The organism is Glutamicibacter sp. FBE19 (assembly GCF_015524875.1).
GTDB lineage: Bacteria > Actinomycetota > Actinomycetes > Actinomycetales > Micrococcaceae > Glutamicibacter > Glutamicibacter halophytocola.
Genome location: NZ_JACKQN010000005.1, coordinates 107016 through 222358 on the forward strand (window position 1 = coordinate 107016; position 115343 = coordinate 222358).

Consider the following 115343-nt stretch of genomic DNA (forward strand, 5'->3'; position numbering starts at 1 on the left):
ACCGCGGCGAAGCCGGCGAGCCGGAGAACAACGGCGAGGCCCGCGAGGAGCGCCGCGAGCGCGGCAACCGCCGTGAGCGCAACAACGACCGCGCCGAGCGCAATGACCGCGGCGAAGCCGGCGAGCCGGAGAACAACGGCGAGGCCCGCGAGGAGCGCCGTGAACGCGGCAACCGCCGCGAGCGCAACAACGACCGTGCCGAGCGCAACAACGAGCGCACCGAGTCCAGCGAGACCGAGGGCGGCGAAGAGCGCAACGAGCGCAATAACGACCGCAACGATCGCAATAACCGCCGCGAGCGCAACAACGATCGCAATGATCGCAATAACCGCCGCGAGCGCAACAACGACCGCAATGAGCGCAACAACGATCGCAATAACCGCAACCGCCGCAACCGCCGTGATGACGACGAGCCGCAGCTGAGCGAAGACGATGTCGTGTTGCCGGTCGCCGGCATCCTGGACGTGCTGGAGAACTACGCGTTCGTCCGCACCTCCGGCTACCTGCCAGGCCCCAACGACGTGTACGTCACCCTGGGCCAGGTCAAGAAGTACAACCTGCGCAAGGGCGATGCCATTGTCGGCGCCATCCGCCAGCCGCGCGAGGGCGAGACCCCGAACCCGCGCCAGAAGTTCAACGCCCTGGTGCAGCTGACTTCGGTCAACGGCAAGAAGCCGGAAGACAACCGCGAGCGCGTGGAGTTCAACAAGCTCGTTCCGCTGTACCCAACCGAGCGCCTGCGCCTGGAAACCGATCCGAAGCTGGTCGGCCCGCGTGTCATCGACCTGGTGGCCCCGATCGGCAAGGGCCAGCGCGGCCTGATCGTTTCGCCTCCGAAGGCCGGCAAGACCCTGATCCTGCAGGCCATCGCGAACGCGATCACCATCAACAACCCAGAAGTGCACCTGATGATGGTTCTGGTGGACGAGCGTCCCGAAGAAGTCACCGACATGCAGCGCACCGTCAAGGGCGAGGTTATTGCCTCGACCTTCGACCGCCCGGCCGATGACCACACCACGGTGGCCGAGCTGGCCATCGAGCGCGCCAAGCGCCTGGTGGAAATGGGCATGGATGTTGTGGTCCTGCTGGACTCGATGACCCGCCTGGGCCGCGCCTACAACCTCTCGGCTCCAGCCTCGGGCCGCATCCTCTCCGGTGGTGTGGACTCCGCTGCGCTGTACCCGCCAAAGCGCTTCTTCGGTGCTGCCCGCAACATCGAAAATGGCGGTTCGCTGACCATCCTTGCCACCGCACTGGTGGAGACCGGGTCCAAGATGGACGAGGTCATCTTCGAGGAATTCAAGGGCACCGGCAACATGGAACTGCGCCTCTCGCGCCAGCTGGCAGAGAAGCGCATCTTCCCGGCCGTCGACGTCAACGCGTCGAGCACCCGCCGCGAAGAGCAGCTGATGAGTGCCGAAGAGGTGCGCATCATGTGGCGCCTGCGCCGCATGCTCTCGGGCATCGATCCGCAGCAGGCACTGGAAGTGCTCACCGGCAAGATCCGCGAAACCGGATCCAACGCAGAATTCTTGATGCTGGTCAACAAGACCACCCCGAACAAGGATTAGCGCCCCTGCCCGCCATGGCGTCCAGCCAGCCTGCCTTACCGGCAGCTGGCTGGACGCCATCGGCGCGTAGTGACCAGAAAACCAACTAGAATTTATTCCCAGCAGCCCGCAGCGCCGATCCGGCCCGGCTGCGCGGACACCGCCGACAAGGAAGCACACCACCATGTTCGAATCCGTCAAGACGCTACTAGAAGAGCATGCACAGATCCAGGCGCAGCTCTCGGATCCGGCGGTGTACGCCGACCAGGCGCTGGCCCGCAAGCTCGGACGCCGCTCCGCCCAGCTCAACGGCATCGTCGAAGCCTACAACCGCTGGCACAGCGCCACCGAGGATCTGGAAGCTGCCCGCGAAATGGCAGATGAAGACCCGGATTTCGCCGAAGAGGTCGAGACCCTGAGCGCGGCACTGCCTGAATTGCAGGAAAAGCTGCGCCGCCTGCTGATTCCGCGCGACGAGAACGACGCCCGCGATGTGATCCTCGAGGTCAAGGGCGGCGAAGGCGGCGACGAGGCCGCGCTGTTCGCAGCCGACCTGCTGCGCATGTACACCCGCTACGCCGAGAACAAGGGCTGGAAGGTGGAGATGATCTCCTTCAACGAATCCGACCTTGGCGGCTACAAGGATGCCCAGGTGGCCATCAAGGGCAAGTCGAACGACCCGGCTGAAGGCGTCTACGCCCAGCTGAAGTTCGAAGGCGGCGTGCACCGCGTGCAGCGCGTGCCGGTGACCGAATCCCAGGGGCGCATCCACACCTCGGCAGCCGGCGTCCTGGTGCTGCCAGAAGTCGACGAGCCAGAAGAAGTCGAGATCCACCAGAATGACCTGAAGATCGACGTCTACCGCTCCTCGGGCCCCGGCGGCCAGTCCGTGAACACCACCGACTCCGCGGTGCGCATCACCCACATGCCCACCGGCATCGTGGTGGCCATGCAGAACGAGAAGTCGCAGATCCAGAACCGCGAAGCCGCCATGCGCGTGCTGCGCTCGCGCCTGCTGGCCCACCAGCAGGAGATCATCGACCAGGAGAACTCGGCCCAGCGTGCCAGCCAGATCCGCACCATGGATCGTTCCGAGCGCATCCGCACCTACAACTACCCGGAAAACCGCATCGCGGATCACCGCACCGGGTACAAGGCCTACAACCTGGATGCCGTGATGGACGGCGACCTGCAGCCGGTGATCGAATCCTGCATCCAGATGGACGAGGAAGAGCGCCTGGCAGCGCTGGGCGAGTAATAGCGCCTTGGAAGAACTCTCAGCCGTTCGCCAGGCGGCGATTGCGGCGCTGGCCAGCGCCGGGGTGCCAAGCCCCGGCGTTGATGCCGACCTGCTGCTCTGCCATGTGCTGGGCATCAGCCGCTCGGAGCTCAAGCTCCGCGAGCTGCGCGGCGATGTTTTCCAGGGCGACCAGCGCGAGCAGTTCACCGCGCTGGTCGCCGCGCGCCGCACCCGCATTCCGCTGCAGCACCTGACCGGGGTAGCCCACTTCCGCTATCTCGAGCTGAAGGTCGGCCCCGGGGTCTTCACCCCGCGCCCGGAGACCGAAACCGTGGTGCAGCTGGGATTGGATTTTGTGGCCGCGCACCGAATCGATGCTCCTTCCTGCATCGATTTGTGCTCCGGCTCCGGGGCCATCGCTGCGGCGCTGGCCAGCGAGCTGCCAGGCTCCAGGGTCTGGGCGGTCGAGCTGTCCGCCGAGGCCATCGGCTATACCCGCGCCAATTGCCTGCCGCACCAGGTCACCGTCCTGCACCAGGATGCCACCAGCCTGCCCGGTGAATTCGACGGATCCATGGACCTGGTGATTTCCAATCCTCCCTATATTCCGCCCAATGCGATTCCGCGCGAGGCGGAAGTCCGGGACCACGATCCGGATATGGCCCTCTATGGCCTGGGCGAGGACGGATTGCAGATTCCGCGGGCCATCAGCGCCCAAGCCATGAAGCTGCTGCGCCCCGGCGGATATTTTGTGATGGAGCACGCCGAGGTCCAGCAGGATTCCGCCGCGGCGATGCTGCGCGAGGCCGGATTCGAGCGGGTGGCAGGCCACAAGGATTTGACCGGACGGGCCCGTGCCACCTCCGGCTACGCACCACACCGAGAAGCAGTACCACCTACGACCCACCGTGCATGAAAGAATGATCCCGTGAGCACAAGATTTTTGGTAAGCAACGAGCAAGAGCATGCAGCAGGAATCACCGCGGCCAAAGCCGCCTTGGCGGACAAGCGGTGCATCGTCTTGCCCACGGATACCGTCTACGGGATTGGGGCCGACGCTTTCAGCGCCCAGGGCGTAGCCATGCTGCTGGCAGCCAAGGGGCGCGGGCGCACCATGCCGCCACCGGTACTCATCGCGCAAACGGCCACCATGGATGGACTGGCCCGCGACATTCCTGATGCCGCGCGCAAACTGGCCGAGGCGTTCTGGCCGGGGGGACTGACCCTGATTTTGCAGGCCCAGCCGTCGCTTACCTGGGACCTGGGGGAGACTCGCGGCACCGTTGGGCTGCGTGTACCAAATGATGAGACTGCCTTGGAACTGCTGCGCGAAACCGGCCCGCTGGCTGTTTCCTCGGCCAACCGCACCGGCCAGCCCGCAGCCTTGGACGCCGATTCGGCCATGGAGCAGCTGGGCGAATCCGTTGACGTCTACCTTGATGGCGGTTCGCGCGGCGAGAATTCGACCGATGCCCTGCCTTCGACCATCATCGACTGCACTGGCGAACACCTGAAGGTCGTTCGCTCGGGCGCGATTTCCATCGAGGAACTGCGCGTTGTCGTCCCCGAGGTGCTCGACATGGGACAGGATGCCCCAGGCCAGCGCGCATGAGAATATACCTTCTTCTCATCGCCTTCAGCTTCACCGCCTCATATTTGCTGACCCCCATGGTCCGTTCGCTGGGCCAGCGGTACACCGCCAACCAGATGCTGCGCGAACGCGACCAGCATCAATCGCCCATCGTGAAATTTGGCGGCGTGGCCATCATCGCTTCCTTCGGCATGGGCATTTGGCTGGCGAGCAATTTCCACTTCTTCCGCGGAGTCTTCGGCGGCCAGGCAATCCAGGGCCTGAGCCTGGCGCTGCTGGTCATCCTGCTCCTTGGCCTCGCCGATGACATGTTCGACCTGCGCTGGTGGATCAAGCTCCTGGGCCAGATTCTCATCGGCTGGCTGATGGCGACCCACGGGGTGCTGATCCAGTCGCTGCCGGTGGGCTCGTGGCAGATCAGGGAACAATGGCTGCAGGTTGTTGTCACCATATTCCTGATTGTCCTGACCATGAACGCCATCAATTTCTCTGATGGCCTGGACGGCTTGGCAGCCGGCCTGGCAGCTATCGGCGCTGCCACCTTCTTCGTGTACTCCTACGTTCTGGCAACGCATGTGAGCGCCGATGACTATGCGAATCTCGGCGCCCTGCTGTGCGCCCTGTTGCTCGGCGCCTGCCTGGGCTTCCTGCCGCACAACTTCAATCCCGCGAACATCTTCATGGGGGAGACCGGGGTGCTGGCGATCGGCTTGATCCTTTCGGTGGCCGCGATCGCTGTCACCGGCGACGTGCAGGGACTCGAAGCCCGCCGGTTCCGCAATATCCCGGCCTACATGCCCATGCTTTTGCCGATGGTGATCGTGTTCCTACCAGTGCTGGACCTTGTACTCTCGGTCTTCCGCCGCCTGGCCAACAAGCGCTCACCCTTTTCACCGGACTCGAAGCACATCCACCACCGGATGCTGGCCCAAGGCCACTCGGTGCGCCGCGCGGTGATCCTGCTCTATCTGTGGGCCGCCGCGATCGCAGTCTCGGTGGTGTCAATTGCGTTCATTCCGGTGTTCCTGGTGATCCCCATGGCCCTGGTCCTCTTCTTGGCTGCGGCCATCGGAACGTGGTGGCCATTGGTCGTTCAGCGGGTTGGTGCTCTGCGCAAGCGCCTGGGGCATGATTAGCTTCACCAAATGGTCGAGTAATCCACAAGCAAAGTCTTTCTATCTCGTGTAGAATTCAGAGTAGATCTTCTTCCGGGAGCTCTTTTTGGGCGAGCGGAAGTTTCAAGTTTCATCAGCATCGTGGGTGCACGATGGTCCCTCGGATTGACGAAGAAAGGTTGCGGACGTGGCTTCCAGTTCTGCCCGCATCAGCACTTCCTCAGCTCCGAACTCCATCTGGTTGCCGATTTTGGCTTTGTCACTGGTGTATTCGCTGATCGCAACAGCCGCATTTTTCCTGATTTCGTGGTTGTTCGCTGATCTTCGCTATGCACTGTCGGGCGCATTGGCGGCCGGGGTGGTTATTGGCTTCTTTGCCATTGGCATTCTGATCGCCGAAGCTGCAGGACGAATTCGCCGCTCGTGGGCCATGCCTGCGTTTTTGGGCGCATATGTCATCAAGGTTTTTGGTATCGCCTTCGTGTTGTTGAACCTGGGTTTGCCCGAATGGGTTAACCGGCAGGGATTCGTTCTTGCAGCAGCTATCTCACTCGTTGCCTGGCAGGTTGGCGAAGTTCGAGCCTTCATGAAGGCCCGGCTGGCAATCTACAACGAGGACTAGGGAGTACCGGCCGGCGAATGTGTCGGAAGGATGCTGTGAGTTTGATAAGCTTACTACGGGTCATTTTTAGCTGAACGCTGTAATGCGTGAGGCTGGATACATATGCGCTTGCGGGGAAACCCGCAGGTGGCACCTCATCAGGGTTGATGCTTCCGGCAACAGCTGTGGTGGGATCCCCGTTTGATCTTTTCTTCACACGGTGAGAGGCAGTTTCCGCCAGTCACCGCCTTTTGCCCGTGACCGTTACTGCAGAGAGGACAGCGCGTTGTTCGCGTTTGCGCTCCCAATGGCCTCAGAAGAAGGCGGCTTCATTCCGCCATCGGTGTCCGATACCCACCTCCCAGAGATTTTCCCTTGGGCAGCTGAGTACGGCACCGGTTTCGGCAAGCAGATGCTCATGATCGTTTTGTCGATCGCGCTCATCACTTGGTTCTTCACCATGGCCATCAAGAACCCGAAGCTGGTTCCAGGCAAGATGCAGTACATCGCTGAATCCGGTTACGCCTTCGTGCGTAACGGCATCGGCCGCGACATCATCGGCGAGAAGAACTTCCGCCCGTGGATTCCGCTGCTATTCGCGACTTTCTTCTTCGTACTGCTCAACAACCTCTTCGGCGCGATCCCGTTCTTGCAGCTTCCATCGTTCTCACACGCTGGTTCTGCATACGCGATGGCCATCATTATCTACGGCACCTGGATTGCTGTAGGCCTGAAGAACCACGGTATCCGATTCTTCAAGCTGGCCGTCACCCCACCGGGTGTCAGCCCAGTGATGTTGATTCTGCTGGTGCCGTTGGAAATCATTTCTAACTTCATTGTCCGCCCGCTGACGCACTCGCTGCGTTTGATGGCAACGATGCTGGCAGGCCATATCATTGTGATGCTGGCTGCTTCAGGTGCACGCCACTTGATCGTCGTCCAGGACTCGCTGGCACTGAATGGTGTTGGTGTTCTGGTCATCGCAGGTTCCGTGGCTATGTACTTCCTGGAATTGTTGATCATGGTTCTGCAGGCGTTCGTGTTTACGCTGCTGACCGCGATCTACATCCAGGGTGCAATTGAAGCTGACGCCCACTAGGCCATTTCTTATTTACTAAATCCCAAATGTTCTTCCTTGAACGATTCAAGGAAAACCTCACAACCTACCGGCAAAAAGCCGGTATCTTGAAAGGAAAATTCGCATGAGCGGCTCCCTGAACATGATCGGCTACGGTCTGGCAGCAATTGGTTCGGCTATCGGCGTGGGCTTGATCTTCGCAGCGTACATCAACGGCGTTGCACGTCAGCCAGAAGCACAGCGCATCCTGCAGCCAATCGCAATGCTCGGCTTCGCACTTGCTGAAGCACTGGCCATCCTTGGCCTGGTTTTCGCCTTCGTTATCAAGTAAGTCCTTCCCGGCTGTAGTGGCCTCGCCACTATCGCGAGGCATACACACAAGTGGAAACTAATAGATAAGGAATGGTGAGAATGAATAGCACTGACTTCATCCTCGCTGCGGGCGAATCGGTCAACCCGCTGATGCCTAACCCGTGGGAAATTCTCGTCACGGGCGTTGGCTTCGCGGTCCTCCTTTTCATCGTCATCAAGGTCATCGCTCCGAAGTTTGAGCAGTCCTATGAAGATCGCGTCACCGCGATCGAAGGCGGTCTTGAAAAGGCCGAGGCAGCGCAGAAGGAAGCAGAGGAGACCTTGGCACAGTACAAGGCCCAGCTTCTGGAAGCACGCACCGAAGCAAACCGCATCCGCGAGGAAGCTCGCAGCGAAGGCGCTCAGATCCTTGAAGATCTGAAGACCAAAGCAACCGACGAGGCTACTCGCATCAGCGAGCAGGCTCAGCGCCAGATCCAGGCAGAGCGCGCAGCCGCTCTGTCCTCGCTTCGCACCGACGTGGGCACCTTGGCCACCGAGCTTGCAAGCAAGGTTGTTGACGAAGCTCTGAAGGACGATGCCCGTGCACAGCGCGTGGTTGATCAGTTCCTGAACGATTTGGAAGCTCAGCAGAACGCAGGTGCATCGAACTAATGGCAAGTGTATCGAGCGAGTCATTGGCAAAGGCCTTGGAGTTCCTGGAACCCAAGCTGGCACTGGCATCTATTGAGCTGCCAAAGGAACTGTTCGCGGTCCTGGAAGTACTGGATGCAAATGCCGGTCTTCGCCGAGCACTGACTGATCCAGCCCGTGAAGATGCCGAAAAGGCAGGCCTCTTGGCTCAGCTGCTGCACGGAAAGGTCTCGGCTGCAGCTGAGGACACCGTCGCCCAGCTGGCTTCAACCCGCTGGAGCTCGGAACGCGACATTAGCGATGCGCTCGAAACGCTGGCTGTCACCGCGGCTACCGCAGTGGCTGAACAGCAGGACGGCGCTTCAGGGCTGAACAAGCTGGAGCAGGATCTGTTCTCCTTCATCGAGGTGGTCCGTGGAAACCACGAACTGCAGCGTGCGTTGGATGATGCACAGGCCCCAGTTGAAGCTAAGCGCGCACTTGCGCTCAAGCTTGTGCCTAACGCGTCGCAGACCTCGCAGGTTTTGATCTCCCAGGCAGTTTCGAACCCACGCGGTTTGAAGCCTGCAACCCTGGCCGAACGCTTCGTTGAACTAGTCGCCAAGCGCCAGCAGCGCTGGATCGCTACGGTGACCAGCACGGTGGAGCTTTCCGAGGCTCAGCGTTCGCGCCTGGAGACCAGCCTGAACAAGCTATACGGTCGTCAGCTCAAGCTCAACACGGCTATCGACCCATCGCTGGTCGGTGGACTGGTAGTAAAGGTTGGCGACGAAGTTGTCGACGCTTCCGTGGCATCGCGCGTGGCGGATTTGCGCCGCGCACTGGCTAGCTAGGACTTCTGCCAGGAGCTGGCTCCTGGCAGTTGTTCCGGCTCGCCGGGACCAACACAGACTTCATTCACATCGATCCACCATTCTTGAGGGTGGATCACAATTTAGGAGAGCAGGGACTGCAGATGGCCGATTTGACCATCAATGCCAACGACGTCCGCAATGCCCTAAACGAGTTCGCATCTTCCTACGAACCGGGTAAGGCAGAGCGCACCGAGGTGGGACGCGTCGTCGCCGCGAGCGACGGCATTGCCAGAGTGGAAGGTCTTCCTTCCGTTATGGCCAACGAGTTGCTGAAGTTCGAAGATGGCACCCTGGGCCTGGCCCAGAACCTCGATACCCGTGAAATCGGTGTCGTTGTGCTTGGTGACTTCACCGGCATCGAAGACGGCCAGAAGGTAGAGCGCACCGGCGAGATCCTTTCGGTTCCAGTCGGCGACGGCTACCTCGGCCGCGTTGTTGATCCACTGGGTGAGCCACTGGACAACATGGGCCCAATTGCCGCTGAAGGACGTCGTGCACTGGAGCTCCAGGCACCAGGCGTGACCCAGCGCAAGAGCGTTCACGAACCATTGCAGACCGGCCTGAAGGCCATCGACGCAATGATCCCGATCGGCCGTGGCCAGCGTCAGCTGATCATTGGCGACCGCCAGACCGGCAAGACCGCTATCGCGGTTGACGCCATCCTGAACCAGCGCGACAACTGGGCAACCGGTGACGAAACCAAGCAGGTTCGCTGCATCTACGTGGCAATCGGCCAGAAGGCATCGACCATCGCTGCCGTACGCCAGACCCTCGAAGAGCAGGGCGCCCTGGAATACACCACCATCGTGGCTTCCCCGGCATCCGACCCAGCAGGCTTCAAGTACTTGGCGCCATATGCAGGCTCGGCCATTGGCCAGCACTGGATGTACGGTGGCAAGCACGTTCTGATCGTCTTTGATGATCTGTCGAAGCAGGCTGAAGCCTACCGCGCCGTGTCCCTGCTGCTGCGCCGTCCGCCAGGACGCGAAGCCTACCCAGGTGACGTCTTCTACCTGCACTCCCGCCTGCTTGAGCGTTGCGCCAAGCTCTCGGACGAGCTCGGTGCAGGTTCGATGACTGGTCTTCCAATCATCGAGACCAAGGCCAACGACGTGGGCGCGTTCATCCCGACCAACGTCATCTCGATCACCGACGGCCAGATCTTCTTGCAGTCGGACCTGTTCAACGCCAACCAGCGCCCAGCTGTCGACGTGGGTATCTCGGTATCCCGCGTTGGTGGTTCGGCACAGGTCAAGGCCATGAAGAAGGTCTCCGGTACCTTGAAGCTTGAATTGGCTCAGTACCGCGACATGCAGGCCTTCGCAATGTTCGCTTCGGATCTGGATGCCGCTTCCAAGCAGCAGCTGACCCGTGGTGCACGCCTGATGGAACTGCTCAAGCAGGGCCAGTACACCCCATACGCTGTTGAGGATCAGGTCGTTTCGATCTGGGCCGGCACCAACGGCTACCTGGACGATGTCCCGGTTGAGGACGTACGCCGCTTCGAAGCTGAGTTCATCGACTACCTGCGTCACCGCACTGACGTTCTGACCGTAATCGGCCAGACCGGCAAGCTGGAGAACGAGACCTTGGAAGCCATGAAGTCCGGCATCGCCGACTTCAAGGCCGGCTTCTTCGGTGCAGGCAGCGATCAGCTGGTTGCCGCTGGCCACGAAGAGCACGACGCTCTGAACGCCGAGTCCGTTGACCAGGAACAGATCGTCAAGCAGAAGCGCTGACAATTTTCTTGTGCTGAAGTTGCGGCGCCGGTGACGGCGCCGCAACAACAGCACAGGGGATAAGGAAAGGACACACATGGGAGCCCAGATTCGGGTCTACCGCCAGAAGATCGGATCGACCAAGTCGATGCGCAAGATCTTCAAGGCGATGGAACTGATCGCTGCATCCCGCATTGGCAAGGCACGTACGCGTGTCGCGGCATCACTGCCATACGCCAATGCGATTACCCGTGCAGTAACCGCCGTCTCGTCCCAGGCCGATGTCGAACACCCACTGACCACCGAGCCGGCGCAGGTACGCCGTGCCGCGGTCTTGGTGATGACCTCGGACCGAGGACTTGCCGGGTCCTACTCCGCCAGCGTTCTGAAGCAGGCAGAGCACCTCGTGGAACTCCTGCGTGAAGAAGGCAAAGAAGTCAAGACCTACCTGGTCGGCCGCAAGGCACAGGCTTACTTTGATTTCCGTTCACGCGAGTACGCCAGAGTGTGGACCGGGGAAACTGATTCTCCGCGTTTCGAAACCGCACACGAGCTGCGAGACGTCCTCCTGGAGGACTTCAACACCGACTACGAAGAGGGTGGCGTGGAAGAAATCCACGTCGTCTACACCCAGTTCAAGTCGATGGTCACGCAGGAACCGACGGTCATCCGTCTGTTGCCGTTGGAGGTTGTCGAGGATGAATCCGAGACTCCAACCGACGAGCTGTTGCCACTGTACGAGTTTGAGCCATCGGCGGAAGAAGTGCTTGACGCACTGCTTCCTCGGTACATCGAGTCTCGATTGTTCAACTGCCAGCTGCAGTCCGCAGCCTCCGAGCTTGCTGCACGCCAGCGGGCAATGAAGGCCGCAGGCGACAACGCAGGCGAACTGATCAAGAAGTACACACGATTGCTTAACAATGCCCGTCAGGCTGAAATCACCCAGGAGCTTTCGGAAATTATTGCCGGCGCCGACGCGCTGAACGGCTAATTCCCGACAGATCCGACCAGACAAGAAGTGAGAAAGATGACTGCCCAACTCAACGAGCAGGTTACCGCAGGGGCCATCGGTCGCATCGCGCGCGTGACTGGCCCGGTCGTGGACGTCGAGTTCCCAGCCGATGCACTGCCTGCTATCTACAACGCACTGACCGCTGAGCTGACCCTCAACGGCGAAACCAAGAAGATCACCTTCGAAACCAGCCAGCACCTCGGTGAGGGCCTGGTTCGCGCGGTATCGCTGCAGGCCACCGACGGCCTGGTCCGCGGTACCTCGGTGACCGACACCGGCGCTGCGATCTCCGTCCCTGTTGGCGACGGCGTCAAGGGCCACATCTTCAACGTATTGGGCGACGCCCTGGACGTTGACAACTCGGAGATCCAGGTCACCGAGCGCTGGCCAATCCACCGCCAGCCACCTAAGTTCTCTGAACTTGAGGGCTCGACCGAAATGCTGGAAACCGGCATCAAGTCGATCGACCTTCTCACCCCGTACATCAAGGGTGGAAAGATCGGCCTGTTCGGCGGCGCCGGCGTGGGCAAGACCGTCCTGATCCAGGAAATGATCACCCGTGTTGCACGTAACTTCGGTGGTACTTCGGTATTCGCCGGTGTGGGCGAGCGCACCCGTGAAGGCAACGACCTCTGGGTCGAAATGGATGAGGCCAACGTTCTGAAGGACACCGCCTTGGTGTTCGGCCAGATGGATGAGCCACCAGGAACCCGTCTGCGCGTGGCACTGTCCGCACTGACCATGGCGGAATACTTCCGCGATGTCCAGAACCAGGACGTGCTGCTGTTCATCGACAACATCTTCCGCTTCACCCAGGCCGGTTCCGAGGTGTCGACCCTTCTGGGCCGCATGCCGTCCGCCGTGGGCTACCAGCCGAACTTGGCCGATGAAATGGGTCTGCTGCAGGAACGCATCACCTCGACGAAGGGCCGCTCGATCACCTCGATGCAGGCTGTTTACGTCCCGGCCGATGACTACACCGACCCGGCTCCAGCAGCAACCTTCGCCCACCTGGATGCAACCACCGAGCTGTCGCGTGAAATCGCGTCGCGCGGTCTGTACCCGGCAATCGATCCGCTGACCTCGACCTCGCGAATCCTGGATCCGCAGTACATCGGCCAGGATCACTACGATGTAGCCATCCGCGTGAAGGCTATCTTGCAGAAGAACAAGGAACTGCAGGACATCATCGCGATCCTCGGCATCGACGAACTGGGCGAAGAGGACAAGATCGTCGTTGCCCGTGCACGTCGCATCCAGCAGTTCCTGTCGCAGAACACCTACACCGCAAAGCAGTTCACCGGTGTCGAGGGTTCGACCGTTTCCATCAAGGACACCATCGAAGGCTTCAAGGCCATTTGCGATGGCGACTTGGACCACATTGCAGAGCAGGCGTTCTTCAACATCGGCGGTCTGGACGACGTCGAGCGCCAGTGGGCCGAAATTCAGAAGGCCAGCTAATTATGGCTGAGCTTCAGGTCGAAATCGTCGCGGCCGACCATTTCGTGTGGTCCGGCGCTGCGAAGCTGGTCAAAGCTCGCTCGGTTGACGGCGAGGTCGGAGTTCTGCCCGGTCACGTTCCGATGCTGTCGGTGCTTGCCGCTGGGGATCTGGAAATCGAACCGGTTTCCGAGTCCCGCTTCTCGGTCCAGATCGACGGGGGATTCTTCTCCGTCGAGTCGGACCGCGTAGTGATCGTTGCTGACAACGCTGTGCTTGGTACCGCAGCGTAGGCGATGAATTGTTTGAGATAACCGCACCAGTTCTAATCGCGCTGCTGATCCTGATCGGCATCGCCTTGTTCTTCGGCGCCATGGCTGTGCGCCGCATTCAATTGCGGCGCACGCTGGGCACCTTTGATGCCTCCATCCGGACTCCCCAGGGACAATGGATGATGGTTATTGGCCGCTATGGGCCGGGACATGTAGACCTGTTGCGGTTTTTCTCTGTTTCACCGGTGCCGCGATTCCAGCTTGAGCGAAGAGGGCTGGATATCAGTGGAACCCGTCGCGCCACCGACGATGAAGCCTCGCGGATTCCGCCAGGATTTGTTGTGGTGATGCTGACCCGGAACGGGGATGAGCTGCTGCTAGCCATGGACTACCGTGACTACACCGGTTTTTCTGCCTGGCTTGAAGCCGGGCCGATTGCCGGAAGCTGGCAGATCTAGAATTTCATAAGCAAGAGCCGCCGTGACCCATGGGTTCACGGCGGCTCTTTTGTCCTGAACCTGCCTGGATGCATTGCACTTTATTCGCTGCCAACGCCCGAAGTAGCGTAGATGGTGACCCAGAGCGGGGTATCCTGCTCGTCAAGCACTTCTATCTCCACGGTGTAACCGCGGTCTTTTTGAGTGGCATCGACGAGACTTGCCGAACCGGGGGTCAAGGAACAATCGCCCTTGGATTCAAGACCGTCGTCTACGAAACGCGTGCTCCACTGGCTGTTGCCTGCACATTGGACGGCCACACCCAGCTGCGTGTAATTATCCGGAATGGGAACAACATTAATGGTCGTGCTGCCCTTGGCTCGCACCTGCTGCCGTATTTCCAGCGGCCGGCCGCCTTGTTTCAGGGTCTTTTCTTGATTCTCAAAGATGTCTTCAGAACTCGGGTAGGTGGCTTCTGGGCTAGTAGCCTCTTCTGTTGCGGGAAGAGTCGTTTCGGCACGATTGCTTAGATTTGTACAGGAACTGAGCCCTATCGCGGCGAAAAACAGCGACGCACCGACCAGCGATATTTTAAGTGCTTTCATTTTCACAGGCTATAGCCTGGGCTAAATAAATACTACGTCTTTCCTTTAAGTCTCCAGCTGGAATGCCAAGCGGATGGGAAGATGCCATCGGCATAGTGATACCTGAGCTATGAGCTGCTCGCAGGGTTGTGCCCTGCGCGATCGTACTAGGCACCAATGGCTTCCGGTAGTTGACTGTGTGCATGGGGAAAATCTTGGTTCTTGGTGGCACCGCATGGCTGGGCCGCGAAATCACGCGACAGCTGGTGGCTGCCGGCCAGGACGTGACGTGTCTAGCAAGGGGCCGGTCCGGAGGCGTGGTGCCCGGCGCCAAGCTTGTGAGCGCCGATAGAAGCCTGCCGCGGGCCTACGATGCGATTCGGGATGTCCATTGGGATGAAGTCATTGAGTTGGCTTATGAGCCACAATTAGTGGCTGGAGCCCTCGATGCCCTGTCGGAGAATGCCAAGCATTGGATCCTGGTTTCATCGATCTCGGTGTACAGCTACCAAGGGCATCCCGGAGATGCAGAGGACGCAGAAGTAAATGAACCAGTCGATCTGAGCCACTTTGGCCATGCGAAAGTTGCCGCTGAATGCGCAAGCAGCCGAGCGCTCGGGGAGCGCTTGCTCATCGCCCGCCCTGGCCTGATTGCCGGGCCGGCTGATGGCAGCGACCGTTTCTCCTATTGGGTCGCTGCCATGGCGCGGGCAGGCAATGAACCAATCATCATTCCGCCAACAACCGGACGACAGGTTCAGGCCATTGATGTCCGCGACCTCTCAGCATGGATCACTCGGGCAAGTTCGCATCGGCTCACCGGCACCTACAACGTCGTGGGCACCGCGTATCCCTTCGCCCATTTCCTGGAAGCCGCCGCCAGGGTGGCGGAGTTTGCCGGCGAAATGATTATGGCCAAGGACGACTGGCTTCTCGGGCACGGCGTCAATTACTGGTCCGGTCCGCGATCACTGCCCCTATGGGTTCCCCTTGAAGACTACGGCTTCAGCGATCGGAACAACGATAAATATCGGCAAGCGGGTGGGCAGGAACGAAATTTGGATCAGTTGCTGCACGAGGTGCTGGAGGATGAAAAAGCGCGCGGGCTTAACCGAGCTAGGCAGTCAGGGCTGAGCAGGGCCGAAGAACTGGAACTCCTGGAGGCCCTGCGCGAGACCCGCTGAGCTCGCGGCTGGCCTATAGGTATTGGCCCTTGCGGATGGCCTGCACCAGCTGCAAGTCCTCGTCGAGCACCAGGGCATCGGCGGCAAATCCGTAATGCAGGGAGCCGACCTCGTCGGCCAGGCCGATCAGCGAAGCCGGGACGGTGGTCGCAGAGCTCACCGCTTGCACCAGGGGGACCCCGGCTGCCACCGCATGCCGGAGCACCTGCAGCAAGGTGGAGGTGCCGCCTGCCAATGAATTATCGCTGGCCAGCCGGGCCTGTGAATCAACGACGTTGACCTGTTGCGGGCCAAGCGCGTACTGGCCGTCGGCAAGTCCCGTAGCTGCCATGGAGTCGCTGACAAGCAGGACATTCTCGGCACCGACCAGGCGGTAGACCAGGCGAACGGTATCGGGGGACAGGTGCACCCCGTCGGAGATCAATTCCACGAAGGCGTTGCGATTGGCCGCTTCTTCCAGGCAGGCCGCTACCGGTCCCGGTTCACGGTGGTGCAACGGAGGCATGCCGTTGAACAGGTGCGTGACCGTTGGGCGTTCGGTAAAGCCATCTACGCCGGCGCTGAGCAATTCTTCGCGGGCGTAGCGCAGCGAATCAGCGGCAACCTGGGCCGAGGCGTTGGTATGCCCCAGCGAGGGAACGACACCGTGGGACACCAGCTGCTCGATCAGCTCCTCGCTGCCCTCCAGCTCTGGCGCATAGGTCATGGTGCGCAATTGGCCGCGGCAGGCGGACACCAGTTCGGTGACGAAGCCCGGATCCGGCAATTGCAGGTAGCGAGGGTCCTGGGCGCCGCACTGGGCTTCGGAAAGGAACGGCCCTTCGGCATGAATACCGGCAATGGCACCGGACTCGGCAAATTCCGCCAGCAACTCGGCGGCTCCGATCATGGAGTTCGGCTCCGAGGTGACCAATGAGGCAAGCAAGGTGGTGGTGCCTGAGCGATGGAGGTACTCCAGGGCGCCGGTGATGCTGGAATGATCCGGTGCCGAGAAATCCGCGCCAAGGGCGCCGTGGCAGTGCAGGTCCACCAGGCCCGGGATGATGGTGGTTCCCGCTGCCAGCTCCCGGATTTCATAGTCGGCTGCATCGGGCAGCTCAGCAAAATCATCTTTGTTGCCTGCGAAGCTGATTCGATCTCCATCCACGGCAAGTACGCCGTCGGTGACCTTGAGTCCATCGGAAATCAGGGTGGCGATAAGGGCGTAGCGCGTCGATTTCATGTTCCCAGCTTAGAAGACAGAACGCCCTGAGTCATCGACTCAGGGCAATTGTTCTTAAAGCGGGGTTAGAAAAGCCGGCCGGCAGAGTCGTCGACACCGCGCATTGCATCATAATCCAAAGTCAAGCATCGAATTCCGCGATCTTCGGCGAGCGTGCGCGCCTGTGGCTTGATCTGCTGCGCGGCGAAGATGCCGGTTACCGGCTTCAGCAGCGGATCGCGGTTGAGCAAATCCAGATAGCGCGTGAGCTGCTCTACGCCATCGATATCGCCTCGGCGCTTGAGCTCCACCGCGACGGTGGCCCCCTTGGCATCGCGAGCCAGGATATCCACCGGGCCGATGGCGGTCATGTATTCGCGGCGGATCAGCTTGTGGCCGTCCCCGAGCAGGTCGATCTGTTCGGCCAGCAGGCGCTGGAGGTCTGCTTCCACGCCGTCCTTGATCAGGCCCGGGTCGGTGCCCAGAACATGCGCCGAGTCATGTTCGAAGCTGTGGAAGTTGATGGTCAGCTTGTCATCAGTCTTGGCGCTTGCCACGGTCCAGGTGGAAACGGCGCCCAGTGCTGCGGCATCTTCATCGGGCATTCCCTCGCGAAGGGTCAGCGGAGGGTTCATCCAGTTCAGCGGCTTGTAGCTGCCGCCATCGGAGTGGATGAGCACCGAGCCGTCGGCCTTGACCATCACCAGACGAGTCGCCAACGGAAGGTGGGCTCGAAGACGGCCCTCGTAATCTACTGAACACTTTGCAACCACTAAACGCACCTCACACACTTTACTAGCTGGTTGCGTGTTGTGCGGGCAGATACGGCATGATTAATGACATGCCACGTTCAAACCGTCCGCGCCGTTCGAAGAATCCCCGTCCCGGCAAGGCGCGGAATCATGATGAAGAATCAGAGTATGAAGCTGGCGCCGATGACTGGCTGCAACGCGCTCGTTTCGGCGTGGTGCGGCTGCAGGACGCTCCCGATGGCCAGTGGCACGTACGCAAGATTGCACCGCTGAATGCCAATAAGGCCTACATCTGCCCCGGATGCCACCAGAAGATTGGTGTCGGAGTCGGGCATGTGGTGGCGTGGCGGGCAGATCACTGGTCCGGCGACGACGCGGCAGCCTCGGCTCGGCGGCATTGGCATCCGCACTGCTGGGACACGCGCTCCTACCGCTACTAGTTGCCGCTAGCGGCGGTCCTGGCGTGCGATGAAGACTTCGCGCAGCAAGATCATGGCACTGGCCGCCACCGGGATCGCCATCAAGGCGCCGGTAACCCCGGCCAAGGTTCCGCCGGCAATGACCGAGATGACGGCGACGGCACCAGGAACGGCGACCGCCCGGCGCATGATGCGAGGCGATACGAAATAGGCCTCCACCTGCAGGTAGCCGAAGTAGCAGATCGCGTAGATCAAGGCGGTCTGCCAACCCAGGGACAGCGTCACCAGGGTGACCAGGATTCCGGCAATCACACCGCCCACGAGCGGAATGAATGCCAGCATGGCCACCAGCAAGGTGAGCAGCGCGGTGAACGGTACGCCGAGAATGGTCATCAAGAGCAGGGCGACCAGCGAGTTCAGAACCGCCACAGTCGCCTGGCCCATGACGTAGTTGCCCACCGAGCGGGTAATCCTTTCGGCGAGCTCGGCGACCCTCTCGCGCTTGGAGCGCGGAGCCAGGCGCAGCGAGAAGCCCATCATGCCCGGCAACGAGGCCAAGAAGTAGATGGCCAGCACCAGGACAATCAGTACGCCGAACATCGACTGGGCTACGGTTTGCGACACGCCAAGGACGCCGCCGAAGACATTGGTTACGGCCCCGGAATCTCCGAAGAAGCGGTCCACCTCGGTGGTCACGCGTTCAGAGAGCGCATATTGCTGGTCGATTTCGCGCACCCATTGGCTGTTCAGGAAATCGGCAACGATATCAGGGGCACGGGTGATGAAGGTGGTGATCTGGTTGACCAGTGTCGGGATGATCAGCGCCATGAAACCGCCGAAGATGCCCAGCATGCCCACCATGGTGGCGACTACGGCCAGGGGGCGGGATAATCCGCGGCGCATCAGGAAGCGGACTACCGGATCCAGGCCGAGCGCAATGAACAAGGCAATGGCGATCCAGGTCAGCAGCGAGCCAACATTGGTCAACACGTAGTAGCCGCCCAGGGCCAAGCCCACGCCGATGGTGGCCAGGAAGCCCATCGAAATAGGATGCAGCACCGGGAAGGGGTCGAAGGCCTCTTCCGACTGGTGATCGGGAACCTCGCCCAGGGCGGCGGTGCGGGCTGGAGTGCTGAACATTTTTGCCAGGCTTGCACCGAGGCGCCGGGCCAGCGTGCCTTGCGGCTGCGCGGCCTGGTTTTCGGCGCTATTTGGTCCGCCGGATGTGGTTTCCGGGGAATTCACAGGTTGTGAAGCACCCGGCGCTGATGGCGGAGAGGGCGTGCTGGCGCGATCCCCGGGGTCGTGAGGATCGTGGTGCTGGCGCTGCTGATCTGGCTCCATGGCACCGAGCATATCGCGGGTGAGAGGTGAATATGTGTTTCAAGACATTGAGTTGAAACACCAATGAGCCACTTCACAGCCCCGGAACGGAACCATGTTCACGCCGAACTCGTTAGACTTGGGAATGAACTGCAGTAAGACGTAGGCGAATAGGTGAACTCGTGCGAAAAGTAATCTCCGTGATCGCGATGCTGCTGGGGGCTGCGGCCCTCGTAGCCGGCATCGGACAGAAGACCTTTTGGGCCCCGCCCGAAACGGTCACCGCTTCCATGCCGCAACTGGACGGCGAGGCGCCGCTGACCCTGATCGAGCCCTCGGTCAACGACCCGAAGGTCGCACCGGTGGAACTGGTGATCAAGGCCAAGGGCGAATTCACTGCATCTTTGGGACGCAGCTATGACGTGGATGCGTGGGTCGATAACGCAGCGCACGTGTCGCTGACCGGTATCGACACAGTGAACCACAAGATGATCGCCGAATACGTTGATGGCGAAGCCGAAGTGCCCAACCCTGCAGGCGATGACATCTTCTTCGATTCGCAAAGCGCTGACGGCACCATGACCTACCGGTGGACTGCTCCAGATTCGGGCGACTGGTCACTGCTGCTGGCTGCTGGCGGAAAGGACGCTGCCCCAGTGGATATTTCGGTAACCTACGCCAACGACGACGCAATGCCCTTCGCGCTGCCATTGATCATTGCCGGCTCATTGCTGCTGGTCTTCGGGCTGGCCCTGCTGGTGATGCGTCCGGGCAAGCCGAAGACCGGCTCGAACGCCCAGCACTCCGTGGCTGCGGCGGCCGTTGTTGCCCTCGCCCTGTCCGGTGTCACCTTGCCGATGCAGCCGCAGGACGAATCCAGCGCATCGCCTTCCGAGTCTGCCGCCAAGTCCGGCGATGCCAGCTCCAGCCCCGCTTCCTCGGCACCTGCCGAGGAATCCGGTTCCGGTTCCGCCTCTGCTTCGGAAAGCGAAGAGGAGCCGGTCGCGTTCCCGGTGCTGACCGAAGAGCAGCTCAAGAGCGTTCTGGCAGATGTCCAGAAGCAGGTCGGCAACGCCGATGAAAAGAACGACACCAAGGCCTTGGATTCCCGTGCCGCGGGTGCTTTCAAGTACTTGCGCGGCAAGCGCTACGACATGCTCAAGGACGAGTTCAAGGTGGATAAGCCGCTGACCCTGAACACCCAGGTTCTGCGCTCGGCTGCCGTGCCAAATGCCAGCGAGGCAAAGTTTCCCCGCGTGATCTCCGTAGTGACCGCCAAGGACAACGACGCCAATACCCTGCCGCAGGCCCTGACCCTGGTCCAAAAGAGCGCACGGGATAACTACAAGGTCGTTTTCGCCGGGCAGATGCTCCCGAACTCCTCCTTCCCTGGCATTGCCGTGGGCGACCCGGCGACCAAGCAGTTGACCGCTGATGCCAAGGACTTGCAGATGACGCCGGAGAAGGCCCTGGAAGCCCTCGGTGATGTGCTGACCAACGAGGATTCAAAGCAAAAGGGCAAATTTGCCGAGTCCGAGTTCATCAAGGCCATCCATGCGGCCCAGAAGTCCGAGTCCGAGAATGCCGACGAGGCCAAGGTCAGCTATAAGCGCTCGGTCACCAAGGGCGACACCTTCGCGGTGTCCACACCTGACGGTGGCGCGATTGTGGCAGGCAAGCTGGATAACAAGGCCTTGTTCGAGCGCACCGAAAACGCCGATCCACTCAAGAGCAGCGACAAGCTGACCGAGCAGCTGCTGGGTTCCAGCTCCTCCAACGGCAACGTGGAGAGCACCTACGCTGAGCCGGTGATGTTCTATATCCCTGCCAGTGGTTCCGAGGACAAGATCCAATTGATCTCCGCCGACCAAGTCCTGCTCGACGTAAAGGAAGTTGACTAGTACCCATGAGCGAAGAGAACATTCCTTCAACCCGTGGCGCGGTAGACCTCTCGGCGTTGGCCCACCATAGCCCGCAGGCCACCGGCACCACCGATTCGGCAGCTGCCAGCTGGACCACCAGCCTGGACGAGGCATCCTTCGAACAGTTTGTCGGCCTCTCCCAAAGCGTGCCGGCCATCGTGTCGCTGGGTTCGCCCCGGGTGCAGGTCTCGGCTGATCTCGATGCCGTGCTGCGCAGGCTGGTCGATGCCAAGAACGGCAAGTTCGTTCTCGGCGTGGTAGATGCCGAAACCTATCCCCAGATCGCCCAGGCTTTCCAGGCCCAGCAGATTCCGATGGTGGTCGCCCTGGTCAAGGGCCAGCCGGTGCCGCTGTTCCAAGGCCCGGCCGCCGAGGAGCAGATTGTGCAGTTGCTGGGCCAGCTGGAACAGCTCGCCGTGCAGCAGGGCCTGGGCGGAACGGTGCCGCCATTGAGCGGAACCGCTGGGAACACCGAGCCCGAGCTGCCGCCGCTGCACCAGAAGGCCGTGGATGCGATTGACGCGGGCGACTACGCCGCCGCCGAAGCCGCCTACCTCGAAGCGCTGAATGAGAAGCCGAACGACCACGACGCGCAGGTGGGCGTATACCAGGTGCGGCTGCTCTCGCGCACGCAGAACCTCGATTTGAACACGTCGCGCGAACTGGCAGCGCAGAATCCGCAAGAGATTGCCGCGCAACTCGATGTGGCTGATCTTGATCTGATCGGCGGCCATGTGGAGGATGCCTTTGCCCGTCTGGTGTCGTTGATTTCGAAATTGGCAGACGATGATCGCGAACGAGTGCGCCGCCGCCTCATCGAGCTCTACGCGGTGGTCGGCAACAACGATCCGCGCGTGGCTGCCTCGCGACAGAAACTGGCGCGCGTCCTGTTCTGATCCGTGCCGCTTCGCCTTGCCCCGGCCGACAAGTTCGCTTGTCGGCCGGGGCTTTTTGCACCCAAGATTAATTCCAAAGGATGATGCTTATTTCCCAGGCGTGTTGCTAGCCTGAAAATATGACTCAGATCGCACTGGATATTCGCGGCCTCGCCAAGCAATTTGGCCCCAAGGTCGCGGTGGATAACGTCAGCCTGCAGGTGCCTGCAGGCTCTTTCTATGGCCTCGTGGGCCCCAACGGAGCCGGCAAAACCACGATGCTGTCCATGGCCACCGGACTGCTCAGGCCCGATTCCGGGCAAGCTCTGGCCAATGGGGTGGATATCTGGGCTGATCCCCAGGCGGCCAAGGCAACCCTGGGCGTGCTGGCCGATGGCGTGCGCCAGTTCGACCGGCTGACCGGCCGGCAGCTGGTGAGCTATTCGGGGCTCTTGCGCGGCATGGACCGGGCCGAGGTCGCTGAGCGCACCGAGGACCTGTTGCGCGTCATGGATCTGACCGGTGACGGCGACAAGCTGGTGGTGGACTATTCGGCCGGCATGACCAAGAAGATCTCGCTGGCCACGGCAATGATCCACTCGCCCAAGCTGCTGGTGCTGGATGAGCCCTTCGAGGCCGTTGACCCGGTATCGGCCGCCAATATCCGCGACATCCTCAACGACTACGTTGAATTTGGCGGCACCGTGATCGTTTCCTCGCATGTGATGGATCTCGTGCAGCGCATGTGCACCCACGTGGCAGTGATTGCCGGCGGCGTGCTCAAGGCGCAGGGCTCGGTTGAGCAGGTGCGCGGCGGCATGAGCCTGGAGGACCGGTTCGTTGATCTGGTGGGCGGACGGGCAAACAACGAAGGGCTGTCATGGTTGCGCACATCCTCAAACTGAAGCTTTTGCTGCTGGCCAATGGGTTCAAGCGTTCGACAGGCCAGCTGATCGGCGTGATCATCGGCGGGTTGTACGCCTTAGGGATGATCGTGATGCTCACGCTCGCGGCCTGGTTCCTGGCTGGCGAAACCGCCATCGACGCCGAATTGAGCATCCTCATCGGTTCACTGGCGGTGCTTGGCTGGGCCATCATTCCGCCGCTGCTCACCGGGGTTGACCTGACCTTGGAGCCTTCGCGCTTTGTGCACTTCGGCATTCCGCAGAAGGTCCTGGGCCCGGCGCTGGTGCTCTCCGGCTTCATCTCGGTTCCGGCGATCTTGACGATTATCGGGCTGGTGGGCGGGTCGCTGATCTGGCGGCTTGAGCCACTGGTGCTGCCGGTTGCCGTCGTGGCCGCCATCGCCACCGCGGTGATGGCCGTCCTGGTCTGCCAGTATTTGACGATCATGGCCACGGCCCTGCGTGCCAAGCGCCGCTTCCGCGAACTGACCTTCGCCGTGCTGTTCCTGCTGCTGATCTGCCTGGGGCCGATCATCTCCTCGATCGCCTCGGCCGCCAACAGCCTGCTGGACTGGGTCGGCCCGATCGCCAGCGTCCTGGCCTACACTCCGCTCGGAGCCGCCGCGGCCCTGCCCGGTGCGCTGGCCCAGGGCGATTACCTGCAATTTGCCATCTGCTTGATTCTTGCGGTGGCCTACCTGGGGGGACTGTATTGGCTGGTGAACCGGGCGACGGCGCAGGCCACGGTCACCCCTCCGCCTCAACAGCGGGCCGCCAAGCAGAGCGGACTGGGCTTTTTCAAGTACACCCCGGGGACGCCCACTGGCGCGGTGATCGCCCGCGCTCTGACCTATTGGCTCAAGGACCCGCGCTACGCCATCGGTGTGCTGATGGTGCCGGTATTGCCGCTGCTCTTCTGGTTCACCGGCAGCCAGTCCGGAAACTACACCATGATGTATCTGCTGGGGCCCTTGATTGGAGTCCTGCTCGGCTTTTCCATTTCTGCGGATATTTCCTATGACAACACTGCCTTTGCCCTGCACGTGCTGACCGGAGTTTCGGGGCGTGCCGACCGCGCCGGGCGCGCGCTGGCCTGCTTTGCGCTGTCGATTATCCCGGTGCTGGCGGCGGCCATCCTGCCTGGCGCGATCGCCGGCGAAGCATGGCGGATCCCGGGGGACCTGGGCCTGTCGCTGGCCGCATTGCTGGTTGCCCTGGGCGTGGCCTCGGTGGCCTCGGCGCGCTACACCTATGCGGTGCCCCTGCCGGGGGATAACCCGATGAAAACCCCGCCGGGCAACGGCCTGCGCGTCGCGGTGACGCAGCTGGCCACCATCGGCACCATGGCGATCTTGCTGATTCCGGTGTTCATTCCCTACCTGATGGGGTGGTTCCAGGAATCGCAGCCCCTGGGCTTGCTGACCCTGGGCATCGGCCTGGTGCTCGGCGTGGGGCTGCTGTTCGGCGGCATCGCCCTGGGTGGCAAATGGTACGAGCAGCGGACCCCCGAATTGATGCAAGCTGTCATGCTCAACAAATAATGCCCCTTGCTTCGGAGGCGACACGGAGCCATCGGCCAGATCCGGAATCTGGCAGGTGGCTCCGTGTCGTTGCTGGCGATCATTCTGCGTGGATAATCCCTGGCAGAACACCGCCACGGCCCGCAGGCGGACGCGGAAACCAGGGATGAATGTGCCGTGGATGTGGACAAGCTCCCATGCCGATCGGACGGACAGCGGGGCCAATCCGTATTAGACTTGAAGGCATGGTGGAACAGTCTGAAGAAACCCGTGGCGGCACAGCGACAATCGAGCGTACCGAGACAACCCAGAGTGTCGAGGCCGGCGATCATGAGCGATTTGCCCACTACGTGCAGAAGGAAAAGATCATGGAGTCGGCGCTGTCCGGCGAACCGGTGATCGCTTTGTGCGGCAAGGTCTGGACCCCGGGTCGAGACCCGAAGAAGTTCCCGGTATGCCCTGAGTGCAAGGAAGTCTACGACTCCTTGATGGGGTAGTGCCCGAGAAAAACAGCACTACTTCACACACAGCACGCGGCCGGGAAAAGGTATATGACCGAGACACTCTTTGATTTTGGCGACAAGCTTCCACTGGAAGACAAGCTGCCCGTAGCGTATCCGGAACGTGCAGCCTGGGGAACCGGGCCCAAGCTTCGTGCCTGGCAGGCAGAGGCCCTGGCCCAGTACTTTGAAACCGAGCCCAGGGACTTCATGGCCGTGGCAACCCCCGGCGCAGGCAAGACCACCTTCGCGCTGCGCCTGGCCAAGGTGCTGATCGACTCCGGCAAGATCAACCGCATGATCGTAGTTGCCCCGACCGACCACTTGAAAAAGCAGTGGGCCGACTCGGCAGCGCGCGTGGGCATCGCCCTGGACCCGAACTACAAGAACTCGGACGGGCGCCACGGCTCGCACTACCTGGGCGTGGTCGTGACCTATGCGCAGGTGGCCTTGAAGCCAGCGGTGCACCGTGCCAAGACCGAGAATGCCCGCACCCTGGTGATCATGGATGAGGTCCACCACGCAGGCGACGCCCTGTCCTGGGGCGATGGCATCCGCGAAGCCTTTGAACCTGCAACGCGCCGCCTGGCGCTGACCGGAACGCCGTTCCGCTCGGATGCCGCGCCGATTCCCTTTGTGCAGTACATCGACGAGGGTGACGGGATCCGCCGTTCCAAGGCCGACTACACCTATGGCTACGGCAACGCGCTGGCCGACCACGTGGTTCGACCGGTGCTCTTCATGGCCTACTCGGGCAATATGCGGTGGCGCACCGCCGCCGGCGAGGAAATGGAAGCCAACCTCGGCGAGGGGTTCACCAAGGATGTCACCGCCCATGCCTGGCGCACGGCGCTGGACCCGCATGGCGACTGGATCCCCTCGGTGCTGCAGGCAGCTGACCGGCGGCTGTCAGAGGTGCGCCGCACGGTCAAGGACGCTGGCGGGCTGATTATCGCCACCGACCATGAAGACGCCCGCGGATATGCTGCCCAGCTCGAGGCCATTTGCGGGGAGAAGGTCACTACCATTCTTTCCGACGACCCCAAGGCGTCGCAGAAGATTGACGACTTCTCCGCCTCGGAGGCCCGCTGGATGGTGGCCGTGCGCATGGTGTCCGAAGGCGTCGACGTGCCTCGGCTCTGTGTCGGCGTCTACGCCACCAGCACCTCGACTCCGTTGTTCTTCGCCCAGGCTGTCGGGCGCTTTGTGCGAAGCCGCAAGCGTGGTGAAGTTGCCAGCGTCTTCCTGCCCTCGGTGCCGATCCTGATGGCCTTGGCCAATGAGATGGAAGTCGAGCGCGACCATGCCTTGGACAAGGAAGGCTCCAAGGACGAAGACGGCCTGGACGACTCCCTGCTCGAGGAAGCCAACAAGGAAGACAAAGCCAGTGACGATCTGGTGCGCAGCAAGTTCGAGGCGCTCAATTCCCAGGCTTCCTTTGACCGGGTGCTCTTTGACGGCGGGGAGTTCGGCACCGGTGCTGATATCGGCAGCGATGAAGAACTTGGATTCCTTGGCATTCCGGGCCTGCTGGAAACCGATCAGGTCTCCGAGCTGCTGCGCAAGCAGCAGAGCAAGCAGATTAATCGGGGCGGGACCAAGCCTGAACCGGTTTCGGATCACCGGCGGATGATGGATTTGCGCTCCAAGCTCTCCAAAAATGTCTCGGCGTGGGCTGCCCGCACCGGCATGCCGCACGGGCAGGTGCACAACAAGCTGCGCAGCGTGTGCGGGGGACCAGCGGTGCCGCAGGCCACCGCGGACCAGCTGCAGGCGCGCATCGATAAATTGCAGGACTGGTTCGTCGGTCGCAAATAGGGGCCCGGGGAGAACCAGGTGCCATAATGCAGCCATGCCCAAAAAAGTATTGTCGGCCGCTGCCCAGGTCCATCGTAGAGATCGTGCCCGGGCAGCAGCCGCATATCTAGCCATTGCCCTCGGCTTGATCAGCTTGTTCGCCCCGCTGATCGCCCATTTGGCGGGTGCCGCGCCGCTGCTTTTTTCCGGACCGCTGGCTGCCTTTCCGCCATTCCTGTATCAAATTTCGCGCATCTACATCATCTTTGGCGCATTCAGCCTCTTTGCCTTGGCACGCTACCTTCGTTCGGGCAATCGGCTGGCATGGGGTGCATCGATCTTGCTGCTGGTGCTCATTGCGCTCTTCCACCTGGGCAAGGCCATCGATTGGCCGGTGGCCCTGCTTGGACTGGCAGGGGCGGCATGGCTGGGGATCCGGCAATCCGCATTCCCGGTCAAGCCAGGCAAGGTGCTGAGCCGCCGGGCCCTGCTCCTTGCCCTGGCGGTCGTTGCCATCTCGACGCTGCTTGCCGCGGGCCTGCTGATTCACCTGGCAAGTGACAGGGCGCTGAGCCCAGGAAATGGGGTTTCGTGGCTCTTCACCTCACTGGATGTGGAACTGCACGAGCGCAGCGGCCACCCGCGACTGGAATTGCTGCTGGCCCTGGTCCTGGGTGCTGCCGGCCTCTTTCTGTGGCACTTGCATGAAGCCAATCATGTGCGGCGCGTGGGCGCCGGCGAGCATCAAGAAGCCCGTGAACGGGCCCGGGCCGTGATCAGCGTGCATGGCGGCGGAACCCTGGATTATTTCGCATTGCGCGATGACAAGGAATGGTTCTTCCTCAAGGATTCGGTGGTGGCCTATGCCATTCGGGGATCGATGTGCCTGGTTTCCCCGGATCCTATCGGGCCGGCTGGAGAACGCGAGGAGATCTGGGCTGAATTCATGCTCTGGGCCGAACGCCAGGGACTGGCAGTGAGCGTGCTGGCCGCCGGCGCCTCATGGCTCAAGATCTATGAGGACAGCGGCTTGCGCACGGTGTATCTGGGCGACGAAGCCATTGTTGACTGCCAGCGATTCTCGTTGTCGGGAAAGAAATCGAAGTCGCTGCGCCAAGGCCACGCCCGAGTTGTGCGAGCTGGATACTCCACGCAGCATCTTGATCCGCTGCAGGTGCCGGTGGAGATGAAACAGCGGCTTGAAGAACTGAGTTTGGAAAGCCGCCGCGGAGAAGCCGAGCGGGGATTCTCGATGACCCTCTCGCGCCTATTTGATCCGGCCGACCGTGGGCTGATGATTTCTGTTGCCATTGATGACCAGGGCGTAGCGCAGGCTTTTATCCAGTGGATGCCGGCGCCAGATGTGGACGGATGGTCCTTGGACGTCATGCGCCGCACTACTGCCGAGTCGGCACCCGGGGGACTGATGGACTTCATCATCATTGAAACCATCGGGATGCTGGCCGCCGAAGGCAAGCGCGGCTTGGGGCTGAACTTCGCCGTTCTGCGCGATGCGGTGGCCGAGGACAGCGGGGCATCGAGAATTGAACGGATCGTAGCCAAACAGGCATCAAAGCATGCGCAAGTGGCCTCGCTATGGAAATTCAACGCAAAATACGACCCTGACTGGCAACCGCGCTATGCCGCCGTGGGCACGATGGATCTGTGGCTGGCCCAAGGGCTGAGCATGGCGCAAGCCGAGGGACTGGCCGGGATTCCGAGGCTGCCGCTGCTCGGAGCGCGCACGGATCCTGACGGCCCATGATGGCGCCTTATCTGGTTGCCGCCATCGCTGCCAGCGTTGGCTATGGCAGCGCCTCGGTGCTTGAAGCGCTGGCCGCCCGACGAGTGGGCGGATCCAGGATCTTCACCCATCCGCTCTACCTGGCCGGGTTGGCCTTGGACGCCCTGTCGTGGCTGGCCTCGCTGATCGCGTTGCAGGCGCTGACGCTTTTCACCGTCCAGGCTGTGCTCTCCAGTTCCTTGATCGTCACCATCCTCCTCTCCAGATGGGCCTTTGCGGCCCGGCTTCGAGCATCAGCTCTCTGGGTGATGGGCTTGATGGTGCTGGGGCTGGTATTCCTGGCCTGGTCTACCGGACCGCAACGAGCTGCGGCCCCGCCCTTGGGCTTTATCTGGGCCATGGTCATCGCCTCGCTGGCACTTGGGGCAACGGTGGCCGCCGGCTACCGAAAATCTTCTCCGATCTTGATGTCGATCATGGGCGGGCTCGCTGCCAGCATTGCCGCCCTGGCGGCGCGGGGATTACAGTTGCCAGATAGCTTGTGGGCCATCCCTCGCGAGCCGATGGCCTGGCTGGTGCTCGGCAACGGGGTGATCGCCATCCTTGCCTACACCCGGGCATTGGAAGGCGGGGATGTGGGTCCAATGACCGCTGTATTCACCGCCATTGAGGTGGTCGTCCCGGGAATCGCAGGCATGATGGTGTTTGGCGACGCTGCGCGCCCCGGGTGGGAAGGCTGCAAATTCGCGGCTCTGGCCCTGTCGATGGGGTGCGGGCTGTGGCTGGCCTTTCAACCTGGCGCTGATCCGAACGCGGTGGGAAAGCAAAAGGCAAAAGATCTTCGAGGGGCGGCCGGAGCATGATCAGACCACAGGTGATCTACCGTTCTGCCTTGTGCGGCGGGGCGCTGGCCTACTCCTCCGGGATGGTCAGCGAGGCTGCAGCCGGGTGGAAACTGGACCCCCGCATTACCTTGCTATCGGAACTGGCTGCCAGGGATCGTGCGGGGCGAAGGATTTTCCAAGCCGCGGATGTCGTCGCGGGAACGCTGTTCCTGGCCGCCAGCGCTGTTCGGCAGCACCCCAGCGCCAGGCCGCTTCGATGCTCGCTGGCAGTATTGGGCGCGGCGACGATCGCTGACGCGCTCAGCCCGCTGGACTACCCGATTTCCCACGAACACCTGCGCCCTGCATATCGCGGTGGCCAAGGTTCGAGCAGCATTAGCCATCGGGCGCACTATGTGACTACCGGCGTGGCGGGCTTCGCGATCGCCGCCATTTGCCTTCTTGATTGGCGTGCACAGCGCCGAGGGACGGCTGCGCTGCGCAAAGTTGCTGGCCCGGCCGTGGTTTTTGGACAACTGGCAGGCCTAGCGGCCCTGGCCTCGCCACGGCTGGCACCTGGGTTGGTCCAACGCGTGCAGACTTTGGGATTCACCCTGGTTTGCCTTGACTTGGCCCGGCGCGGAGTGGCCCCACCGCACCCCGGCCCATGATGTCAATGGAGATGATTCAACGGCCGCATGCGGCAGGCGTTGTTACGGGAACTTGTCCTGGTATCCGAGCGGGTCAAACACGATCGTAGGTTACGACCCGCACGCCTGAATCCAGTGCTGTTTCCCCGCTGAGGCGGAAGGACTGGATCTGGAACGGGCCATTGAACAGCGGGATGCCGGAACCAATGATCGAGCTGTGCTGTTTGAGCACGAGGCGGTCGATTTCCGGAAGCAAGCTGTACGCCAGGGTTCCACCGCCAACAAGCCACAGATCCTTGCCTTGCTCGGACTTGAGTTCGCGAACCCGTTCCAGTGCCTGGCCCCGGACCACTTCAATGGATGGATCCTCGGCCCTGAGCGTGGTTGAGAAGACGATGTGGCGAAGGTGCGGATAAGCATTGGTGAGCCCGGCGGCCAACCCGACTTCGTAGGAAGCCCGGCCTTCCAGCACTGTGTCGAAGAGCTGGCCTGGGCCGGTGACGCCCAAAGCCTGGCGCGCTGGCGCAGGCAGTGTCTCGGGGTATTGCCCGACGATGAAATCGATGTCGCTCTTGGCCACCGGGAAATACGGTTCTCCGCTGGGATCGCCGCCATCTGGGCCGGCAATATAGCCGTCTAGTGTCGAGGCCACGTAGTACACGAGCTTTCGCATGCTCATCCCTTCTCCGGACATCTCTTGTGCCCTCAGCATGCCATACCCTGGCCGCCGGTCAAGCGCATTGCCCAGTGCCGGGCCAGTATCAGCCGAGGCTCAGGACGGTCACGCCGGAAGCGCGCAGTTCATCGTGGACTTCTGGCAGCATGCCGGGGCTGACTGCAGCGGTCAATGGCGAGATCACCGTGGTGGCAAGTCCTTCGGCCGCGGCATCCAGGGCGGTGGCGCGCACGCAATGGTCCGCGGCGAGACCCACGATATCTACAGCGGTAATGCCACGGGCGGCCAGCCAGGGCGCCAAGAGCATGCCGTTCTCGTCTCCGAACGGCGCCGAAGGATCCAGCTCGCGTGCTTCGAAGCCCGAATACGCAGCGGTGTAACGGCCCTTGGCGAAGCGGGCATCGACCGGTATTTCCCGGATCAGCGGATGCAGTGCTGCGCCGTCGGTGCCTGCGACACAATGCACCGGCCACGAATCAACAAAATCGGGCGATGCGGAAAAATGCGATCCAGGATCAATGTGCCAGTCCTGCGTGGTGACAATGGCCGAATAGCTCTGGCGGCGCTCGGCCACGTCGCTGGCAATGGCCGCAGCCACGGCGTTTCCACCGGTCACGGGCAAGGCTCCGCCTTCGCAAAAGTCAGGTTGCAGATCAATGATCAGCAGGGCTCGGGTCATAGCGTGCTCCTTGAGGCGGGCCGGCGATTCCACGTGAGGAAAGGCTACGGCCCGCAACTGAGATTTTGGTGTGTTTTCAGTCCTGGATCATGATCGTTGGGATCACTGGCTCGCCGCGCTGCAGCTTGCGGGCTATGCCGGGCAGTTCCTGGGTGGAAGCACGGTGGCGTTCGGTGGCCTTGTGGACTCCGGCAGCACCCGTGTACGACATGTCGATCTCCCCATTGACCACCAGCGGCACCACCAGGCCGCGCTCTGGGCCTCCGGTGGTGTGCTCGGTGGTGGAGACAATTTCGGCCACGGCGCGGTCGCGGTCATTGAGCTGTCGCACCGCGTGCTTGCGCCCGCCGACGCTGGCCTTGTTGGCGGCAGCCTTGGCCACCGGGATCCAGCTGCCGGCATCATCCTGGCGGGCCACCAGCTTGTAGACCATCGATGCGGTGGGGTGCCCGGAACCGGTGACCAGCGCGGTGCCCACGCCGTAGGCATCAACCGGCGCACTGGCCAATGCGGCAATCGCATACTCATCCAGATCGGAGGTGACGGTGATCTTGGTGTTCCAGTTGCCCAGGTCATCGAGCAGCTGGCGCACCCAGCCGGCCTGCTGGACCAGGTCGCCGGAGTCCAGGCGGACACCGCCCAGTTCAGGGCCGGCGACCTCAACGGCGGTGCGCACCCCATTCTCGACATCGTAGGTATCCACCAGCAAGATGGTGTCCTTGCCCAGCGACGCCACCTGGGCTTCGAAGGCTGCCCGCTCCGAATCATGCAGCAGAGTGAACGAGTGGGCAGAGGTGCCCACGGTTTTCAGCCCGTAGCGCGCACCGGCTTCCAGATTCGAGGTCGAGGTGAACCCGGCGATCATGGCAGCGCGAGCGGCGGCGACGGCCGACTCCTCATGGGTGCGGCGCGAACCCATTTCGATGCAGGGGCGGTCCCCGGCCGAAGCGATCATGCGCGAAGCCGCCGAGGCAATGGCCGAGTCATGGTTCATGACCGACAGCAGGTAGGTTTCAATCACGCAGGCTTCGGCGAAGGTGGATTCCACGGTCAGCAGGGGCGAGTTGGGGAAGTAGAGCTCGCCTTCGGCGTAGCCGGAGATATTTCCGCTGAAACGGTAGTTTTCCAGGTACTTGATGGTCTGCGCGTTCACCACCCGGTGATCGGAGAGGAAACGGAGCTGCTCCTCGTCGAAGTGGAAGCCGACCAGGCCCTCCAGCAGGCGGCCGGTGCCGCCGACTACGCCGTAGCGTCGACCCTCGGGCAAGCGCCGTGCGAAAGCTTCAAACACGGATGGGCGGTGGGCCGCACCGGACTCGAGGGCCGCCTGAAGCATGGTCAACTCGTAGTGGTCGGTGAAGAGGCTGGTGCGCATGGGACGCTCCTGGGGATCGAAAAAAGTATCAGCGGTGGTGCTGCGCGTTCTGGCAGACCGGTTTTACTGTATAACGCCTCACGCTGAAGGTGATATTTACCGTGTCCTGCGTGGCGTTCAGGATCCGCGCGTAAAATAGGGATCATGACCGCAATGCCCGATGTACTTCCCGAAGTCGAAACAGCCTCCACCAGCGAAAAGCCCTGGCGCTTGATCGTGTGGAATGACCCGGTGAACTTGATGAGCTACGTGGCTTATGTGTTCCGTTCCTACTTCGGTTTCACGGCGGAAAAGGCCGAACAGCTCATGCTGCAGGTGCATCATGATGGTTTTTGCGCTGTGCGCAGCGGCAGCCGCGAGGCCATCGAATCCGATGTCCAGGCCATGCACGGATTCGGGCTCAATGCGACCATGACCCAGGAGGCCTGAGCGTGGCCAAGGCCTTTAAAAACGGTGCCCACGGAATTACCGGCACCCTGCACTCGGCTGAGCGCAAATTGCTTCGCGAACTTTTCGGCGACGTGATCACCATGTTCGAAGAACGTGCCGAAGTGCATCGGCTGCCCGAGGACATCGACCCCTTGTACGCACTGACCGGGATGCGTCCCGAGTCGATGGACTTGCCTCCGGTCTCCGATCCGGCGCTGGCCAGGCTTCTGCCCGATGCCAGTGATGACCCGGTGGTGGCTGCAGAGCACCGGCGGCTGACCGAAGCGGACCTGATTGCGCAAAAAGCCGGCCGGCTGCGCGAGGCCCAGTTCCTCCTGGAAACCGACAAGATCGTATTGGACAAGGACAAGGCGCAGCGCTTTGCCCAGGCGTTGAACGATGTCCGGCTGGTTCTGGCCGAGCGCCTGGAGATCCGCGATGAGCAAGATGCCGCACGGGTTTCCCAGATGCTGGATGCCGCCGACGTTGAAACTCCCGAAGAGTACCTGGCCTTGGTCTACAACCTGGTTTCGTGGGTACAAGATACGTTGATGGGTGCACTGATGGATGCGGAGTCCTGATCGATGAATTCCTATTTTGCCACCGGCCAGGTTTCAGTTCCCGACTCCGATACGCCAATCGGCATTTTCGATTCCGGGGTCGGGGGATTGACCGTCGCCCGGGCGATTATCGACCAGCTGCCCGGCGAGTCGCTGATCTATGTGGGGGACACCGCTAATTCCCCCTATGGCCCGTTGCCTATTGCCCAGGTGCGGGCCAACGCCTTGGGCGTCATGGACGAATTGGTGGATGCCGGGGTGAAGCTGCTGGTGATCGCGTGCAATTCAGCTTCGGCCGCTGTGCTGCGCGATGCCCGTGAACGGTACACCGCCCGATACGGAATCCCGGTGGTGGAAGTCATCCAGCCGGCCGTGCGGCGTGCGGTGGCCGGCTCCAAGAATGGCAAGATCGGGATCATCGGCACGCAAGCCACGGTGGGCTCGCGCGCCTACGAAGACGCGTTTGCCGCCGCCCCGAACTTGCAGGTGACCTCGGTGGCGTGCCCGCGATTCGTGGAGTTCGTGGAATCCGGCATTACCGCGGGAGCAGAACTTCTGCAGATCGCCCAGGAGTACCTGGCGCCGTTGCAGGAAGCAGGCGTGGATACCCTGATTCTGGGATGCACCCACTATCCGCTGCTGACCGGCGTGATTTCCTATGTCATGGGCGATGGCGTCACTTTGGTTTCCAGTGCGGAAGAAACAGCGAAGGATGTTTTCCGCGCCTTGACGCGGCATTCGCTGGTGCGCGAAGACGGCATCGCGGCGCGTCATGAGTTCCTTGCCACAGGCAACGCTGATAGTTTTGGTGTACTGGCTCGCCGTTTCCTCGGACCCGAGGTGTTGCAGGTGCGCCACGTGGACCATGTGGCCGCCCACTACCCGACCGGCGCTATTGCGCGGATTACTCCGCAAATGATCGCCGCGTCGAAAGCGAGAAACGAATGAAGCTGACCATCATTGGATGCACCGGGTCGTTCCCGGGACCGGGCTCACCCGCGTCCTGCTACCTGGTGTCGGCCTTTGATGGCACGCGCGACTGGAAGATCCTCCTGGATCTGGGCTCCGGCGCGCTGGGTGTTCTGCAGCGCTACACGGATCTCAAGGACATCGATGGGATCATGATTTCCCATCTGCACCCGGACCACTGCATGGACCTTTGCGGCTTGCACGTTGCGATCCGCTGGGACCCGAACGGCTGGGGCCGCGACCGGATGCTGGTGCACGGTCCCGAAGCAACCGCAGACCGCATCGAAACTGCCTATTCCTTGCCCGATGGCGACACCATGGCCAAGGATTACGACTTCCAGGTGTGGCAGCCGAATAAGCCAGTGAAAATCGGTCCATTCACCATCACCCCATATCCGGTGCGCCACCCGATCGAAGAAGCCTACGCCTTGCGCGTGGAGGCCAGTGAACCCGGCCCGGACGGTGAGCTGCTGACCAGCGTGCTGACGTACTCGGGCGATACCGACACCTGTGATGGCCTGGTGGAAGCGGCCAAGGACGCCGACATGTTCCTCTGCGAGGCTGCCTTTGAAGAAGGCCGCGATGACCACATCGACGGGGTGCACCTGACCGGCAAGCGAGCCGGCGAGATGGCCACGGCCGCTGGGGTTGAACGCATGCTTTTGACCCACATTCCCGTCTGGACCGATATCAACAAGGTCGTCGAGGAAGCCAAGGGAACCTATGACGGCGGCATTGCCGTGGCGGTATCCGGCGTGACCTACGGCGTCTATTCGGGCAGCCTGAAGGAAGACAAGGACCCGGCCCTGTTCAAGGGGGAGCGCGGTACCGATTACCTCAAGACGCGTACCGGAACTTTGCCGACCATCTCCTATGAAAAAACGCGCAAGTTCCCGCTGCTCAAGCGCAAGAAGTAGAGATCCAGCAAAAGAACAGCGCCATTGAATCGGCAACTCGGATTCGAAGGCGCTGTTCTTGTGTTTCTGCACGGCACCATCGCACCAATTCCCGGAGGCTGGCGATGAAGCAGAGCGCCGGCGAGGTGCATTTCACCGTAATGCTGGGGCCATCTCGTGAAATTCTGGTCTCCAGCGTGGTTAGGATGGAACCATGACTTTACGCGCTGACGGCCGAGGAGCCGCGCAACTTCGAGACATCACCATCACCCGCGGCTGGTCCGCCCAGGCCGAAGGGTCTGCACTGATTGAATTTGGCAACACCCGGGTACTGTGCACCGCTTCCTTCACCGAAGGGGTGCCGCGCTGGCTCAAAGGCCAGGGCACCGGCTGGGTCACCGCCGAATACGCCATGCTGCCGCGTGCCACGAACACCCGCAACTCCCGCGAATCGGTCAAGGGCAAGCTGTCCGGACGCACCCACGAGATCTCGCGCCTTATTGGACGCTCGCTGCGCGCCGTGGTGGACACCAAGGCGCTGGGCGAAAACACCATTGTTCTTGACTGCGACGTGCTGCAGGCCGACGGCGGCACCCGTACCGCGGCAATCACCGGCGCCTATGTGGCATTGGCAGAATCCATTTCCTGGGCCCGTTCGCAGGGCATCGTGAAGGAAAACGCCAAGGTGCTCACCGACTCGGTCGCCGCCATCTCCGTCGGCATCATCGACGGCACCCCAATGCTTGACCTGCCGTACGAGGAAGACGTCCGCGCCGAGACCGACATGAACGTCGTGGTCACCGGTTCCGGCGACTTCGTCGAAGTACAGGGCACCGCCGAAGGCGTTCCATTCAAGCGCTCCGAACTGGATTCGCTGCTTGACCTTGCCCTGGGCGGAACCAACGAGCTGGCACAGATCCAGCGCGACACCTTGAAAAACGGCAAATGAGCCAGCCAGTTCTAGTTCTCGCTTCGCATAACCAGGGCAAGCTGCGTGAGCTTCGCGAATTGCTGCGCGGACAGGTGCCAGGCCTGGATGTCGACTCCCAGGTCATTGACGCGGCCACCGCGGGGGCCACGGATCCGGTCGAAGACCAGGTGACCTTCCAGGGCAACGCGCTGAAAAAGGCCCGTGAAATTGCCGCGTCCACCGGACTGGTTGCGCTCGCCGACGATTCTGGCTTGAGCGTCGACGTGCTCGGTGGCGCGCCGGGCATCTTCTCGGCTCGCTGGTCCGGGGTCCACGGAAATGACGAGGCAAATATCGACTTGCTGCTCGCGCAGCTTGGCGATATCGCCGCTGAGCATCGCGGGGCGCAGTTCGTCTGTGCCGCCGCCTTGGCGACCCCGGACGGCGGCGAGCACGTTGAGCTGGGCCAGGTCGAGGGACTGCTGCGTACCGAACGTGCCGGCGAGCATGGCTTCGGATATGACCCCATCTTTGAACCGGCCGGGGCTGGCAAGTCGATGGCAGAGCACACGCCGGAAGAGAAGAATGCGATCTCGCATCGCGCTCGGGCCTTCGCTGCCTTGCTGCCTGCGATCGTGGAGGCCGTGAGCAAGGCCTTGGAGAACAACTGATTTTCACCGCATAACGCCAGCTGGCACCTCCCCTCGTGGAAAGTGCCAGCTGGCGTTTGCCATGCCCGGCCAGGCTGCCGATCTGCCCGGTATCAGGAATTTGAAGTCGTTGAAGCGCCGGGCGTTGCTTCATCTTCTTCGGTCTTTGGAGCGGTAGAGGGCTGCTGGGAGCTCGGGGTGGATGACTGCGCTGAATCCGAGGTGAAATGCGAACGGATGGCGTCCGCTTCGCTGCTCACTGTTTCTGAATCAATCAGGTCGCTGGCTTCGTTGTTCAACAGCGTGGTCCACTTGTCGAGGATTTCCTCGGCGGTGCCGGATTCATAGAGCTTGTCTGCCAGTTCGGTCTTGGCAGCTTCATACTGTGCCTTGAAGTCTTCATCCGCCAGGAACCGGGTCACCAGCGGGTTGGATTTCCCGCCCATCGATTTGCCGCCGTTTTGGCCGCCTGCAGGATTGTCCTTGGTGGCCTGCGTCGTATCGCCGGTGGCTTTGGTGCCGTCCGCTGGATTCTGCTCTGGGGGAGCCATGGTCCCATCGGGCGCGCCGCCTTGGCCATTCATCCCAGGCCGCTGCCCTCCGCCGCCGAAGGACAGGCCTTCTGGCATCTCGCCCTTGGCCAGATCCTTCAGCACGTCGATCAATTCGGTTCCGTCTTCCAAAGCCATTTGCTCTGGGAGCTCGACGCCGTCCGGCACCGTCCCTGCCTCGATTTGCTTCTTGGCGTCGGCGAGCTTCAAGCCATCGGGCAACATGCTGGTGAGCAATGAATCGGCATCCATCTTGCCGGGCCCGCCCCCGTTGCCACCGCCCATTGGGCCGCCGCCGCCCATCCCGCCTGGGCCAGAGCCGAAGGAAAGGTTTTGATCCCATGCGACGACCGTCATCTTCTTCGTGGCTGCGTCATATCGCAGGAAGGAGTTGTTGCCCGGCCCGTCAATGTCATCGGTGTTAGACACCAGATCCTGCATGGCCAAGTACGTTGCGAACTGGCCGGTGTCCAGGTAGTCCGATAGCTTGCTGGAGAAATCTTCATCCGATGAGTTGTTCACAAAATCCAGGAACGTGGCCACCGGAGTGAGATCGTCCGCCCCGGATTCCACTTCAAAGGCAGTTTCGTAGTCGCTGGCTGCGTCTCCGCGGTAGGAGTAATCGCCATCGGCGTCGGCCTTGTAGGTGATGCCCTCGCCGTCAAAAGTCTCCTCGCTGTAAAGCTCATCGGAGGGGTTGTCTATGACCAGGCGCAGTTCGGCATCCGAACCGTTCAGCGAGAAGCGAGTGGCCGCCGCATGCTCGGTGGCGAGGCCCGCTTCGCCAAGAAGTTCAAGTGCCACGGCCTCATTCAGCGAGGATTCGCTGGAATTGGTCCTGATGACAAACTCTGTTCGTCCCGAATAGCTCTGGTTGGCTTCGAACTTGTCCAGCCGCAGAATCCACGGCAGCGATGCGGGATCCGATGATTCGTCAGCGCCGCGAAGAGTGGAGTTCCCCTTCAGCTTCATGCCCACGTTCTTGAATGTTGTCCCGTCAATGGTGACCTCGGCGGAAATCCAATCTTTGGTTCCGTCAGCCGCATAGGCCTTCAGCGCGGCGGTGATGTCGTCGGGTTCAGCGCTCACACTGATCTCATGCACGGAATCTGCGTTGAAGAATGCCGCCGTTTCGGTGCTGAGACTAGTATTCACGACACTCTGCGCCGATGCTGAATTGGTGCAACCGGCAAGAGCCAGTGCGGCAATGGACAAGGATGCGACGGCAGTCATGGCCCGTGGGGTTTTGAACCGGAATTGGCGCGGGGACTGCGCCCGGTGGCGGGGTGAGTCAATCATGATGCTCCTAAGGGTGCAGGGATACTGCGGTGGATAATTTGTGCTTGGTTGTCTTATGCCAGCGGTTGGCTGGAAGATGCTGGTGGATCAAGCTCATTCCGGTGGCAAATTTTGAGATCCGTGACGGCCGGATCTGGTGGCTCCAGAGCAGTTTGTCGGCTGGGCCAGCGTTCAAGGCCGACTTTGTTTCCACGATGATCTCGTCGCATTCGAGGCGGAACCCGGACTGCGGATCCGTCCAGATCAGGTTGTTGTCCACGGTGACGCGGCTATTCGATTGCGGCAGGTACAAGGTGGTGCGGGAGTAGGAGGAATCAATAACAGGGGTGAGTTCAGCCGGCGCTATGGGACAGCTCCCCAGCTCGTGCTCCAGGGTCTCGTGGATGTATTCCAGCGAATCTTTGCCCAGCGCACTGCGTGCCGCAAAGGGGTGTTCGATTCGTTCCTTCACCGTCTGTTCGCGCGCCCCCTCGGTTTTCACCTCCAGGTAGCACTGCTCGGTATCCATGTAGCTTCGGGTGCGAATCTTGAAGCGGCGCCGCCGGGGATGCGCGGCCAGGTGAAAGCTGGCCAGATCAGGGGTATCGAAGTAGACGGAGGTGTAATCCGATGCGCGGCGCCCTTCGATGGACAGGACCAGTGCTTGCTTCGCCAAGAGCGGGAGGACTTCCCTGGCCTGCTGCGCGGTGAGAATGTATTTGCGGTCGGTACGGGTTTGGAGCGCGGCGGCCGCATTGAGCTCGTTGAGGCTTATGGTTTCCAGCTGGTCGGTGAAATTCATCGTGTTTGCCCCGTCATGACTTCGTGGTTTTCGACGGTGCGTGATGATGGTTGTTCGATCAGGTCGATTCGTGGTGCGGAGAAACGAACCTTGACGATGGTCTTGTCATTGACAAGGTCCAGCTGCTGGACCACAGCCTGGTGAATCGTGGCTCCATTGAGGAGCAAGCCGAGGTAGGCATGGAGTTCTTCATCGTTGGCGATGGCCCGGTCCAGGATGACTTCCTGATGGCGGTAAGTAGGCAGGACCTTTGAATGGTCGGCTACGAGCATCGCGATCAGGATGAGGCCCACCAGTGCCAGGGGAAGCCAGATGGGCGTTGGACCCATGCCGGTGATCAAGCCGATGGCCAGGGCTGAGAAATAGTAGGCGATTTCGTGCTGTTCCAGCTCGGTCGAGCGCAGGCGGATGATGGAAAGAACTCCGAAAAGTCCCATGCCCAGTCCGGCGCTGACGGTGCTTCCGGCCAAGGCGGTCGCGACGGCGAACACCCCGATGTTGATTCCGATGTAGGACACAGCCAAATCCCTGCGTCGATGGCGGCGAAGGTAAAGACCAAAAGTAAGAATCAAAATGGCGGCGACGTCGGCGGCCGCAAAAAGCAAGATGTTCATGGAGTTCCTTGTAGTTCTTCGAAAAGGGGGCTGTCATAAGTCTTGAATTGATTGCTGTGCGGTTCGTAGGGCAACCTCATGTAGCAGCTAAGGGGCAGGTCAAACGCCACTCGTTGACAGGAAAAACCTTGCTTTCCGGGTGTTGAAAAGTGCGGAATAACGCGAATTTTCGACGTGATTTGGGAATTTGTATGCATTCATTATGAGAATGCCCAGAAAGCTAAGCCCTCAGCACTTGTGCTCCGCCGCCCTAGGTTCTATGGTTAGTTGCATGAGTAACTAACCCACTAACTTGAGTGGTGGGAGCGAACACGGAGAGGAGCCGGCGTGATCGATGATTCGAAACCGATTTTCATGCAGATCGCTGAGCTGATTGAGAACGACATCATCTCTGGTGTTCTAGCTGAAGAGGCGCAAGTGCCCTCCACCAACGAATTTGCGGCTTTCTATCGAATCAACCCAGCCACTGCAGCCAAGGGCATTAATCGACTGGTAGAAGACGGGCTGCTCTACAAGAAGCGGGGGATCGGCATGTTTGTGACCCAGGGTGCACCACAGCGGCTGCGCGGCGCGCGCCGTGAAAAGTTCCAGCAGCAATTCATTGCTCCACTTACCGCCGAGGCTTCCAAGCTCGGCATCGGCGTCGACGAACTGGTCGCCATGATCAAAACCGGTTCGGATACCTGAAACTTCATCACTAGGCAGGGAGGAACGGCATGACACAATCAACTGCAATCGCCACACGCGAGCTGACCAAGACCTACAAGGACGTCAGGGCGCTGGATAACATCAACCTGGATTTGGAAGCTCACCGGATCTACGGCCTGCTCGGGCGCAACGGCGCCGGCAAGACCACCCTGATGTCCATCTTGACCGGGCAGAACTATCCAGACCACGGCACCGCCCTGATCTTCGGGCATGAACCATTCGAGCATGATCCAACGCTCTCGCGCATCTGCTTCATCCGCGAATCCCAAAAGTACCCGGAGGACTTCAAGGTCCATCAGGCTTTCACCGCCGCGGCAATGTTCTTCGAGAACTGGGACGAGCAATTGGCGCAAAATCTGGTTCAGGACTTCGGGCTGCCGACCAAGCGCCGGATCAAGAAGCTCTCGCGGGGCCAGCTTTCCGCAGTGGGCGTCATCATCGGCATGGCCTCACGCGCCGAAATCACCTTTTTCGACGAACCATACCTCGGCTTGGATGCTGTGGCTCGGCAGGTCTTCTACGACCGCCTGGTTGAGGACTTTGCCGAATACCCGAGAACCATCGTGCTTTCCAGCCACCTGATCGACGAGGTCGCGAACCTGCTCGAACACGTCATCGTGATCGACAAAGGCCGGATCGTCATCGATGCCGACGCTGAAGACCTGCGCGGCGCGGCCGTGACGGTGACCGGCGAGGCGGCCAAGGTCCAAGAATTCATCGGCGCCGCTACGGTGCTGCATCGCGATGGACTCGGTGCGCTATCCAGTGTCACCATCAAAACCCAGCTGGATGCCGACAGGCGCGAACAGGCGAAACTCATGGGACTGGATTTGAGCCCGGTCTCGCTGCAGCAATTCGTGGTCCGCAGCGCCCTGAGCGAAACTGCCACGGCAACTGGCGAAAAGACGGAGGCCCGATCGTGAACCGCATTATCAAAGTGGCCCGAATGCAACTGATAAACAAGGCCACCTTCATCGGCATTCCGCTGCTGATCTTGGCCAGCGCCTTCCTGGTGACGCTGGCCATCTGGTGGCTGGTTCGTCGCAACGGTGGTGACGGCGTGCTCTATGGCGGAGGCGCCCAGGCTCCGATGTGGTACTTCCTCGCCCTGGGCATCCAGGCGCTGACCATGACCTTCCCGTTTTCTTTGGGGATGAGCATTTCGCGCCGGAGCTTCTATCTAGGCACCGTGGGCTTGTTTTCCGCCTGTGCCCTGGTTCTCTCGGTCTTCTACTACCTCATGGGGCTCGTGGAAACCGCCACCGGCGGCTGGGGAGTGGATGGAAGATTCTTCGCCCTGCAGTGGATCGCCGACAACAACTGGTTCGTGCAGATCATGTTCTACTTCGTGCTCATGATCCTGTTGTTCATGATGGGCTTCTTCTCAGCGACGATCTATTTGCGGTGGAAAACCATGGGCGTTCTCGTCCTGGTGGTCGGCCTGGCCTTGATTCTGCTCGCTGCCGCCACCGCGATCACCCTCAGTGGCAACTGGGTGCCGATTGGCCGCTGGATGGCATCGTTGACCGCAGGATCGGTGACGTTGCTGGGAACAGTGCTGGCCCTGGCACTCGGCAGCGGATCATATGCGACGTTGCGCAAGGCAATGGCTTGACCCGCACTTTGAACGACAATGACCCGGGAACTCGCTTCACAGGCGGGTTCCCGGGTCATTGTTCTTGGTTCTGCCCTAGGCCTTATAGCGCTCAAAAAGCGCCCCGGACAAAAGATCAAAGCTCTCAGCCATCGAGGTCATCGAATCATCGGAAAGGTATTGCAATTGCAGCCCGTCAAGGCAGGAGACCAGCACCCGGGCGATCAGGTCCTCCGGGGCATCCGCCCTTAGCACTCCATCTTTCTTGGCTTCCTGGCATGCTTGCCTGATCGTATCCATCGTCTGATGATGATGTTCCAAGAGCCATTGGCGTGCAGGATGATCCGGATTGGTCGCCTCGCTGGCCATGGTCGTGAAAAGCCGCATGAGCTGTTGTTGTGATTCATTGTGCCGAACCAGGCCGGTCAGCGCCGTAATGCGTTCCCAGCCGCTGCCGTTGGCTCCATCATTGGCTGCAAGCCAATTCGACGTATCAATGACATCCCGTCGCCGGAGGATCTCTGTCAGGAGTTCATCCTTGTCAGAAAAGTAGTGTGCCAAACCGGTCGGGCTCAGGCCGCTTTCACGGGCCACCATGGACATGCTCACCCCGTGATATCCGCGATCAACAAACAGATCGATGCTGCAGTTCAGAATATGATCACGCCGGGCCCCGGAATCAGCCCCCTTTGGCCGTCCACTTTTAGCGCTGGGATGTACCGACTTCGCCGCTGCCACCGGGTGTCCTTCCAAGAAAATTCACGAACTACTCTAGCTAAGCCTAAGGGGTGGCAACCATCGTTTCCGACAGCTGCCACCCTTGGCCCGGCGTGGTGCTAGCTTCGAATCGACAAGCGAACATCGCCGAGCGAACGTGCCAGCAAGAACGTTCCCCCGCCAAGTTCGACGAAGTTGCCCGCTTCCTCATCCCACGCGCGCATCATTCGAGGATCAATCTCCACGCTGACGCTCGCTTTCGCGCCGGGGCCAACCTGGATTCCCTGGTAGCCAACCAAGCGGACTGGCTGCGAAACATCATCGGGCTGGAAATACAGCTGCACGGTTTCCCGGCTGGAACGGCGGCCGGTATTTGTCAGTTCAACCCGCACCTGGTCGCCTTCACGCTGTGCGCCATGGTATTCCCACGTGGCGTATCCGAGGCCATGGCCAAACCAGAAGAGGGGAGCGGGAGCCATGCTCGCGGCGTATCCGCGGTAGCCGATGAAGGAACCCTCGGAGTAGCAAAGCGCAAGGTCCCCATCCACAGAAGTGCTCCATGCAGGGCTGGCAGCATCCTCCGCGGGATAGCTGGTGACCAGGCGGCCAGTGGGCTCGGCGACGCCGGTCAGGACTTCGGCTACTGCGTGCCCGCCTTCCTGTCCTGGCAAGCCAACAACCAGCACCGCATCAACCTGCTCCAGCCAGGGCATGAGAACCGGGGTTGCGGCGTTGACGACAACTACTGTGCGCTTGGCTGCCGCGGCTACTTGCCGCACCAGCTCGTCCTGCTCACCGGGCAGGCGCAGGGTGGTCTTGTCCGCGGCTTCGGTCTCGTCTTCTTCGGTGAGGCCGACGACGACCACCGCAGTATCGGCCTGACCTGCAGCCTGGGCGGCCGCAGCGATTAGCTGGTTTTCATCCACAGGAACGTCGGTGGCCACCAGGGCGAATTTTCCGAAGGAATCAAAGCCGGCCATATGCGATTCGGCGACCATGTTGTAGCGCGGATCTTCCAGCAAGCGGGCGGACCAGTCGGTATCTACCAGATCCACCGTCGCGGTAACAACTGATCCAGCGGCAACCTTGCAGATCTGCTCGAAGGCGGGCGGGCGCAGGATCGCTTCACCCGGATCATTGGTTGCGAACTCGCAGGAACGGTCCAGGGACACAACCGTGCCTTGTGCGTCCTGGTACTCCAGCGTCCAGCGTCCTGCACCCATCGCGCCAAGTCGTGCTGTTTCTATGGTGTCGGAGAGCTTTGCGCGAATGCGAAGCCGGGCGGGAATCTGGGATCCGTCATCGTCCCATCCGACGGTGATCTCGGCGAGATCGGAGTGGAATTTCTTGATGACCGACCCATCCTGGGCGAAGTAGGTGACTTCCATCCCGGCGGTTCCAGTGCCCGGGTCGGTGACCGATTCCGGGTCCACCGCAAGGGGCCGGCGGCGTGGCCACGGCCCATCTGCGACAGCCAGCCGGCTTCCGAGTAGCGCGCCGAGGCCATCTGCGATGCTGACCTGGTAAGGAGGGGTGACCTGGGCGGAACCGCCACCCATATTCTGCGTGGCCAGGGCGTGATGCCCGCTCAGTGCAACGGTGCCCGAGTCGAGGGGGAGCAGATCCGACTCGTTTTTCAGAAGCACCATTCCGCGGCTTGCGATTCGCTTGAGCTGCTCTGCACGCGCAGGATCGGTGGGGGATGGCATCTGCTGCTCGAAGGTCCGCAGCTGAGAGCGATCGGAGCTGAGCGCGCCGGTGCGTTCTGCCAACAAGAGCAGGCGGGCAAGGTGCTCGTCGATCGTTGATTCTGCTACTTCACCGCGGTTAACTGCCTCAACGAGGTGCTCTCCCCAAGGGCCGTCTCCGCCTGGCATCACCAGGTCAAGGCCGCCGTTGGCGGATTCGCTGGTGTGCTTGGTGGCATACCAATCGGACATGATCAGCCCGTCCCAGTCCCATTCGCCCTTCACGATTTGGTTCTGTACATGGTCTTGCTCGGTGGCCGGCACCCCGTTGACGTCGTTGTAGGCGGCCATCATCGAGTAGGGATGTGCATCCTGTACTGCAATTTCGAAGGGCGTGAGATATACCTCGCGCAGCGCGGTTTCGCTCAAGCTGGAACTCATGAAATTGCGCATCTCTTCGGATTCGTTGGCCACCAGATGCTTCAGGCAGGCTCCGGTGCCGGATGCTTGCATGCCATTGACATAATTCGCCGCGGTGCGGCCCGTGAGGTAGGGGTCTTCCGAGTAGCCTTCGAAAAGGCGTCCGCCCAAGGGCGTGCGATGCAAGTTGATGGTTGGTCCCAGAACCACGTGGATCTTTTGGCGGGCAGCTTCCTCGGAGAGGAGCACTCCGACTTCACGCGCGATATCGTCGTCCCATGAACCCGAGACCAAGGTGGCGTTCGGGAACAACGCGACCGGATCCCCGTAGAATTTCAATCCGCGAACACCGGTTGGCCCATCGGAGAAAGCCATTTCTGCCAGCCCGATGCTTTCGTTGCCCGGCAGGGTAAAGGCGGTTTCGCCACTGAGCAGCCGGACTTTCTCTGGCAAGCTCAGCTTGTCGATCAGCGGGCGATAGGTGTTGAGCAGATCCTGGGAGGAATGTGTCTTGAGCGTCATGGGGATTACTTCACTTTCTTTATGGGGAGGATGAGCAAGGCGCTGAGGAGCGCGGCAGCGGAGGCAACTACCAGCAGAAGCCCGAAGTTTGGCGACCCCGCTGAAGCGCCGGCGGCCAGCAGGAAACCACCAAGGTACGGGGCCAGTGATTGGGGTCCGGCGTTGGCGATGTTGAAGACGCCAAGGTCCTTGGCCGGGTTGTTGCGATCGGGCAGAACCGTGAGCACGAGGGCCATGTCGACTCCCATGTATATGCCGTTGGCAGCACCAAGGAGTGCTTCAACCGCATAGAACTCGCCTGGGGAATCAACGTGGAATAGCAAGTAGGTGCCGATTGCGAACAGGGTGGCCGACAAGGCAACGGGAAGCTTGCGGTGGCCAGTTTTATCAGACAGCCAGCCAACCAGATAGCCGATGGGCACCAGCAGGATCGTATAGATCAGCACGCCAGTGAATATCGTCTCCGCACCGGTGGCGTCATCCATGTCCATGCGCCCGGCAACAAAGGGCAGCCTGAACGTGGTGAAAAGGAAGGTTGCCAGCATCATCAAGAAGCGTTGCCACCACACCAGCGCGTAATACGGATGCTGTACCGGGCTGACCCAGAAGCTGCGAAGAATTTCCTTGATGTCGAGTTTCGGGGGCTCGGTATCCAGGACTTGATCGGGAAGGACCGCAGCGTAAATGATGATGCCCACGACACCGACAAGGCCCGGAACCATGAAGAGGGCACCCAGGTTCGCGGTGAACAACGTGGCAAACCAGATGCTGCCAAGGATTCCGACCTGCTGCATGATGCCAACTACTGCGGAGGTCCGTGCATACTGCTTTTCCGGGAGCTGATCGGCTAGCGTCGCCATGAAGGCGCTCAAGGCGGCGTTGGATCCGAGCTGGGTGATCAGCCAGCCAAGCATCAATGCGGGCGTATTGGTGCCGATGGAGATGACCCATAAGCCCAGCAGCATGACCAGGGACCCCAGTACCATCCAGGGACGCCGCCGGCCAAATCGGGAACGCGTTCGGTCAGAGAGCCTGCCGAAGAACACGTTGCCGATGACTGCGGCGATGGCGCCTGTTCCCAGGATGAAGCCGATCATCGATGTCTGGGCTACCGGGTCATCTTCCAGTGTGCCGACCTTGATGGCCATGGAGACCATGACCGGGCCCAAGAGGGCTACGAATAATGCGAACTGCGCGAAAGCCAGTGCAGCGACAAACCAGAATGATTTTTCGTCGGTTGGTTTTGTGCCAATGGGCAGCGGCGCGATACGGCTCGCGCCGATGCGGGGCATCAGGGTTTTGTGATTTGGAAACGACATTGTTTGCGACCTCGGGAGAGGAATCAAGATGTGATGTACATCAATAGAGAATAGGTGATAATCACTATTACAGCAAAAGCCTTGTTTGGCAATAGGTTTCACTGCAAAGTCCCGAAGGCCTGTTTGAACCAGGCGACGGGCCGGAGCGGCAGCGTTCGTGAACCACCGAAGATTCCGCGGAATGCCAAAGCTGCGCGGCAGCGCGATGAACTGGGTGGATCAGCGATCATGTGCCGGCAGCGCAACAGGGCCGCGCGCGGGCCAAGAAGAACTGGCTTTGCACCTGCGGCTTTCTCGGAGTCCCGGGCATCCTTCCCTGTCGGGAAGCAAGCTGGATCGACGGGTCGCGGTGCCCAGCGAAGGCGATGCCGTCCCGGTAGGAGTTAAGCCTCGTAGCTACCGGGACCAGGGGCAGTATTACGGGGGTATGTTCACTGCCCGGCGATGGCCAGCCTGCGAAACCACCTGCTGTTGCTGGTTGGGCGGGGTGTGAGATGCCTTGCGCCGAAAGCGCTGGACCGGCGCTGATCGCTGGAGATTTCGCCAGGTCAAGGCGAAGTTGGCGCACTAGCCATTCGGTAATTGAACGAACTTTGCCGGGTATTGCTTATGCGCAACCCGAGCCGCCAATGCTGATGATTTGGCGAGAGAGAGTAAGCTGTTGGGCGTGGCATTGGACTTCACAGCAGTAGATTTTGAGACAGCAAACGGTTTTATCGGCTCCGCCTGTTCGGTGGGCCTGGTCAAAGTACGTTCCGGAAAAATCGTTGAAACCGAGCAGTGGCTCATGAAGCCGCCGGCAGGTTTTGACCACTTCGACCCCCGCAATGTGTCGATCCACCACATCACCCCGGACATGGTCATCGACTCGCCACGAGTCACGCAGAAGCTTCCGGAGTTGCTGGATTTCATCGGCCCGGATGTGCTGGTGGCCCACAATTCTTCTTTTGACTCCGGCGTGATTCGTGCCGCCTCGGAGGCCAGCGAAATCCCGGTTCCGGAAATTGCCCATCTGTGCACCGTGAAGCTCTCCCGCAAGGCCTACGACCTGCCCAGCTACTCCCTGCCTTTTGTGGCCGAAGAAGCCGGGCATCCCATCGAGAACCACCACGAAGCGCTCGCCGACTCCACCGCTTGCGCGTGGGCCATGATCGATATGGCTGAACGCAGCGGTTTGGATTCCCTTTTGGAAACGGCAGACCACTATGGCGTGCGCCTGGGGCTCACCTCGGCGTGGCAACCGGGCGACGAATACTCGCGCGCTACCCGCGACGCCCAGGGATGGCTCGCCTCCGGCCACCCGCTGCCGCCACAGGACGCGTTCAATAACTGGCCTCAGGAAGGGCCGAACCCGTCGCCAAATCTCCAAGCGGATCCGGGGCATCCGCTCTACGGGCAGATCATGGTCTTCACCGGCAATCTGGCCCTGCCGCGTCCGCAAGCCAAGGAACTTGCCGCCGAACACGGTGCGCAGACCGCATCGCGGGTGACCCGCGCAACCACTGCCCTGGTTGTCGGCGACGGATTTGTACCGCAGGACCTGGCCAACGGCCGGTTGACCAACAAGGCCAAGCACGTTTTGCGCCTGCGCGAAAAGGGCCAGAAGGTCACGATCATTTCCGAAGGCGAATTCATGCAAATGGTTGGCGGCTTCGGGCTGACCGCATAGCTCCAGCATGAAAAACGGCGATGGCCGGCTCATCAGAGCCGGCCATCGCCGTGATTTGCAAGGTCTTGCGCTAGACGAGCAGGGCCATCCAGCGGTCATGCAATTCCGAGATGATGTCATCCAGCGCGCTGGCTGGACGTTCGCCAACAGCTTCGGTGCCATAGACGGCCGCCAGCAAGGCCACCGCGTAGGCATCAACCTCGGGGTCCCGATCCTCCGGCTCCGACACGACTGGCTCAGGAGCAGCCGAGACGTCGGACTCGGCCGGTTCTGCCTCGGTGTTCTCGCCAAAGTACGCGTTGTAGGCATCTTCTGGCGACAGCGAAATATTTTCGCGGATTTTGGATACCGCCGTGCGCAAGGCTTCGGCCGATGGGCCTTCAAGCCCAGCCAGCAGGCCGTCCCACTCGCTGGCCGACTCCTCGGAGCGTTCCATGGCCGAGCGAATGATCTTTGCTGCGGCTATGGCAGTTTTGGCTGCTTGGGCATCGTGGGTCAAGAAGGCGGCTGAACGAGCCAGGGTTTCCGTAGTGCCCAGCGGCACGCGGGCCAGCAGCGCGGTGATCGCAGCGCGGGGCAGAACCCCGGTGGAGTCGGCATCGGCGCCTGTCGGGCGGCCTGGCTGTCCCATATCGGCGCTGTTCAACCCGGAGATATTCTGCGGATCGCCGTCAGCGATTTTCTCGAAGATCTCCACCTTGGGAAATTCCTTGTCGATCCAGCGGCCCAGTGGTTCGGGCGCGCCGGCGGGGAAAGTCCCGGTGAGTTTCTTGTAGCTGCGCAGCGCGGCAAGCCACATGCAGGCTGCCTCGTCGCTGGCAACGCCATCACGAGCCCACTCCAACGCTTCCAGCAGGCCGTCGGCCAGATAGAGGGGGAGGATTTCGGTGGCGCCGGGGTCGATGTCGTCACGGGCGTGGGTTGCGCCGTCGGCTAGGCCGAGGAGGATCGCAAACACCTTGTCTGAGTAGTTCTCTGGCAGGAGTGCAGATTCACCGGTTTCATTCACAGCTCCATTCTAATGTCCAAGTTGTCCCCGACATTGCATATGGTTGGAAATATGCGATTGCTACACACCTCCGATTGGCATTTGGGCCGGACCTTCCACGGTGCGTCCCTGATTGACGCGCAGCGCAGCGTGCTCCAGGAAATCATCGATGTCACGGCCAACCAGCAGGTTGATGTGGTGCTGATCGCCGGTGATATCTACGACCGCGCCCTGCCCCACGTTGATGCCGTCCAACTGTGCAACTGGGCGCTGTCCGAATTGCGGGCAACCGGCGCCACCGTAGTGATCACCAGTGGCAACCATGATTCGGCCTCCCGTTTGGGCTTTGGCGCTGAGCTGCTGGATAGTGCCGGGGTGCACATCATCGCGGATCTTGACCGCATGCTCTCTCCGGTGGTGTGCGATGCAGAGGATCACCAGGTGGCCATCTACGGCATTCCCTACCTGGAACCGCGCATGGTGATGGAGCGCCTGGGCGCGGCCAAAGCCAGCCACGAATCGGTGGTGCAGGCAGCAATCGGTGAAATCGACGAGCACCTCGCGACGCTGAACAATGGGCAGAAGCCCATTGTTCCCGTGGCCATGGCGCACCTGTTCGCGGCCGGCGGCATTGGCAGCGACTCCGAGCGCGAGCTGAGCACCGGAAACCTGGATGTGGTTCCGGTCGAGCTGTTCGAGCACTTTGGCTATGCCGCCTTGGGCCACTTGCATGGTCGCCAAAAAGTACGGGACCACGTGCGCTATTCAGGCTCGCCGTTGGCCTATTCCTTCTCCGAAGTGAACCAGACCAAGGGCATGTGGCTGATTGACACCACCGCGCAAGGCATCGGCTCAGTCCAGGAAATCCTGGTTTCGGTTCCGAAGAAATTGGCGGTTCTCAAGGGCCGGCTGGCTGATCTGCTCAACGACCCGGAACTGGAATATGCCATCGAAGCCTGGTGCCAGATCACGCTCACCGATCCCGAGCGCCCGGCCGAGGCGATGAACGCCCTGCGCACGCGCTTCCCCGACACCGTGGTGCTGAATTTTGCTCCCGAAGGCGGCGAAAAAGCATCCCAGACCTCCAGCTATACCCAGCGGATGGCCAAGGCGACCAGCACCGAAGAGGTGGTGGGCGACTTCCTGGAACACGTGCGTGAACGGGCGGCGGATGAAGCCGAACGAGACGTTATCACCGAAGTGATCCGAGCCACCCGGGAAGCGCAGGTCAGCCAGTGAGAATTCATCATCTCCGGATCCAGGCATTTGGCCCCTTCGCCGGAAGCGAGCACATCGACTTTGACGAGCTCGCCGAGGGCGGCCTCTTTCTCCTGGACGGGCCCACCGGCGCAGGAAAATCCAGCATCCTCGATGCGATTTGCTATGCCCTGTACGGCACGTTGCCCGGAAGCCGCACCGGCAGCCGGCAAATTCGATCCGATCATGCGCCTGCCGACCTGGCTCCAGAAGTGCTCTGCGAGCTGACCATTGGCGATCGCCGCTTCGAAGTGACCCGCTCGCCTGCGTGGATGCGCCCGTCAAAGCGGGGCAAGAACAAAACCACCGAGCAAAAGGCGTCCAGCTTGCTGCGGGAGTTCACCCCTGATGGGTGGAAGGAACTCTCGACCCGCAATGACGAGGTTGGACATGTGCTGGGCAGTCTCTTGGGGCTTGATCGCGAACAGTTCACCAAAGTGGTCATGCTGCCTCAAGGCGGGTTTGCGGATTTCCTGAGGGCGAAGGCCAAAGACCGCGAGGATCTTCTGGCCAATCTTTTCGATACGAGTGACTACGCGCGAATCGAAGAAGAATTTTCCTTGCGTCTTTCCGAAGAACGCAAGAAAACCGAGAGCCTCGAAGCCCGTCTGAGCGCATCCGAAGAGGCCATTCACGCCGAAGCGCGAACCTTCCTGGCCGGCCGCGAGCCTTTGCGCGAACCGGGAGAGCAAGAAGAAGCGGTCCTGGCTTCTCCCGACGATTATTTTGCGGATTATCGGGCCCGCATTGGCCAGATTCACCGGCTGGCCGAAGCTGAAGCCCAAAGGCTGCGGACACAGAGAACACGCACAGGCGATCATGCGCGTGCGCTGGAAGAACGCCGGCGCGTATTTGCCCGGCTTGGCGAACTGCAGACGCTGCAGAGCCGCTATGGGCAGGGCCATGGCGCAGCAGTGAGTGCCAGCAGCAAGCTGGAGAAAGACGCCCAGGCTGTGGCAGTGCGCGCCTATCTTGCGCAGGCCAACGGTGCTCGGGCCGCCTTGCAGCAATCCACATTCGACTGGGAACAACAGCAGCTGTGGCTAAGCCAGGCTGTCAGCATGGCCTGTGAACCGGATGCATCGGGCCTGGACAGGCTGCGCCAGGAAAGCACTGATGTTGCCGAGGAATTGGCCATAGCGAAGTCTGCATTGGCAGAAGAGAAACGTCGAGTCTCCCTTGCCAAGGATGTGTCCAAGGCAGAACAGGACGCGGCAACGCATGAGAAGGCCCGTGACCAGGCAGAGGTCGAGGTCGCACAATTGAAAACTGAACGCGAAAAATTGGAGAGCGAAGATCTGGACCAGGCCGGGGCTGGTGAAAACCTGCAGCGAGCCAAGGAACGCCAGCAGCTGGCTGAAACGCAAATTGCCCATGCGCTGACCCGTGATGACCTGGAAAAGAAAGTCCTTGCGGCCCGCGAACATTCAATCGCACAAGAGTTGAAGATTGTCGACGCTGAAAAAAGCTTGTTGGCTCTGCGCACCGAGCAGCTAGGACAAAGCGCGCTGCGCCTGGCAGCCGCGCTGGAGGAGGGGCAGCCTTGCCTGGTGTGCGGTTCAGCGGAGCATCCTGCCCCGGCGCAAGCAGATGCTGATGCCGCCTTGATCGACGACCAGCAGATCCAGATCTCCGAGGAACTGGTGGCCTCTGCCCGTGCGGAAGGACAAAAGGCCGCCCAGGCGCGGGACACGCTGGCTGCCAAATTGGAAACGGCGCAGGTCTCCGCGGGCGAACAAAGCGTGGCGCAATTGCGCGAGGAGCTGGGCTCGGCGCAACTCCAGCTGGAACTGGCACGCAAGCAGCAAGCCGAGATCTCTGCCCGCGTGGCAAAGCTCGACCAGCTTCGCGCACGGATCGAGCAGCGTACGGCTCGCGCAGCCCAAGCCACCCTCGAGCATTCCACGGCGCGGAACAACGCCCAGTCGCTGGCTGCCCAGCTGGAACAGCTAGACGCGAAGCTGGAAGAGCTGCGTGCTGGCAAGGAAAGCCTGTCCGAGCAGGTCCGCGGGCTCCAGGGGAAATCCGAAGGGCTGGCCGCTTCCGTGCAGGCCTTACGCCAGCTGCTCGAAGCCCGGCAAGCGTTGAACGAGGCCGAATCTGCGTGGGATAGGGAACGGAGAGAAGCCGGCTTTGAAACCATTGGCGACTTTGAAGCCGCAGTGCTGGAGGGCGAAGAACGCGAGAGGCTGAAGCAGCTGCAACGGGCGGATGCAGATCTTGCCAGCGCCATTGCAACCCTCGAAAAGTCCGAAGACTGCCGTGCGGCCCGGGACCTGGAAGTCAAGGGCGTCCAGGCTCCGAACGATGATGAAATTCTCCAATCGCGTGCCCTGGCCGCGGCTGCAGAGGAACAGTATGAAGCGGCCCGCGAACAGCTGGTTCTGGCGGCAACGTGCTTGGAACGCCACGAGGAATCGGTTGGTCAGCTGCAGCGCCTTCGGGCAGATGCGGGTCCGGTGATCGAAGCCTACCGGCGCTTGCGCGGGCTGGCTGAAGTGATCCGTGGCGGGGGAGAGAACCTCTACAAGATGACGCTCAGCACCTATGTCTTGGCTGCCCGGCTGGAGGAAGTAGCCATTGCCGCCACCGAGAGGCTGGATGCGATGTCCGGTGGCCGCTATTCGCTGCATCATGATGATTCCAAGCAAGGGAATTCAAAGTCCGGATTGGGGCTGCGGGTTTTGGACTCGTGGACCGGAAAGTACCGGGAAACCCAAACGCTGTCCGGCGGCGAGACGTTCATGGCATCTTTGGCTTTGGCTCTGGGCTTGGCAGATGTGATTTCCCATCACTCGGGCGCGGTGGACATGCAAACCCTCTTTGTTGATGAGGGCTTTGGCTCCCTGGATGCCGAGACCCTGGAAGAAGTGATGCAAGCGCTGGAGAACTTGCGCGCGGGCGGACGAACTATCGGCCTGGTATCCCACGTTGCCGAGATGAAGCAACGCATCACCAACCGGGTGTCCGTGCTCAAGACCCAGCACGGCTCGACCATCCAGCGTGATAGCCTGCTGGGCACTGGCCAATAGGATTGGACTTGCCGCTTGCTGGTAGCTATCTTGAAGGTAGTGCCATCAGGCATGTCTGGGAATTTGTGCGTCGGGGGGTGTGGGACGGCGCACGCTTCGTTATGGAGTTTTGTTGACTCAGTATGCGTTGTCGAAAGAAAAACGCGAGGAATCGGCGATGAAATCCGGTTACTCTGCGCTTGTTCCCTTGGTCGGAGCCCCGTTCCTGCCACTGACTTTCCTGGCCCGCCTTCCTTTGGCGATGCTGACCATCGGGTCGATGACCCTGGTCACCGCCACCACCGGATCCTACGCCTTGGGCGGACTTGCCGCGGCCATGGTTGGCCTTGGTTCTGCCGTAGGCGGACCCAGCATTGGGTATCTTGCCGACCGTTTCGGGCAGCGCCCCATCCTGGTCGCCGTCGCCTTGATCCACAGCATCTTGCTGGTTTTGCTGACCCTTTTGGGAAATAGCGGCCCGGACCTATCGGTGCCCCTGCTGGTCGCCATGTGCCTGGTCACCGGTGCTACCGGGCCCCAGGTCGGACCGATGTCGCGCGTGCGCTGGATTGCCATGACCCGACAGCAGAAGAAGAATCCGAAGGTCCTGTCTGCTGCCTTGAGCCTGGAATCCATGTTTGATGAATTGGGATTCGTTTTTGGCCCAGTGGCGGTGGGTCTGCTGGCTTCGCTGGTGAACCCGGTGCTGCCGTTGTATCTGGCGGCAATCATGACCTTGGTATTGGTCCCGATTTTTGCCACCCACTCCACCGGTCGCGCGGTCAAGCCGGTCGCGGCCACCGCGACCACCGAGAAGGCGCGGATCACTGGCGCCCAGGTCGCTTCGATCAGCGCGCTGGTGTTGGGCATGATCGCACTGGGCACGGTCTTTGGCTCGTCGGCCGCTGGAACTTTGGCCTTCGCCGGAGACCAGGGAAATTCGAATGAAGGCGGTCTGCTCTACGGTGCCATGGGCTTGTCCAGCGCCATCGCGGCCATCTCGGTAGCTGCATGGCCACAGTACTTCCGGCAGATCAACCGCTGGATTCTCTGCGGGGCACTATTGACCATCTTGAGCTTCGGGCTTCACATGGCTACGACAACGCCTTGGATGATCGTGGCACTGTTTGTTGCTGGTTTTGCTGTGGGGCCGGTAATCGTCACCGTCATGACCTTGGGCGGAGAAGTCGCGCCGGCCTCCCGTTTGTCCACGGTGATGACGATGCTCTCGGCTGGCATCGTCGTGGGCACGGCAATCGGCAACGGCTTGGCCGGAGTCTTTGCCGAGTCGCTGGGCTACTTGGGCGCGTTTTGGGTATCCACCGGTGGCGCGGCAGTCATCTTCCTCGCGGCGCTGGCGATGAAGGTGATCGTCGCCAAGTCGCCGACGCTCTCCAGGGTTCGCTAAGGCACCTGCAGGCAGCTAGCAGTTAAGGGAAACCCGCAGCGGATCCAACTCGGATCCGCTGCGGGTTTCCTTTTTTAACAAGGCGTCGCTGCTAGTGGGCCAGCTTCTGGCTGATCCGTCCAGCTGACAGCTTCAGCGCTTCGATCACCGGCTGGTATGAGTCCACGGTGCTTGTCGCGAAGACGACCGCGAGGGCTGCAGGAGCTTGCCCAGGCTGCTCGATGGGCACGGCCAGCGAGGTGACGCCTTGGATGACTTCGTTCTCGCTCATGGCATAGCCGTCGAGCCGTGCTTGCGCTGCGGCATCGCGATAGGCAACTAAGGTGTCCATCGCTTCCCAGGCTTCCTTGCTGTAGCTCGATTGGATAGCAATGCCCGCGGCGCCCACGTCCATGCCGTGAACCGAACCGGGGCGATGGACGATGGCGCGCTGCGAGTTCAGTGGCGACACGGACTGCAATGTCGTGCACAGGTCGTATTCCCACACAGCGACGAATGCTGTCATCGAGAGTTGATTGGCCAGCGTTGTGAGTTCTGCGGTTGCTGTAGCCTGCAAGTCGTGCTGAACGGAGCGGGCCAGTGCTGCCAGGCCTGATGCTGGGCGAATGTGGCCTGCGGCGTCGCGATTGAGCAGGTGGTGTTGTTCGAGCGTGCGGATGATTCGATACGCAATTGAACGATGGACCTCAAGCTTCTCGGCAATTTCGGCAATCGACAGGTGTACCGGGGAGTCGGCGACCATTTCGAGGACGCGGATTCCGCGGGAAAGGGTCTGGGAAGTAGGCATGGAACTTCAATCTGGCGCGTGGCATTTGATTAATGCTCGTCAGCGCCCTCGCGGTGAGCCTTGCGACTGCTGAATAGTTGCTTTAACCGCAATTTTAGTCGTTCTCTATTAGAACACCGAATTCTCTTCGGGTGCAGGTTGCGGTTTTCGGTTCTGGCATTGGCCAAGCAGCTCCCGGTGTTGTGATCTGGTTCACTCTCAGATTATGATAGTGAGAACAATATACCGTCCGAACGGTCGGTAAAGTAACGGGCAAAGGGCAACTCATGTCATCTACAGTCACTCGCACCCAGGAAGAGCGCCGGGTACTTGCCGGAACTCTCGTGGGAACCACCATTGAGTGGTATGACTTCTTCATCTTCGCGCAGCTCACGGCCACCTTGCTGGCACCGCTGTTTCTCGCGCCGCTGGGGGAGTCGAATCCAGGACTAGCTCAGATCCTCTCCTTCGCGATGATCGGCATCTCCTTCTTCTTCCGTCCCCTGGGCGCCATCGTGGCAGGCCATCTCGGCGACCGGTATGGGCGCAAGAAGATCCTGGTCCTGACCCTGATCTTGATGGGTGCCGCCACGGCGCTCATCGGCGTTCTTCCCACCTACGCCTCGATCGGCATTGCGGCGCCCATCCTGCTGGTGCTGCTTCGAGTCATCCAGGGCTTCTCGGCTGGCGGCGAATGGGGCGGCGCAGCATTGATGGCAGTAGAGCACGCGCCAACGAGCCGTCGTGGCTACTTTGGCGCCTACCCGCAGATCGGTGTGCCGATCGGCATGATCCTGGCTACGGGACTGCTCTACATTCTTCGTGTATCCATGTCGCCAGAAGCATTCGGCGCCTGGGGCTGGCGCATTCCGTTCTTGCTCTCGATTTTGCTGATCCTCGTGGGCTACATGATCCGTCGTGCAGTAGAGGAATCGCCGGTCTTCAAGCAGCTGGCCTTGCGCAAGGCCGCAGAGCACACGCCACTGCGCGAACTGATGGCCAAGCACTCAAAGCAGGTATTGCAGGCGGCGCTGATCTTCATTTCCAACAATGCTGCCGGCTACCTGGTGATCGCGTTCTTCATTTCCTACACCACCGCAGTCCTGAAGATGCCGGTGGCGCCTGTGCTGCTGGCGACCACCATCGGTTCGGTAGGCTGGCTGATCTTCACCCTCGTCGGTGGATGGCTTTCGGATCTGATTGGACGCCGTACAACCTTTGTTATCGGCTACGCGATAGTCTTCGTATGGATGATCCCGATGTTCATGCTGGTTGATACCGGGAATATCGTTCTCTACGCGGTGGCGATCTTCGTGCTGACCGTGGGCCTGGGATTGTCCTACGGTCCGCAGTCGGCCATGTACGCAGAGATGTTCCCGGCCCACGTGCGCTACTCCGGCATTTCGATCGGCTATGCCATTGGCGCCATTCTCGGCGGCGCCTTCGCTGCGACGGTGGCGCAGATTCTGCTGGAATCCACTGGGGCATCGATTTCGATCGCCATCTACATCATGGTGCTGACGATTATTTCGGTGGCCGCCGTGTTCTGGGTGGGCGAGACCCGAGGACGGAATCTGCACGTTGAAGAAGTTGAAGGAAGCTCCGAAGACTTGAGGACTTCCCACTAAAAAGCAATACAGGAGCATCCTGCCCGCGCCGTTGACCGGATTCGAATGATCCGGCCAACGGCGCGGGCAGCTTTTTAAGCCTGGGCACGGTGCTGAAGGCGAGGTCTCGCTGTGAAGCGGGCAGTCTAGGACGCGTCGAGGGGGCGCGTGGTGGACGAACGGACCACCAGGCGGTGGTCAACCGTGTGCGCATGCGCAGGCTCCTCGCCGCGGATGGCCCGCAGCAGCATGGCAACAGCCAACTCGCCTTGTTCATGAGGCCGTTGCTCTATGGTGGTCAAGCCGAACATTTCCGACAGGTCGTGGTTATCCACGCCAATGACCGAAAGGTCGCGGGGGACTTGCAACCCAAGATCGCGGGCCGCGAGAATCGCGCCAATGGCCATCTCGTCGCTGGCGGCCATGAGAGCGGTGGGTCGCGCAATCGGGGCGCCCAATAATTGCTTGGCCGCCGCATAGGCCTGCGGCATGGTGAAGTCGGCGCCAACGCAGAGCTTGTCATCAATTTCGATGCCGGCCTGATCCAGCGCCTGCTCGTATCCGGTGCGCCGACGGCTTGGAACGCGGAAATCCACGTCGGTTTCCTCGTTCCCGCCAATAAACCCGATGCGCCGGTGCCCCAGGGAAATCAGGTGCTGGGTCGCGAGCGCAGAGATTCCTTCATCGTCAACATGCAGCGTGGGCACGCCAGGCAGCGGGCCGCCGACTCCCACCAGGGGCTTATCCAGTGCATGCAATGCCTGGACTTCCTCGGAATTCAGCTCAACATTGACCGCGATGACAGCATCGACTCGCTGGCGCAGGAGGAAGTCGGAAAAGACTTTTTCGCGCTGGATGCGATCCTTCGTCAACTGGTAGAGCGTGGTGTCGTAGCCCTCGTCCATGAGCGTGCTGGAAATGCCTTCCAGGACGCTGGCATAGAACCAGTGGTTGATCACCGGGACCAGAACGCCGATATTCCGGGTGCGGCCCGAGGCCAGCCCGGAGGCGGAGGATGAAACGACGTATCCCAGCTCGGCCGCAGCGCGTTGCACCGCTTCCTGGGCGGTGGTTGACACCGATCCCCGCCCGGACAGGGCGCGGGAGACAGTTGCCACCGAGACTCCGGCAGCTTGGGCGACATCTTTGATCCCGGCCACAATACGTCCTTCCTTCAAGTTCGTGGCCGCGATATGCGTGAAAGTGCATTCAGCACAGCGCGGCCACTGTTCAACGATACCCGGTGTCCTTGACGCCGGGACTGATTGCCTTGGCTATGCCAGCAAGAACCACATGGTGGTTTCGGCGGGAATCATCCCCGGGGCGGTGCTGTCCCGGGGCTGGCTGCGAACCAGTTCCTGGGAGTCCTGCACGAGCGGCGGGAGCGCAAGCGGCGCGGCTCCAAAGTTGGCAACGACCAGCACCTTTCCATTGCGGAAGGCCAGCAGATCCGGCTGGTCTCCGGGCACCCACTCAAGGCCGCCGGTGCCCAGACCGTGGTCCTTGCGCAGCTGGAGCAGCCGGCGGTAGAGGTTCAATGTCGAATCTGGATCATCTGCCTGCAGATCGCGGGCATAGGGAGCCCACGAGGCTGGCTGCGGAAGCCAGCTTTTGCCGCTGTCGCTGAAACCAAAGGACGGGGCATCGCCCTTCCACGGCAGGGGGACCCGGCACCCGTCGCGGCCGTAGCGCTCGCCATTGGTGCGGAACCATGTGGGGTCCTGGCGGGCATCATCGGGCAGATCCACGGCCTCGGGCAATCCGAGCTCCTCGCCCTGGTAAAGGTACGCGCCGCCCGGAAGAGCGAGCATGAGCGCAGTCGAGGATCGGGCCCGGCGCAGCCCGGTGGCCGGATCGGGAAGGTTCGGGGTCTTGGGTCCGATCCCTTCGCCCTGGGGGTTCTCGTCGGTCAGCGCCAAACGGGTGGCATGGCGCACGACGTCGTGGTTGGACAAGACCCACGTGCTCGGTGCCCCAACCGCGCCAAACTCGTGCAGTGACTCATCGATGGTTTCCCGCAGCTGCTGCGCATCGTAGTCGCAAGAGAGGTATGGGAAGTTGAAGGCCTGGTGCATTTCATCATTGCGAACCCATTTGGCCATCAACGACAGCGGGTTAACCCAGGCTTCTGCGCACAAGACGCGGTCGCCTTCGTATTCATCGATCACCTGGCGCCATTCGCGATAGATCTCGTGCACTCCGTCCTGGCCCCACCATGGGGCGAGTTCTTCGGTGCCGCCCATCGAGGCGCCAGCCGGATCCGGGGTGAAATCGGGAAGCCCCTCGGCCTTGATCAGCCCGTGGGCCACGTCTACACGGAACCCGTCGGTGCCGCGGTCTAGCCAGAAGCGCAAGACGTCGCGGAACATCGCGCGCACGTCCTCGTTTTTCCAGTTGAAATCGGGCTGCGATGAATCGAAGATGTGCAGGTACGACTGGCCCGCGCTGCCGTCCGGGTTGGTGGTTGGCGTCCACATCGGCCCGCCGAAGACCGACTCCCAATTATTGGGGTGGCCCTGCTGCACAGGATCCTTGAAAATAAACCGCTCACGCTCCGGGGAACCGGGGGCCGCGGCAAGGGCAGCTTGGAACCAGGGATGCTGGTCCGAGCAGTGGTTGGGCACCAGGTCGATAATGACTTTCAGCCCTAATTCGTGGGCTCGGGCAACCATCTCATCAAAGTCCGCAAGCGTGCCAAAGAGCGGGTCGACATCGCAGTAGTCAGCGACGTCGTAGCCTGCATCCTTCTGCGGAGAAGTGAAAAACGGTGAAAGCCAAATAGCATCAACGGATAGCTGGGCGATGCTCTCCAGATGCTGGGTAATGCCACGCAGATCGCCCATGCCATCGGCATTGGAATCAGCAAATGAGCGTGGGTAGATCTGGTAGATCACCGACGAGCGCCACCATTGGGAATCTTCGGATTGCAAGGGGTTATCTGCTTCTGCGCGAGTTTGAGTCATGCCCGTAACGATAATCGAAGCGCGCCAGAATGTAAACGCTTGCAATATTAGTTTAGGAGTCGGAATGCGCACGGGAGCCCAGAACCGCAGTCCGTTGTCCATAAGACTGATTTTATCCGCCGCCTTGCCAACCCTGGTGATATGTGCCACTCTGGAAACGCTTACAAAACGACGAGCCACTCGCACTTCCTCTGCCTCACCGGCGGTCCCGCGGGATTCCCGCACCCCGAACTGGCCCCTCGGACAAAGTTGTCACGAAAGGACATCACATGAAGGTGAACACACGCCCCTGGCTTCTTGGCGGAGCACTCACGGCTATTGCAGCCCTGTCGCTCACCGCCTGCGGCGCATCCGGATCATCCGAAACCTCCTCCAGCCCAGCAGCCGAGCAGTCCTCGCCAGCTGCCGCTTCAGGTGGTTCCCTGACTGTTTGGGTTGACGCAAACCGCGAGCCAGTGCTGAAGGAAGCCGCGGCTGACTTCGAAAAGCAGTCCGGCGTCAAGGTCGACCTGGTCATCAAGGACTTCTCCAAGATCCAAGAAGATTTCCTGCGCCAGGTGCCCACCGGCAAGGGGCCAGATATCACCATTGGCGCGCACGACTGGCTGGGAAATCTTGTGAACAACGGCGTGGTCCAGCCAGTTGAGCTGGGGGACAAGGCCTCGGAATTCCAGGATGTCTCCATCAACGCAATGAGCTACGAGGGCAGCACCTACGGTGTCCCGTATGCCACCGAAAACCTGGCACTGCTGCGCAATGCGGATCTGGTGGATGAAGCGCCCGAGACCTTTGACGACATGATTGAAGCAGGCAAGGAAGCCGGCACGGAATTCCCGTTCCTGGTCCAGGTCACCGATGTGGGCGACCCGTTCCACGCCTACCCATTCCAGACCTCATTCGGCGCACCGGTATTCGGCACCGATGACACCGGGGCCTACGACCCGGCCGACCTGCAGATCGGCAATGAAGGCGGCGTGGAATTCGCAAAGTGGCTGGCCGAGCAAGGCAAAGCTGGAACGCTGAAAACCAGTATTGATGCGGACATCGCCAAAGAGAAGTTCGTCTCCGGCGATTCGCCATTCTTCCTGACCGGTCCATGGAATGTGGAAGCAGCTGAAAAGGCCAAGATGAACCTGGCCATTGACCCGATTCCGACGGCCGGTGGCGAAGAAGCCCAGCCTTTTGTCGCAGTGCAGGGATTCTTCGTTTCTTCCAAGACCGAGAACTTGTTGGCAGCTACCGAATTCCTGACCAACTACATCGGCACCGAGGAAGTCCAGACCGACCTCTACGAGGTGGGCAACCGTCCGCCAGCTAACAAGGCCGCCTTCGAAGCAGCCAAGTCCGACGAGATGATTGCCTCCTTCGGCGAGGTTGGCGCCGATGGCGTGCCAATGCCCAACATCCCGGAGATGGCAGCAGTCTGGGAATTCTGGGGTGTAGCCGAGGCGGAAATCATTACCGGCAAGGCCGACCCGGCCAAGCGCTGGAAGCAGATGACCGAGGATATCGAAAAGGCCATCAGCAAGTAGGCCTGCCTGCAAGCACCACTCAAGCTGGAGCCGGCGCAGCACCATGCCGGCTCCAGCCGCCTGACCAGGCCAGCACTAACTGAACTTTACTGACAGGGACATCTGGAAGATGACTAAGACTGCCCCAGAGGCACCGACACGTCGCAACGACGAATCGAAACGCAAGCTGTCGCCGGCTGCACAACGTTTCGCCAACGCATCAGGCACGAGCCTCGGCTCCATCCTGGCCAAGATCATTCTCATCGCGATCGTGGACGCCACCGCGGTCTTTGCGCTCTTCACGGCGCTGGGACGCGAAGCATGGTTCATTGCCACCGTCATTGCCGTGATCACCGTGCTGATCAACGTCGTCTACTTCAAGAAGGGATGGCTCCCGGCCAAATACTTGTTGCCCGGCACCATCTTCTTGCTGATCTTCCAAGTTTTTGTCATTGGATACACCGGCTACATCGCCTTCACCAACTACGGTTCGGGCCACAACTCCGACAAGGCCGATGCCATCTCGGCACTGTTGCAATCCAATCAGGAACGAGTTGAAGGCTCACCTGGCTATCCGGTCAAGGTCTACAGCGGCGATGATGGACTGGCCATGCTCATCGAGCGCGAAGGCCAGCAGCTCATCGGCGATGAAAACGATGCCCTGGCGCCAGCAGATCCAGCAACCCTGGGGGACTACACCGAACTGACCTTTGCGGACCTGCTCGGCCGGCAGCAAGAAGTCACCTCGTTGAAGGTGCCGGTCAGCGATGACCCGGCAGATGGCACGCTGCGCACCAGCGACGGCCGCACCGCCTACCAGTACACCTCATCGCTGAAATACGACGAAGCAGCAGACAGCATGACCGATCAGGCTACCGGACTGGTCTACAAGGACACCGGCGTCGGCGCATTTACCGCTGAAGACGGAACACAGCTGATGCCCGGCTGGTCCATCAACGTAGGTTTTGACAACTTCACCCGCGCGTTCACGGATTCTTCCATCAGGGGCGCCTTGTTCTCGGTCTCCGTATGGACTTTCGCTTTCGCGTTCCTGTCCGTGGCTTCCACCTTCTTCCTCGGGCTTTTCCTGGCCATCGTCTTTAACGACATGCGTATGAAGGGCCGCAAGATCTATCGCGTCATTTCAATCCTTCCCTATGCCTTCCCCGCATTCCTCGGCGGCTTGGTCTGGGCCGGCATGCTCAACCGGGACTTCGGCTTCGTGAACCAAGTGCTCTTCGGGGGCGCCGGCATTCCATGGCTGACCGACCCATGGCTGGCCAAGTTCTCAGTACTCTGGGTCAACCTGTGGCTGGGCTTCCCGTACATGTTCCTGGTATGCACCGGTGCATTGCAGTCGATCCCGCAGGAGCTCTCGGAAGCGGCGACCATCGATGGGGCGAAGCCGTTCCAGATCTTCCGCCTGATCAAGCTCCCCTTGCTGCTGGTTTCCGTGGCACCGTTGCTGATCAGCTCCTTCGCCTTCAATTTCAACAACTTCAACGTGATCTACATGCTCACCGAAGGCGGACCGCGCCTTGAGGATGCCGGACTGAACGTGGGTGCCACTGACATCCTGATTTCGATGGTCTACAAGGTAGCCTTCGTCGGTTCCCAGCGCGATTACGGCTTGGCCAGCGCGTTCTCCATCATCATCTTCGTAATCGTCGCGATCATCTCGATCATCAGCTTTAAGCAGACCAAGGCACTGGAGGAGTTGAACTAATGAGTACCGAAACCTCAACGAGGCCAATCACTGCGGAGCTGCGCCAGGCCCCGGCCCCAGCGCGGCGTACTTTCGGGAAGTGGTTCGCCACTACCGGATGGCGCCACCTCATCGGCGTGGCGCTGTGCATCTACTCGGCCTTCCCGCTGCTCTATGTGCTCTCGGCTTCCCTGAACCCCAATGGCACCCTGCTTTCCTCCAATGGATTCTTCTCCACTATCGGCCTGCAAAGCTACATTGATCTTTTCCAGAATCAACAGCGTCCTTATGCGGCATGGTTTGCCAATACCCTGTTCATCGGGCTGACCACGGCAGCGGCCTCGGTCTTCCTCGGCGCCTTGGCAGCCTACAGTTTTTCGCGCATGAGATTCACCGGACGCCGCGTGGGACTGGTCAGCTTGCTGATTGTGCAGATCTTCCCCCAGCTGCTCGCCGTGGTCGCGATCTTCATCCTGCTCACCTCGCTTGGTGATGTTTTCCCTGCCTTGGGAATCGACAACCAGATCGCCTTGATCATGGTGTATCTTGGCGGCGCCCTGGGAGTGAACACCTACCTGATGTATGGCTTCTTCAACACGATTCCCGTGGAAATCGACGAAGCAGCCAAGATTGATGGCGCTGGGCACGCACGCATTTTCTTCACGATGATCCTCAGGCTGGTGGCGCCGATTCTTGCCGTGGTCGGCCTGCTGTCCTTCATCTCCAGCACCAGCGACTTTGTCCTGGCTTCTGTTGTGCTGGTTTCTCCTGAAAACCAGACACTGGCCGTGGGATTGTATTCCTATGTGTCAGAGGAGTTCACCTCCAACTGGTCCGTTTTCGCCGCGGGCGCGGTACTGGCAGCGCTGCCGGTGATGGCATTGTTCCTGTTCCTGCAGAAGTACATTGTCGGCGGGCTGACCGCCGGTGCGGGAAAGTAGCTGGCAGGAATTCATAGGGCGCAGCACAGCGGGGCACCTCACGAGGGTGCACCGCAGTGCTGCGCCCTTTGCCAGCAAAGAACACGTAAAGTAAAAGGCATGAAGTCTTACCTGCCGCGGGCTGCCCGTAATTATTTGGAGCAGCTGCGCCGAGCCTTGGATTTCCTCTCGGAACAGGAACGAAAGCAAGTCCTCGAACAGACAAGGGAAGAGATCCACCGCCTGCCGGACAGGGGACGCCGCAAGCGCGAACTCATCAGCATGCTGGGCGAGCCGGCAGCCAGAGCACGCAAATTTGAACGCACCGAGCCTGAAGACCTGGAAGTTCGAAGCGGCAAGCACTTCCTGACCAGGATCCTGGCATGGCCCATTTTTGCGCTAGCGCTGCTGACAGTCATCGTGGTGCTTTTTGCGCCCCCGCAGCAAGCACTCATTGGAACCCAGGGCCTGGACCAGTTCTTGTCACCGGGCCAAGGCTGGCTTGCGGATCTCGAAGAAGCCATAGGCAGCCAGCTGATCTGGCTTGCCTTCATCCCGGTGATTTTCAGCCTGCTGCCGTTGTGGCTCAACGGCGCGCTAGGACAGATCTTCCAAATCCTCGGGGCCGTTGCCATGAGCGCGGTGTGCCTCGGCGGCGGAATCCTGCCAATGTACTTCATCCCGGTCACACTGCTGTTGTGGGCCCAGGTTTTCACGCCGATGCTGATGATGCGCGGTTCGATGGCCCGTCCGGGACCGGGCTGGCTGGTGGCCGCGGCGGTCCTGCTCGTTGCCTGCATCGGCTTGGCCACGTACCAGGGGATGGCAAGCTTTGCCGGTCCGCAGTGGCTGGTGCTGGCGCCTGCCGCTGTGCTGGTGGTACTTGCTGGCTTGCTCCCTACCCGGTGGAAAGCAGCGCATATTGCCCTGGTCGCCGCAGGGCTGCTGGTGATGGCGGCAGGTTTTATCGCGGCGCTGCCAAGCACATACAACGCCGTGCTGCTGTGGCCGTGGCTAGCTGGCGGATTGTCCTTCGCGCTCGCCCATTTGGCTGTTGCCGCGGGCATGTGGCATGAGCGTGCGCGGAAGCTTCTCGCCTTGTTCTAAACGGATTGCGCGAACAAGGCTGAATTACTCTGGTCTTGCGTATAATCTCGTGACATGGCCGATAATAAGGAAATTTCCCCCGCGCCATCCGCGAAGCGCGGACGCGGGCGCCCCCGCAAGGACTCAGAGTTTATCAGCCTGAGCAAAGAGCTGCTCGGGCAAAAAGCCTTGGAGATCGTTGGCTCCGAGGGCTATGGCGCCCTGACCATGCACCGGTTGGCCACCGAATTCGGGGTAACCCCGCGCGCCCTGTACAACTACGTGTCAGACCGCGAAGAAGTCATCGGCCTTGCCCTGCAGCAGTTCCTGGCCATCAGCCCGACACTCGAATTCGACTGCATCCACTGGAAAGACGGGGTGCGGGACGCCTATCTTGCCACTAGATCGGCTTACCGCGCGTATCCGCGGGCTTCGCAGCTGAGCATGGACGAGAAAACACACGTAATCCCGGGTCCACGACGGACCGAGCTGGTTGAACGCGTGTTGAAGTTCTACGTCGAAATGGGGCTGACGCTGAAGCAGGCAACGGGAATGGTGCGCGCGCTGGAACGGGACGTCCTTGGATTCGTGTTGCATATTGATTATTTCTACGATCGGCGCCAGCCGGATTGTCCCGACTTTTTCAGCCATCCGGTGCCCAGGCAATGGCTTGAATTCTATCCGGAAGTCCCTGCACCCTACGCGCAACAAGCTCTTGAACTTCCGGAACAAAATAGCGACGAGCTGTTCGAGGAGGTCATCGAGCTGCGGGTGCTCGCGATGGAGCGGCTGCTGCAGCTCAATAGCCAAAACCGGGACGGCCAAGACTGAAAAGTACCCCGTCAGGGAATAATTCGCGACCCGGCAGCGCTGAATCGGACAGTGCCGCAACTGACCTGCGGCCGAATCTATGCGGAGAGATGCCCCCATGCCAGTAAGCAAGTCCGAAGCAGCAAAAGAGCCTGGCGAATTATCTGCAGGTGCCCGCTGGCGACTGCTCGGCGTCTTGCTGGCCGCCATGTTCATGTCCCTGGTCTCGGTCAGCATCGTGAATGTAGTGCTGCCCTCCATTGGCTCAACACTGCATGCGAGCGAAGCCGACATGCAGTGGGTCTTGGCTGGCTATGCGCTGACCTTTGGCGTGGTCCTTGTAGCTGCAGGGCGTGCCGGAGACTTGCTGGGCCGCGGTGTCATGTTCGTCGCAGGCGTAGCCATATTCACGGTGGCCAGCATCCTGGCCGGCCTGGCAGCGGACCCGATGCTGCTGAACATCGCGCGCTTCATCATGGGCATCGGTTCCGGTTTCCTCAACCCACAGGTCATGGGGATGATTCAGCAGCACTTCCGTGGCGCGGCTCGTGGCCGTGCCTATGGGCTGCTGGGCACTGTGGTCGGCTTCTCGGTTGCTGTGGGCCCGGTGCTCGGCGGGTTGCTGATCAATTGGCTTGGTGCCGATGCAGGCTGGCGTTCAACATTCCTGATCAACGTGCCCGTTGGCATTTTGGCCATCGTCCTGGCCGTGCTGTGGCTTCCAAAGCCCCTATTCACCAAGCCTGCAGGCAAGCTGGATCTGGACCCGGTCGGAGGAATTGTTCTGGCACTGAGCATTTTTGCCTTGCTGCTTCCCTTCGTCCAAGGCCGCGAGAACCCGGCACTATGGTGGCTTTTGGCAGCGGCGCTGATCCTGCTGGCGGTGTGGATCTGGTGGGAGAAGCGGTACAAGGAACGCGGCAGGGAGCCGATGGTTGAATTGGCGCTCTTCAGAATTCGCAGCTTCACCAACGGCACGCTGATCGCTGGCCTGTACTTCATGGGCGTCTCCAGCGTATGGGTGCTCGTGGCCATCTACGTTCAGGAATCCCAAGGCTTCAGCGCCCTCGAAGCGGGCTTGATTTGCCTCCCGGCAGCGCTGCTCTCGGCTTTCAGCTCGCATGTCGCAGGCCGCTACGCCACGACCTTGGGACGCAAGCTGGTCATTGGCGGAACGCTTAGCGCGTTGTTCGGCCTGCTGGCCACCATTGCTGTCGTGTACTTTGAAGACCGGCTCAATCTCAACGTTTGGTGGATGCTGCTTTCCTTGGCCTTTATCGGCATTGCCCAGGGCTTCATCATTTCCCCGAACCAGGCATTGACCCTGATGGAAGTGCCGGTAGCCAATTCCGGCAGCGCCGGGGGACTGATGCAGACCTCGCAGCGCGTCGGCACGGCAGTGGGCATCGCAGTGATCACGGCGGTGTTCTACGGGCTCAACCATGTGGCAGGGTATTCGGTGGCGATGCAGATTTCCTTTGTGGCCATTGCATTCCTGGTTGTAGCCACGCTGCTGGTGGCAGTGGCGGACATGCGCCACGGACATGCAAAGATGCCGGCCGCAACCCGCGAAGAGTATGTTCCCGTCGCCACCGGCACGCAGCACACCGTCACCGGAGCGATCGACGTAGTAGGCCCCAAGGAACCAAGCCAGCCGGTGGATTCCCAGCCCTGAAGTCCTGGCGAGCAGCTAGCAAGTTGCTGGAGAAAGCAGGCTGGCCGCTTGTGGCCTAAGCGGAAAAGAGCTGGGAATCCTCGCCATGGGTGGCAAGAATTCCCAGCTCTTTTCTCTTTGGTTCCCGTGCGGGCTATGAGCTGACGCGGTAACCGGAAATCATCGGGCAATCGAAGGGATCTCGCGCCGAGAGGCCGACCTTGTTCAGGTAGGTGATGACCTGGGCGTAGGATTCGCGAATGCTAGCCACGGTGTAGGGGATCTGGTGCTCTGCGCAGTACTGGCGAACAATGGCCGATACAGCTGCCAGATTGGCGCGCGGCATCGACGGGAACAGGTGGTGCTCAACCTGGTAGTTCAGGCCGCCGAACAGGTGCGAGAGCACCCGGTTGCCCCAGGCGGAGCGTGCCATGATATTGCGGCTGGTGAGGACCTGGCGGGAGAAGAAGTCGATGCGGGCATCGCCCGGAACCATCGGCATGCCCTTGTGATTCGGCGCGAACGAAGCGCCCATGTAAATGCCGAAGACTGCCAGCTGCACTCCGATGAAGGCAAAAGCCATTCCGGTCGGCAGGAAAACGAATATCAAGGCAACATAGAGTCCCACACGCAAGGCGATGGCCAGCATTTCGCGCTTGCGCCGCTTGGTGCGGTTCGCGGTGAAGAGGTAGCGGATTGACTGGATATGCAGGTTCAAGCCCTCCAGCGTCAGCAGCGGGAAGAAGAGGTAGCCCTGGCGCTCGGTGATCCATTTGAGCACTCCGCGCTGCCGCTGGGCATCAGCAGGCTGGAATGAGATGGTGTCCCATTCGATATCAGGATCCTTGCCGATGGTGTTGGGCGTTGCATGGTGCTTATTGTGCTTGTTCATCCACCACTGGTAGCTGATTCCAACCACGACATTGGCCAGGAACCGGCCCAGCTTGTCATTGGTCTTGCCCGAGGACAGGATCTGCCGGTGGGCGGCTTCATGGGCCAGGAAAGCGAACTGGGTGAGCAGGATGCCCAAAGCCGCGGCAATGAGCAATTGGTACCAGCTGTGGCCCAGCAAGATCGAGCCGGCAACAGCTGAGCCCAGAAGGATGATCAGCACAGATCCCAGGCCCAGGTAATGTGCCCGTCGACGTCCGGAAAGCCCGGCTTCTTGAACGAGCTTCTTTACATGGAAAAAGCTTTGGGGATCCCCGGGCTTGGCTGAAGGTGCGGGGGGCTGAAGAACGGAACTGCTACTCAAGTCGTATCCTTGGCTGTTGTAGCGGGCGACATCTCAGTCGAAAGAACTGAAAGTCTCGGCTCCTATGCTTTAAGCGTACGGTATGCGACTGTGAACCAGCCCTAAAAATACACAGTTTTACCGGCGGATCAGTAGTGGACGGTGAGCTGCCCGTTGGAAATTTCCCAGCGGGTCGTCAAGCGGACATTCTGCAGCAGCCGGCGATCGTGGGTCACCAGCAACAGCGCGCCTTCGTAGGCTTCCAGCGCTTCTTCCAGCTGCTCGATGGCCGGAACATCAAGGTGGTTGGTCGGTTCATCGAGAACCAGCAGGTTCACGCCGCGTGCCTGGAGCAAGGCCATGGACGCGCGGGTACGTTCACCTGGAGACAAGGAGTCGACCAGTGCAGTTGATTGGTCGGCTTTCAGCCCGAACTTCGCCAAGAGGGTGCGCACCTCGGCCGAGGAATATTCAGGCACAGCATTCTCGAACGCCTGGCCCAGGGGAAGGTCGCCGGGAAGCTGGGTGCGAGCCTGGTCGATTTCCCCGATGCTCACCGAGCTTCCCAGGGAAACCGTGCCCTGATCGGGGGACTGCTTGCCGAGCAGGAGCTTGAGCAGCGTGGATTTTCCGGCGCCGTTAGGCCCGGTGATGCCGATCCGGTCAGCTGCATTAACCTGCACGGACACCGGGCCAAAGGTGAATTCTCCTTGTTGCAGCCCCGCCTCGTTCAAGGTGCACATCACCGATGAGCCGCGCGGCGCGGCGGCGATGGAAAACTGCAGGACCCATTCCTTGCGCGGCTCGGCCACTTCCTCCAGGCGCGCGATGCGGGATTCCATCTGCCGGACCTTGGCGGCCTGTTTTTCGGAGGACTCGCTGTTGGCTCGACGGCGGATCTTGTCATTGTCCGGTGACTTGCGCATCGCGTTGCGCACGCCTTGGGACGACCATTCGCGCTGGGTGCGGGCACGGGAGACCAGATCTGCCTTCTGGTTTTCAAACTGCTCGTAGGCTTCCCGGGCATGGGTGCGGTTGATGGCCCGCTCTGCCAGGTACGCGTCATAGCCGCCCTCGTAGACGGCGACGCAATTCTGGGCCAGATCGAGTTCGATAATGCCGGTGGTGCAGCGGGCCAGGAACTCGCGGTCATGGGATACCAGGATGACCGGGGCGCGCAAGGCGTTGATGAACTCTTCGAGCAGTTCCAGTCCTGCAAGATCAAGGTCGTTGGTTGGCTCATCGAGCAGCACGATGTCGAAGCGCGAGAGCAGCAGCGCCGCCAGGGCGACGCGGGCGACTTGTCCACCCGACAGGGCGGTCATTGCTGTTTCGACCGGCAGGGTGAAGCCCAGTTTCGCGAGGACTTCAGGGATTCGATCGTCCAGGTCCATGGCACCCGAGGCCATCCAGTGGTCAAATGCCGTTGAATAGGCGTCGTCGGCGCCCGGCTTCTCGCTGCCCAGATCCTGGGCGGTCTCTTCCATCCGGGCCGTGGCCTGCGCGCATCCGGTGCGGCGAGCCAAGTAGGCTGCGATCGTTTCTCCGGGGATGCGTTCATGCTCCTGCGGCAACCAGCCAATGAAGGCCGAGTCCGGGGCAGTGTCCACCGTGCCGGACTGCGCGGTGGCGGCCTTGGCAAGCAGCGACAGCAACGTGGATTTTCCTGCGCCGTTGGCTCCCACCACACCGTAAACATCCGAAGTTGTCGCGGTGAAGCTCAAGTTGGAAAACAGGGTTCGGTGGGCGTGGCCACCAGTGAGGTCTTTGGCCACGAGCGTTGCAGTCATGCGGTTAAGTCTAGTGCGCATTCAAGCACAGAAGGATTCAGAGGTTCGAACCCTGCGGGGTCCGAACCTCTGAATCGCTGGTACATCCTAGTCGGCGGCTTCGCCCAGGCTCTGGAACTTCAGTTGCCGTCGAGCGAGCCGATGAGCATCCGGGATGGCCCGGGCCAGCGAGATTTCTGCCGCGATCGCGGCGCCCAGCTCCTGGCAGAACTCTCGAGGGCGGCTGGCAGCATCGACTTGTTCCTCCACCACATGGTCAACCAGCCCAAAGCTGCACAAATCCGGCACCCCGATCTTTTGCTGGCGGGCCATCTCGGCAGCCCGGTCGGTGCTGCGATGGATAATGGCGCTGGCGCCTTCCGGCGGCAGGGGCGAGAGCCAGGAATTTTCAGCCGCCAGCGTCCGATCCGCAGGAAGCAGCGCCAACGCGGCGCCTCCAGTGCCCTGTCCCAGCAGCACCGAGACCGAAGGGGAGCGCAAGCCGATCAGCTCACTGAGCGAGCGTGCGATTTCCCCGGCCAGTCCTCCTTCTTCCGACTGCACCGACAGCTCGGCGCCGGTGGTGTCGATGATGGTGACCAGGGGAAGCTTGAGCTCCTGGGCCAATTGCATGCCACGGCGGGCTTCACGCAATGATGCCGGCCCCAGGCTGGCCGTCTCCGGATGGCGCGGGCGCTGCTGTCCCAGCACCACGCAGGCTTGATCGCCAAAGCGTGCCAAGGCCAGGATCAGCCCCGGGTCCTTTTCGCCTTGGCCGGTGCCGTTCAGGGGCATTGCCTCATCGGCCGAGGCCAGCAGCATGCGGGTATCGGGACGGCGCGGGTTGCGGCTTAGCTGCACCGAATCCCACACGTCCTTGGCCTCGCGCACATAGGGCCGGCCGGCCGGAGCCGGGAATCGGCCACCGGTTGATGCCGGCAGCAAGACGGAGAGGGCGCGGTCGATCAGGCTCGGCAGCTCCTGGGGCGGAACCACCGCGTCAATCAGTCCCTTGCGGAAAAGATTCTCTGAAATCTGCACCCCGTCCGGGAACTTCTGGCCATACAGCGCTTCATAGACGCGCGGGCCCAGGAAGCCCAGCAGCGCGCCGGGCTCGGCCACGGTGATATGGCCCAATGACCCCCAGGAAGCCATGACCCCGCCGGTCGTTGGGTGGCGCAGGTAGACAAGGTAGGGAAGTCCCGCCTCCTTGTGCCGGCGCACCGCATCGGTAATGGACACCATGCCCAAAAACGCGAGAGTTCCCTCTTGCATGCGGGTGCCGCCAGAGGCAGGACCTGCCAGCAGCGGCAGCTTTTCGGCAGTGGCGCGCTGAATCGCCGCCACAATGCGCTGTGCCGCTGCCTGGCCAATGGAACCTGCCAGGAAATTGAACTCCGAAACGATGACCGCGACCTCGCGCCCATGGATTCGGCCTTTGCCGGTGATGACTGCTTCATCGGCACCGCTCTTGGCGGCGGCCGCTTCCAGGTCCGCGGCGTACTGGGCGCTGAGCTTTGGCTGCTGAGGAGCCTGGTCCCAGGACTCGTAGGAGCCCTGGTCCAGGACGATATCCAGCAGCGTGGCCGAATCAATGCGCAGGGCGGTGGTGCTCATGAGGCGTCCTCCTTTCGGGAGGCCAGCCACTGTTCGATTTCCTGGGCGTTGGCGTTGAGCACCGGCGGGGCACTGTGCGCGGTGCGCGTGGTTTCGCTGTTGGTGGCTGGATCGAAGAAGCGCAGCGGCGGGCCAGGCAGGTTGATCTTGCCCAATACCTCATGGTCCACCTCGACGATCAGGCCTTGGGATTTCACCTGGTCCCATTCGTAGACCTCTTCGATGGTGCGCACCTTGCCCGAAGGGATTCCCGCGGCATCAAGGGCGCCGAGCAGTTCCTCTGCAGTGCGGCTGGAGAATGCCTGTTCGATCAGCTTATTGAGTGCCGGGCGGTTCTCCACGCGGACGGAGTTGCTGGCAAAGCGCGGGTCATCTGCGGGCAGGCCAAAGGCGCTGGCAAAATTCTGCCAGAGCTTTTCACTGCCGATGCTGATCTGCACCTTGGAATCCTTGCAGCCGTACAGGCCGTAGGGGGCAATCGAGGGGTGGTGGTTGCCGATGGCCTTGGGGTTTTGCCCGGCCACGGTGGCACGCGTCCCCTGGAAAGCATGCACCCCAACGATCGATGCCAGCAGCGAGGTGCGCACGACCTGGCCGCGCCCGGTGCTCTCCCGCTCCAGCAGGGCTGCCAGCGCGCCATAGGCACCGTACATGCCGGAGAGCAGGTCAGCGATGGGCACTCCGACTTTCTGCGGATCCTCCGGGCCTGAACCGGTGATGGACATCAGGCCGGCTTCGCCCTGCAAGATCTGGTCGTAGCCGCTGCGATGGGCTTCGGGCCCGTCATGCCCGAATCCGGTGATGGACAGGATGACCAGCCGGGGGTTGAGCTCGTGCAGAACCTGGACACTGAAGCCCAGCCGGTCCAGCACGCCGGTGCGGAAGTTCTCCATCAGGACGTCGCTGTTCTTGATGAGCTCCACCAGCTTCTCCTTGTGTTCCTGATCTTTCAGATTCAGCGACAGGGAGAGCTTATTGCGGTTGCAGGACAGGAAATAGGTGGCCTGGCGGTTGTCTTCCGGGCCGACAAAGGGCGGACCCCAGCCTCGGGTGTCATCTCCGGTGCCAACGGTTTCGATCTTGATGACCTTGGCCCCGAGATCGCCCATCATCATTCCGGCATGGGGACCGGCCAGTGCGCGGGTGAGGTCTAGTACCACGTAGCCGCTCAGCGGTCCGGTGGCGGTGCCGTGGATTGTCGTATTTTCGGCAGTCAGGGAACTCAATGGATCCTCCTCGAATTATTCAGCTCAGTAGTGGGGATGATCGTCTACAGCCAGCCGGGCAGCACCAGCAGCGCCCACGCCACAACCGGTCCGGCCAGAACGACGATGCCGCCGTAGCCCAGGACCTGCTTGTAGAAGCGCTCCTTGTCCGTGCCTTCGGGAGCATTGGCAAGAACCAGCGCGCCGTTGGTGGAGAAGGGCGAGACGTCCACGACGGTGGAGGCGATGGCCAAGGCACAGATCAGGCCGGTGGCGCTGATGGAGCCGGTGTTCAGGAACGGGATGGCCAGCGGGATCAGCGCGGCCAAGATGGCGGTGGATGAAGCGAAGGCGGAGACCACGGCGCCGATGTAGCAGATCAGCAGGCCCGCCAGCAGCGGTGCGCCAAGGTTGGCAACGCCGTTGGAAACATATTCGATCGTTCCTGCTTCTTCCAGTACCCCGACAAAGGTGAGCATGCCGCAGATCAGCAGCACGGTGGACCAGCTGATCTTGTTGACGGCGCCCTTTTGCCCAGCGGGGTTCACCAGTGCGAGGAACACGGCGATGGTGATTGATACGAATCCAACATCGACCTTGAAGCCCAGTGCGATGACGGCCAGTGCGATCAGGCCGATGATGGTCATGATCTGGCCAAAACGCTGTCCTGGTGCCTTCGGAGCGGCGCCGTCGCCGGCGGGATCGCGGGGACCGTAGGTGCCCGAGCCGCTGCCCTTGAAATCGACATCTGCGGCGTGGGCGCCGGCAGAAACCTTCAGCCGTGCTTCGGCAACTCGTTCGGCGATGGCACCGGCACGCTGGCCAGCTAGTTGGCGTCCGCCCAGGACCAGGAACAAGACGATGGCGATGACCAGGTTGAAGATGAAGCTGGTGAGGAATAGCGCGGTGGGGCTGAAATCGAATCCGGCTTTTTCAATGAGCCCGTTGACGATGACGCCGTAGACCGCGATGGGGGAGAAGCCGCCAGCCTGGGCGCCGTGAACGATGAGCATGCCCATCATCAGCGGGTTGATCTTGTAGCGCTGTGCGAAGTTCAGGCCGATGGGCGCGATGATTGCGACCGCTGCCGGGCCCAGTGCGCCAATGGCGGTGATGGCTGCGGTGATGGCGAACATGACCCAGGGGATCAACGAGATCCGGCTATCGACCAATTTGACGGCCTTGTCGACGAGGATGTCGATGGTGCCGTTATTTTGCGCTATGGCAAAGAGATAGGTGACACCCACGAGGGTGAGGAAGAGCCCGCCGGGGAAGCTGGCGAGGATGTCCTTGGTGTCCATCCCAAGGAAGACGGCGCCGAGCAGGAATGCTCCGACAAAGGCCAAGGCCCCCATATTGATGGGGAACATCGTGGCGATGATGAACATCGCCGCCAAGATGATGATGGAGACTAGCGCGACAGACATGGGGAATATCCTTTTCGTGAAGGCCGCAAAGCGAGTGGATTTTTGTGTGACAGGAGTCACTGGCTCACTGGCCTAGCCTCCTAGACTCAGAGTGTCTTGTCAAGCAAAATTTCGGTGTAAGTTTGATCTAGGACACATCAGAAGGAGTGAACGTGGCTGAAATCAAGAAGCCCAGGGCTTTTGCCAAGGTGCAACGCCCCAGGCTCTATGAACAGCTCATGCAGCAGATCTTGGCCTTCGTGGAAGAAGAGCGGCTGGGTCCCGGGGACCATCTGCCGGCCGAACGGGAACTAGCGGACCAGCTGGGCGTTTCCCGGGCTACCTTGGCGCAGGCGCTGGTCGCGCTGGAGGTTTTGGGCGTTATAGACGTCAAGCACGGAACCGGTGCCGTCTTGGTGTACCGTCCCACAGTCGCGACTGTCTTGCGGGAGCTGCATGAACACAAGAACCGGCTTCCGGATATTGTTGAAGCGCGCAGCACCCTGGAAGTGAAATTGGCGTCGCTCGCCGCAGAGCGGCGCACCGACGATGACCTCAAGCGCATTAACCACGCGCTGGAAGTGATGGCTCAGGAGATTGCGGCCGGAGACCGCGGCGAAAAGGGCGACGAGCTTTTCCACGAGGCCATTACCGGGGCGGCGAAATCGTCGGTCCTGCAGAAATTGATGGCATTCATCGCTGAAATGGTGCTCGAAACGCGCCTGGAATCCCTGGGGCAGCCGGGGCGCCCGGAACGGTCCTTGGAATCGCACCGGAAAATCACTGAGGCCATTGCCGCCGGAGACCCGCAGGCGGCAGCCGAGGCGATGCAGGAGCACATCGAGCTTGTTTCCGACGTGGCCCTGCTGAAGGATACCCAGTAGGTTCCCGCCTGCTGCCCGTGCCGGCTAGCTGCTCTTCATGACATCGGTGATGTGCTGGATCAGAGCCGTGACCAAGGCGGGCTGGCGGCGGCGGGGCATGGTCAGAATCTGCGCCGTGCGCTCGGCGAAAGCTGGATGGTCAATGCGGATGAATTCCAATCCCTCGCTCAACGCGCTGTCCCGCGCGAATTGGCTCAAGAGCGTCACTCCCGCGCCCGAGCGCGCGAATTCCATCGCCGGGTTGATATGGTCCGTCGTCAACGCAATGTTCGGGGTCAACCCTGCCATGGACATCGCAATGTCGAACAGCTCGCGCTGGGTAATGCCCTTGGCGGTCATTGACAGGGGATAGCGGCATAGCTCCTCCAGCGAGATCTGGGATTTGCCCGCCAGCGGATGACCTGTGGCAAGGACCGCAAAGGCCGGAGCGGGGCGGGAGTACTCGACTTGCACATCTCGTTGCAAACCCAGGGTGAAGACCGTCGCTATATCCGCGGTCCCCTCGACGATCTGGCGAGCCGCGTCAGCTGATGGAAGCACCGTCAGGTGCACCGACACTTGCGGGTGGAGCTTGCAGAATGCGGCGATCGCCCTCGGGGTGACCGAGGCGGCCAGCCCTTCGGAGCTGACGACTTTGATGCTCCGTGAGATGCCGCTGGAGATTTGGCCGAGGTCCTGGAGAAGCTGCTCGCCTTCTGCCTGGACTCTACGCGTATGGGTGAGCAAAAGTACTCCTGCATCAGTGAGTTCCATGCCGCGCGCATGCCGGCGAAACACCGGAGAGCCTATCTGCCGTTCTAGCTGGCTGATTTGCCGGCTAATCGCCGACGGGGAAACGTGCTGGGTTTCAGCTGCCTCGGAGATCGACCCGGTGGTTGCCACCTCATGGAAATAGCGCAGTGCGGTGGGTAGCGTTTGCATAGTGCTGAGCTCTCGTTCCCTGTAGGTTTGCCTTCAAGTCAAACCTAGTGCTCGAAACGGCACTGGTTCAAGCCCCTCCCGGTCTCGTAATGTGATCTCCAGTACAGAAAATCCTGGAGGAGAAACCGTGGCGACGAGACAAGAGCTATTGGAAAAAGCGGAGCATTTCGCCGACTCTGGGGAGTTGTTCAATGAACTTTCACAGCTGGTAGCGCGGCCGACGGTGAGCAGCGACCCCGCGCAAAGCGTTGCTGTCAACGCATATCTCGACGATGTCCTCCGTGAACGATTCGAAGCCATGGGCTTCTCAGTGACTACGGATCTGAATTGGCAGGGTTCAGGAAATTCCTTTCTGGTCGCCACGCGCATCGAGGCACAGCAGTACCCGACGGTGCTGTGCTACGGGCATGCGGATGTGGTCGACGGGCAAGCCGGACAGTGGGACGCGGGGCGGGATCCCTTTGAGCTGCGTGCTGAGGGGGACCGCTGGTATGGGCGCGGCGCCGCCGATAACAAGGGCCAGCATCTGGTGAACCTGAAAGCCATCGAGCTGATCTTGGCAGAACAAGGATCCCTGGGATTCAACATCACCTTCCTCTTCGAGGCCGGGGAGGAAATCGGATCGCCCCAGCTGGATGAATATGCCGCGGCGCATCGCGAACCGCTGGAGGCGGATGTCTTCATTGCCTCGGATGGTCCGCGGCAGAGCGCGGATAAGCCCACCATCTTCCTCGGAGCACGCGGCGGGGCGACCTTTGAGCTGAACGTTCCCCTGCGCCAAGGCGGATACCATTCGGGAAACTGGGGCGGATTGCTGCGCAATCCCGCGACGACACTGGCCGGCGCGATTGGAACGCTCGTAGATGGCCACGGACGCATCAGGGTCCCTGAATTGCTGCCGGAGAGCCTGCCGGACTCCGTGCGCGAGGTATTGGCGCCGGTTCATGTCGGGCAGGGAAAACAGGATCCAGAAGTGGCGGCAGGCTGGGCGGATACCAGCCTGAGCGCCGCCGAGCGGCTCTACGGGTGGAACACCCTGGAAGTCCTGGCGATGAACTCGGCTGATGTCCAGGTGCCGGTGAATGCGATACCTGGACAAGCACGGGCAGTTCTGCAGCTGCGGTTTGTCGTCGGAACAAACACCGGCAAGATCGAATCGGCCATTCGCCAGGCCTTGGATGACGCCGGGTACTCGATGGTGCAATTGAGCATGGGCCAATGTTTTCCGGCAAGCCGCATTGAACCGGAGAATCCGTGGGTGCAATGGGCAAGCAATTCCCTGGAAGAAACCACCGGCCAGCCCACCACGATCCTGCCGAATATTGGCGGCTCGCTTCCCAACGCCGTTTTCGAATCCACGCTGGGGTTGCCGACCCTCTGGATTCCGCATTCCTACCCTGGGTGCCAGCAGCACGGCCCCAACGAACATGCGCTGGAATCGGTCCTGCGCGAAGGACTGCAAATGATGTGCGGCCTGTTCCACGATCTGGGAACGCGCCAAGACGTGCCCAGCGCAAGCGCGCTGGCCAGTGGAAAGATATAGGAACCAGCATGGACAAGCAACAACAAGATTTGGTCTCGGAAGTTCCCGCGCCGGCACGCCAGTCCGCGGCACGAGGCATTGCGGCGGCCACCATTGGCAATGCGCTGGAATGGTACGACATGTCCATTTATGCGCTGCTGGCCATCTACATCGGGCATAATTTCTTCCCCTCGGACAATGCGGCCGTGGAAGTAATCCAGGCGTTTGCCGTCTTCGGGATCTCGTACCTGATCCGGCCGCTGGGTGGCTTGGTGCTCGGCTCCTACGCAGACCGCAAGGGAATGAAAAAAGGCCTGATCCTCACCATCAGGCTGATGGTATTGGGCACCGCAATCATCGCTTTCATGCCTGGTTACGGAACTATCGGGCTGCTCGCTCCGCTGGGGCTGATCGTTGGCCGGCTGGTTCAGGGTTTCTCGGCCGGCGGCGAATTCGGAGCAGCAACCTCGTACCTGCTGGCCCAAAACAAGGGGCGCAAGGGCTTCTTGGGAAGTTTCCAATTTGCCAGCCAAGGTCTTGGCGCGCTGATGGCTGCAATCACGGTCGTCATCCTGACCAGCGTCTTCACTACAGAACAAATGAACGACTGGGCATGGCGCATTCCGTTCTTCGTCGGACTGCTGGTAGGTCCCGCCGGATGGTGGATCCGCCGGCATGTTGACGAAGCACCGATTGAAAAGGCCGACAACCAGCAGGCACAGGACGGCACAAAGCACAACCATGCGCCGGTGCAGCAGCTATTCCGGTCGCATAAGGTTTCGGTGCTGATTGCCGGTGGTGCCCTGGCCATCTCGACTGCGTTGAACTTCGTCCTGCAATACATGCCGACTTTCGGTATCAAGCAACTGGGCATGAATCCGTCCGTATCATTTTCATCATTGATTATTTCTGGCGTGATCCTCACCTTCGCGACTCCAATCGTCGGCCACCTGTCGGACCGGTACGGCCGCTTGAAAATCATGATCCCGGCAGTCATCGGGATTGTCCTGTTGACGATTCCGCTGTTCCTCTGGCTCATCGCAGGAAAGAGCTTCCTGGTCCTGGCCGTGGTGATGACGATTCTTGGACTGCTCAAGGCCCTGTACTTCGGGGCGCTGCCTTCGGTTATGGCCGACGTGTTTACCGGCCCGGTCCGGGCCACGGGCCTGTCATTCAGCTACAACGCGGCAGTGGCAGTCTTTGGCGGGTTCACCCCGATGATCTGCGCATTCCTGATTGAAACCACGGGACAGCCGGTGGCGCCGGGATACTATCTCGCTGTCCTGTCCATCGTCAGCATCACGGCCCTGGGAGCGGCATTCCGCTTCAGGTCAGTACGCTGAATCAGTTCTTCGGATAAAGGGTGCAAAGCACAACGGCCAGCAACGGCGAAAGTTGCTGGCCGTTTGCTGTACTGCTTTCAAGAACCGGCACCCAGCAGCTTGAGAACGTTGTCTTGATCGACCTGGCTGAAGTCCTTGTAGAACGCACCAACAGCTCCAAACCGGTGCGGCTTGAGCAGCTCAACCAGCCCGTCGGCCAGCGGAGCCAGTTCGGTGAGGGTTTCCGGGGCAATCACCGGGGACGCGACGATGATGGATTCGGGATGCAGCTGGGCGACGAGTTCCAGCGAGGCTTTCATCGTTGCCCCGGTGGCGATGCCGTCGTCGCAGAGAATCACGGATTGTCCCGCCAAGTCCGGTGCATAGGCCCTGAACGCGTGGGCCAGGGCCAGCAGATCGGCATGGGTTCCATTTTCCACCGAGGCCAGCTCCTCCGGCCCAAAATACTGCAAAGCCCGCCGGTGCACCTCGGCATTGAGGTAGCGGCCGCCGACGGCGGAGTACTGTGCGATGGCGCCGAAGGCCAGTTCCGGATTATTGGGCACTCCGAGCTTTCGCACCGCCAAGACACCCAAGCGAGCGCCCAATGCCTGGGCTACTTCGTACGCGATAGGAACGCCGCCGCGCAATAGCCCCAGCACCGTGTACTCGCCAGCGGGCAAGGTCGTGGCCAGCTTCATGCCCAACGCGGCTCCGGCGTGGCTACGGTCGTCAAACTTGGAACTGTTTTCACTGACCATGGTTCCAGTCTTGCCCAAAGTCAGCGAAATGAATAGCGTCTGGACAGGAGCACTTGCTTTCTTGAGCACGCGATAGTTGCTGGTAGCCTTTTCCGGTGCCTGAAATTCCAACTAGAACACGAGATCACCGAATGGATGCAGCTAAAGGCATCCTCATTATTCTGGTTGTACTCGGACACTTCCTCGAAGCCACAGCGGGATGGGAAGCACGCTCAACCAGACTGCCACTGACGGCTATTTACTTGTTTCACATGCCAGCATTTGTCTTTCTCGCCGGTATCACCTCCAAGCCGACACAATTGCCAAGACGGATTGGTACTTTTGTGGTCATGCTGGTGTTGTTTCAGAGCCTTTACTTCATGGAAGTACATTTGATTGGCCTGAACAAGACATTTTCGTTGCTCATTCCATTCTGGATTTTGTGGTTCCTGCTTGCCATGTGCTGGTGGCAACTGTTGATGCCCCTGATCCACAAATTCCCGAAAACCTCCGTCGTGGCCTCGTTAATCATTCCGAGCTTCACTGGAACATTCGAGTCCATCGGTTACGATCTGACGCTATCGAGGACTTTAGTATTCCTGCCCTTCTTCGTCATTGGTGCTACGTACGGGCAGTCAATACTTCGAACTGCCTACCGTTTGCCGAAAACAGCGAAGATTGTTGGCATTGCCGTGGCCTTTGGGGCTTGGGCATATCTCTTTGCCCGAGAGATTCGTCCAGGCTGGCTCTACGGCAGTTTTTCTTTCGATCGCTTGAAAGTCGAAGACGGTACCGGAGTCCTGATTCGTGCAGGATTGATGATCTTAGCTATGGTCATCGTATTTACCTTCTTGTCACTGGTGCCAAACACTCGTGGGGCGTTGGCCACTCTTGGCAGGCGCAGCTTAGCGGTATTCGCTTTACATGGTTTCTTGGTTCTGGCGGTGACACCGCTCATGCCAGTTATTCTTCACAAGAGCGGCAATCTTGTCGCTGTCGGGGTCTGCTTGCTTATGACGGCATTGGCTGCAATTGTTTTCGCCGCACCAGCGTTCGATAGGTCCATTCGTCTAATGAGCCAGAGAACCGTCGATCTAGTGTTGAAACCATTCGCTTCCCAAAGCACACCTAGTGCGTTTGGTCTTAAGATGCCCAGAACAAAATAAGTTCCTAGCACAGACGAACACGGCCGAGCAGATCAATGATCATGCTCGGCCGTCTCTATACTTAATATGTCTCGTCAGCTATTGGCGCTTAGAGCTGGTTGCCCAGCTTGAAGCCCTTGGAAGCCTGTCCGTGGTAGGAGCCGTCCTCGTCCCCGGCACGGGTGTAGGAGAAGCCGTCGGCGCCAATGGTGACCTCCAGCTCGGAGTCATCGGTGCGCTCGATGACTTCCTGCACGTTGCCGTCCAGGTCCAGGACCTTGGAAGCTTCGGTGTACCAGGATGGAACAACCGGGTTGCCCCACCAGTCGCGGCGCTGGTTGTCGTGCACGTTCCAGGTGATCGTCGGGTTATCCGGGTCGCCGGTGTAGTAGTCCTGGGTGTAGATCTCGATGCGGTGGTCATCTGGATCCAGGATGTACAGGTAGAACGCGTTGGACACGCCATGGCGGCCCGGGCCGCGCTCGATGCGATCCGAGATGCGCAGGGCACCCATCTTGTCGCAGATCTGGATGATGTTGTGCTTCTCGTGGGTGGAGAAGGCCACGTGGTGCAGGCGCGGGCCGTTGCCACCGGTCAGCGCGGTGTCATGCACGGTGCCCTTGCGGTGCATCCAGGCTGCATAGGTGGTGCCTTCATCGTCCTGGATGTCCTCGGTGACGCGGAAGCCCAGGTCCTCGAGGTAGGCGCGGCCACGAGGTACATTCGGGGTGACCTGGTTGAAGTGGTCCAGGCGGACCAGTTCGCCGGCCGAGTACAGGTCGTAGCGCATGTGCAGGCGCTCAACGTGGGTGGTCTCGAAGAAGAACTCGTAGGGGAAGCCTAGCGGATCCTCCACGCGCACCGCATCGCCGATGCCCTTGACGAAGCCTTCGGTGCGGCGCTCGGTGCGGCAGCCCAATTCCTTGTAGTAGGCCTCGGCCTTGTCCACGTCCTCGTTGGAGCGGACACGGAAAGCCATGGCCTTCAGCGCGGCCACCGGGCCCTTGGTCAGCACCAGGTTGTGGTGGATGAACTCCTCGAAGGAACGCAGGTAGATCTGGTTCTCGTCCTCGTAGGAGACATGCAGGCCCAGAACGTCAACGTAGAAGTTGCGCGAGCGCTCCAGGTCGGTGACCACCAGTTCGGCGTAGGCGCAGCGCAGGATATCCGGTGCTGGAACCGAAGGGGTGGGAATCGGGTTTTCGATTTCTTTGCTCATGATTTGCTCCTTTGCAAGCAGGAAAGATTAGTGGAGGGAAGCGGGAACTTCCTAGACGCCGAACTTGGGGGAGTGGGCTTCGTTCAGGGTGATCTGGATGGACTGCTGGGTGGTGTAGAAATCCACCGAGCGGTAGCCGCCTTCGCGGCCCAGGCCCGAAGCCTTCACGCCGCCGAAGGGAGTGCGCAGGTCGCGGACGTTATTGGAGTTCAGCCACACCATGCCGGATTCGATCTGGTGCGCGAAGTTGTGCGCGCGCTTCAGGTTGCTGGTCCATACGTAGGCGGCCAGGCCGTACTTGGTGTTGTTGGCCAGCTCGAGCGCTTCCTCGTCGGTGTCGAACGGGGTGATCGCCACGACCGGGCCGAAGATCTCGTCCTGGAAGATCTGCGCATCGGGGGCGACATCGGCGAACACGGTCGGTGCAACATAGTTGCCCTCGTCCTCGAAGCCTTCTGCACGCCCGCCGCCGGCCAGCAGCCGGCCCTCGGTCTTGCCGATTTCGATGTAGCTCATGACCTTCTCGAAGTGCTTCGGGTGCACCAGCGAGCCCACCTCGGTCTTCGGGTCGCTAGGCAGGCCGACACGGATGTTCTTGGCGCGCTGCGCGAACTTGGAAACAAAGTCATCGTAGATATCGCGCTGGACCAGAACGCGGGAACCTGCGGTGCAGCGCTCGCCGTTCAGCGAGAACACGCCGAAGACGGTGGCGTCCAGGGCTGCGTCCAGGTCGGCGTCGGCGAAGACCACGGCCGGGGACTTGCCGCCCAGCTCCAGGGACAGGCCCTTGAACTGCGGAGCAGCAGCGGTGGAGATGGTGGCGCCGGTGGAGGAGTCGCCGGTGAAGGACACCAGCGGCACATCCGGGTGCTTGACCAGGTAGTCGCCGGCTACGCCGCCGGAACCGAAAATCAGGTTGAAGACGCCTTCTGGCAGGCCTGCCTCGCGGAAGATGTCTGGCCATAGCCCTGCGGAGAGCGGGGTGTAGCTGGCGGGCTTGAGGACCACCGAGTTGCCGGTGGCGATGGCCGGGGCCAGCTTCCAGGATTCCTGCATGAACGGGACGTTCCAGGGGGTGATCAACGCGGCCACGCCGATGGGCTTGCGGTTCACGTAGTTCATCTGGCGCCCTGGCACGCGGAAGGAGTTATCCACCTGTGCCACGATCAGGTCGGCGAAGAAGCGGAAGTTCTCGGCGGCGCGGCGGGCCTGGCCCTTGGCCTGGGTGATTGGCAGGCCGGAGTCGTAGGACTCGAGCAGTGCCAGCTCGTCGTCGCGGGATTCGACGATGTCAGCGATCTTGTGCAGCACCCGGGAACGTTCGCGGGGCAGCATCTTGGACCATGGGCCTTCCTTGAAGGCCTTGCTTGCTGCGGCCACGGCCAGATCCACGTCGGCTGGCTGCGCCGATGCAGCGGTGGCGTAGTTCGTGTTGGTGACCGGTTCCTGGACGTCGAAGGTTTCTCCGCCAATGGAGTCCACGAATTCGCCGTTGACGAAGTGCTGCAGGTGAGTTGGCAGGTTTTCTGGTACGAAGTGCTTGCTCATGGCAATTCCTCTCGTGCTCGCTAGTGTTGTTGATTCCGGCGTGGATGCCGGTGTGTCGTGAAAAATGCGGGTTGCCTAGATCGCGCTGGGTTCCATGCCAGCGGCTTTCAAATAGCTGTTCAGGGTGTGGGCGCGGTGTTCGCGGCAGGCAGCTTCGATCTGGGCCGGGGTGGCGTGATCCGCGATCAAATCCAGCAGCGCGTCGTGCTCCTTGACGGATTCACGGGCGCGGTAGGGGATATGTGTGAAGCTGCTGGCCCGCATGGCTGCCAGCCGGCGCCAGCCGCGCTGCACCAGATCCAGGATGTGCGGGTTGGGGCACTGCCCATAGAGCAGCTGGTGGAATTCGGTGTTCATCCGGGTGAATGCCACCGGATCGAAGTCCTCCAGGCATTGGCGCATCTTCTCATTCAGCTCCCGGGCCTTGGCCAGCCAGGCGGCATCCATGGAGCCGGCGGCCAGTGCGGTGGCTGCCGGTTCGATGATCATCAGCGTCTGCATGGTGTGCAGGTACAGGGTCGAATCCACATGGGCCACGGTCGCCCCGACGTTGCGGGTGAAGTGGACCAGGCCCTCGGCTTCGAGCCGGCGGATGGCTTCGCGAACCGGGACGACCGAGCAGCCCAGCTCATCGGCGATGGTCCCCAGCACCAGGCGGTAGCCCGGGGAGTAGGCGCCGTTGGTGATGCGCTCGGAGACCAGCTGGTAGGCGGCCTCGGACTTCGAGGCGGACGTTACAGTGCCCATGAGTCCAGCTCCGGGCTGCCGGCGTCTTTCCACGCGTGGTACTTGGCTTTCCATTGCGCGTTCATCGGGAACAGGCCCTCGATGCCGTAGCCGCGCTTGACCATGGCGAAGATGAATTCGTCATTGGATTCGGTGATCACCGCTTCAGCGGCGACTTCCTCCACCAGTGCTGGCGGGATGACCACGATGCCATCCGAGTCGGCCACGATCACATCCCCGGGCTGGACCGAAACGCCGCCGCAGGCCACGGTGATGTCCTTGTCCCAGGCCACATGCTTGCGGCCGAGGACTGCCGGGTGGGCTCCGTTGTAGAAGACCGGAATCTCCAGGTTGGAGACCGCGTCGAGGTCGCGCACGCCGCCATCGGAGATGATGCCGGCCGCGCCGAGCTGCTGGGAGCGCAGTGCCAGGATGTCGCCCAGGGTGGCCGAGCCGGTTTCGCCGCGGGCTTCCATGACGAGGATTTCACCGCTCTCCAGCGAGTCGATGGACTGCTTCTGGGTGTTGTATCCGCCGCCGTGGGCCTTGAAGAGATCTTCGCGGTTGGGGATGTAGCGCAGGGTGCGGGCGGTGCCGATGACGCGCTGCATGCCCTTGGTCGCGCCGGGCACTTCGATGTTGACGTTGTTCAGCCCGCACTTGCGCAAGGTGGCGGACAGGGTGGCGGTGGCTACCGAGGCCAGCTGCTCGCGGACCTTGTCGGTGAGCACCTCCTTGCCGGTGACCACCGGTGGCAGGCCGGCCGAGGCGCGGTCGCCGTAGGCATCTTCCTTGTCCTTGTCGCTGGCCTTGGGCTGGTTTCCGAAGGAGCCGAAGGCGGCCGTTCCCTCGGTGGCCGTGGTTTTCAGCTTGCCGGTGGTGGTGCCGGTGATCAGGTCGGTGACTTCGACTTCCACGACGTCGCCGGGGAAGAAGACGGTGGAGCCGGCGGGGGTTCCGGTGAGGATGATGTCGCCGGGCTGCAGGGTCATCTGCTGAGAGAGGTCTGCAATGATCTGCGCGAAGGAGAACAGCAGCTCGGAAGTGGTGGCGTCCTGGGCGAGCTGGCCGTTGACCCAGGTCTGCACGCGCAGCTTGGCGGGGTCCAAGGCGGCGGCGTCCAGCGCGTTCGGGCCCAGCGGGGTGTAGCCGTCTCCGGACTTGGAGCGGATGTTCGATCCCTTGTCCGCGTACTTCATGTCATGCACGCCCAGGTCGTTGGAGGCGGTGACCGAGCCGACGTGGCTCCATGCCTCTTCTACCGTGACGCGGCGGGCGGCGGTGCCGATGACCAGCGCGATTTCGCCTTCGAAAGCCAGCAGCTCGGTGCCGGCTGGACGCTCAACCGTGCCATTGGTGGCAGCCAGGGAACTGCTGGCCTTCATGAAGTAGCTCGGGAATTTGGGGGTACGGCCGCGCTGTGCCGCGCGGGAGGAGTAGCTCAGGTGCACGGCCAGAACTTTGCCTGCCTGGGCGAAGGTCTCTTCGGTTACTGGGACAGTAGTGGTCACCGTTGATCGTCCTGCTTTCGTCATACATCATCTCGTACATCAAATCGTATACGATCAGTGTGCTCCCAATCTCATCCGCTGTCAAGAAGGCCAAGAAAAGTTCCTGATCGATTGACCGCCGTGGACCGGCAATCCGCGGAATGGCGGGGTAAAACAAAGGCGCCGTCCAAAGTGGAATACTTTGAACGGCGCCTTCAGCCGGTGCGGCTGATTCGCTTCACATCACGTTCGGTCACACGCGAATCGCATCGACAATCCGCACCCTCGCGGCCACGAGCGCCGGGAGAACACCGGTCAGCGCGCCAACGGCGATCGAAACGGCGATGCCGGCCAGGGCGGCCCCGATGGGGAACGCGGGCATCTGATCGATGCCAGAGCCAACGATCATGTTGATCACCTTCGGGTTGGTCACCACGGCCACGGAAATCAGCACACCCAGGCCGCCGGCAACGGCGGTGGCGACTACGCTTTCCATCATCACGGAGAAGAAGACCCTGCCGGTCGTGGCGCCAAAGCTGCGACGGATGCCCACCTCTCGAATGCGCTGCTTCATGGTCACCATGGCCACGTTCAGCAGGCTCAAGGATCCAAGCAGGAGAATGATCCCGGCAATCCCGCCGGCCACCATGGCCAATTGCTGGAGGCTCTCATCCCCGCCCCAGGACAAATAGTCGGAGCGCATGGACTCGACAGAGTATCCGGGAAGCTCGGCCTGCATTTGCACGGCGAAATGCGCAGCCAACTCCTCGGATCCTTCAATGGGGACCCACATTTCATAGCTGGCATCAGCCAATGGCGAGGTGGCGACAAACCAATGGTCATAGGTTTGCGGGAGCATCCACATCTGTCCGCCAAGTCCGCCATCCCTGGTTGACGTCGCCCCAATCACCGTGACCGACACCTTTTGCGCGCCTGCATTCATTTCAATGGAGGCGGGCAGCGGCCCCTGGTCCAATTCCAGCTCCTGGTACAGGGTCCGATCCACGACCACGGTCGGAGCCAGGTTCTGCGCATCTTCGGATTCCAGCCAACGGCCATGCTGCGCGAAGATCCGGTGAATCGGAGCGTAATCAGGATCCACGACCATGACATCGGAGTCTATGGTGGCACCTTGAGCGGAGGCTTTGAAGCCGTAAGTCCGGGAAACCACGGACGCGTAGTCAACGTCAAAGCGCTCAGCGGTTTTCGTGAAGGCGTTGGCGACCTGCGCGTTGGCCGAAGGGAGCTGCTCGCCCTGCTCGCTAAAGGCGTAGGTATTGATCAGTGCCGGCCGGCCATTGCGTTCCAGCTGTTCGGTCATCAGCTGCTGTGCCATGCCGGCTCCGGCAACTGCCGTGGTCAACGATGCCACGGCGATGGTGACGCCTACCAGTGACAACAAGACGCGCAGCTTGTGGATCCGCAGTTCCTGCCAAGCTTCCAGCAGTGCCGCCACGAATCCGGTGAAGAGTCTTGGCAAGGAATTCACCGCGCCACCTCCTGTGCCATGGACTTGAGCATTCCGTCTTCCAGGCGGAATTGCTCGCGGGCCAGTGCCGCGACATTGATGTCGTGGGTGATCGTGATCAGTGCGGCTCCGGATTCGACCGTAGCGGCGTCCAGCAATTCCATAACTGCCCGGCCGGTAGCTACATCCAAAGCGCCGGTCGGTTCATCGGCCAGGACAACTCGAGGCCGGCGCACCAGCGCCCTGGCAATGGCCACGCGCTGCTGCTCACCGCCCGAGAGGGTCTGCGGCATCGAGTCCAAGCGGGCACCGAGCCCCACTTTTTCCAGGGCCTCGGCCGCGAGGGTTCTCCTGCGCCAGAAATCACGGCCGGAGGCATACATCAATGGAGCCATGACATTCTCCAAGGCGGTGCGCCCGGGCAGCAGATTGAACTGCTGGAATACGAAACCGAGGTCGCGGCCGCGCGCATGGGCTGCACGCCGGGCACTGAGCCTGGTGGCATCTTGTCCACGCCATGCCAGGCTGCCCGAGGTAGGCCGGTCCAATAGGCCCAGGATATTGAGCAAGGTGGATTTGCCGGTGCCCGAGCGTCCAACAATGGCGATGTGATCACCTTCGGAAACTGACAAGTTGATGCCGTTCAAAATGTGCAGCTCGCTGTCATCGGGCAGCAATACGCTGCGAGTGACATTTTCGAGCTTTAGCAGCTGGGCATCACTCATCAGGGAATGATCTCCATGCCCGGATCCATCTCAACGGCAGGGGCCGATCCCGGGACATATCGCAGAACTTCGGCATCTGCCTTGAGGCCGGAGCGGACCTCCACCACCTTGCCGTCGGTGATGCCGAGTTCTACCTCGGTGCGGATCTCCTTGCCTTCGCCGTTCAGGATCCAGACGGCGCCTTTGCCAACGAGCCCGCGCACGCTGGTCACCGGCACGGTGAGCACATCGTCAGCGGAACCCGCATTGACGTCCATGTTCATATCCAGGCCGTCGAATACGACAACGTCTTCGGGGACATCGCAGGAAATTTCACTGCCCGAACTCGATTCGCCCTGCGCATCAACAGCAGGATCAGCCATTTCAGCGTCTTCCCCAGGTGTTTCAGGTTCTACGTTCTTTGATGCAGAGTCCCCGATGCTGAGGTTTTTGCAGGTGAAGGGCTCAGGTCCGCCTTCAATGCTGACGGTGGCTTCGAGAGTTTCATCCATGATCCGGTAGCGATCTAGGGCCTTGATCGTTCCCAATGCGTGGAAGCCTTGCGGCTGCACCGTCGCGAGGCTCGCGCCCTTTTCGACGTCATCGCCGATCTCGATTTCGAACTTTCCAATTTTTCCTGTGGCTGGTGCGTAAACGTCGTGATAGGAGACGGTCGTTTCCGGCGAGCGGGTTTCCGGGTCTGCGTCCGGGTCTGCCTGTGGCTGATCTTCGGCAGTGGTTTCCTCTGTTGTTGCCGGCTCCGTCGAACTTTCGACGCGAATCTGGAAGATCTTGTCGCCTTGGCTGACGTTGTCGCCATCTTTCACAAAGGCCCAATTGACGACGCCTGTGGTGGGCGCGGTCAGGGGCTGGGATTCGACGAGCTCGATGGTTCCCGGAATTGAAAGAGAGTTCTTGATCGTATCTTTTTCGACGAGCACAGTCTCCGCCGGGATTTCACCGGAAGGATAAAGCTGGTCGTCGGCGGCTGGAGAGCTCCCGCTGAAGGCTAGTTTTACTAAGCTGACGGCAATCAGCGCGCCGATGATTAACCACGCGCCGGGCAGGATGATGCGTCTGAAGACGCGTCGTTGGCTCATGCTACATCTCTATTCATCCTATCTTTTTATCAAAACACTCAGGTAATACCAAGCTGATACGCAGATAGTATCCATATTGTTATTTGTTTTTCTAGACTTTTACACATCAGGTCAAGCGGTATTTTTTGGTTAAGCGATTTGAGTTCTTGCGGTCCGAGGCTGACGCATCCCAAGCTCCCAGGGTCAGCAGATCGTAGTTAGGGGGAGCAGCCCCGCAAAATGCTGGCTCATAATCTTGAAGCCCGAATCAGCGGTGATCCGGGCTTCAAGATATTCAGTAATTCATTGTGGCGTGCCCATCATGATGCTGATGGGTCCTACTTGGACACGGACTTGCTGTTGGTGGAAGTCGCCCAGGAAGCGGCCGGAATGGACAACCGGTAGGCCTTCTTCTTTGCCTGCTTTAGGGTCAACTTGGCTGTTCCTTTTTTGAGCGTGACTGTCTTCAAGGTCTTCCAGGAGTTGCCGGATTTGACCTGGAACTTGGCCTTCTTGGCGTTGTACTGACCGTAGCGGTACTTTTCCGGTGAATACACTTGGGCCTTGGCTGTCAGCGTTACCTTACTGCCGGAGCGTTTCGCTGACAGGGAGCTTTTGGTCTTGCCGCGAACCTGGAAGCTCTTGCTGGTCCGATCGGTGTAATCAACGTAATCGGTGTCCTGGTACCCAAAGTACGAGTCCCAGTAACTGTAGGTAGCTGATACATCGGCTGGTCCCACTTTGTAGGTGCCCAGTCCGTCCCACGAGGGGCAGATTAAAGCGCGATCCGACACCTTGCGGTTCTCAAACCACAGTGAATCAACCAGGCCGCCATTTCGGGTGACATCGATGAATGCGTACGCGTCTTCGTAGTCGCTCTTGACCTTCGAAGATGCCTTGACTGAGACATAATGGCAATTTGAATCGGCCACGGTGATGGACGAAACGGAGTAGCCGGTGATGTCGATCGGCCGTTCGCTAGCTTGCGCTGGCGCCGTGCCCGCCAGCAGCAGGCCGCTGAGAGCCAAGCCGGCGGTCGCCATGCGAATCAGGCGGGTTGCGGAAAGTTGCATGAAATTCTCCCCAAGTGAGTGCGAGTGGGCATTCAAGAAGGATTTTCTTGAATGTTCAAACTATAAGTGACGAGCCGGACATCTAAGGCCACCGGGCGGCTTCGTCCGACTGAGCGGCGCCCCCGCGAGACCCTGAAGGACCGAACGGAGCGCCTGGCCTAGTGGCTGGCTGAACCAACAGAGGCAGGGCTTTGGTTCCCGAACAACTTGCTGGGGCTGCGTTGGCCCTAGGACCCTGAGCATTGGACCTCGCGTAGGAATGTTGCGAAGTTTGGCCTCGAATCGAAATCTATCTTCAATGCGGGCTCAGCGCTGGCAAAATGTAGCCATGCGACTCATTCTCATTCGACACGGGCAGACAGCGTCAAATATCGGACGCCACCTGGATACGGGTGCGCCGGGCGCGCCACTCACCGAGCTGGGCCAGGAGCAAGCAAGAGCTTTGCCCGAAGCCTTGGAAGGCCAGAGAATTGATGGCATTTTTTCCTCGAATCTGCTGCGCACCCAACAAACCGCTGCACCTTTGGCTCAAGCGCGAGGCCTGTCGATTCAGATTCGTGCCGGGTTGCAAGAAATTCCTGCTGGTGATCTGGAAATGGCCAACGACGAGGAATCCATCCAGAGCTACCTCGGGGTCGTTATGGAATGGGCGGCTGGGAACGAGCAAGGCAAAATGCCTGGAACTGCGTGCACCGGTGCCATGGTCCTAGGCAGATTTGATCAGGTGGTCGATGAAATCCTGGGGCAAGGACTCGAGGCGGCAGCATTGGTGTCCCATGGAGCAATTATTCGCGCTTGGGTAGGATCGCGTGCGGTCAATCTTGAACCTGGATTTACAGCTCGAACTCCGGTTTCGAATACCGGTGTAGTTGTGCTTGAGCAAAGAGCGGGTCGTTGGGTCGTCGTCCAATGGCAGGAGCAAGCCTTGGGTGGTCGCGAACTCGATGATCGGGGCGACGACGGGGCAGCGGCGCAAGCGCAGACTGCTGAATAAGGCCAGGGCCTTACCACCAGGTCCGCAATTCTGGAAGGCGTGCGGTACTTCCACGCCCCGGAATCGGGGTGGTTGCGCTCTTCAAATTTGGAAATCTTGTGCCGCGAGGGCCGTTGCCCGAATGCCGGAGTGCGCTGGCAAACCGTGTTCGACTTGGGCGCATCATCGGCAGCGATAGAAATGCACTGAATCTTTCATTTCTTGGCTGATATTCTTCCCTCTAATTGCTGGCAAAAACCTCAGAGTCGGCGTAGTCTATCGCCATATCGTTGTCTCGAATTGGGGGATTTGAAGACGCTTTGAAACACTCGCATTCATTTCGCATCTTTAGATGTATTGGGGATTATTCCTGAGCCGTTGAGTCACTTGGGGTGACTGCACTGAGGTTTGGCCACTTAAAATGCAGGTCAGGGCCTCTACTTCGTACGCTCATTTGGTAGATCACTCCTGCGCCGGATGATTTGCCGCAGACATTCTTGTTGGGGGAAAGATGTCTAAGCATCAAAGGCGCGGCGCCTTTATGCCATTTTTGCGCTTTCGTTTAATATCCAAAAAACTATTAAAGCCACTTTTAGCGGTAATTTCGTCAACTGCGTTGTGTATTGCAGTGACAATTCCGGGTTTGGCCGTGGCTGCCGAACCAACCGCCGGGGTCGAATCCCAGGAAACAGAGACGGTCGCAACGCCGGAGGAGACGACTGCGGACGCGTCAAAACAGTCCGAAGAGAGCACGGGGACATCCACGGAAACTCCCGCTCTCAAATCGGAACCAAGTTCAACGGCTGTGGAACCGGAAACCGAAGCAGCAGAGCCATCCGAGCCGCCGGCGCCCGTGAAGAAATCAGCGCCCGCCAAAGCGGATGAGCCAAAAACCGTCCAGGCGCCGGCTGTTAAAGCGGAGCCATCAGCCGATGAATCAAAAACAACGGTCACCAAGAAGGCTGCAAAGGTGGCAGTGGCGCCAAGTCCTACTCCAACGGAATCAGCTGCCGAATCCACGAAAGCTGAGGCCAAAGCCCTGGAAGTCGCTGCAGCCGCATTGGAACCAGGCGAGCCTGTCACTTGTGACTACAACCAGGGCATGGGCTCAATCAACACGTTCATGCAAAAGAACGATGTGATGGCCGACTACGCCAACGGCAATATCAACAACGGCCTGTATGAAGGCGGAGTTGTCCATCAGCGAATTCAAATGACCCTGCCCGCAGGCGAGAACGAGCTCGTTCTCAAATACCAGGTCAAACAGGCCGGGAAGTGGGCCTATGACGAATTGCTGAACCAAACTGTCGCTGGCGCAACGATTACCGGCTGGACCGTAGTGCCCGGCTCCGGCGATGACCGTCAGGACACTGTCTATGTCACCCTCTGGGTTGATGGGGAAGAAGGCGACGAGGCCAATGTGACCCTGTACTTTGATGCCCACATTGCATCAGAGCTTGATCACGGTCCGGGAACAGGCGCCTCATCAATTAATGGTTCTCCCTACCATGTTTATATTGAGTCCTTGAATTGCAAATCGGCTGGTCAGCGCGATAATCAAATTCAAGCCAGCGCAGTCCAGGCTGGCAAGGTGACCATCGTCAAAGATGCAACACCGGCTGATGGCACCGATTTTGACTTCACGATTCACGAAAACCGTTTTGGCAATTCAACCGGATTCAGTCTTGACGACAGCGCTGATTCTGATACCGGAGCAAGCCTGCCGGACTCGGTGACCTATACGGTCACGCCATCCACGGTGACCGTCACTGAAGCAGATCTTCCGTCCGGGTGGAACCTGTCCGATATCTCTTGTACTGATAGCGGCGCCACCCGTTCTGGCCAAGCTATCAGCTTCGAATTGAGCGATAACGAGGAAGTTACCTGTACCTTCGTAAACAGCAAGACGACCTACAAGGAATTGACCCTTCAGAAGGACGTCAAGGCATCGTTCGATCGGGACTATGACTGGCAGCTGGAAAAGTCGCTGGCCGACGGACAAGATGCCACGGTCAAGTCCTCGGAAACAGGAGTCGAGGTTGACTACAACGTTGTAGCCACCGCCAGCGACGCCCAGGACGACAACTTCGAGCTCTCCGGGAACATCACGGTCAATAACCCCAATGATGCAGCGATCAGCGGCGTGACGCTCACCGACCAGCTGGATGGGGCCAACTGTGTCATCTCCGCCGGAGGATCACCGATCAGCAATCCGGTGACTGTAGATCCGGGCGAGACTGTTTACACGTACACATGCGATCTGCCAGAGGAGACCAGTGCATCGAGCTCTGGCACCAATACTGTCAGCGCGACATGGAACGCCGATGCCTATTACGGCACCGACGGCGAGGCGAGCGCATCAGCTGATTACGATTTCGCCACAGTCACCCCAACGGTGACCGATGACGAAGTCACTGTCACGGATAGCGAATTCGACCTCTCATCGGTTGAAGGCGGCAATGTTGTCACCGTCGCGGACAGCCCGAAAACCTTTGCCTACAGCATCACCTGGGACGGGGTTCTCGGACAGTGCACCGATTACGTGAATACGGCAAGCTTGGCTGAGGACGACGGACAGGTCTTGACGGATGACGCAACTGTGGAAGTTTGTTTGGGTCAAGACCTGAACATCACCAAGAACGTCGTATCCAGCTTCAACCGGAGCTATGACTGGAGCATCGTCAAGGACGCCATCGGCGAGCAGCCATTTACCGCGGATCCGGAAACTGGCGAATTCACAGCTGAATACTCGGTGACCGTTACCCCAGAAAGCTACTCGGATAGCGACTGGGCCATGAGCGGGCAAATCACCGTTGAAAATCCCAATGATTGGCAGTCGGTCTCAACCACCGTCAGCGATCAGGTGGATGTTGGCGGTGGAGCTGCATGCACCGTGGTCAGCGTCGTTGGCCATCCAGAGATCATGGATGCCGACCCAGGAACAGCCGGCTTCCAAATCGAGATTGCGGCCGGGCAGACGCTGGCCTTCGACTACAGCTGCACCTTTGAATCCAAGCCGAATTACGAGGGCAGCAACACTGCCGAAGTGACTTGGTCTGCTGACGAAGCATTCACCGCTTCGGGCAGTGCGCAGGAAGTCGTTCCGGTGAATGCCGATGACTGGACGCAGACTCCACTCAACGACACGGTCGAAGTCACTGACCCGTTGCATGAGTTCGACCCGGCATGGGTTATCCACTATTCGGATGGAGTGCAGACAAAGACCTACACCTACACCTGGACGGTGGAGGACGCAGGAACTTGCCAGAACTTCATGAACACCGCAACGATCACCGGCAGCAACCAGCTGGTCAAAAGCGATGACGCCGAAGTCCAAGGCTGCTACGAGGCTGGCCTCACGGTAACCAAGGACGTGCAGGCATCCTACGATCGAACCTACCTCTGGGACATCGACAAGAAATTGGCCGAAGGCCAATCACCTGACGTTGTCGTAGAAGAAGACGGCACAGCTACGGTGAAGTACACGGTTGACGTGGACAACACCGGCTACACCGATTCTGATCAGCAGATCTCAGGCAGCATCACGGTCAACAACCCCAATGACTTCGAAGATATCGAGGTCACGGTCAGCGATCAGAACACGCTGCTTGCCGAATGCACCATCAACGCCGAGGACAGCAATCCAGATCTGGCCGGGGTACAGCAACTTGTGCCACGCAACGACTCTGTTGTTGTTGCCTATACGTGCGACGCATCCGAGGTGACCGAAGCTGACTACAGCGGCCATAGCAATACCGCGGTGGTTACCTGGGGCGATGGACAACAAGCTGAAAGCCAGCCGGTGCCCATTGAATTCATGCTCGATGAGGCCATCGACGAATCTGTCGAAGTCTTCGATGACAATGCGGACCCTGAAAGCGAAGCCACGCTCTTGGGAACCGTGAACCAGGCAGAGGCACCGAAGTCATTCACCTACGAGACCACCTACGAAGTGCCGCGGGATCAATGCCTGGTCTTCACCAACACCGCATGGGTGGTGCTCACAGGAGATGACGTCAGCGATTCACAAGATGTCAGCATCTGTGATCAGAAGAATCTGACTATCACCAAAGATGTGACGGCCAGCTATGAAAGGGATTATGACTGGTCTGTTGAGAAGCAGGTAGACCAGAGCCAATTCACCGTGGCCGGAGATGGCACGGTCACCGCGCACTACACGGTGAAAGCCATCGCTGGAGACGCGCAGGATTCGTCCAAGCAGGTTTCGGGAAGCATCACCATTTCCAACCCGAATACCCAGGTGGGTGAATTGACCGGTACGGTCACTGACTTGGTATCCATCCCGTCGGCCAGCTGCACCATACTCGGTGCTGACGCCGATGAATCCATGGACGGCTTCCAGGTAGTGCTCGCAGACGGGCAAAGCATCGTGCTTGATTACGAGTGCTCGATACCGGCAGGTACCGATATCAGCTCGGTCTACGACAACACGGCTACCGTGACCTGGGGCCAGGAACGCCAGGCCCAGGATGTTGTGGAGTTCGAATTCGAGCAGGTCAAGCTCACCGATGACAGCGTTGAGGTCATCGATGACAAGACAGTTCCCGGCGAAGAAGTTTCGCTGGGCACCGCCACCGTCCAGAATTCGCCGGTGACCTTCGAATACGATGTTCAACTCCAGGGAGTGGCCGGCACTTGTACCGACTACACGAACACCGCCGTGGTCAACGAGGCAACGGAGCAAGGGGAAGAAAATACCGCAACCGCCACCACCACGGTGTGTGCCGGAGCGGACATGGACATCTCCAAGAACGTTGTCACCTCCTTCGACCGTTCCTACATCTGGGGACTTGAAAAGGAACTGCTTTCCGGCGAACCGCTGGCAGCAAATCCGCAAACTGGCGAGGTCACTGCCGAGTACCGGGTCACCGTTACTCCTGAAGGCCATGAAGATGGCAATTGGGCAATGAGCGGCGAGATCACGGTCAGCAACCCTAACGACTGGCAAGACGCGCCAGTCACGGTGCAGGATTTTGCCGATGTGGGCGGGGAAGTAGCCTGCACCATCACGTCGGTCCAGGGTGAAGCCGTAGCCGACATGTCTGCGGAAGAGCCAGGATTCCAAACCGTGATTCCAGCCGGAACCCAGTGGGTCATGACCTATTCATGCACCTTCGAGTCCCAGCCGGCCTATGACGGCCACAACACCGCAACGGTGGACTGGGATGCCCAGGCACTGAATACCATCAACGGCGATGACTCGGCCACGGTTGAAATCACGGAAGACGACTGGTCCCAGACACCGCTGAACGACACAGTCACCATCACCGACAGCCGCCACGAATTTGATCCTGAGTGGACGGTCAATGTTGAAGACGGAGTCCAAAGCCGGGACTACTCGGTGACTTGGACCGTAGACGAGGCGGGAACCTGCCAAGTCTTTGAAAACGTCGCCACCCTCACCGGTGATGACGGATTCACCGCCACGGACAATGAACTTGCCCAGGCCTGCCGCGAGGCAGCCCTTCAAATCAGCAAGAGCGTTGAGGCCAGCTACGACCGCACCCATCAGTGGACGATTGAGAAGTCACTGGCTGAAGGCCAGGACGACAAGGTCACCGTTGATGGCGAGGGGGCCGCGCCGATTGATTACGTGATCAACGTGGAAAACACTGGATACGAGGATTCGGGATGGATGCTGGACGGAGTCATCACGATCACCAACCCTAACCAGTACACCAGCATCGATGCCACGGTCCAGGACACCGTGGATCTGGACGGCATCACCTGCACCACGTCGCAGCCGGCAGTCACCATACCGGCCAACGGCAGCATAGACGTTGGATACAGCTGTGATGTCTCTGCCGGGGTGGATTCTTCCTCCTACAGCGGCGGCACCAACACCGCAACAGTCAGCTGGGGCGATGAAAGGGAGTCCAGCACGCAGGTGCCTATCGAGTTCGCGCTTGATGTCGAAACCGATCGGGAAGTGGGCATCTGGGACGACAAATCGAACCCGGACGAGCCGGTGCTATTGCGGAACGTCAGTGTGGATGACTCGCCAGTCACCATCGAGTACACCGTGGAGCATGAGGCACCAGCCGGCCAATGCGCCAGCTACACCAATACTGCGTGGATCGATATCCAAGCAGGGGAGGATCCACGGGATCAAGTCACCGTAGAATTGTGCGGCTTGCTTGATTTGATGGTGACCAAGGATGCTGAAGCCAGCTTCGACAGGACCTACTTGTGGGACCTCGAGAAGAAGGTGGACCGCACGGAAGTCACGGTAGCTGAAGACGGAACTGCGGACTTCTCCTACACCGTGTCGGCGGTGCCAAAGGGCGTAGAAGATTCTGCGCATGAGGTTCACGGCATGATCACCCTGATCAACCCGAACCGGTTTGAATCAGCTTCCACGGTGGCAACCGTGGCTGATGAAATCAGCATCGAGGGAGTCACCTGTACCATCCAGGCCGAGGACAGCGACCCGCAAACCGAAGGATTGCAGGTTCCGCTTCCGGTAGGCCAGGACGGCGATGGCGCCACAGTTCAGCTTCCATATAGCTGCACCGGAGAACCGCAAGAACTCTCCGGCAGCAATACGGTCACTGCCACCTGGGGCGAAGATTCCACGGTTGCTGCAACGGTTCCCGTTGACTACCTGTTGGATGAAGAAACCAACAAGCAGGTCACCGTCATGGATGACAAGACCAACCCTGATGAGCCAGTGATCCTGGGCGAAGCAATGTGGAATGCCGAAGGCACTCCAATTGATTTCGACTACACCCTGCGTCACCAGGCACAGGCTGGCACCTGTACCGAGTTCACCAACACCGCGGTGATCGAGCAGACCGGTGCCGATGATTCCACAACGGTCACCCTCTGCGGACAGATGGCCCTGGGACTGGAAAAGACCGCCGAGGCTTTGGTGGATCTGGACTACGAATGGGACGTCGTGAAGCAGCTGGATCAAAGCCGCCTCGAATACAACGAGGACGGAACGCTCAACGCCCACTACAGCGTGGAAGCACGCAACACTGGGGTAGCCGAAAAGAACTTGCGGCTATCTGGAACAGTCCTGGTTTCGAATCCAAATGATTTTGATTCCATCACTGCTACGTTGGCTGATCAGGCCAACACCGCCGGCGTCACCTGCAGGATTGACGCAAAGGATGCCGATGAAGACGCAGCTGGCCTGCAAGTTGTCATCAATGCCGGAGAAAACTTGGGGGCCCGGTATGAATGCGACCTGGCCAGCTGGCTGACCACCGAGGCCTTTGAAGGAGCCGTCAATACCGTGACGGCAACCTTTGAAGGACGAGAAGTCAGCGCTGAAGCATCGATTGATTTCGAAACTGATGAAATCACCGATGAGACAGTCACCGTCACCGACGACATGATGAACCCAGAAGGAGAGCCTAAGGTTCTCGGCGAAGTTCATGTCCTGCAGTCGCCACAACAATTCGACTACGAACTCACGGTCGAACCCGAGGAAGGAACATGCACGGTCTACACCAATACCGCAGCTGTCCACGAGGACACGGATGGCAACGGCAGAGACGAATCAAGTGTTGATTTGCAGGTGTGCATCGAACAGGGCCTGATGGTGGCCAAGAGCGCCAATGCCCAGTATCTGCGAGACTACGATTGGTCAGTTCTCAAAGACGCCAAGCAGACGCAATTCAAGGTCGAAGCCGATGGACATGCCAAAGCCGACTACACGGTTGAGGCCAAGCTGGAGGGATATGAGGATCAAGAATTCACCGTTAGCGGCGAGATTACCGTAGCGAATCCGAACGACTTCAAGGACACCGAAGTCCTTGTGGAAGACAAGATCTCGCTGGAATCGTCCACCTGCACCGTTGAAGGTTTGAACGACGGCAAGCTGACCATCCCAGCTGGGGAAACTATCACCTTGAACTACAGCTGCTCGTTCGACGAACCTGTAGCTGAAGCCGACTACACCGGCCAAGAGAACATGGTGAATATCAGCTGGAGCGATGAGAATGGGGATGCTCAGTCGGTCAGCGCCACCGCACCGCTGGACTTCAAAGCCGCTGAAGTCCAGGACGAGAAGGTAACCGTTCTCGACGATTACGCCAACCCGGATCACGCAAGGGAACTGGGCACCGTAACCGCCGACGAGAAGAGCAAGAAGTTCACGTACACCATGGACCTGGCCGGTGTCGCCGGCAAGTGCCAGACGTGGACCAATACCGCCACCGTTGAAGAATCCGCATCGCAAGATGAGAACAACTCGGATTCCGTGGACGTGGAGGTTTGCTCCGAAGCACCACAGGCTGCACCTCCGGCTCCGCCGGCACCACCTGCAGCACCGCCAGCCCGGCCAGCGCCATTGGCAGCAACGGGCATGGATGAAGGACTGTTGTGGCTGGTTGGTTCAGCTTCGATGGTCATCATCGCGGGGGCATTGATGTTGCTCCGCTACCGCCGCAGGACGCACTAGCCCTCGGTAAATACAGCGAATGCCGGGTCAGCCACTAGGCTGATCCGGCATTCGCTGTGTGCTGGGTATTCCAGCGGGGACTGAACTAGGCTTGAGCGCCAGCCCGTGACGCTGCGGCTTCGCGCTCGTCGGCTTCACGCAGTGCGCGCTCCACGCGGTCAACGTCGCGGACCGCGCCCTTGTCTGCGGACAAGGCCATGGCTGCATAGGCACGCAGCGCAGGGGAGACCACGCGCTCGCGGCTTGCAGGGCGGTAGCCGGTGGTCGCGATCAAGCGCTCGCGGCGTTCGGCCAAGACCTCTTCGGAGACGTTCAGGGTCAGCTCGCGGGTCGGGATGTCGATGGAGATGGTATCCCCGTCTTCCACCAACGCGATCATGCCGCCGGAGGCTGCTTCGGGCGAGACGTGTCCGATGGACAGGCCCGAGGTGCCGCCGGAGAATCGGCCGTCGGTGATCAGCGCGCAGGACTTGCCCAGGCCGCGTCCCTTGAGGAACGACGTCGGGTAGAGCATTTCCTGCATGCCGGGACCGCCCTTGGGGCCCTCATAGCGGATGACAACAACGTCGCCTTCCTTGACCTGCTTGTTCAGGATCTTCTCCACTGCTTCATCCTGTGATTCGCAGACCACTGCCGGGCCGGTGAAAGTCCAGATCGATGGGTCCACGCCTGCGGTCTTCACCACGGCGCCGTCCACGGCGATGTTGCCGCGCAGTACGGCCAGGCCGCCGTCCTTGGAGTAGGCGTGCTCGACCGAACGGATGCAGCCGGCTTCCGAGTCGGTGTCCAGCGTTTCCCACTGGGCCGACTGCGAGAAGGCGGTGGAAGAACGCACGCCACCTGGGCCTGCATGCCACAAGGCGCGGGATTCTTCGCTAGCGCTGCCGCCGCGGATATCCCATTCGTCGAGCCATTCGCCCATGGTGGCGGCGTGTACGGTGTGGACGGTTTCATCCAGCAGTCCGCCACGGCGCAATTCGCCGAGGATGGCAGGAATGCCACCGGCGCGGTGGACATCTTCCATGTAGTAGATCTTGCCGCCTCCGGCAGCGTTGGGCGCTACCTTGGCCAGGCATGGCACGCGGCGGGAGACTGCGTCGATTTCATCCAGGCCGAAGTCCACTTCGGCCTCGCGGGCCGCGGCCAGCAGGTGCAGGATGGTGTTGGTGGAACCGCCCATGGCGATATCCAGGGCCATGGCGTTGCCGAAGGCTTCGACGGTGGCGATGCTGCGTGGCAGCACCGAATTGTCGTTCTCGCCGTAGTAGCGGTTGGCGATGTCCACCACCACCTTGCCGGCGTTCTGGTACAGGTCCTTGCGGGCGGTGTGGGTGGCCAGCGTGGAACCGTTGCCCGGCAGCGACAGGCCCATGGCTTCGGTCAGGCAGTTCATCGAGTTCGCGGTGAACATGCCGGAGCAGGAGCCGCAGGTCGGGCAGGCCGATTCCTCGATGCGCAGCAGGTCTGCGTCCGAGACGTTTTCGTTCACTGCTTCGGAGATTGCGTCCACCAGGTCCAAGGTGCGCACGGTGCCATCGACCAAGGTGGCGCGGCCGGCTTCCATCGGGCCACCGGAGACGAAGACGGTAGGGATGTTCAGGCGCAGTGCGGCCATGAGCATGCCCGGGGTGATCTTGTCGCAGTTGGAGATGCAGATCAGCGCGTCGGCGCAGTGGGCGTTGACCATGTATTCCACGGAGTCCGCGATGAGATCGCGGGAGGGCAGCGAGTAGAGCATGCCGCCATGGCCCATGGCGATGCCATCATCGACGGCGATGGTGTTGAATTCGCGGGGGATGCCGCCGGCAGCCTCGATGGCTTCGGAAACAATGCGGCCTACCGGCTGAAGGTGGGTGTGCCCGGGAACGAACTCGGTGAAGCTGTTGGCCACGGCGATGATTGGCTTGCGGCCAAGATCTGCGCCATTAACGCCGGCTGCGCGGAACAGTGCGCGGGCGCCAGCCATATTGCGGCCATGGGTAACGGTGTGTGAACGAAGTGTGGTCATTTTAAAATCTCACCACAATTTTGTTCCCAAACCCAGACGGTGACGATACTAGTAGTACTACTACCATGATAATGAGGTTTGGTTATGAATGCAGGTCAGCGCCGTCGCGAGGAATTGGCGGCATTCCTCAAGGACCGCCGTGCACGTGCCGACAGGGCATCGCACGGATTGCCGGAGGTTGGCCGAAGCCGGGTGCGCGGTTTGCGCCGCGAAGAAGTAGCCACTCTGGCCGGGGTTTCCGCCACCTGGTACACGTGGCTGGAACAGGCCCGGGACATCAACCCCTCGCGCCAGGTGATGCAGTCGCTTGCACGCCTTTTCCGCCTGAGCGCCATAGAAACCAGCTATCTCTTGTCATTGGCTGGGCACGGCGAAGTGGCACCGGAAGAATCCAGTGCCATGACCCCTGCCTTGCAGCGTTTGCTGGACGTGATGGATTTCCCGGCTTTCCTGCTCTCAGCCGACTGGGCCATCATCGGCTGGAACGCCGAATACGCGCAGTTGTATCCGAGGATCAGCACCGTGGAAGCCGAGGACCGGAACTTGCTGTGGCTGGTCTTCACCGACGCGCAGCTGCGCGACATGCTTCCCGACTGGGAGAAGCAAAGCCGCGGATTTGTCGGCAGCTTCCGTGCCGAAACCAGAGGATGGCTCAGCCCTTCGGGAGAAACGGGAATTGTCGCGCGAGTCTCGGCGGCTTCAACGCAGTTCGCAGCCATTTGGAATGAACGGGATGTCGCGGGCTTCCAAACGGGGGAGCGGCTCTTCCGCCACCCCGTTAAAGGGCTGACCAGATACGAGCAGCACAACCTGACCCCGGCGGAGGCTCCGGACCTGACGCTGCTGATGTATACGCCGCTATAGGAATGTTTCATAACTGGTTTCGAACGTTCATTGAACGATTTTGATAGTTTTATCTATTCTGGATAACCTTCTACCACATACAGATTATTTACCTGATGAATTTATTTGTTCATAAATTATGAGGAGTGTGCTCTTGGGGTCAAGGGATGTAAACGAAATATCTTCGCGTATAAATTCGCTTCGAATGCTCATGAAGCAGCTTGAAGAGCGCTGGATGAATGACGCAAGTTTTGGTAACTTTCCCCGTGAGTTCCCCAATTTAGTAGTTGACTTCTCGTCCCTCCTGAGTTGGCCGGGGCTCCCTGAAAGAATTCTGCGCACGCCCCCATCTTTTCAGGTCCAATTTGACGGGGCGCTTGATCTATTAGTTCAATCATTATCGTTAGCCGGCTACCAACGTCCAAATGCCAAGCTCATCACAAAGATCATTTCCGGAATAGTTGCGCTTGCCCCTTATTTTGATTTTATTACGCGTAGGAATCATGGTGACGATGATCAAATATCCGTTCTTCAAGAGCGGTCCAATTCGCTTCATATGACGTTGCGAAAAATCGACCCCAAATATATGCAGGATCCTGATAGCACTAATCATGAAGATTCTGCATTCCATAATGAGGATCGCGAGCTGTTACAAGCGCGACTGGACACGTCAGAAACCAAGCGTAGGATTGCCGAAGAAAAAGCTGCGCAAGCTCGTCGGCAAACCGAAAATTTAGGGAACAAAGTGGGGCAACTGATTTCAGTTGTAAATGAGTTGGAACGAAAATCTGCTGCGGACGTGGAAGCACGCTCGAAGTTCGAAGCACTCGTTGCGTTGGCTAATCGGACCGTTGATGAAATTGGGCATATTAAGAAAACGGCAGAATCATTATCCTCAGAGGCTGCTGACAACGTAATGTCAGGAAACTATGGTCAGCTCGCGAAAGATCATGAAAATAGCGAATTGAAATTTCGAGCAGCGGCATTCTTCTTGTTTGGTATCGCATCCGTAGGAGCCGCTCTCGTTGCGTGGAATGTTGGATGGTTTGGGTACGAGCAACTAAACGTCCCCATCTGGGTGAGTTTTGCTAAGAAGATATCGGTATCACTTGGTATAGCTGGAATTGGACTGTACAGTTCGCGGTTGGCGGCGCATCATCGCCGGTTGGCCGTTTGGTCCAAGAGTCTAGGGGTCCAGTTGAAGACACTGGAATCATATTTGGCCGGTATAAGTGATGACAGGCTGAAAGATGGAATTCGCGAGCAGTTTGCCAAACTAACGTTCAGCGGACCTCCTGACTTAATTCTGACGATGAAGGGCCATGGCGACGAACGTATCGTTTCAGCGGTTGCCGGAGCGGTTGCCGATTCATTGCGAAAAGAGTAATGCCACGATTTACTGTGTAATTTACTTATATTTTCTCTCTAAAAACATTCGAGCCGTTTCTTTGAATTCGCGGCTGGTTACCCCGTTGGCATGATTGCGTCCTGCCAGCCACAGCACCTCGTTGGGCGTGCCCGCATCCTTGAGCAGGCGGCGCAAGCGCGGCATCGTCGTTGCCAGATCGTCCTGGTCGCCAGCTACCAGAAGCGTTGGCGCCGAAGGGACTTTCGCCGCGGGATCATAGGGTTCCGTCTTGATCGCTTCAATCAGGTCAAACAGGGCCGCCAACTCATTGCTCGGCTCCGCGGCAGCGATCTTCATGATGGTGGCGGTGTAGTCGTCGTTGATCGGCTCGCCGGTGGCGACGTTGGCCTTGGCCTGGGCCAGCTCGAACGCGGCCAATGGGTCTGCGGCGCCGGGGCCGCCCATTACAAGGTGCTCCACCAGATCGGGGTTGAATGCCGCGAACTCCCAGGCGAGGCGGGATCCCAGCGAATAGCCGATGACGTCCACGGGTCCTTCATCCAATTCCATGACGATGGCGGCCAGTGCCTGGCGAATCTGGCTTGGCGCCCAGCTTCCGACATTGCGCCGGGGGTCGTTGCCATGTCCCGGGAGATCCACGAGCAGTACATTGCGTCCGGCATCAGTGAAATATTTCAGCCATCGAGAACGCTCCCAATTCAATTCGCCGGATGAGGCGAAGCCGTGGATGAACAGCGCGGATGGGCCGTTCACCTCGGCGTTTGCGCGTATCACTCGAAGATTCAGATCCAGTGTCATGCCTTAGATCATAGGCCATCACCACTTGGTTCCAGGACCGGGGTTAGTGTCGCCAACGACTTAATGTCACAATGACTCTAACGATATTCGGCGCAGTGGAAATGAGGCAGGAAGAACAATGTCATCGGCACCGGGATGGGCGAACGTCAACGAACGCCGCAACCTCCCACCTGCCCTGGCCGTCTCGACGGTCATCCTGGGCATCAGGGAAGGGCAGGACGGCGGCCCGGACAAGCTCTGCCTGCCGCTGGTGCGCCGAATTCGCCAACCGCACGCAGGATTGTGGGCACTGCCCGGCGGGCCGGTCGATGCCCGCGAATCCCTGGGCCAGGCAGCCGGGCGGAACCTGGCCGAGACCACCGGCCTGCGGCCGAGCTACCTCGAGCAGCTCTACACCTTCGGGGATATCGACAGGTCGCCCACCCATCGACTGGTAACTATCGCCTACTTCGCATTGCTCAATGCGGACCAGGTCGGGGCGACGGTCCAGGACGAGAACGTGGCCTGGTTCGATATCGATGATCCGGGCATTGCCCAGCTGGCCTTCGATCATCGCAAGATTGTTGACTACGCGCTGTGGCGGCTGCGCAATAAAACTGAATACGGGCAAATCGCGCATCGACTCTTGGGGGAGCGATTTACCCTGGCCGCCCTGCGTGGCGTCTATGAAGCCATCCTGGGCAGGAGGCTGGACCCGGCAAATTTCCGGCGCACGCTGAAAAATACCGCCACCATCGAGGCCACCGATGAATACCTTGCCGGCGGGCAGCACCGCCCGCCTCGCCTTTATCGCTACGCAGGCCATGGCCCCGACCCGCTGGAAGTCGACCCAGCGCAAGCCTAGAACTTTTCACCCGCTTCAACCCTTATTCGCATGAAATGGACAACCCATGAGCACCCAACTCACCGGCAGCAACGAATCTGTCGCACAGAACATCACCCGGCTGAACCTCTTGGCCCCAGGCTCCACCTGCTCCACGGACCTCGCCGCCAACCCATGGGATACCCCGGCAGGATACGGGCCGGGCGCCTCCCAGGAGGACAAAGTTCCAGCGGGCTACCCGGTGCAAGGCTCCATCCCGGAAGAGTACTTGAAGGCCGGCGATGCCGAGCTTGACGCCCGCATCCTGGCAGCCAAGGAAACCCTCGGCGACAGGGCAGTGATCCTCGGGCACTTCTACCAGCGCGATGAAGTGGTGAAGTACGCGGACTTCGTGGGCGATTCCTTCCAGCTGGCCAATGCCGCCTTGACCCGCGACAAAGCCGAAGCCATCGTCTTTTGCGGTGTGCACTTCATGGCTGAAACCGCCGATATCCTCAGCCGCGATGACCAGTCGGTGATCCTGCCCAACCTCGCCGCCGGCTGCTCCATGGCTGCTATGGCCGACGGCCCCAGCGTCCAGGCTTGCTGGGATGAGCTCACCGCGCTGTACGCGGATGAAGAAGACGACGGCCGCATGCCGGTGATCCCGGTGACCTACATGAACTGCTCGGCAGAGCTCAAGGCCTTTGTCGGCCGCAACGGGGGATTGGTCTGCACCTCATCGAATGCAGCCACCGTGCTGGAATGGGCTTTTGAGCGCGGGCGGCGGGTGCTGTTCTTCCCCGACCAGCACCTGGGGCGCAACACCGCCAAGGCCATGGGCGTGCCGCTGGAACAGATGCCGATGTGGACCCCGCGCAAGGAATTGGGCGGAAACGATCCGCAGACCATGCAGGATGCCAAGGTGATCTTGTGGCACGGATTCTGCTCTGTCCACAAGCGCTTCACCCCGGCGCAAATCACCAAGGCCCGCGAGGAATTCCCCGGCGTGAAGGTGATCGTGCACCCTGAATGCCCCATGGAGGTGGTTGATGCCGCGGACGCGGCCGGCTCCACCGACTACATCCAGAAGGCCATTGCCGCGGCCGCCGAGCCCACGGTCTTCGCCATTGGCACCGAGATCAACATGGTCAACCGCCTGGCAGCCCAGTACCCGCAGCACACCATTTTCTGCCTGGACCCGGTGATCTGCCCCTGCTCCACCATGTACCGCATCCACCCCGGCTACCTCGCCTGGGTGCTCGAGGAACTGGTCGCCGGGCGGGTGGTCAACCAGATCACCGTGCCTGCCGAACAGCAGGGCGACGCGAAAATTGCCCTGGAGCGCATGCTGGCAGCCAAGCCATGAGCCCAAGAACGCTGGCAATTATCGGCTCAGGCGTCGCTGGATTATGCGCAGCCCTGGAGGCGGCGCGCCTCGGCCTGCCGGCCATCCTGCTCACCAAGCAGCAGCTGGGCGACGGCAATAGCTCCTGCGCCCAAGGCGGCTTGTCCGCCGTGACCGCGCAAGGCGAAGCCGCGGGGGACGCCGTGGCCAGCCATGTCGCCGACACCCTGCGTGCCGGAGCCTGGCACGGCGGGGCAGAAGCAGTCCAGGAACTCTGCGCTTCGGCAGCAGGCCTGGTGAACACGCTCGAAGAGCACGCGGTGCAGTTCGACAAGGACGCCTCCGGGAACTACCAGCTGGGCCTCGAAGCGGCGCACAGCGCCCACCGCATCCTGCATGCCGGAGGGGATGCTACCGGTGCCGGGCTGGTGGCCGCCCTGACCGCGGCGGTGCGCTCGGCCGAGCGCCGCGGGCAGATCGACGTCATCGAAAACGCACTGGTGGTGGACCTGGACTTTGCCGGTGCCCACCGGCGAACCGTGCACTATCTACAGGGGGATCGTTCCCTGGAGCTGGATGCCGACGCGGTGCTCTTGGCGACCGGCGGGCTGGGCTCGCTGTATGCCGCGAGCACCAACCCGCAGGGAGCCACCGCCGACGGCATCGGACTGGCCGCTCGCGCCGGCGCCGTGATCAGCGACCTGGAATTCATCCAGTTCCACCCGACCCTGGTAGACCCGCAGCTGCACCCGCAGGCCGGGATGATCAGCGAGGCTGTGCGCGGCGAGGGAGCGGTGCTGGTCAACGAGCTGGGCCAGCGGTTCATGCTCGAGCTCGACGAACGGGCGGATCTTGCGCCCCGGGATGTTGTCGCACGGGCAATCCACGCCCAGTACCAGGCAGGCCACCAGGTCTTCATCGACGCCCGAGCGGTGGAAACCCTCAAGGGCGCCGGGTTCCTGGCTCGCCGCTTCCCGTCAATCACCGCGCGGTTGAAGGCCTGCGGGCTGGACATGGCCCTGGCCCCGATCCCGGTGGTGGCCGCCCAGCACTATGCCATGGGCGGGATCCACACCGATACCCGCGGGCGCACCAGCATCCCGGGGCTCTATGCCGCCGGCGAATGCGCCAACACCACGGTGCATGGCGCCAACCGGCTGGCCAGCAATTCGTTGCTGGAAGCCATGGTCTTCGCCCGCAATGCCGTGAACGCCATGGGGGCCGATGCGCCAGGGCGCGCCTGCGGCATCGGCGAACTCGTGGTGGGCCAGCTGCCCGCAGTGCAGGCCCAGGCTCCCCTGGAATTGCCGCAGCTCCAATCCCTGGCCAGCGAGCACCTGGGTGTTTACCGCACCGGCGAAGGGGCGGAACAGCTGATCAGGGTGCTCGATGCCAGTGCGCCGGTCGCCCAGGACCAGCGCGCGCTCGTTGAACTGGACAACCTCCACACCTGCGCACGGATGATCGCCTATGCGGCGAAACAACGAACCCAGTCCCTGGGCGCCCACCATCGCGTGGACGCGGCCAGCCAGGACAATACCGGGAACACCGTTCGCTACGGCTGGGTGCTCGATAGCGCGCAGCCGATGATCCGCCAGCTTGAAAACAAGGAAGTACACGCGTGAACCAGCCAATCCATCCGGTGCCTCTTGCCGCCATCGACCGCATCCTGGCGATGGCCTTTGCCGAGGACCATCCCCGCGGGGACCTGACCGCAGACACCATCGTGCCGGTGGATGCCCGCGCCACGGCCGTGGTCAGCGCCCGGGAACCGGGAGTGCTCGCCGGCGGCCTGGTCTTTGCCCGGGCCATGGCAACGCTCAATGAGAACATCGAAGTCACCCAGCTGGTCGCGGACGGCGAAAAGTTCGCGGCGGGAGATGAGCTGCTCAAGGTCGAAGGCCCGGCAGCATCGGTGCTCAGCGCCGAGCGCGTGGCACTGAACCTGCTGCAGCGCATGAGCGCCATCGCCACCGCAACCCGCGAGCTGGTTGACCTCGTGTCGCATACCAAGGCCCGGATTGCCGATACCCGCAAGACCACTCCGGGACTGCGGGTCCTGGAGCGCTATGCGGTGCGTTGCGGCGGAGGAGTGAACCACCGGGACAACCTCTCCGAAGCCTTCATGGCCAAGGACAACCACCTGGCCTTGCTCGGGGAAGGCGAAGAGCTCACCGCCGCCCTGGAGGCAGTGCGCGCCCGGCTGGGGCACACTACCGCAATGGAAGTTGAAGTTGACCGGATCGAGCAGATCCCCGCGGTCCTCGCGGCCAAGGTGGACATCATCATGCTGGACAACTTCGACCTGGCAGACATTCCCGACGCCATCGAGCTGATCGGCGGGCAGGCAATCATCGAGGCCAGCGGCACCGTCAGCGCCAGCACCGCAGGAGCCATTGCCGAGACCGGCGTGGACATCATTTCCAGTGGCGCCATCACCCACTCGGTGCGGGCCATCGACCTGGGCTTGGATATGGTTATTGCATGATCTACATGGACGCGGCCTCAACCGCCCCGCCCCGCCAGGAAGTCCTCGACCTGGTCACGCCGCTGCTCACCAGCAACTTCGGGAATCCCGCGTCGCGCCATGAGCTGGGCCATCAAGCCAAAAGGGCCAATGACTGGGCCCGGGCCCAGGTGGCCGGCCAGCTGGGTGTTGGCGAAGGTGAAATCTACTTCACCTCTGGCGGAACCGAAGGGGATAACACCGCGGTGATCGGCGGTGCCCTGGCCAACCCCCGGGGCAAAGTGGTCCTCAGCAGCGCCATCGAGCATCCTGCGGTGATGGAAGCCTGCGCCTACCTGGCCGCAATCCACGGCTTCACGCACAAGCTGATCCCCGTCGATGAATATGGCATGGTCGATGTGCGCGCCGCCAAAGACCTGATTGACGACCAGGTCGCCCTGGTCTCGGTGATGTCGGTGAACAATGAAGTGGGCACCATCCAGCCGATCAGGGAACTGGCCCAACTGGCGCATGATGCCGGGGCGCTCATGCACACCGATGCGGTGCAGGCCGCCGGCTGGCTGGACCTGGCTGAGCTGGCCTCGCACGTGGATGTGCTGAGCCTGTCGGGGCACAAGATCGGTGCGCTGAAAGGCAGCGGCGCGCTGTACATCAGTCACCGGTGCCAGGTCCTCCCGCTGCTGCACGGCGGCGGGCAGCAAGGAGGCCAGCGTTCTGGCACCGAAAATCCGGCCGCGTCCGTTGGCATTGCCCGGGCGCTCCAGCTCTGCGCCGAACAGCGCCAGCAAGGGGCCGGAGACAGCTATGGGAACTATCTGATCGACAGGATCACCAAGGAGCTGGAGGCGGCAGCCCCGGGACTGGTCCAGCTCACCGGCCACCGCGAGCAACGCATCGGCGGCATTGTTTCCTTTGTCTTCCCGCGCACCGCAGGGGAAACGGTGCTCATTGAACTGGAACGCCGCGGAGTGCTGTGCTCTTCAGGCTCGGCCTGCTCTGCGGGGAGCACCGACCCCTCGCCGGTGCTCACCGCCATGGGCTACGACGAGCAGCTCGCGCACACCGCGGTCCGCCTCTCCTTCACCCGGGGCACCAAGGAGAACGAAATCAGCCAGGTGGCCAGCGCCGTGGTGGCCACCGTGAAATCCTTGGTGGCCGGAGCCTAGCGCCCGGAGATGAAGCGCTTGGTGACCGAAATATCCCGGTCGCCCAGCCCGGCCTCAATGACCTCGTCGATCGCCTGGCGCAACACCGGAAGCAGGACGGCATGGGTGCCCGTGGATTCTGCGATCTCGTGAGCCCCCGCCAGATCCTTGCGCATGTACTTGATCGCCCCCGACGGCGAATCATCCCCGCTGACCAGCCGGTCTTTCCGGCTTTCGAGCAAGCGCGAGGCGGCATAGCCGTGGCCCAGCAGGTTCCACATCGATTCAAGATCCAGTCCGGACCGCTCGGCCAGCACCGAGGCTTCGCCCAGGGCAAAGATCGTGGCGCTCACCACCAGCTGGTTGCAGGCCTTCGCCACCTGCCCGGCGCCGAGCTCGCCCAGGCGTACCGGAGTCCCGCAAGGGGCAAGAGCCTGCGCCGCCCGGGCACATAGTTCGCCAGTGCCACCGAGCATGATGGACAGGGTTCCCTGCGTAGCTCCGTCTTCTCCGCCGGAGACCGGGGAGTCGACGACCGCTATGCGCTCGCCGTAGCTTGCCGCTAATTTATCTGCCAGGGCCCGCACGCCGGGCGCCGAACAGGTGGAGCCAATCAGCAGCAGCAATGGCGGGGACGCGGGATCGCGGTGCTCGAGTCCGGCCAAAATGCCGTCGGGCGCTTCGAGCGCCTGGGCGATTTGCGGCAAGTCCGGGAGCATCAACAGGATTTCATTGCATTCGGCGGCCAGCTGGGCAGGATCATCTGCCCAAAGAATGCTGCCGGGGCCAGCACCGGCAGGCAATGCGGAATTCAGATCTGCCAGGACAGATTCTTTGGGACGGCTCGATGCCACGCGGACCGTTCCGTGCGCTGCTGCCAGCAGGCGAGCCATGGGGCGTCCCATGGCGCCCAATCCGATCACGCCGAGAATGGATGGGGGATTCGGGGAGGCTGAATTCATCGACAACTCCTTTGTTGGGTGGTGGCAGTGCCAGCACGACATCAATGGTCAATATAGCGAACTCTGTTCAATATACTGTCCATAGCGCTATGCTGTCACTCGACGGAAAGAAAAGGAAGCGATGATGCCAACAACACAACGCCTGCGCGTGGGAATTGCCGTAGATTTGCCGGCTGCGGACCTGGAGCTGATGCGGGAACTCGAACCACGTTTGGATTTCATTTATGAACCCGAACTCTACCGGCCGCAGCGCTGGCACGGCGACTGGGAAGGCGAGCCCTCATTCAGCCGCACGCCGGAGCAAGCGGAACGCTACCACCAGATCCTGGCGTCCTCGCAAGCGCTTTTTGGCATCCCGGATGTGAATCCCGGGCTATTGCAGAAAACCGTCCGCGAGAATCCGGATCTCCTCTGGGTGCATACCACTGCCGCCGGTGGCGGCGCCCAAGTGAAGGCCGCAGGGCTGAATGCCGATGAGCTTGACCGCGTCACCTTCACGACAAGCGCCGGTGTCCACGGCTCGACCCTGGCGGAGTTTGCGCTTTTCGGCGTGCTGGCTGGCGCGAAGAATCTTCGAAAGCTGGAAGCCGACCAGGCGCGGAAAAACTGGCCTTCGGAACGCTGGCGCATGCGCCATCTTGATGAGATGACGATTCTCGTCGTTGGATTGGGCGGAATTGGAAAGGCGGTGGCTGAACGCTTCAAGGCTTGCGGTTCCACTGTCTGGGGCACCTCGCGCAGCGGCAAACCGGTATCCGGCGTGGATCGGCTGATCGATCCCTCGCAGCTTGCTGCCGCAGCCGCCGAGGCAGATGCCATCGTCGCAACCCTTCCAGGTACGGGAAGCACCGAAGGGCTGCTTGGCTCCGAGGTCTTTGAAGCTGTTAGCGAAGGAACGATTTTTGTGAACGTCGGCCGCGGAACAGTAGTGGATGAATCGGCCCTCATTCCAGCACTGGAAGCCGGGCGCATCGGATTCGCTGCCTTGGATGTAGTGGCGCAGGAGCCATTGGCGCCGAATAGTGTTTTGTGGGATCACCCGAACGTTTTGATTAGCCCGCATACCGCGGCATTGAGCAACCAGGAAACCACTCGAATTGCCCGGCTTTTTGCGCACAATGCCACCTGTTTGCTTGACGGGCAGGTATTGCGCAACAAGGTGGATACCGTAGAATTCTACTGATGACAAGCGTAAACGAAGTAGCTGATGGTGCTGGGGAGCGGAGTGCGCGCGACCCCGCGCCCGCGGTGACGCGCGCAATCGGAATCCTTGGCTTACTCGCCGAAGCCGATGGCCGCGCCCTTTCGCTCAGCGAGCTTGCGCGCACTCTGGGCATTGCCAAATCCTCCTGCGCCAACCTCTGCCAGGCATTGGAAGATGGCGAGATGATCCGGCGCACTGGCGACGGTTTTGGGCTGGGGCGCCGCAATGCAGAACTCGGCGGAGCTTATTCCCTCCAGTTCAACCAGGTGCGCGAATTCTTCGGACTGATCTCCTCATCGCCGACCTTGCGTGGAGAGCTGGTGCAGATTGCCATGCTCGACGGTGCTGATGCACTGTATTTGGCCCGCCATGAAGGGCGCACCCCTTATCGCTTTGGCGCCCCTTTGGGTTCCCGCCTGCCTGCGGCTTTCAGCGCCACCGGCAATGCGCTGCTCCTGTCGTTGGGCGATGACCAGCTCGCGGAGCTGATGGATGGCGTTCTGCCGATGCGCAGCGGCATTGACGGCCTTGAAGTGACCGCCAAGGATCTGCGCCAGCGCCTTGCTGTTGCACGCGAGCGCGGATTTGCGGTGGATGAAGGGCATTCAACCAGCGGCGTGACCGGCGTGGCGGTGCCCCTGGCCGCCTGGTCTCCTGGGGATCCTCCCTTGGCCCTGGGAACCGCCATGCCTTCGGACCAGGCTGATCCGGTGCGTGTGGCCGCGATTGGCACCGCCTTGCGCGAGGTGGCTGCCCGGCTAGAAAATCCCTGGAGGGCGCGCACGGCACGCGACTAAAACGCCGCGAGGAAGCCAGCCGGATAAGAGGTTCACGGCGCCGCCACATCGTCCCGCTTACAGCGGGACGATGGGGCGGCGCTTTTTCGTGTTCCGGATTCTCCCCAAATTTAAGCGTCCACTATGTTGTACACCGTTCGCTATGCTGGTATCTTCAATGCAGGAAGTAGTGATGCGATTCACTCGTCGAAGGAGACCTCCATGAATACAACACCAGAACAGGCCGCTGGCTCCGGTGGGGCAGCGCTCGATGCGCACTACGCCAAGAACCTGCAGCGGGCGACCCTAGCCTCCAGCATCGGCAGCGCATTAGAGTATTTCGACTTTGCTCTTTATGGCCTCGCCACCGCACTGATTTT

97 protein-coding genes and 1 pseudogene (1 of these 98 only partly in view) are annotated in these 115343 nt (G+C 60.7%); 62 read left to right on the top strand and 36 right to left on the bottom strand.

All coding sequences use genetic code 11. From position 1 onward, the window contains the following. The 15 genes from rho to H6F58_RS10355 all read left to right on the top strand — a co-directional run. On the top strand, positions 1 to 1571 hold a 1571-nt coding region (gene rho / locus H6F58_RS10285; protein WP_195181710.1), incomplete at its 5' end, for a transcription termination factor Rho. Between the two features lie 163 nt (positions 1572 to 1734). After that, a complete protein-coding gene (gene prfA / locus H6F58_RS10290; RefSeq protein ID WP_060701285.1) occupies positions 1735 to 2808 on the top strand; it encodes a peptide chain release factor 1 in 1074 nt (357 codons plus the stop codon). A gap of 7 nt (positions 2809 to 2815) precedes the next feature. Beyond that, positions 2816 to 3706: a peptide chain release factor N(5)-glutamine methyltransferase gene (gene prmC, locus H6F58_RS10295; protein WP_195181711.1), complete on the top strand. Its 891-nt coding sequence runs from the start codon at positions 2816 to 2818 to the stop codon at positions 3704 to 3706. A 12-nt stretch (positions 3707 to 3718) separates the two neighbouring features. Beyond that, positions 3719 to 4402 carry an L-threonylcarbamoyladenylate synthase gene (locus tag H6F58_RS10300; protein WP_195181712.1) on the top strand — a complete coding sequence of 228 codons (684 nt, stop codon included), beginning with the start codon at positions 3719 to 3721 and terminating at the stop codon, positions 4400 to 4402. Continuing rightward, positions 4399 to 5517 (top strand): MraY family glycosyltransferase, encoded by a 1119-nt coding sequence (locus tag H6F58_RS10305; protein WP_146274868.1) that lies wholly within the window; start codon positions 4399 to 4401, stop codon positions 5515 to 5517. Before H6F58_RS10300 ends, H6F58_RS10305 begins: the two co-directional genes overlap by 4 nt. A 166-nt stretch (positions 5518 to 5683) precedes the next feature. Then, positions 5684 to 6118, top strand: coding sequence for a hypothetical protein (locus tag H6F58_RS10310; RefSeq protein ID WP_060701289.1), 435 nt, complete (start codon positions 5684 to 5686; stop codon positions 6116 to 6118). A 286-nt stretch (positions 6119 to 6404) separates the two neighbouring features. Next, a complete protein-coding gene (gene atpB / locus H6F58_RS10315) occupies positions 6405 to 7196 on the top strand; it encodes a F0F1 ATP synthase subunit A (RefSeq protein WP_084793160.1) in 792 nt (263 codons plus the stop codon). Positions 7197 to 7293: 97 nt separating this feature from the next. Next, complete coding sequence (locus H6F58_RS10320; RefSeq protein ID WP_028268761.1) at positions 7294 to 7506, top strand: ATP synthase subunit C; 213 nt, start codon at positions 7294 to 7296, stop codon at positions 7504 to 7506. Positions 7507 to 7586: 80 nt separating this feature from the next. After that, positions 7587 to 8141, top strand: coding sequence for a F0F1 ATP synthase subunit B (locus H6F58_RS10325; protein WP_060701291.1), 555 nt, complete (start codon positions 7587 to 7589; stop codon positions 8139 to 8141). Further along, positions 8141 to 8953, top strand: a complete 813-nt coding sequence (locus tag H6F58_RS10330) for a F0F1 ATP synthase subunit delta (protein ID WP_146274869.1) — start codon at positions 8141 to 8143, stop codon at positions 8951 to 8953. The genes H6F58_RS10325 and H6F58_RS10330 overlap by 1 nt, the downstream gene beginning before the upstream one ends. A 122-nt stretch (positions 8954 to 9075) precedes the next feature. Further along, entirely contained in the window at positions 9076 to 10713 is a 1638-nt protein-coding gene (atpA, locus tag H6F58_RS10335) for a F0F1 ATP synthase subunit alpha (RefSeq protein ID WP_060703342.1), read from the top strand. 76 nt (positions 10714 to 10789) lie between these two features. After that, positions 10790 to 11683, top strand: coding sequence for a F0F1 ATP synthase subunit gamma (locus H6F58_RS10340; RefSeq protein WP_060701293.1), 894 nt, complete (start codon positions 10790 to 10792; stop codon positions 11681 to 11683). A gap of 36 nt (positions 11684 to 11719) precedes the next feature. After that, the gene (gene atpD / locus H6F58_RS10345) at positions 11720 to 13165 is read left to right on the top strand and encodes a F0F1 ATP synthase subunit beta (protein ID WP_060701294.1); all 1446 of its coding nucleotides are present in this window, start codon (positions 11720 to 11722) and stop codon (positions 13163 to 13165) included. Positions 13166 to 13167: 2 nt separating this feature from the next. Next, complete coding sequence (locus tag H6F58_RS10350; RefSeq protein ID WP_060701295.1) at positions 13168 to 13437, top strand: F0F1 ATP synthase subunit epsilon; 270 nt, start codon at positions 13168 to 13170, stop codon at positions 13435 to 13437. An 8-nt stretch (positions 13438 to 13445) separates the two neighbouring features. Further along, entirely contained in the window at positions 13446 to 13874 is a 429-nt protein-coding gene (locus tag H6F58_RS10355; RefSeq protein WP_146274871.1) for a DUF2550 domain-containing protein, read from the top strand. Between the two features lie 80 nt (positions 13875 to 13954). On the opposite strand, the gene H6F58_RS10360 is transcribed toward H6F58_RS10355, so the two are convergent. Then, complete coding sequence (locus H6F58_RS10360; protein ID WP_206693613.1) at positions 13955 to 14458, bottom strand: hypothetical protein; 504 nt, start codon at positions 14456 to 14458, stop codon at positions 13955 to 13957. Positions 14459 to 14640: 182 nt separating this feature from the next. Between H6F58_RS10360 and H6F58_RS10365 the strand changes: the two genes are divergently transcribed. Then, on the top strand, positions 14641 to 15621 hold the full coding sequence (locus tag H6F58_RS10365; RefSeq protein WP_195181714.1) for an NAD-dependent epimerase/dehydratase family protein: 981 nt from the start codon (positions 14641 to 14643) through the stop codon (positions 15619 to 15621). 13 nt (positions 15622 to 15634) lie between these two features. Here the strand turns inward: H6F58_RS10365 and H6F58_RS10370 are convergent, their stop codons facing one another. Together H6F58_RS10370 and nucS are read right to left on the bottom strand one after the other, a co-directional pair. Continuing rightward, on the bottom strand, positions 15635 to 16843 hold the full coding sequence (locus H6F58_RS10370; RefSeq protein ID WP_195181715.1) for an N-acetylglucosamine-6-phosphate deacetylase: 1209 nt from the start codon (positions 16841 to 16843) through the stop codon (positions 15635 to 15637). 65 nt (positions 16844 to 16908) lie between these two features. After that, a complete protein-coding gene (gene nucS / locus H6F58_RS10375; RefSeq protein ID WP_146274875.1) occupies positions 16909 to 17604 on the bottom strand; it encodes an endonuclease NucS in 696 nt (231 codons plus the stop codon). 59 nt (positions 17605 to 17663) lie between these two features. Here nucS and H6F58_RS10380 point away from each other — a divergent pair, with 59 nt between their 5' ends. Then, positions 17664 to 18014: a hypothetical protein gene (locus H6F58_RS10380; protein ID WP_186468044.1), complete on the top strand. Its 351-nt coding sequence runs from the start codon at positions 17664 to 17666 to the stop codon at positions 18012 to 18014. 6 nt (positions 18015 to 18020) lie between these two features. Here the strand turns inward: H6F58_RS10380 and H6F58_RS10385 are convergent, their stop codons facing one another. Beyond that, on the bottom strand, positions 18021 to 19337 hold the full coding sequence (locus H6F58_RS10385) for an AI-2E family transporter (protein ID WP_146274876.1): 1317 nt from the start codon (positions 19335 to 19337) through the stop codon (positions 18021 to 18023). Between the two features lie 161 nt (positions 19338 to 19498). Between H6F58_RS10385 and H6F58_RS10390 the strand changes: the two genes are divergently transcribed. The 9 genes from H6F58_RS10390 (at position 19499) to H6F58_RS10430 (ending at position 30074) form a co-directional block, all read left to right on the top strand. Further along, entirely contained in the window at positions 19499 to 21217 is a 1719-nt protein-coding gene (locus tag H6F58_RS10390) for a hypothetical protein (protein ID WP_146274877.1), read from the top strand. Positions 21218 to 21222: 5 nt separating this feature from the next. Beyond that, positions 21223 to 22134 (top strand): tetratricopeptide repeat protein, encoded by a 912-nt coding sequence (locus tag H6F58_RS10395; RefSeq protein WP_060701301.1) that lies wholly within the window; start codon positions 21223 to 21225, stop codon positions 22132 to 22134. A 119-nt stretch (positions 22135 to 22253) separates the two neighbouring features. Next, positions 22254 to 23018, top strand: a complete 765-nt coding sequence (locus H6F58_RS10400; protein WP_060701302.1) for an ABC transporter ATP-binding protein — start codon at positions 22254 to 22256, stop codon at positions 23016 to 23018. Beyond that, positions 22994 to 24559: a hypothetical protein gene (locus H6F58_RS10405; RefSeq protein WP_060701303.1), complete on the top strand. Its 1566-nt coding sequence runs from the start codon at positions 22994 to 22996 to the stop codon at positions 24557 to 24559. Before H6F58_RS10400 ends, H6F58_RS10405 begins: the two co-directional genes overlap by 25 nt. Positions 24560 to 24783: 224 nt before the next feature. Continuing rightward, positions 24784 to 25035, top strand: coding sequence for a DUF3039 domain-containing protein (locus H6F58_RS10410; protein ID WP_022876321.1), 252 nt, complete (start codon positions 24784 to 24786; stop codon positions 25033 to 25035). Between the two features lie 54 nt (positions 25036 to 25089). Further along, entirely contained in the window at positions 25090 to 26856 is a 1767-nt protein-coding gene (locus H6F58_RS10415) for a DEAD/DEAH box helicase (RefSeq protein ID WP_146274878.1), read from the top strand. A gap of 34 nt (positions 26857 to 26890) precedes the next feature. Continuing rightward, complete coding sequence (locus H6F58_RS10420; protein WP_195181716.1) at positions 26891 to 28600, top strand: phosphatidylglycerol lysyltransferase domain-containing protein; 1710 nt, start codon at positions 26891 to 26893, stop codon at positions 28598 to 28600. Continuing rightward, positions 28597 to 29442 carry a hypothetical protein gene (locus H6F58_RS10425; RefSeq protein WP_195181717.1) on the top strand — a complete coding sequence of 282 codons (846 nt, stop codon included), beginning with the start codon at positions 28597 to 28599 and terminating at the stop codon, positions 29440 to 29442. The genes H6F58_RS10420 and H6F58_RS10425 overlap by 4 nt, the downstream gene beginning before the upstream one ends. After that, a complete protein-coding gene (locus tag H6F58_RS10430; protein ID WP_195181718.1) occupies positions 29439 to 30074 on the top strand; it encodes a DUF998 domain-containing protein in 636 nt (211 codons plus the stop codon). Before H6F58_RS10425 ends, H6F58_RS10430 begins: the two co-directional genes overlap by 4 nt. Before the next feature lie 73 nt (positions 30075 to 30147). Here H6F58_RS10430 and H6F58_RS10435 read toward each other — a convergent pair whose 3' ends face one another. The 3 genes from H6F58_RS10435 to H6F58_RS10445 form a co-directional block, all read right to left on the bottom strand. Further along, the gene (locus tag H6F58_RS10435; RefSeq protein ID WP_060703344.1) at positions 30148 to 30726 is read right to left on the bottom strand and encodes a dihydrofolate reductase family protein; all 579 of its coding nucleotides are present in this window, start codon (positions 30724 to 30726) and stop codon (positions 30148 to 30150) included. Positions 30727 to 30814: 88 nt separating this feature from the next. Further along, positions 30815 to 31408 (bottom strand): isochorismatase family protein, encoded by a 594-nt coding sequence (locus tag H6F58_RS10440; protein ID WP_171919671.1) that lies wholly within the window; start codon positions 31406 to 31408, stop codon positions 30815 to 30817. A 76-nt stretch (positions 31409 to 31484) separates the two neighbouring features. Then, positions 31485 to 32783 (bottom strand): nicotinate phosphoribosyltransferase, encoded by a 1299-nt coding sequence (locus H6F58_RS10445; RefSeq protein WP_195181719.1) that lies wholly within the window; start codon positions 32781 to 32783, stop codon positions 31485 to 31487. Between the two features lie 144 nt (positions 32784 to 32927). On the opposite strand from H6F58_RS10445, the gene clpS reads away from it, so the two are divergent. The 6 genes and pseudogenes from clpS (at position 32928) to rdgB (ending at position 37218) form a co-directional block, all read left to right on the top strand. Further along, the gene (gene clpS / locus H6F58_RS10450) at positions 32928 to 33212 is read left to right on the top strand and encodes an ATP-dependent Clp protease adapter ClpS (RefSeq protein WP_146274883.1); all 285 of its coding nucleotides are present in this window, start codon (positions 32928 to 32930) and stop codon (positions 33210 to 33212) included. A gap of 2 nt (positions 33213 to 33214) precedes the next feature. Beyond that, on the top strand, positions 33215 to 33793 hold the full coding sequence (locus H6F58_RS10455; RefSeq protein ID WP_171919673.1) for a DUF2017 domain-containing protein: 579 nt from the start codon (positions 33215 to 33217) through the stop codon (positions 33791 to 33793). Positions 33794 to 33796: 3 nt separating this feature from the next. After that, entirely contained in the window at positions 33797 to 34720 is a 924-nt protein-coding gene (murI, locus tag H6F58_RS10460) for a glutamate racemase (protein WP_060701310.1), read from the top strand. Beyond that, positions 34717 to 35511, top strand: a pseudogene (locus H6F58_RS10465) (MBL fold metallo-hydrolase); the annotation flags it as partial. The gene murI and the pseudogene H6F58_RS10465, both read left to right, overlap by 4 nt. A gap of 340 nt (positions 35512 to 35851) precedes the next feature. Then, the gene (gene rph / locus H6F58_RS10470) at positions 35852 to 36586 is read left to right on the top strand and encodes a ribonuclease PH (protein ID WP_060701312.1); all 735 of its coding nucleotides are present in this window, start codon (positions 35852 to 35854) and stop codon (positions 36584 to 36586) included. Then, positions 36583 to 37218 carry an RdgB/HAM1 family non-canonical purine NTP pyrophosphatase gene (rdgB, locus tag H6F58_RS10475; RefSeq protein ID WP_146274885.1) on the top strand — a complete coding sequence of 212 codons (636 nt, stop codon included), beginning with the start codon at positions 36583 to 36585 and terminating at the stop codon, positions 37216 to 37218. The genes rph and rdgB overlap by 4 nt, the downstream gene beginning before the upstream one ends. Before the next feature lie 92 nt (positions 37219 to 37310). Here rdgB and H6F58_RS10480 read toward each other — a convergent pair whose 3' ends face one another. The 3 genes from H6F58_RS10480 to H6F58_RS10490 are packed head-to-tail and all read right to left on the bottom strand — an operon-like array spanning position 37311 to position 40442. Further along, positions 37311 to 39047 (bottom strand): CotH kinase family protein, encoded by a 1737-nt coding sequence (locus H6F58_RS10480; RefSeq protein WP_195181720.1) that lies wholly within the window; start codon positions 39045 to 39047, stop codon positions 37311 to 37313. Between the two features lie 7 nt (positions 39048 to 39054). Next, positions 39055 to 39828, bottom strand: coding sequence for a polyphosphate polymerase domain-containing protein (locus H6F58_RS10485; protein ID WP_146274887.1), 774 nt, complete (start codon positions 39826 to 39828; stop codon positions 39055 to 39057). Next, entirely contained in the window at positions 39825 to 40442 is a 618-nt protein-coding gene (locus H6F58_RS10490) for a DUF4956 domain-containing protein (RefSeq protein WP_146274888.1), read from the bottom strand. Before H6F58_RS10490 ends, H6F58_RS10485 begins: the two co-directional genes overlap by 4 nt. A gap of 327 nt (positions 40443 to 40769) precedes the next feature. Here H6F58_RS10490 and H6F58_RS10495 point away from each other — a divergent pair, with 327 nt between their 5' ends. From H6F58_RS10495 to H6F58_RS10505, 3 genes are read left to right on the top strand one after another with little or no spacing between them, the layout of a single operon-like run. After that, a complete protein-coding gene (locus H6F58_RS10495) occupies positions 40770 to 41129 on the top strand; it encodes a GntR family transcriptional regulator (protein WP_146274889.1) in 360 nt (119 codons plus the stop codon). A gap of 29 nt (positions 41130 to 41158) precedes the next feature. Continuing rightward, a complete protein-coding gene (locus H6F58_RS10500) occupies positions 41159 to 42073 on the top strand; it encodes an ABC transporter ATP-binding protein (RefSeq protein ID WP_195181721.1) in 915 nt (304 codons plus the stop codon). 23 nt (positions 42074 to 42096) lie between these two features. Next, positions 42097 to 42765 carry a hypothetical protein gene (locus tag H6F58_RS10505; protein WP_206693614.1) on the top strand — a complete coding sequence of 223 codons (669 nt, stop codon included), beginning with the start codon at positions 42097 to 42099 and terminating at the stop codon, positions 42763 to 42765. A gap of 75 nt (positions 42766 to 42840) precedes the next feature. On the opposite strand, the gene H6F58_RS10510 is transcribed toward H6F58_RS10505, so the two are convergent. The 3 genes from H6F58_RS10510 to H6F58_RS10520 all read right to left on the bottom strand — a co-directional run bounded on the left by H6F58_RS10510 (position 42841) and on the right by H6F58_RS10520 (position 47410). After that, a complete protein-coding gene (locus H6F58_RS10510; RefSeq protein ID WP_195181722.1) occupies positions 42841 to 43482 on the bottom strand; it encodes a TetR/AcrR family transcriptional regulator in 642 nt (213 codons plus the stop codon). Between the two features lie 98 nt (positions 43483 to 43580). Continuing rightward, positions 43581 to 46091: a glycoside hydrolase family 3 C-terminal domain-containing protein gene (locus H6F58_RS10515; protein WP_195181723.1), complete on the bottom strand. Its 2511-nt coding sequence runs from the start codon at positions 46089 to 46091 to the stop codon at positions 43581 to 43583. 5 nt (positions 46092 to 46096) lie between these two features. Continuing rightward, positions 46097 to 47410: an MFS transporter gene (locus H6F58_RS10520; RefSeq protein ID WP_171919265.1), complete on the bottom strand. Its 1314-nt coding sequence runs from the start codon at positions 47408 to 47410 to the stop codon at positions 46097 to 46099. Between the two features lie 667 nt (positions 47411 to 48077). On the opposite strand from H6F58_RS10520, the gene H6F58_RS10525 reads away from it, so the two are divergent. Beyond that, a complete protein-coding gene (locus tag H6F58_RS10525) occupies positions 48078 to 49079 on the top strand; it encodes an exonuclease domain-containing protein (RefSeq protein ID WP_146274895.1) in 1002 nt (333 codons plus the stop codon). A gap of 70 nt (positions 49080 to 49149) precedes the next feature. On the opposite strand, the gene H6F58_RS10530 is transcribed toward H6F58_RS10525, so the two are convergent. Beyond that, positions 49150 to 50088, bottom strand: a complete 939-nt coding sequence (locus H6F58_RS10530; RefSeq protein WP_171919266.1) for an ADP-ribosylglycohydrolase family protein — start codon at positions 50086 to 50088, stop codon at positions 49150 to 49152. 51 nt (positions 50089 to 50139) lie between these two features. Between H6F58_RS10530 and H6F58_RS10535 the strand changes: the two genes are divergently transcribed. The 3 genes from H6F58_RS10535 (at position 50140) to H6F58_RS10545 (ending at position 55743) form a co-directional block, all read left to right on the top strand. Beyond that, complete coding sequence (locus H6F58_RS10535) at positions 50140 to 51306, top strand: exonuclease SbcCD subunit D (protein WP_195181724.1); 1167 nt, start codon at positions 50140 to 50142, stop codon at positions 51304 to 51306. Further along, positions 51303 to 54356 (top strand): SMC family ATPase, encoded by a 3054-nt coding sequence (locus H6F58_RS18420; RefSeq protein ID WP_146274898.1) that lies wholly within the window; start codon positions 51303 to 51305, stop codon positions 54354 to 54356. Before H6F58_RS10535 ends, H6F58_RS18420 begins: the two co-directional genes overlap by 4 nt. A gap of 157 nt (positions 54357 to 54513) precedes the next feature. Continuing rightward, positions 54514 to 55743 (top strand): MFS transporter, encoded by a 1230-nt coding sequence (locus H6F58_RS10545; protein WP_075972580.1) that lies wholly within the window; start codon positions 54514 to 54516, stop codon positions 55741 to 55743. 91 nt (positions 55744 to 55834) lie between these two features. On the opposite strand, the gene H6F58_RS10550 is transcribed toward H6F58_RS10545, so the two are convergent. After that, positions 55835 to 56530 (bottom strand): helix-turn-helix domain-containing protein, encoded by a 696-nt coding sequence (locus H6F58_RS10550; protein WP_060701324.1) that lies wholly within the window; start codon positions 56528 to 56530, stop codon positions 55835 to 55837. Positions 56531 to 56796: 266 nt separating this feature from the next. Between H6F58_RS10550 and H6F58_RS10555 the strand changes: the two genes are divergently transcribed. Next, positions 56797 to 58137, top strand: a complete 1341-nt coding sequence (locus H6F58_RS10555; protein WP_146274900.1) for an MFS transporter — start codon at positions 56797 to 56799, stop codon at positions 58135 to 58137. A gap of 125 nt (positions 58138 to 58262) precedes the next feature. Here the strand turns inward: H6F58_RS10555 and H6F58_RS10560 are convergent, their stop codons facing one another. Beyond that, the gene (locus H6F58_RS10560) at positions 58263 to 59276 is read right to left on the bottom strand and encodes a LacI family DNA-binding transcriptional regulator (RefSeq protein WP_146274901.1); all 1014 of its coding nucleotides are present in this window, start codon (positions 59274 to 59276) and stop codon (positions 58263 to 58265) included. A 114-nt stretch (positions 59277 to 59390) separates the two neighbouring features. Next, complete coding sequence (locus H6F58_RS10565; protein WP_146274902.1) at positions 59391 to 61079, bottom strand: glycoside hydrolase family 13 protein; 1689 nt, start codon at positions 61077 to 61079, stop codon at positions 59391 to 59393. Positions 61080 to 61348: 269 nt separating this feature from the next. Between H6F58_RS10565 and H6F58_RS10570 the strand changes: the two genes are divergently transcribed. From H6F58_RS10570 to H6F58_RS10595, 6 genes are all read left to right on the top strand, one after another. Further along, a complete protein-coding gene (locus H6F58_RS10570; protein WP_195181725.1) occupies positions 61349 to 62611 on the top strand; it encodes a maltose ABC transporter substrate-binding protein in 1263 nt (420 codons plus the stop codon). Between the two features lie 109 nt (positions 62612 to 62720). Next, complete coding sequence (locus H6F58_RS10575) at positions 62721 to 64316, top strand: ABC transporter permease subunit (protein ID WP_060701328.1); 1596 nt, start codon at positions 62721 to 62723, stop codon at positions 64314 to 64316. Beyond that, the gene (locus H6F58_RS10580) at positions 64316 to 65236 is read left to right on the top strand and encodes a sugar ABC transporter permease (RefSeq protein WP_195181726.1); all 921 of its coding nucleotides are present in this window, start codon (positions 64316 to 64318) and stop codon (positions 65234 to 65236) included. Before H6F58_RS10575 ends, H6F58_RS10580 begins: the two co-directional genes overlap by 1 nt. 99 nt (positions 65237 to 65335) lie before the next feature. Continuing rightward, complete coding sequence (locus H6F58_RS10585; protein WP_146274905.1) at positions 65336 to 66322, top strand: hypothetical protein; 987 nt, start codon at positions 65336 to 65338, stop codon at positions 66320 to 66322. A 54-nt stretch (positions 66323 to 66376) separates the two neighbouring features. Then, on the top strand, positions 66377 to 67132 hold the full coding sequence (locus H6F58_RS10590) for a TetR/AcrR family transcriptional regulator C-terminal domain-containing protein (protein WP_146274906.1): 756 nt from the start codon (positions 66377 to 66379) through the stop codon (positions 67130 to 67132). Between the two features lie 97 nt (positions 67133 to 67229). Continuing rightward, on the top strand, positions 67230 to 68786 hold the full coding sequence (locus H6F58_RS10595) for an MFS transporter (protein WP_146274907.1): 1557 nt from the start codon (positions 67230 to 67232) through the stop codon (positions 68784 to 68786). 133 nt (positions 68787 to 68919) lie between these two features. Here the strand turns inward: H6F58_RS10595 and H6F58_RS10600 are convergent, their stop codons facing one another. The 5 genes from H6F58_RS10600 to H6F58_RS10620 all read right to left on the bottom strand — a co-directional run bounded on the left by H6F58_RS10600 (position 68920) and on the right by H6F58_RS10620 (position 76017). Further along, positions 68920 to 70020 (bottom strand): acyl-CoA desaturase, encoded by a 1101-nt coding sequence (locus H6F58_RS10600; protein ID WP_195181727.1) that lies wholly within the window; start codon positions 70018 to 70020, stop codon positions 68920 to 68922. A gap of 128 nt (positions 70021 to 70148) precedes the next feature. Further along, positions 70149 to 71789, bottom strand: coding sequence for an ABC-F family ATP-binding cassette domain-containing protein (locus H6F58_RS10605; RefSeq protein WP_195181728.1), 1641 nt, complete (start codon positions 71787 to 71789; stop codon positions 70149 to 70151). A gap of 87 nt (positions 71790 to 71876) precedes the next feature. Continuing rightward, positions 71877 to 73385 carry a carboxyl transferase domain-containing protein gene (locus H6F58_RS10610; RefSeq protein WP_195181729.1) on the bottom strand — a complete coding sequence of 503 codons (1509 nt, stop codon included), beginning with the start codon at positions 73383 to 73385 and terminating at the stop codon, positions 71877 to 71879. Continuing rightward, positions 73382 to 74611 (bottom strand): CoA transferase, encoded by a 1230-nt coding sequence (locus H6F58_RS10615; RefSeq protein WP_244652535.1) that lies wholly within the window; start codon positions 74609 to 74611, stop codon positions 73382 to 73384. The genes H6F58_RS10610 and H6F58_RS10615 overlap by 4 nt, the downstream gene beginning before the upstream one ends. A gap of 44 nt (positions 74612 to 74655) precedes the next feature. Then, a complete protein-coding gene (locus H6F58_RS10620; RefSeq protein ID WP_146274910.1) occupies positions 74656 to 76017 on the bottom strand; it encodes an SLC13 family permease in 1362 nt (453 codons plus the stop codon). A gap of 161 nt (positions 76018 to 76178) precedes the next feature. Between H6F58_RS10620 and H6F58_RS10625 the strand changes: the two genes are divergently transcribed. Next, positions 76179 to 76880: a FadR/GntR family transcriptional regulator gene (locus tag H6F58_RS10625; RefSeq protein ID WP_309245091.1), complete on the top strand. Its 702-nt coding sequence runs from the start codon at positions 76179 to 76181 to the stop codon at positions 76878 to 76880. A 24-nt stretch (positions 76881 to 76904) separates the two neighbouring features. On the opposite strand, the gene H6F58_RS10630 is transcribed toward H6F58_RS10625, so the two are convergent. After that, complete coding sequence (locus H6F58_RS10630) at positions 76905 to 77801, bottom strand: LysR family transcriptional regulator (protein ID WP_146274911.1); 897 nt, start codon at positions 77799 to 77801, stop codon at positions 76905 to 76907. Between the two features lie 127 nt (positions 77802 to 77928). Here H6F58_RS10630 and H6F58_RS10635 point away from each other — a divergent pair, with 127 nt between their 5' ends. Next, complete coding sequence (locus H6F58_RS10635; protein ID WP_171919973.1) at positions 77929 to 79344, top strand: M20 family metallopeptidase; 1416 nt, start codon at positions 77929 to 77931, stop codon at positions 79342 to 79344. A gap of 8 nt (positions 79345 to 79352) precedes the next feature. Beyond that, positions 79353 to 80666 (top strand): MFS transporter, encoded by a 1314-nt coding sequence (locus H6F58_RS10640; RefSeq protein ID WP_195181730.1) that lies wholly within the window; start codon positions 79353 to 79355, stop codon positions 80664 to 80666. A gap of 77 nt (positions 80667 to 80743) precedes the next feature. On the opposite strand, the gene H6F58_RS10645 is transcribed toward H6F58_RS10640, so the two are convergent. After that, positions 80744 to 81475, bottom strand: a complete 732-nt coding sequence (locus H6F58_RS10645) for a phosphoribosyltransferase family protein (RefSeq protein ID WP_146274914.1) — start codon at positions 81473 to 81475, stop codon at positions 80744 to 80746. A gap of 26 nt (positions 81476 to 81501) precedes the next feature. On the opposite strand from H6F58_RS10645, the gene H6F58_RS10650 reads away from it, so the two are divergent. Beyond that, entirely contained in the window at positions 81502 to 82551 is a 1050-nt protein-coding gene (locus tag H6F58_RS10650) for an acyltransferase family protein (protein ID WP_171919975.1), read from the top strand. 88 nt (positions 82552 to 82639) lie between these two features. Here H6F58_RS10650 and hpaD read toward each other — a convergent pair whose 3' ends face one another. From hpaD to H6F58_RS10690, 8 genes are all read right to left on the bottom strand, one after another. Then, positions 82640 to 83737: a 3,4-dihydroxyphenylacetate 2,3-dioxygenase gene (gene hpaD / locus H6F58_RS10655; RefSeq protein WP_060703350.1), complete on the bottom strand. Its 1098-nt coding sequence runs from the start codon at positions 83735 to 83737 to the stop codon at positions 82640 to 82642. Between the two features lie 63 nt (positions 83738 to 83800). Continuing rightward, a complete protein-coding gene (gene hpaE, locus H6F58_RS10660) occupies positions 83801 to 85297 on the bottom strand; it encodes a 5-carboxymethyl-2-hydroxymuconate semialdehyde dehydrogenase (protein ID WP_195181731.1) in 1497 nt (498 codons plus the stop codon). A gap of 75 nt (positions 85298 to 85372) precedes the next feature. Next, a complete protein-coding gene (locus tag H6F58_RS10665; protein ID WP_060701342.1) occupies positions 85373 to 86044 on the bottom strand; it encodes a GntR family transcriptional regulator in 672 nt (223 codons plus the stop codon). Further along, positions 86032 to 87534: a fumarylacetoacetate hydrolase family protein gene (locus H6F58_RS10670; protein ID WP_348536391.1), complete on the bottom strand. Its 1503-nt coding sequence runs from the start codon at positions 87532 to 87534 to the stop codon at positions 86032 to 86034. The genes H6F58_RS10665 and H6F58_RS10670 overlap by 13 nt, the downstream gene beginning before the upstream one ends. 232 nt (positions 87535 to 87766) lie before the next feature. Continuing rightward, a complete protein-coding gene (locus H6F58_RS10675) occupies positions 87767 to 89002 on the bottom strand; it encodes an ABC transporter permease (RefSeq protein WP_195181733.1) in 1236 nt (411 codons plus the stop codon). Then, complete coding sequence (locus H6F58_RS10680) at positions 88999 to 89706, bottom strand: ABC transporter ATP-binding protein (RefSeq protein ID WP_195181734.1); 708 nt, start codon at positions 89704 to 89706, stop codon at positions 88999 to 89001. Before H6F58_RS10680 ends, H6F58_RS10675 begins: the two co-directional genes overlap by 4 nt. Further along, on the bottom strand, positions 89706 to 90785 hold the full coding sequence (locus tag H6F58_RS10685; RefSeq protein ID WP_195181735.1) for an efflux RND transporter periplasmic adaptor subunit: 1080 nt from the start codon (positions 90783 to 90785) through the stop codon (positions 89706 to 89708). The genes H6F58_RS10680 and H6F58_RS10685 overlap by 1 nt, the downstream gene beginning before the upstream one ends. A gap of 317 nt (positions 90786 to 91102) precedes the next feature. Next, complete coding sequence (locus H6F58_RS10690; RefSeq protein WP_146274921.1) at positions 91103 to 91837, bottom strand: hypothetical protein; 735 nt, start codon at positions 91835 to 91837, stop codon at positions 91103 to 91105. A 328-nt stretch (positions 91838 to 92165) separates the two neighbouring features. Between H6F58_RS10690 and H6F58_RS10695 the strand changes: the two genes are divergently transcribed. After that, a complete protein-coding gene (locus H6F58_RS10695; protein WP_195181736.1) occupies positions 92166 to 92831 on the top strand; it encodes a histidine phosphatase family protein in 666 nt (221 codons plus the stop codon). A 501-nt stretch (positions 92832 to 93332) separates the two neighbouring features. Here H6F58_RS10695 and H6F58_RS10700 read toward each other — a convergent pair. Beyond that, on the bottom strand, positions 93333 to 93767 hold the full coding sequence (locus H6F58_RS10700) for a hypothetical protein (RefSeq protein WP_146274923.1): 435 nt from the start codon (positions 93765 to 93767) through the stop codon (positions 93333 to 93335). A 19-nt stretch (positions 93768 to 93786) separates the two neighbouring features. Here H6F58_RS10700 and H6F58_RS10705 point away from each other — a divergent pair, with 19 nt between their 5' ends. Then, positions 93787 to 101241 (top strand): hypothetical protein, encoded by a 7455-nt coding sequence (locus tag H6F58_RS10705; protein WP_195181737.1) that lies wholly within the window; start codon positions 93787 to 93789, stop codon positions 101239 to 101241. An 85-nt stretch (positions 101242 to 101326) separates the two neighbouring features. Here the strand turns inward: H6F58_RS10705 and ilvD are convergent, their stop codons facing one another. Beyond that, positions 101327 to 103249: a dihydroxy-acid dehydratase gene (gene ilvD, locus H6F58_RS10710; RefSeq protein WP_195181738.1), complete on the bottom strand. Its 1923-nt coding sequence runs from the start codon at positions 103247 to 103249 to the stop codon at positions 101327 to 101329. Between the two features lie 84 nt (positions 103250 to 103333). On the opposite strand from ilvD, the gene H6F58_RS10715 reads away from it, so the two are divergent. Beyond that, entirely contained in the window at positions 103334 to 104113 is a 780-nt protein-coding gene (locus H6F58_RS10715; RefSeq protein ID WP_195181739.1) for a helix-turn-helix transcriptional regulator, read from the top strand. Between the two features lie 190 nt (positions 104114 to 104303). Then, complete coding sequence (locus H6F58_RS10720) at positions 104304 to 105479, top strand: hypothetical protein (RefSeq protein WP_195181740.1); 1176 nt, start codon at positions 104304 to 104306, stop codon at positions 105477 to 105479. A 21-nt stretch (positions 105480 to 105500) separates the two neighbouring features. On the opposite strand, the gene H6F58_RS10725 is transcribed toward H6F58_RS10720, so the two are convergent. After that, complete coding sequence (locus H6F58_RS10725; protein WP_195181741.1) at positions 105501 to 106259, bottom strand: alpha/beta hydrolase; 759 nt, start codon at positions 106257 to 106259, stop codon at positions 105501 to 105503. 118 nt (positions 106260 to 106377) lie between these two features. Here H6F58_RS10725 and H6F58_RS10730 point away from each other — a divergent pair, with 118 nt between their 5' ends. From H6F58_RS10730 to H6F58_RS10750, 5 genes are read left to right on the top strand one after another with little or no spacing between them, the layout of a single operon-like run. Beyond that, a complete protein-coding gene (locus H6F58_RS10730; RefSeq protein ID WP_060701357.1) occupies positions 106378 to 107103 on the top strand; it encodes an NUDIX domain-containing protein in 726 nt (241 codons plus the stop codon). A gap of 46 nt (positions 107104 to 107149) precedes the next feature. Next, the gene (gene nadA, locus H6F58_RS10735; protein WP_195181742.1) at positions 107150 to 108430 is read left to right on the top strand and encodes a quinolinate synthase NadA; all 1281 of its coding nucleotides are present in this window, start codon (positions 107150 to 107152) and stop codon (positions 108428 to 108430) included. Further along, the gene (locus H6F58_RS10740) at positions 108427 to 110034 is read left to right on the top strand and encodes an FAD-dependent oxidoreductase (RefSeq protein WP_146274929.1); all 1608 of its coding nucleotides are present in this window, start codon (positions 108427 to 108429) and stop codon (positions 110032 to 110034) included. Before nadA ends, H6F58_RS10740 begins: the two co-directional genes overlap by 4 nt. After that, a complete protein-coding gene (nadC, locus tag H6F58_RS10745; RefSeq protein WP_348536392.1) occupies positions 110031 to 110897 on the top strand; it encodes a carboxylating nicotinate-nucleotide diphosphorylase in 867 nt (288 codons plus the stop codon). The genes H6F58_RS10740 and nadC overlap by 4 nt, the downstream gene beginning before the upstream one ends. Beyond that, positions 110894 to 112042: a cysteine desulfurase family protein gene (locus H6F58_RS10750; protein WP_195181743.1), complete on the top strand. Its 1149-nt coding sequence runs from the start codon at positions 110894 to 110896 to the stop codon at positions 112040 to 112042. Before nadC ends, H6F58_RS10750 begins: the two co-directional genes overlap by 4 nt. On the opposite strand, the gene H6F58_RS10755 is transcribed toward H6F58_RS10750, so the two are convergent. Beyond that, the gene (locus H6F58_RS10755; protein WP_195181744.1) at positions 112039 to 112983 is read right to left on the bottom strand and encodes an NAD(P)-dependent oxidoreductase; all 945 of its coding nucleotides are present in this window, start codon (positions 112981 to 112983) and stop codon (positions 112039 to 112041) included. The genes H6F58_RS10750 and H6F58_RS10755 overlap by 4 nt on opposite strands. A gap of 124 nt (positions 112984 to 113107) precedes the next feature. Between H6F58_RS10755 and H6F58_RS10760 the strand changes: the two genes are divergently transcribed. The 3 genes from H6F58_RS10760 to H6F58_RS10770 form a co-directional block, all read left to right on the top strand. Further along, positions 113108 to 114166 (top strand): D-2-hydroxyacid dehydrogenase, encoded by a 1059-nt coding sequence (locus tag H6F58_RS10760; RefSeq protein ID WP_244652536.1) that lies wholly within the window; start codon positions 113108 to 113110, stop codon positions 114164 to 114166. Beyond that, on the top strand, positions 114166 to 114984 hold the full coding sequence (locus tag H6F58_RS10765) for an IclR family transcriptional regulator (protein WP_146274933.1): 819 nt from the start codon (positions 114166 to 114168) through the stop codon (positions 114982 to 114984). The genes H6F58_RS10760 and H6F58_RS10765 overlap by 1 nt, the downstream gene beginning before the upstream one ends. 201 nt (positions 114985 to 115185) lie before the next feature. Continuing rightward, positions 115186 to 115343, top strand: the 5' portion of a protein-coding gene (locus H6F58_RS10770; RefSeq protein ID WP_195181746.1) for an MFS transporter. The gene runs 1321 nt beyond the window's last position; 158 of the gene's 1479 nt are visible here — the first part of the coding sequence; the start codon lies at positions 115186 to 115188; the stop codon falls past the right edge of the window.

Coding starts and splice junctions, on each gene's coding strand:
- prfA (WP_060701285.1), top strand. CDS start 1,735: ATGTTCGAATCCGTCAAGACGCTACTAGAAGAGCATGCACAGATCCAG.
- H6F58_RS10305 (WP_146274868.1), top strand. CDS start 4,399: ATGAGAATATACCTTCTTCTCATCGCCTTCAGCTTCACCGCCTCATAT.
- atpB (WP_084793160.1), top strand. CDS start 6,405: ATGGCCTCAGAAGAAGGCGGCTTCATTCCGCCATCGGTGTCCGATACC.
- H6F58_RS10325 (WP_060701291.1), top strand. CDS start 7,587: ATGAATAGCACTGACTTCATCCTCGCTGCGGGCGAATCGGTCAACCCG.
- H6F58_RS10330 (WP_146274869.1), top strand. CDS start 8,141: ATGGCAAGTGTATCGAGCGAGTCATTGGCAAAGGCCTTGGAGTTCCTG.
- atpA (WP_060703342.1), top strand. CDS start 9,076: ATGGCCGATTTGACCATCAATGCCAACGACGTCCGCAATGCCCTAAAC.
- H6F58_RS10340 (WP_060701293.1), top strand. CDS start 10,790: ATGGGAGCCCAGATTCGGGTCTACCGCCAGAAGATCGGATCGACCAAG.
- atpD (WP_060701294.1), top strand. CDS start 11,720: ATGACTGCCCAACTCAACGAGCAGGTTACCGCAGGGGCCATCGGTCGC.
- H6F58_RS10350 (WP_060701295.1), top strand. CDS start 13,168: ATGGCTGAGCTTCAGGTCGAAATCGTCGCGGCCGACCATTTCGTGTGG.
- H6F58_RS10360 (WP_206693613.1), bottom strand. CDS start 14,458: ATGAAAGCACTTAAAATATCGCTGGTCGGTGCGTCGCTGTTTTTCGCC.
- H6F58_RS10365 (WP_195181714.1), top strand. CDS start 14,641: ATGGGGAAAATCTTGGTTCTTGGTGGCACCGCATGGCTGGGCCGCGAA.
- H6F58_RS10370 (WP_195181715.1), bottom strand. CDS start 16,843: ATGAAATCGACGCGCTACGCCCTTATCGCCACCCTGATTTCCGATGGA.
- H6F58_RS10380 (WP_186468044.1), top strand. CDS start 17,664: ATGCCACGTTCAAACCGTCCGCGCCGTTCGAAGAATCCCCGTCCCGGC.
- H6F58_RS10385 (WP_146274876.1), bottom strand. CDS start 19,337: ATGGAGCCAGATCAGCAGCGCCAGCACCACGATCCTCACGACCCCGGG.
- H6F58_RS10395 (WP_060701301.1), top strand. CDS start 21,223: ATGAGCGAAGAGAACATTCCTTCAACCCGTGGCGCGGTAGACCTCTCG.
- H6F58_RS10400 (WP_060701302.1), top strand. CDS start 22,254: ATGACTCAGATCGCACTGGATATTCGCGGCCTCGCCAAGCAATTTGGC.
- H6F58_RS10405 (WP_060701303.1), top strand. CDS start 22,994: ATGGTTGCGCACATCCTCAAACTGAAGCTTTTGCTGCTGGCCAATGGG.
- H6F58_RS10410 (WP_022876321.1), top strand. CDS start 24,784: ATGGTGGAACAGTCTGAAGAAACCCGTGGCGGCACAGCGACAATCGAG.
- H6F58_RS10415 (WP_146274878.1), top strand. CDS start 25,090: ATGACCGAGACACTCTTTGATTTTGGCGACAAGCTTCCACTGGAAGAC.
- H6F58_RS10420 (WP_195181716.1), top strand. CDS start 26,891: ATGCCCAAAAAAGTATTGTCGGCCGCTGCCCAGGTCCATCGTAGAGAT.
- H6F58_RS10425 (WP_195181717.1), top strand. CDS start 28,597: ATGATGGCGCCTTATCTGGTTGCCGCCATCGCTGCCAGCGTTGGCTAT.
- H6F58_RS10430 (WP_195181718.1), top strand. CDS start 29,439: ATGATCAGACCACAGGTGATCTACCGTTCTGCCTTGTGCGGCGGGGCG.
- H6F58_RS10435 (WP_060703344.1), bottom strand. CDS start 30,726: ATGCGAAAGCTCGTGTACTACGTGGCCTCGACACTAGACGGCTATATT.
- H6F58_RS10440 (WP_171919671.1), bottom strand. CDS start 31,408: ATGACCCGAGCCCTGCTGATCATTGATCTGCAACCTGACTTTTGCGAA.
- H6F58_RS10445 (WP_195181719.1), bottom strand. CDS start 32,783: ATGCGCACCAGCCTCTTCACCGACCACTACGAGTTGACCATGCTTCAG.
- clpS (WP_146274883.1), top strand. CDS start 32,928: ATGACCGCAATGCCCGATGTACTTCCCGAAGTCGAAACAGCCTCCACC.
- murI (WP_060701310.1), top strand. CDS start 33,797: ATGAATTCCTATTTTGCCACCGGCCAGGTTTCAGTTCCCGACTCCGAT.
- rph (WP_060701312.1), top strand. CDS start 35,852: ATGACTTTACGCGCTGACGGCCGAGGAGCCGCGCAACTTCGAGACATC.
- rdgB (WP_146274885.1), top strand. CDS start 36,583: ATGAGCCAGCCAGTTCTAGTTCTCGCTTCGCATAACCAGGGCAAGCTG.
- H6F58_RS10480 (WP_195181720.1), bottom strand. CDS start 39,047: ATGATTGACTCACCCCGCCACCGGGCGCAGTCCCCGCGCCAATTCCGG.
- H6F58_RS10485 (WP_146274887.1), bottom strand. CDS start 39,828: ATGAATTTCACCGACCAGCTGGAAACCATAAGCCTCAACGAGCTCAAT.
- H6F58_RS10490 (WP_146274888.1), bottom strand. CDS start 40,442: ATGAACATCTTGCTTTTTGCGGCCGCCGACGTCGCCGCCATTTTGATT.
- H6F58_RS10500 (WP_195181721.1), top strand. CDS start 41,159: ATGACACAATCAACTGCAATCGCCACACGCGAGCTGACCAAGACCTAC.
- H6F58_RS10505 (WP_206693614.1), top strand. CDS start 42,097: ATGCAACTGATAAACAAGGCCACCTTCATCGGCATTCCGCTGCTGATC.
- H6F58_RS10515 (WP_195181723.1), bottom strand. CDS start 46,091: ATGACGCTCAAGACACATTCCTCCCAGGATCTGCTCAACACCTATCGC.
- H6F58_RS10520 (WP_171919265.1), bottom strand. CDS start 47,410: ATGTCGTTTCCAAATCACAAAACCCTGATGCCCCGCATCGGCGCGAGC.
- H6F58_RS10535 (WP_195181724.1), top strand. CDS start 50,140: ATGCGATTGCTACACACCTCCGATTGGCATTTGGGCCGGACCTTCCAC.
- H6F58_RS10545 (WP_075972580.1), top strand. CDS start 54,514: ATGAAATCCGGTTACTCTGCGCTTGTTCCCTTGGTCGGAGCCCCGTTC.
- H6F58_RS10550 (WP_060701324.1), bottom strand. CDS start 56,530: ATGCCTACTTCCCAGACCCTTTCCCGCGGAATCCGCGTCCTCGAAATG.
- H6F58_RS10555 (WP_146274900.1), top strand. CDS start 56,797: ATGTCATCTACAGTCACTCGCACCCAGGAAGAGCGCCGGGTACTTGCC.
- H6F58_RS10565 (WP_146274902.1), bottom strand. CDS start 61,079: ATGACTCAAACTCGCGCAGAAGCAGATAACCCCTTGCAATCCGAAGAT.
- H6F58_RS10570 (WP_195181725.1), top strand. CDS start 61,349: ATGAAGGTGAACACACGCCCCTGGCTTCTTGGCGGAGCACTCACGGCT.
- H6F58_RS10575 (WP_060701328.1), top strand. CDS start 62,721: ATGACTAAGACTGCCCCAGAGGCACCGACACGTCGCAACGACGAATCG.
- H6F58_RS10580 (WP_195181726.1), top strand. CDS start 64,316: ATGAGTACCGAAACCTCAACGAGGCCAATCACTGCGGAGCTGCGCCAG.
- H6F58_RS10585 (WP_146274905.1), top strand. CDS start 65,336: ATGAAGTCTTACCTGCCGCGGGCTGCCCGTAATTATTTGGAGCAGCTG.
- H6F58_RS10590 (WP_146274906.1), top strand. CDS start 66,377: ATGGCCGATAATAAGGAAATTTCCCCCGCGCCATCCGCGAAGCGCGGA.
- H6F58_RS10595 (WP_146274907.1), top strand. CDS start 67,230: ATGCCAGTAAGCAAGTCCGAAGCAGCAAAAGAGCCTGGCGAATTATCT.
- H6F58_RS10605 (WP_195181728.1), bottom strand. CDS start 71,789: ATGACTGCAACGCTCGTGGCCAAAGACCTCACTGGTGGCCACGCCCAC.
- H6F58_RS10610 (WP_195181729.1), bottom strand. CDS start 73,385: ATGAGCACCACCGCCCTGCGCATTGATTCGGCCACGCTGCTGGATATC.
- H6F58_RS10620 (WP_146274910.1), bottom strand. CDS start 76,017: ATGTCTGTCGCGCTAGTCTCCATCATCATCTTGGCGGCGATGTTCATC.
- H6F58_RS10630 (WP_146274911.1), bottom strand. CDS start 77,801: ATGCAAACGCTACCCACCGCACTGCGCTATTTCCATGAGGTGGCAACC.
- H6F58_RS10640 (WP_195181730.1), top strand. CDS start 79,353: ATGGACAAGCAACAACAAGATTTGGTCTCGGAAGTTCCCGCGCCGGCA.
- hpaE (WP_195181731.1), bottom strand. CDS start 85,297: ATGAGCAAGCACTTCGTACCAGAAAACCTGCCAACTCACCTGCAGCAC.
- H6F58_RS10665 (WP_060701342.1), bottom strand. CDS start 86,044: ATGGGCACTGTAACGTCCGCCTCGAAGTCCGAGGCCGCCTACCAGCTG.
- H6F58_RS10680 (WP_195181734.1), bottom strand. CDS start 89,706: ATGAGTGATGCCCAGCTGCTAAAGCTCGAAAATGTCACTCGCAGCGTA.
- H6F58_RS10685 (WP_195181735.1), bottom strand. CDS start 90,785: ATGAGCCAACGACGCGTCTTCAGACGCATCATCCTGCCCGGCGCGTGG.
- H6F58_RS10690 (WP_146274921.1), bottom strand. CDS start 91,837: ATGCAACTTTCCGCAACCCGCCTGATTCGCATGGCGACCGCCGGCTTG.
- H6F58_RS10695 (WP_195181736.1), top strand. CDS start 92,166: ATGCGACTCATTCTCATTCGACACGGGCAGACAGCGTCAAATATCGGA.
- ilvD (WP_195181738.1), bottom strand. CDS start 103,249: ATGACCACACTTCGTTCACACACCGTTACCCATGGCCGCAATATGGCT.
- H6F58_RS10715 (WP_195181739.1), top strand. CDS start 103,334: ATGAATGCAGGTCAGCGCCGTCGCGAGGAATTGGCGGCATTCCTCAAG.
- H6F58_RS10720 (WP_195181740.1), top strand. CDS start 104,304: ATGAAGCAGCTTGAAGAGCGCTGGATGAATGACGCAAGTTTTGGTAAC.
- H6F58_RS10725 (WP_195181741.1), bottom strand. CDS start 106,259: ATGACACTGGATCTGAATCTTCGAGTGATACGCGCAAACGCCGAGGTG.
- H6F58_RS10730 (WP_060701357.1), top strand. CDS start 106,378: ATGTCATCGGCACCGGGATGGGCGAACGTCAACGAACGCCGCAACCTC.
- nadA (WP_195181742.1), top strand. CDS start 107,150: ATGAGCACCCAACTCACCGGCAGCAACGAATCTGTCGCACAGAACATC.
- H6F58_RS10740 (WP_146274929.1), top strand. CDS start 108,427: ATGAGCCCAAGAACGCTGGCAATTATCGGCTCAGGCGTCGCTGGATTA.
- H6F58_RS10750 (WP_195181743.1), top strand. CDS start 110,894: ATGATCTACATGGACGCGGCCTCAACCGCCCCGCCCCGCCAGGAAGTC.
- H6F58_RS10755 (WP_195181744.1), bottom strand. CDS start 112,983: ATGAATTCAGCCTCCCCGAATCCCCCATCCATTCTCGGCGTGATCGGA.
- H6F58_RS10760 (WP_244652536.1), top strand. CDS start 113,108: ATGCCAACAACACAACGCCTGCGCGTGGGAATTGCCGTAGATTTGCCG.
- H6F58_RS10765 (WP_146274933.1), top strand. CDS start 114,166: ATGACAAGCGTAAACGAAGTAGCTGATGGTGCTGGGGAGCGGAGTGCG.